This is a genomic window from Pseudomonas paraversuta (assembly GCF_904063065.1).
In the GTDB taxonomy this organism is placed as follows: domain Bacteria; phylum Pseudomonadota; class Gammaproteobacteria; order Pseudomonadales; family Pseudomonadaceae; genus Aquipseudomonas; species Aquipseudomonas paraversuta.
The window spans coordinates 1-103,851 of record NZ_CAJFCL010000012.1 but is presented as its reverse complement, the minus strand read 5'-3'; the positions used below and the strand labels follow the sequence as shown (position 1 = coordinate 103,851).

87 protein-coding genes, 4 pseudogenes and 1 riboswitch are annotated in these 103,851 nt (G+C 59.4%); of the genes and pseudogenes, 42 read left to right on the top strand and 49 right to left on the bottom strand.

Features of this window, described 5'->3' with window-relative positions:
• Positions 1 to 155: pseudogene (locus JQ845_RS21350) on the top strand (putrescine ABC transporter permease PotI); the annotation flags it as partial.
• A 115-nt stretch (positions 156 to 270) separates the two neighbouring features.
• Here the strand turns inward: JQ845_RS21350 and JQ845_RS21345 are convergent.
• A complete protein-coding gene (locus tag JQ845_RS21345; protein ID WP_127196890.1) occupies positions 271 to 834 on the bottom strand; it encodes a DsrE family protein in 564 nt (187 codons plus the stop codon).
• A gap of 82 nt (positions 835 to 916) precedes the next feature.
• Here JQ845_RS21345 and JQ845_RS21340 point away from each other — a divergent pair, with 82 nt between their 5' ends.
• The 3 genes from JQ845_RS21340 to JQ845_RS21330 all read left to right on the top strand — a co-directional run bounded on the left by JQ845_RS21340 (position 917) and on the right by JQ845_RS21330 (position 1,943).
• Positions 917 to 1,150 carry a hypothetical protein gene (locus JQ845_RS21340; RefSeq protein ID WP_003444649.1) on the top strand — a complete coding sequence of 78 codons (234 nt, stop codon included), beginning with the start codon at positions 917 to 919 and terminating at the stop codon, positions 1,148 to 1,150.
• A gap of 102 nt (positions 1,151 to 1,252) precedes the next feature.
• The gene (locus tag JQ845_RS21335) at positions 1,253 to 1,450 is read left to right on the top strand and encodes a hypothetical protein (RefSeq protein ID WP_003444652.1); all 198 of its coding nucleotides are present in this window, start codon (positions 1,253 to 1,255) and stop codon (positions 1,448 to 1,450) included.
• Positions 1,451 to 1,781: 331 nt separating this feature from the next.
• Positions 1,782 to 1,943, top strand: a complete 162-nt coding sequence (locus JQ845_RS21330; RefSeq protein ID WP_003444657.1) for a DUF2986 domain-containing protein — start codon at positions 1,782 to 1,784, stop codon at positions 1,941 to 1,943.
• A gap of 346 nt (positions 1,944 to 2,289) precedes the next feature.
• Here the strand turns inward: JQ845_RS21330 and JQ845_RS21325 are convergent, their stop codons facing one another.
• The 3 genes from JQ845_RS21325 to JQ845_RS21315 all read right to left on the bottom strand — a co-directional run bounded on the left by JQ845_RS21325 (position 2,290) and on the right by JQ845_RS21315 (position 5,381).
• Positions 2,290 to 3,534, bottom strand: a complete 1,245-nt coding sequence (locus tag JQ845_RS21325) for a saccharopine dehydrogenase family protein (RefSeq protein WP_003444659.1) — start codon at positions 3,532 to 3,534, stop codon at positions 2,290 to 2,292.
• A 28-nt stretch (positions 3,535 to 3,562) separates the two neighbouring features.
• Entirely contained in the window at positions 3,563 to 4,660 is a 1,098-nt protein-coding gene (locus JQ845_RS21320) for a carboxynorspermidine decarboxylase (protein WP_003444661.1), read from the bottom strand.
• A gap of 172 nt (positions 4,661 to 4,832) precedes the next feature.
• Entirely contained in the window at positions 4,833 to 5,381 is a 549-nt protein-coding gene (locus JQ845_RS21315; RefSeq protein WP_029613025.1) for an AAA family ATPase, read from the bottom strand.
• 166 nt (positions 5,382 to 5,547) lie between these two features.
• On the opposite strand from JQ845_RS21315, the gene JQ845_RS21310 reads away from it, so the two are divergent.
• Complete coding sequence (locus JQ845_RS21310) at positions 5,548 to 5,871, top strand: gamma-glutamylcyclotransferase family protein (protein ID WP_029613027.1); 324 nt, start codon at positions 5,548 to 5,550, stop codon at positions 5,869 to 5,871.
• Positions 5,872 to 5,934: 63 nt separating this feature from the next.
• On the opposite strand, the gene JQ845_RS21305 is transcribed toward JQ845_RS21310, so the two are convergent.
• The gene (locus JQ845_RS21305; protein ID WP_202210651.1) at positions 5,935 to 6,864 is read right to left on the bottom strand and encodes a LysR family transcriptional regulator; all 930 of its coding nucleotides are present in this window, start codon (positions 6,862 to 6,864) and stop codon (positions 5,935 to 5,937) included.
• A 166-nt stretch (positions 6,865 to 7,030) separates the two neighbouring features.
• On the opposite strand from JQ845_RS21305, the pseudogene JQ845_RS21300 reads away from it, so the two are divergent.
• Positions 7,031 to 8,040 (top strand): annotated as a pseudogene (locus tag JQ845_RS21300) (zinc-dependent alcohol dehydrogenase family protein).
• Positions 8,041 to 8,220: 180 nt separating this feature from the next.
• Here the strand turns inward: JQ845_RS21300 and JQ845_RS21295 are convergent.
• A complete protein-coding gene (locus tag JQ845_RS21295; protein WP_127196894.1) occupies positions 8,221 to 8,706 on the bottom strand; it encodes a GNAT family N-acetyltransferase in 486 nt (161 codons plus the stop codon).
• A gap of 109 nt (positions 8,707 to 8,815) precedes the next feature.
• Positions 8,816 to 10,033: a M24 family metallopeptidase gene (locus JQ845_RS21290; protein ID WP_203009433.1), complete on the bottom strand. Its 1,218-nt coding sequence runs from the start codon at positions 10,031 to 10,033 to the stop codon at positions 8,816 to 8,818.
• A 159-nt stretch (positions 10,034 to 10,192) separates the two neighbouring features.
• On the opposite strand from JQ845_RS21290, the gene JQ845_RS21285 reads away from it, so the two are divergent.
• Positions 10,193 to 10,759: a helix-turn-helix domain-containing protein gene (locus JQ845_RS21285; protein ID WP_003444682.1), complete on the top strand. Its 567-nt coding sequence runs from the start codon at positions 10,193 to 10,195 to the stop codon at positions 10,757 to 10,759.
• Between the two features lie 261 nt (positions 10,760 to 11,020).
• On the top strand, positions 11,021 to 12,622 hold the full coding sequence (locus JQ845_RS21280; protein ID WP_161720169.1) for an ABC transporter substrate-binding protein: 1,602 nt from the start codon (positions 11,021 to 11,023) through the stop codon (positions 12,620 to 12,622).
• A 79-nt stretch (positions 12,623 to 12,701) separates the two neighbouring features.
• Here the strand turns inward: JQ845_RS21280 and JQ845_RS21275 are convergent, their stop codons facing one another.
• From JQ845_RS21275 to JQ845_RS21255, 5 genes are all read right to left on the bottom strand, one after another.
• Positions 12,702 to 14,456 (bottom strand): acyl-CoA dehydrogenase, encoded by a 1,755-nt coding sequence (locus JQ845_RS21275; RefSeq protein WP_203009432.1) that lies wholly within the window; start codon positions 14,454 to 14,456, stop codon positions 12,702 to 12,704.
• A gap of 61 nt (positions 14,457 to 14,517) precedes the next feature.
• Positions 14,518 to 15,759 carry a thiolase family protein gene (locus JQ845_RS21270; protein WP_003444688.1) on the bottom strand — a complete coding sequence of 414 codons (1,242 nt, stop codon included), beginning with the start codon at positions 15,757 to 15,759 and terminating at the stop codon, positions 14,518 to 14,520.
• The gene (locus tag JQ845_RS21265; protein WP_203009431.1) at positions 15,756 to 17,639 is read right to left on the bottom strand and encodes a feruloyl-CoA synthase; all 1,884 of its coding nucleotides are present in this window, start codon (positions 17,637 to 17,639) and stop codon (positions 15,756 to 15,758) included. The genes JQ845_RS21270 and JQ845_RS21265 overlap by 4 nt, the downstream gene beginning before the upstream one ends.
• Before the next feature lie 159 nt (positions 17,640 to 17,798).
• Positions 17,799 to 19,247 (bottom strand): aldehyde dehydrogenase, encoded by a 1,449-nt coding sequence (locus JQ845_RS21260; RefSeq protein ID WP_003444691.1) that lies wholly within the window; start codon positions 19,245 to 19,247, stop codon positions 17,799 to 17,801.
• 109 nt (positions 19,248 to 19,356) lie between these two features.
• A complete protein-coding gene (locus tag JQ845_RS21255) occupies positions 19,357 to 20,187 on the bottom strand; it encodes a p-hydroxycinnamoyl CoA hydratase/lyase (RefSeq protein WP_003444693.1) in 831 nt (276 codons plus the stop codon).
• Positions 20,188 to 20,401: 214 nt separating this feature from the next.
• Between JQ845_RS21255 and JQ845_RS21250 the strand changes: the two genes are divergently transcribed.
• A complete protein-coding gene (locus tag JQ845_RS21250) occupies positions 20,402 to 20,887 on the top strand; it encodes a MarR family winged helix-turn-helix transcriptional regulator (RefSeq protein WP_003444695.1) in 486 nt (161 codons plus the stop codon).
• Positions 20,888 to 20,946: 59 nt separating this feature from the next.
• Here the strand turns inward: JQ845_RS21250 and JQ845_RS21245 are convergent, their stop codons facing one another.
• Positions 20,947 to 22,269 (bottom strand): OprD family porin, encoded by a 1,323-nt coding sequence (locus JQ845_RS21245; RefSeq protein ID WP_203009430.1) that lies wholly within the window; start codon positions 22,267 to 22,269, stop codon positions 20,947 to 20,949.
• Between the two features lie 330 nt (positions 22,270 to 22,599).
• Between JQ845_RS21245 and mhpT the strand changes: the two genes are divergently transcribed.
• Positions 22,600 to 23,826 (top strand): 3-(3-hydroxy-phenyl)propionate transporter MhpT, encoded by a 1,227-nt coding sequence (mhpT, locus tag JQ845_RS21240; RefSeq protein ID WP_161720175.1) that lies wholly within the window; start codon positions 22,600 to 22,602, stop codon positions 23,824 to 23,826.
• Positions 23,827 to 23,893: 67 nt separating this feature from the next.
• Here mhpT and JQ845_RS21235 read toward each other — a convergent pair whose 3' ends face one another.
• The 5 genes from JQ845_RS21235 to JQ845_RS21215 form a co-directional block, all read right to left on the bottom strand.
• A complete protein-coding gene (locus tag JQ845_RS21235; protein WP_161720177.1) occupies positions 23,894 to 25,246 on the bottom strand; it encodes an OprD family outer membrane porin in 1,353 nt (450 codons plus the stop codon).
• A 214-nt stretch (positions 25,247 to 25,460) separates the two neighbouring features.
• Positions 25,461 to 25,751 carry a DUF485 domain-containing protein gene (locus JQ845_RS21230; protein ID WP_161720179.1) on the bottom strand — a complete coding sequence of 97 codons (291 nt, stop codon included), beginning with the start codon at positions 25,749 to 25,751 and terminating at the stop codon, positions 25,461 to 25,463.
• Positions 25,752 to 25,776: 25 nt separating this feature from the next.
• Positions 25,777 to 27,432: a sodium:solute symporter family transporter gene (locus JQ845_RS21225; RefSeq protein ID WP_161720181.1), complete on the bottom strand. Its 1,656-nt coding sequence runs from the start codon at positions 27,430 to 27,432 to the stop codon at positions 25,777 to 25,779.
• A gap of 13 nt (positions 27,433 to 27,445) precedes the next feature.
• A complete protein-coding gene (locus JQ845_RS21220) occupies positions 27,446 to 28,627 on the bottom strand; it encodes a M20 aminoacylase family protein (RefSeq protein WP_203009429.1) in 1,182 nt (393 codons plus the stop codon).
• A 294-nt stretch (positions 28,628 to 28,921) separates the two neighbouring features.
• On the bottom strand, positions 28,922 to 29,854 hold the full coding sequence (locus tag JQ845_RS21215) for a LysR family transcriptional regulator (RefSeq protein ID WP_161720185.1): 933 nt from the start codon (positions 29,852 to 29,854) through the stop codon (positions 28,922 to 28,924).
• A 541-nt stretch (positions 29,855 to 30,395) separates the two neighbouring features.
• Here JQ845_RS21215 and JQ845_RS21210 point away from each other — a divergent pair.
• Positions 30,396 to 31,154, top strand: coding sequence for an endonuclease NucS domain-containing protein (locus tag JQ845_RS21210; protein WP_203009428.1), 759 nt, complete (start codon positions 30,396 to 30,398; stop codon positions 31,152 to 31,154).
• A gap of 340 nt (positions 31,155 to 31,494) precedes the next feature.
• Positions 31,495 to 31,725, top strand: coding sequence for a hypothetical protein (locus JQ845_RS21205; RefSeq protein ID WP_202210645.1), 231 nt, complete (start codon positions 31,495 to 31,497; stop codon positions 31,723 to 31,725).
• A gap of 100 nt (positions 31,726 to 31,825) precedes the next feature.
• On the opposite strand, the gene JQ845_RS21200 is transcribed toward JQ845_RS21205, so the two are convergent.
• Both JQ845_RS21200 and JQ845_RS21195 read right to left on the bottom strand, forming a co-directional pair.
• A complete protein-coding gene (locus JQ845_RS21200) occupies positions 31,826 to 32,242 on the bottom strand; it encodes an Ivy family c-type lysozyme inhibitor (RefSeq protein ID WP_203009427.1) in 417 nt (138 codons plus the stop codon).
• A 200-nt stretch (positions 32,243 to 32,442) separates the two neighbouring features.
• Positions 32,443 to 32,603, bottom strand: a pseudogene (locus JQ845_RS21195) (site-specific integrase); the annotation flags it as partial.
• Between the two features lie 215 nt (positions 32,604 to 32,818).
• Between JQ845_RS21195 and JQ845_RS21190 the strand changes: the two are divergent.
• A complete protein-coding gene (locus tag JQ845_RS21190) occupies positions 32,819 to 33,325 on the top strand; it encodes a GNAT family N-acetyltransferase (protein WP_236010227.1) in 507 nt (168 codons plus the stop codon).
• A gap of 552 nt (positions 33,326 to 33,877) precedes the next feature.
• Entirely contained in the window at positions 33,878 to 34,132 is a 255-nt protein-coding gene (locus JQ845_RS21185; protein ID WP_003444708.1) for a hypothetical protein, read from the top strand.
• Positions 34,133 to 34,149: 17 nt separating this feature from the next.
• Here the strand turns inward: JQ845_RS21185 and JQ845_RS21180 are convergent, their stop codons facing one another.
• Positions 34,150 to 34,683, bottom strand: a complete 534-nt coding sequence (locus tag JQ845_RS21180; RefSeq protein ID WP_203009426.1) for a phage baseplate assembly protein V — start codon at positions 34,681 to 34,683, stop codon at positions 34,150 to 34,152.
• A 60-nt stretch (positions 34,684 to 34,743) separates the two neighbouring features.
• Positions 34,744 to 34,959: pseudogene (locus JQ845_RS21175) on the bottom strand (integrase); the annotation flags it as partial.
• An 81-nt stretch (positions 34,960 to 35,040) separates the two neighbouring features.
• On the opposite strand from JQ845_RS21175, the gene dusA reads away from it, so the two are divergent.
• On the top strand, positions 35,041 to 36,051 hold the full coding sequence (gene dusA / locus JQ845_RS21170; protein WP_003444712.1) for a tRNA dihydrouridine(20/20a) synthase DusA: 1,011 nt from the start codon (positions 35,041 to 35,043) through the stop codon (positions 36,049 to 36,051).
• Positions 36,052 to 36,118: 67 nt separating this feature from the next.
• Here the strand turns inward: dusA and rssC are convergent, their stop codons facing one another.
• The 3 genes from rssC to JQ845_RS21155 form a co-directional block, all read right to left on the bottom strand.
• Complete coding sequence (rssC, locus tag JQ845_RS21165; RefSeq protein WP_010657349.1) at positions 36,119 to 36,601, bottom strand: anti-sigma factor antagonist RssC; 483 nt, start codon at positions 36,599 to 36,601, stop codon at positions 36,119 to 36,121.
• Positions 36,598 to 37,782 carry a two-component system response regulator RssB gene (gene rssB / locus JQ845_RS21160; RefSeq protein WP_003444715.1) on the bottom strand — a complete coding sequence of 395 codons (1,185 nt, stop codon included), beginning with the start codon at positions 37,780 to 37,782 and terminating at the stop codon, positions 36,598 to 36,600. The genes rssC and rssB overlap by 4 nt, the downstream gene beginning before the upstream one ends.
• A 343-nt stretch (positions 37,783 to 38,125) precedes the next feature.
• Positions 38,126 to 38,815, bottom strand: coding sequence for an MlaA family lipoprotein (locus tag JQ845_RS21155; RefSeq protein WP_003444717.1), 690 nt, complete (start codon positions 38,813 to 38,815; stop codon positions 38,126 to 38,128).
• 313 nt (positions 38,816 to 39,128) lie between these two features.
• On the opposite strand from JQ845_RS21155, the gene JQ845_RS21150 reads away from it, so the two are divergent.
• Entirely contained in the window at positions 39,129 to 39,392 is a 264-nt protein-coding gene (locus JQ845_RS21150) for a DUF4404 family protein (RefSeq protein WP_003444719.1), read from the top strand.
• Between the two features lie 72 nt (positions 39,393 to 39,464).
• On the opposite strand, the gene JQ845_RS21145 is transcribed toward JQ845_RS21150, so the two are convergent.
• On the bottom strand, positions 39,465 to 44,321 hold the full coding sequence (locus tag JQ845_RS21145; RefSeq protein ID WP_003444722.1) for an NAD-glutamate dehydrogenase: 4,857 nt from the start codon (positions 44,319 to 44,321) through the stop codon (positions 39,465 to 39,467).
• Between the two features lie 514 nt (positions 44,322 to 44,835).
• On the opposite strand from JQ845_RS21145, the gene JQ845_RS21140 reads away from it, so the two are divergent.
• From JQ845_RS21140 to JQ845_RS21085, 12 genes are all read left to right on the top strand, one after another.
• Positions 44,836 to 45,198, top strand: coding sequence for a hypothetical protein (locus JQ845_RS21140; RefSeq protein ID WP_003444723.1), 363 nt, complete (start codon positions 44,836 to 44,838; stop codon positions 45,196 to 45,198).
• Positions 45,199 to 45,248: 50 nt separating this feature from the next.
• Entirely contained in the window at positions 45,249 to 45,998 is a 750-nt protein-coding gene (locus JQ845_RS21135; RefSeq protein ID WP_203009424.1) for an amidohydrolase family protein, read from the top strand.
• 32 nt (positions 45,999 to 46,030) lie between these two features.
• Positions 46,031 to 47,206: an MFS transporter gene (locus JQ845_RS21130; protein WP_203009423.1), complete on the top strand. Its 1,176-nt coding sequence runs from the start codon at positions 46,031 to 46,033 to the stop codon at positions 47,204 to 47,206.
• A 187-nt stretch (positions 47,207 to 47,393) separates the two neighbouring features.
• Complete coding sequence (locus JQ845_RS21125) at positions 47,394 to 48,353, top strand: AAA family ATPase (protein ID WP_003444726.1); 960 nt, start codon at positions 47,394 to 47,396, stop codon at positions 48,351 to 48,353.
• A 3-nt stretch (positions 48,354 to 48,356) separates the two neighbouring features.
• Complete coding sequence (locus JQ845_RS21120) at positions 48,357 to 49,301, top strand: DUF58 domain-containing protein (RefSeq protein ID WP_003444727.1); 945 nt, start codon at positions 48,357 to 48,359, stop codon at positions 49,299 to 49,301.
• Positions 49,298 to 49,792 carry a DUF4381 domain-containing protein gene (locus JQ845_RS21115; RefSeq protein ID WP_003444728.1) on the top strand — a complete coding sequence of 165 codons (495 nt, stop codon included), beginning with the start codon at positions 49,298 to 49,300 and terminating at the stop codon, positions 49,790 to 49,792. The genes JQ845_RS21120 and JQ845_RS21115 overlap by 4 nt, the downstream gene beginning before the upstream one ends.
• Positions 49,785 to 50,861, top strand: coding sequence for a vWA domain-containing protein (locus tag JQ845_RS21110; RefSeq protein ID WP_203009422.1), 1,077 nt, complete (start codon positions 49,785 to 49,787; stop codon positions 50,859 to 50,861). Before JQ845_RS21115 ends, JQ845_RS21110 begins: the two co-directional genes overlap by 8 nt.
• On the top strand, positions 50,858 to 52,600 hold the full coding sequence (locus JQ845_RS21105; protein ID WP_160627390.1) for a VWA domain-containing protein: 1,743 nt from the start codon (positions 50,858 to 50,860) through the stop codon (positions 52,598 to 52,600). The genes JQ845_RS21110 and JQ845_RS21105 overlap by 4 nt, the downstream gene beginning before the upstream one ends.
• Positions 52,597 to 54,231, top strand: a complete 1,635-nt coding sequence (locus JQ845_RS21100) for a BatD family protein (RefSeq protein ID WP_003444734.1) — start codon at positions 52,597 to 52,599, stop codon at positions 54,229 to 54,231. Before JQ845_RS21105 ends, JQ845_RS21100 begins: the two co-directional genes overlap by 4 nt.
• A gap of 90 nt (positions 54,232 to 54,321) precedes the next feature.
• A complete protein-coding gene (locus JQ845_RS21095) occupies positions 54,322 to 55,566 on the top strand; it encodes an exonuclease SbcCD subunit D C-terminal domain-containing protein (RefSeq protein WP_003444736.1) in 1,245 nt (414 codons plus the stop codon).
• A complete protein-coding gene (locus JQ845_RS21090) occupies positions 55,563 to 59,204 on the top strand; it encodes an AAA family ATPase (RefSeq protein WP_203009421.1) in 3,642 nt (1,213 codons plus the stop codon). The genes JQ845_RS21095 and JQ845_RS21090 overlap by 4 nt, the downstream gene beginning before the upstream one ends.
• Positions 59,201 to 59,782, top strand: a complete 582-nt coding sequence (locus JQ845_RS21085) for a glutathione S-transferase (protein ID WP_161720209.1) — start codon at positions 59,201 to 59,203, stop codon at positions 59,780 to 59,782. Before JQ845_RS21090 ends, JQ845_RS21085 begins: the two co-directional genes overlap by 4 nt.
• Before the next feature lie 82 nt (positions 59,783 to 59,864).
• Here JQ845_RS21085 and JQ845_RS21080 read toward each other — a convergent pair whose 3' ends face one another.
• Positions 59,865 to 60,404: a cytochrome b gene (locus JQ845_RS21080; RefSeq protein ID WP_003444739.1), complete on the bottom strand. Its 540-nt coding sequence runs from the start codon at positions 60,402 to 60,404 to the stop codon at positions 59,865 to 59,867.
• Positions 60,401 to 61,483, bottom strand: coding sequence for a catalase family peroxidase (locus JQ845_RS21075; RefSeq protein WP_010657359.1), 1,083 nt, complete (start codon positions 61,481 to 61,483; stop codon positions 60,401 to 60,403). The genes JQ845_RS21080 and JQ845_RS21075 overlap by 4 nt, the downstream gene beginning before the upstream one ends.
• A gap of 184 nt (positions 61,484 to 61,667) precedes the next feature.
• On the opposite strand from JQ845_RS21075, the gene JQ845_RS21070 reads away from it, so the two are divergent.
• Both JQ845_RS21070 and JQ845_RS21065 read left to right on the top strand, forming a co-directional pair.
• The gene (locus JQ845_RS21070) at positions 61,668 to 62,174 is read left to right on the top strand and encodes a sigma-70 family RNA polymerase sigma factor (RefSeq protein WP_003444741.1); all 507 of its coding nucleotides are present in this window, start codon (positions 61,668 to 61,670) and stop codon (positions 62,172 to 62,174) included.
• Positions 62,171 to 62,923 carry an anti-sigma factor family protein gene (locus JQ845_RS21065; protein ID WP_203009420.1) on the top strand — a complete coding sequence of 251 codons (753 nt, stop codon included), beginning with the start codon at positions 62,171 to 62,173 and terminating at the stop codon, positions 62,921 to 62,923. Before JQ845_RS21070 ends, JQ845_RS21065 begins: the two co-directional genes overlap by 4 nt.
• A 322-nt stretch (positions 62,924 to 63,245) precedes the next feature.
• Here the strand turns inward: JQ845_RS21065 and JQ845_RS21060 are convergent, their stop codons facing one another.
• The 4 genes from JQ845_RS21060 to JQ845_RS21045 form a co-directional block, all read right to left on the bottom strand.
• The gene (locus JQ845_RS21060; protein ID WP_003444762.1) at positions 63,246 to 63,419 is read right to left on the bottom strand and encodes a hypothetical protein; all 174 of its coding nucleotides are present in this window, start codon (positions 63,417 to 63,419) and stop codon (positions 63,246 to 63,248) included.
• A 141-nt stretch (positions 63,420 to 63,560) separates the two neighbouring features.
• Positions 63,561 to 64,733: a lactonase family protein gene (locus JQ845_RS21055; protein ID WP_203009419.1), complete on the bottom strand. Its 1,173-nt coding sequence runs from the start codon at positions 64,731 to 64,733 to the stop codon at positions 63,561 to 63,563.
• Positions 64,723 to 65,022 (bottom strand): DUF5629 family protein, encoded by a 300-nt coding sequence (locus JQ845_RS21050; RefSeq protein ID WP_202210565.1) that lies wholly within the window; start codon positions 65,020 to 65,022, stop codon positions 64,723 to 64,725. The genes JQ845_RS21055 and JQ845_RS21050 overlap by 11 nt, the downstream gene beginning before the upstream one ends.
• An 80-nt stretch (positions 65,023 to 65,102) precedes the next feature.
• Positions 65,103 to 66,425, bottom strand: coding sequence for an MFS transporter (locus JQ845_RS21045; RefSeq protein WP_203009418.1), 1,323 nt, complete (start codon positions 66,423 to 66,425; stop codon positions 65,103 to 65,105).
• 190 nt (positions 66,426 to 66,615) lie between these two features.
• Between JQ845_RS21045 and JQ845_RS21040 the strand changes: the two genes are divergently transcribed.
• The gene (locus JQ845_RS21040) at positions 66,616 to 68,352 is read left to right on the top strand and encodes an IlvD/Edd family dehydratase (protein WP_003444770.1); all 1,737 of its coding nucleotides are present in this window, start codon (positions 66,616 to 66,618) and stop codon (positions 68,350 to 68,352) included.
• A 164-nt stretch (positions 68,353 to 68,516) separates the two neighbouring features.
• Positions 68,517 to 69,233 carry a FadR/GntR family transcriptional regulator gene (locus tag JQ845_RS21035; RefSeq protein ID WP_203009417.1) on the top strand — a complete coding sequence of 239 codons (717 nt, stop codon included), beginning with the start codon at positions 68,517 to 68,519 and terminating at the stop codon, positions 69,231 to 69,233.
• A 75-nt stretch (positions 69,234 to 69,308) separates the two neighbouring features.
• Here the strand turns inward: JQ845_RS21035 and pepN are convergent, their stop codons facing one another.
• The 6 genes from pepN to JQ845_RS21005 all read right to left on the bottom strand — a co-directional run bounded on the left by pepN (position 69,309) and on the right by JQ845_RS21005 (position 75,873).
• A complete protein-coding gene (gene pepN, locus JQ845_RS21030) occupies positions 69,309 to 71,966 on the bottom strand; it encodes an aminopeptidase N (protein WP_203009416.1) in 2,658 nt (885 codons plus the stop codon).
• Between the two features lie 12 nt (positions 71,967 to 71,978).
• Complete coding sequence (locus JQ845_RS21025) at positions 71,979 to 72,809, bottom strand: DUF2797 domain-containing protein (protein ID WP_202210563.1); 831 nt, start codon at positions 72,807 to 72,809, stop codon at positions 71,979 to 71,981.
• Positions 72,806 to 73,066 (bottom strand): YeaC family protein, encoded by a 261-nt coding sequence (locus tag JQ845_RS21020; RefSeq protein ID WP_003444780.1) that lies wholly within the window; start codon positions 73,064 to 73,066, stop codon positions 72,806 to 72,808. Before JQ845_RS21020 ends, JQ845_RS21025 begins: the two co-directional genes overlap by 4 nt.
• A 70-nt stretch (positions 73,067 to 73,136) precedes the next feature.
• Complete coding sequence (locus tag JQ845_RS21015) at positions 73,137 to 74,015, bottom strand: rhomboid family intramembrane serine protease (RefSeq protein ID WP_003444782.1); 879 nt, start codon at positions 74,013 to 74,015, stop codon at positions 73,137 to 73,139.
• Positions 74,012 to 74,983 (bottom strand): metallophosphoesterase, encoded by a 972-nt coding sequence (locus tag JQ845_RS21010; protein WP_010657257.1) that lies wholly within the window; start codon positions 74,981 to 74,983, stop codon positions 74,012 to 74,014. Before JQ845_RS21010 ends, JQ845_RS21015 begins: the two co-directional genes overlap by 4 nt.
• Positions 74,983 to 75,873, bottom strand: coding sequence for an NAD(+) kinase (locus tag JQ845_RS21005; protein ID WP_003444785.1), 891 nt, complete (start codon positions 75,871 to 75,873; stop codon positions 74,983 to 74,985). The genes JQ845_RS21010 and JQ845_RS21005 overlap by 1 nt, the downstream gene beginning before the upstream one ends.
• Before the next feature lie 104 nt (positions 75,874 to 75,977).
• Between JQ845_RS21005 and JQ845_RS21000 the strand changes: the two genes are divergently transcribed.
• Both JQ845_RS21000 and JQ845_RS20995 read left to right on the top strand, forming a co-directional pair.
• A complete protein-coding gene (locus JQ845_RS21000) occupies positions 75,978 to 76,934 on the top strand; it encodes a DUF1853 family protein (RefSeq protein WP_010657256.1) in 957 nt (318 codons plus the stop codon).
• A gap of 95 nt (positions 76,935 to 77,029) precedes the next feature.
• Positions 77,030 to 77,578, top strand: a complete 549-nt coding sequence (locus tag JQ845_RS20995) for a cytochrome b (protein WP_003444790.1) — start codon at positions 77,030 to 77,032, stop codon at positions 77,576 to 77,578.
• Between the two features lie 95 nt (positions 77,579 to 77,673).
• On the opposite strand, the gene JQ845_RS20990 is transcribed toward JQ845_RS20995, so the two are convergent.
• Positions 77,674 to 78,600: a 1-aminocyclopropane-1-carboxylate deaminase/D-cysteine desulfhydrase gene (locus JQ845_RS20990; protein WP_203009415.1), complete on the bottom strand. Its 927-nt coding sequence runs from the start codon at positions 78,598 to 78,600 to the stop codon at positions 77,674 to 77,676.
• 192 nt (positions 78,601 to 78,792) lie between these two features.
• On the opposite strand from JQ845_RS20990, the gene mrdA reads away from it, so the two are divergent.
• Complete coding sequence (gene mrdA / locus JQ845_RS20985; RefSeq protein WP_003444793.1) at positions 78,793 to 80,688, top strand: penicillin-binding protein 2; 1,896 nt, start codon at positions 78,793 to 78,795, stop codon at positions 80,686 to 80,688.
• A gap of 72 nt (positions 80,689 to 80,760) precedes the next feature.
• On the opposite strand, the gene JQ845_RS20980 is transcribed toward mrdA, so the two are convergent.
• Positions 80,761 to 82,815: a c-type cytochrome gene (locus JQ845_RS20980; RefSeq protein ID WP_203009414.1), complete on the bottom strand. Its 2,055-nt coding sequence runs from the start codon at positions 82,813 to 82,815 to the stop codon at positions 80,761 to 80,763.
• A gap of 269 nt (positions 82,816 to 83,084) precedes the next feature.
• Here JQ845_RS20980 and tauA point away from each other — a divergent pair, with 269 nt between their 5' ends.
• Both tauA and JQ845_RS20970 read left to right on the top strand, forming a co-directional pair.
• Positions 83,085 to 84,059: a taurine ABC transporter substrate-binding protein gene (gene tauA / locus JQ845_RS20975; RefSeq protein ID WP_003444795.1), complete on the top strand. Its 975-nt coding sequence runs from the start codon at positions 83,085 to 83,087 to the stop codon at positions 84,057 to 84,059.
• A 122-nt stretch (positions 84,060 to 84,181) separates the two neighbouring features.
• The gene (locus JQ845_RS20970; RefSeq protein ID WP_203009413.1) at positions 84,182 to 85,177 is read left to right on the top strand and encodes a GlxA family transcriptional regulator; all 996 of its coding nucleotides are present in this window, start codon (positions 84,182 to 84,184) and stop codon (positions 85,175 to 85,177) included.
• A gap of 56 nt (positions 85,178 to 85,233) precedes the next feature.
• On the opposite strand, the gene JQ845_RS20965 is transcribed toward JQ845_RS20970, so the two are convergent.
• The 3 genes from JQ845_RS20965 to JQ845_RS23150 form a co-directional block, all read right to left on the bottom strand.
• Entirely contained in the window at positions 85,234 to 86,574 is a 1,341-nt protein-coding gene (locus JQ845_RS20965; protein ID WP_203009412.1) for an MFS transporter, read from the bottom strand.
• Between the two features lie 211 nt (positions 86,575 to 86,785).
• Entirely contained in the window at positions 86,786 to 87,997 is a 1,212-nt protein-coding gene (locus JQ845_RS20960; RefSeq protein ID WP_010657253.1) for a M24 family metallopeptidase, read from the bottom strand.
• A 229-nt stretch (positions 87,998 to 88,226) separates the two neighbouring features.
• Entirely contained in the window at positions 88,227 to 88,355 is a 129-nt protein-coding gene (locus JQ845_RS23150) for a hypothetical protein (RefSeq protein WP_257721188.1), read from the bottom strand.
• A 228-nt stretch (positions 88,356 to 88,583) separates the two neighbouring features.
• Here JQ845_RS23150 and JQ845_RS20955 point away from each other — a divergent pair, with 228 nt between their 5' ends.
• Both JQ845_RS20955 and JQ845_RS20950 read left to right on the top strand, forming a co-directional pair.
• On the top strand, positions 88,584 to 89,021 hold the full coding sequence (locus tag JQ845_RS20955; protein WP_010657252.1) for a YqaA family protein: 438 nt from the start codon (positions 88,584 to 88,586) through the stop codon (positions 89,019 to 89,021).
• Positions 89,022 to 89,186: 165 nt separating this feature from the next.
• Positions 89,187 to 92,501 carry an RHS repeat-associated core domain-containing protein gene (locus JQ845_RS20950; protein WP_203009411.1) on the top strand — a complete coding sequence of 1,105 codons (3,315 nt, stop codon included), beginning with the start codon at positions 89,187 to 89,189 and terminating at the stop codon, positions 92,499 to 92,501.
• A gap of 9 nt (positions 92,502 to 92,510) precedes the next feature.
• Here JQ845_RS20950 and JQ845_RS20945 read toward each other — a convergent pair whose 3' ends face one another.
• Genes JQ845_RS20945 through JQ845_RS20925 form a run of 5 tightly spaced genes read right to left on the bottom strand, consistent with a single transcriptional unit; the run spans position 92,511 to position 97,895 of the window.
• Positions 92,511 to 93,422 (bottom strand): SMP-30/gluconolactonase/LRE family protein, encoded by a 912-nt coding sequence (locus tag JQ845_RS20945; protein ID WP_003444819.1) that lies wholly within the window; start codon positions 93,420 to 93,422, stop codon positions 92,511 to 92,513.
• Positions 93,423 to 93,433: 11 nt separating this feature from the next.
• On the bottom strand, positions 93,434 to 94,396 hold the full coding sequence (locus JQ845_RS20940) for an ABC transporter permease (protein WP_003444822.1): 963 nt from the start codon (positions 94,394 to 94,396) through the stop codon (positions 93,434 to 93,436).
• Positions 94,393 to 95,397 carry an ABC transporter permease gene (locus tag JQ845_RS20935; RefSeq protein ID WP_003444823.1) on the bottom strand — a complete coding sequence of 335 codons (1,005 nt, stop codon included), beginning with the start codon at positions 95,395 to 95,397 and terminating at the stop codon, positions 94,393 to 94,395. The genes JQ845_RS20940 and JQ845_RS20935 overlap by 4 nt, the downstream gene beginning before the upstream one ends.
• Positions 95,394 to 96,848, bottom strand: a complete 1,455-nt coding sequence (locus tag JQ845_RS20930; RefSeq protein ID WP_203009410.1) for a sugar ABC transporter ATP-binding protein — start codon at positions 96,846 to 96,848, stop codon at positions 95,394 to 95,396. The genes JQ845_RS20935 and JQ845_RS20930 overlap by 4 nt, the downstream gene beginning before the upstream one ends.
• 24 nt (positions 96,849 to 96,872) lie before the next feature.
• Complete coding sequence (locus JQ845_RS20925; protein ID WP_160627362.1) at positions 96,873 to 97,895, bottom strand: ABC transporter substrate-binding protein; 1,023 nt, start codon at positions 97,893 to 97,895, stop codon at positions 96,873 to 96,875.
• A gap of 233 nt (positions 97,896 to 98,128) precedes the next feature.
• Here JQ845_RS20925 and JQ845_RS20920 point away from each other — a divergent pair, with 233 nt between their 5' ends.
• The 3 genes from JQ845_RS20920 to mntP all read left to right on the top strand — a co-directional run bounded on the left by JQ845_RS20920 (position 98,129) and on the right by mntP (position 101,798).
• Complete coding sequence (locus JQ845_RS20920; protein WP_203009409.1) at positions 98,129 to 99,367, top strand: GAF domain-containing sensor histidine kinase; 1,239 nt, start codon at positions 98,129 to 98,131, stop codon at positions 99,365 to 99,367.
• A 14-nt stretch (positions 99,368 to 99,381) separates the two neighbouring features.
• Positions 99,382 to 100,125, top strand: coding sequence for a response regulator transcription factor (locus JQ845_RS20915; RefSeq protein ID WP_003444841.1), 744 nt, complete (start codon positions 99,382 to 99,384; stop codon positions 100,123 to 100,125).
• A 926-nt stretch (positions 100,126 to 101,051) separates the two neighbouring features.
• A riboswitch (yybP-ykoY riboswitch) is annotated at positions 101,052 to 101,221 on the top strand.
• 7 nt (positions 101,222 to 101,228) lie between these two features.
• Positions 101,229 to 101,798 carry a manganese efflux pump MntP gene (mntP, locus tag JQ845_RS20910; protein WP_003444846.1) on the top strand — a complete coding sequence of 190 codons (570 nt, stop codon included), beginning with the start codon at positions 101,229 to 101,231 and terminating at the stop codon, positions 101,796 to 101,798.
• Between the two features lie 48 nt (positions 101,799 to 101,846).
• On the opposite strand, the gene JQ845_RS20905 is transcribed toward mntP, so the two are convergent.
• A complete protein-coding gene (locus JQ845_RS20905) occupies positions 101,847 to 103,031 on the bottom strand; it encodes a sugar transporter (RefSeq protein WP_010657245.1) in 1,185 nt (394 codons plus the stop codon).
• Positions 103,032 to 103,851: the final 820 nt, after the last annotated feature.

The window sequence follows — 103,851 nt, the reverse complement described above, 5'->3', positions numbered from 1 at the left end:
TGGCGGTGTCGCTGGTGACCTTCCTGGTGTGGTTCTTCAGCCGCCGCGCCGAAGAACACCGCAAAAAGGCGATTCAGCAAGCCATCGACGAAGCCTCGGCCGAGTCCTGGAAACAACCTGATGTACGTCGTCCGAAATCGCTGACAGCGGTTTAAGCCAGCGCCATAAAAACCTCGCCTCCTGTGCACAGGAAGCGAGGTTTTTTTATGCCTGGCCAACGCTGCAATCAAACTGTCGGCGCAAGCTCCCCCCGGCGGGGCTGATCCGGTATCACATGGGCATCAGGCTGTATCCCTGGTGCTCCAGGGTCGTAATGGTGGTCAGCGCCGAGAGCGCAGTGGTGACCGATTTGTCGACTTCGCTGTAGGCAAAGTGGTGTTCGGCCACCGCCTGACCACACACAGCCACATCTACTCCGGCGTGCCGCAGAGCTGCGATCAGGGGCAAGTTGGGGTTGGCCGTATTGAATCGGGAGCGATAGGCCGCGTCGTCGAGCGCGAGCGCCGTTGCGTCACCGGAGGCAACGGCAACAAATTTCAATTGCGTCAGGGGCACACCCGCTGCCACATAGAGATTGACGGTGCGGGCTACGTGGTCCAGTGCCGGGTTGACGTCTGCGGGGGTTTTAGGCCCCTTGGTCAGGGCAAAAACCACCTTGTAGGTGGCGGTCTTGTCGGGCTGGTAGGCAGCATCTGCCAGCGGGTGGATCTTGCCGTAACCCACAATGGTCGGCGTGGTCCAGAACCCGGGCGCGGTATCGGCCTGCTCGGCCAGCAACTGGCTGCTGGCCAGAGTCAGAAGTGTGAAAGAGACGATTTTGACAACATGGCGCATGGCAATATTCCTCTGTCCGGTTCGGTCTTGTTGTTGATAGCATCGCGCGCTTTAGTCAACGCCGCCAAGAGAATCGAACAACATGAATAGAGAGCAGGTTCGTACCGCCATTGGGTTCGCACTGATCACATCAGTGATTGCACTGCTTTCGGCGTACGCCCAGACCAATCCCTATAGCGCGGCAGGGTGGTTGCTGGAGTCGAAGCTGCTGGCATCGCTCTGGCTTGAGGCATTGCCGCTCGCAGCCATTCTGGTGCTGATTCTTGCCACGCCCTGGTATCTGGTGAAGCTTTTCAGGCGTCTGCGCAGCAAATAACTGCGCCAACCCGGCCTGATCGATCATTGAGCCGAAGCAAACCGCCGCACAGCCGATATTGCGCGTTAAAGTCGTAGCGGTCAGCACCAACAGGAACCACCCATGTCAGACAAACCGCCCGCACAGACAGTCACCGCGGCAGATATAGAAAAATCGATCCAGGCCCTCAACAAAATGGCCGAGCGTCTGTGGGGGGATGGCAGAGAAGCCGAGGCCAAAGCCCTGCTCGATGCGCTGGATGCCCTGAACCGGGCTCTGGACAGGATCCGGATTGGTGAAAATCGGCGCACGCTGCACTGAGGGGGCACGCAACCCTGGACAGCAAACAGGCGGGGCAGGATCACCCCCCCGCCGCTGCCGCTAATGACCTTTTTGCGTGTTCACTACATCCTGCAGGGCTTTATTGGTGAGGTTGATGCACTTCTCTCTACTGAGCGTTTCACAGGACTCTCGATTATTCAAGGACTGGGCTTTCACTACAGACCCGGTTTGACCCGGGCATCGAGTTCCACCCAATGACGGGTTGAGCCCCTGCAAGGAGCCGAGCCGGTGGTACTAAACGTGGCACCGCCATCGGGCCCGGTGTTTTAAACTGATATCATTGAGGAATGTACAAGCTGAGTAGAAAAGCATGAACCGTCGTAAAAAGATCAAGCAGTTGCTCAAGGCCCACGCAAAAAAGGCCAGTGCCAAACTGGCCCCGCAAAACAAGAGCAAATACATTTGTAAAGCTGACCGTTTAAAGCTGGCTGCAGAGTCCGCCCAGGACGACGTCACCACCTCTGAAAGCTGATCCATACACCCCCCGGCAAATTCCCCCGCCCCATCCTGATCAGCACTGGATCATGCTCGAGCCCGGTCGGTATCCCGCCAAGCCGGGCATGTCTGTCCTGCTTCGGTATCAATTTCATCTCACTGCAGGCGGCGGCTGACAAAGGGCTCCAGCCTGTTCGAGCCGGGGCGCCAGAAGCCAGTTACAGAACAGAAGGTCAACTTCTCGGAGGGGGGGTGCCGCCGCTCATCACACCCATGGGTGCCAGCGGGATCCGGCAAACTGCACCAATCAAAACGCCGCTTGAAAAGCGGCGTTTTGCGTATCGTGGAACGCGGGCGTGAGGATCACCTGTTATTCAGGTGTCTCAGGCATTGCGATTCCAGGGACGATCACCATTCTCGTCCTTGATCCGGGTCGGCAGACCCATCACGTCCAGCGCGTTGAGGAACGGCTCGGCCGGCAGTTCTTCGACGTTGACCATGCGCTGCACGTCCCACTCGCCACGGGCGACCAGAAGCGCCGCGGCCACGGGCGGCACGCCAGCCGTATAGGAGATGCCCTGGCTGTCAGTTTCTGCGTAGGCGTCTTCATGATCGGCGACGTTGTAGATGAACACCTCGCGCGCCTGACCATCCTTGGTACCCTTGACCAGATCACCGATGCAGGTCTTGCCGGTGTATCCGGGAGCCAGCGAGCTCGGGTCAGGCAGTACGGCCTTGACCAGCTTCAACGGCACCACTTCCAGGCCCTCGGCGGTCTTGACCGGCTGCTCGGAGAGCAGGCCGAGGTTTTTCAGCACGGTGAACACGTTGATGTAGTGTTCGCCAAAGCTCATCCAGAACCTTACGTTGGGCACGTCAAGATTCTTCGACAGGGAATGAACTTCGTCATGGCCGGTCAGGTACAGGTTCTGCTCTCCGACAACCGGCAGGTCGTCGGTGCGCTTGACTTCGAACATGGTGTTGCTTGTCCACTGGCTGTTCTGCCAGCTCCACACCTGTCCGGTAAATTCACGGAAGTTGATTTCAGGGTCGAAATTGGTAGCGAAATACTTGCCATGTGAACCGGCATTGACATCAAGAATATCGATTGAATCAATGCGGTCGAAATACTGTTGCTTGGCCAGTGCTGCATAGGCGTTGACCACGCCCGGATCGAAACCTACACCGAGGATGGCGGTGATGTTTTTCTCTTTGCATTCCTCGAGATGGTTCCACTCGTAGTTGCCATACCAGGGCGGCGTCTCGCAGACTTTGCCCGGCTCTTCATGGATGGCGGTGTCCAGGTAAGCCACGCCGGTATCGATGCAGGCACGCAGCACCGACATGTTGAGAAACGCGGAACCGACGTTGATCACGATCTGCGATTCGGTTTCGAGAATAAGAGCCTTGGTCGCTTCCACGTCCAGGGCGTTTAGCGTGAAAGCCTTGATTTCGGCAGGCAGTTTGAGGCTGCCCTTGGCCTTGACGCTATCGATGATGGCCTGGCATTTGGAGATGTTGCGCGACGCGATAGCAATCCGACCGAGTTCGTCGTTGTGCTGCGCGCATTTGTGGGCCACCACCTTGGCGACACCTCCTGCACCAATGATAAGAACGTTCTTTTTCAATTGCTTTATCTCTCCTTTATCCGCCAGCTTACGAAAGGCTGGACAGGTAGTCTTCGTAACCAAATTCACGAACCACTTCGACTGTACCGTCGAGTTGTTTCACTACGATGGACGGCATTTTCAGGCCGTTGAACCAGTTTTTCTTGACCATGGTGTAGCCCGCGGTGTCGATGAACGACAGCCGATCGCCGATGGTCAACGGACGATCAAATTGGTATTCGCCAAAAATGTCCCCGGCCAGGCAGGATTTTCCACACACCATGTAGGTGTGTTCGCCGTCGCTTGGCGCCAGCTTGGCGTTGAGGCGATAGATCAGCAGGTCCAGCAGGTGGGCTTCGATGGAGCTGTCTACCACGGCCAGGTGCTTGCCGTTGTAAAGGGTGTCGAGCACTGTGACTTCCAGCGAGGCGCTGTTGGTGATAGCGGCTTCGCCCGGCTCCAGGTAAACCTGCACGCCATACTTGTGCGAGAACGCTTTGAGGCGGGCGCAGAACGCGTCCAGGGCATAGCCTTCACCGGTAAAGTGAATGCCGCCACCGAGGCTGACCCACGTGACCTTGTGCAGCAGCTCGCCGAAGCGTTCTTCGATGGTGCACAGCATCTGGTCGAACAGCTCAAAGTCACCGTTCTCGCAGTTGTTGTGGAACATGAAACCGGAAATCTGATCGATGACGCCTTCGATCTTCACCGGGTCCCATTCACCCAGGCGGCTGAACGGGCGCGCCGGATCGGCCAGCAGGTAGTCGGAGCTGCTGACTTGCGGGTTGACCCGCAGGCCGCGGATCTTGCCTTCGGAGCGCTCGGCAAAACGCTGCAGCTGACCAATGGAGTTGAAGATGATCTTGTCGCAGTTGGCGAGCATCTCTTCAATTTCATCATCGGCCCAGGCCACGCTATAGGCGTGGGCTTCGCCTTCGAACTTCTGGCGACCGAGCTTCAACTCGTACAGCGACGACGATGTGGTGCCGTCCATGTATTGCTGCATCAAGTCGAACACCGACCAGGTGGCAAAGCACTTGAGTGCCAGCAGGGCCTTGGCCCCGGACTGCTCGCGCACATAGGCGATCTTCTGCATGTTCTTGAGCAGTTTCTGTTTATCGATCAGGTAGTACGGCGTTTTGATCATTTCGAGGCGACTCCAGCAAGGCCAGCCAAAAAAGGATGCGCATTGTGCCTTCACTAACCGGATATCGAAAGAGCAAAAGCCCAGTTCCAAATGTCGCCCGCCCGAGCGGTACTGCAACCCTGTTGGCAAACCCCGGGCAATCCTGGTTGCTCAGAGGGTCGTAGCGCTGGATTCATATGATTGACGGTGCAGGGTTCAATCCGTTGATTGCATCCCGTATATGTCGTAGCCGATCTGTAACCGATATGTCCCCCTCAAGCTTCAACACAGTACAGGCAAGCCCGGACAGCCATTGCCGATGCCTGGCCAGGCTACGCCCCGGAACACTTCCTTGATCATACTGAGCTGCCCAGGCCAGAAACTCCGGCTTCGCCTCACCGAAGCGCTTTACCTCGCGACGTTTCAGCCTCTCTAATCTGAGTTCAACTGGAACATAAAGGAACACCACAAGATCAAATTCGCTCTCAAGGGGTTGACCCCAACCCATGACTGATCCCGCAACGACTGCACGGCCATGGCAGTGCATTTGTTGTAACAAGCGCTCTGCTCGTTGCGTCTTGTCTGCCAACTGCTGATAGGGCGGATTACCGGGCAGCCACAAAAAATCATCCGCTTCCAGGTGGGTCGTATTCAGTTCCTTTGCCAAAGCATCTGCCAGGGTCGTGGTGCCGCTACCAGCCGCGCCTGTAATCAAAATGTAACGTGGCGTATCTTTTGTCATTTCACTTTCAGCCTGTCTGAAACAAGTTTGCCAGCGCCCATACATCACCAGTGTCCAGACGATTTGACAGATTGGCGCAGATATTCTCGAGCCGCTGAGTTTCTGATTGATTTGTCCCCTGCCCATAAGTCAGGATTCCGCCCTTTTGATTGAGCGGGGAACACATATGGAGCGTCTATTCGTCTATGGGACCTTGGGGCCAGGAAGACCAAATGAGCACGTGATGTCAAACATTGGCGGCGTATGGGAGTCCGCCTCGCTCAAGGGACGCTTGGTACAGGCAGGCTGGGGAGCAGACCTGGGATTCCCTGGTCTGGTTATTGCCGAGGATGGCGATGATATTCATGGCCATCTCTTCTGCTCTGAAAATTTCGCCCGCCACTGGCCGGCACTGGACGATTTTGAAGGGGCCGAGTATCAACGTGTCCTGACCAGCGTGACTCTGGATAATGGTGCTCAAGTGAGTGCTTATGTCTATGCCCTGCGTTAACCATTGAAAGCCAGGGCGCTGCTGCATGACTGCTTTGCTGGCCAATAGCTGCGCTTTGGGCGCCTAAGCCCCGCTGGTCTTTTGCTCAAGCCATAAAGGATAAAGCAGCGCAAACCTCTGGCTCACCCAGTCGACAAATGCATGCACCTGCGGGGCAAGGTACGTTCTGCTGGGGTACAACACGGACACCGGGCGCGGTCTTGGCCGATAGTTCTCGAGTACTTCCACCAAAGAACCATCAGCCAGATACCGCTCCAGCGCGATCCCCGGCGCCTGAAGAATGCCAAAACCGGCCACACCACATTGCACATAGGTGCTGGACTCATTGACGACGATGCCACGGTGGCTGACGTAGCCCCTGTCGATGCCGCCATTGGAGAACTGCCAGGGGAGCGGTCGCTGGTTCTGACCGGACAGAAAACTGATGCAACGGTGAGAATCCAGCTCCTGCAGAGTATCCGGCGCGCCGAACTCCTGGATATATCCAGGCGCCGCGCACGTCACCATGGTTGCCATGCCGATACGCCGGGCCACCAGACTGGAGTCCGGCAACTCTCCGATCCTGAGCGCGCAATCCACCCCTTCGGCGACCAAATCCACGGTACGGTCGGTAACCCCCAATGCCATTTCGATTTGCGGATGACTGTTGCTGAACTCTCTCAGACTTGTGATGAATGCAGGCTGGGAAAGCGCCGATGGAATATCAACCCGCAGTTTTCCTCGAAGGGATGCCCCGGCAACATCGAACATCGACGTTGCCTGAGCGAGGCGACCGAGAATATCCATGACCCGTTCGTAAAACTGCTCCCCCTCTGTCGTCAGTCGCACTTGTCGGGTTGTGCGCTGAAAAAGTCTCACGCCAAGAGATGCTTCCAGCTCCTGTATGGCCCGGGTGACCTGAGGGCGTCCCAATTGTGTGGCATCAGCGGCTTTGGTGAAGCTTCCAAGCTCGGCAACACGCACAAAAACTTGCATTGATTGCAGCAGTTCCATACACCCTCGCTCAGATTTTGTTGCTGCTTAAGGTATCAACCCTAGGCCATTGTTGCCGTTAGAGACAACAGTCTTGTCCTGGCTGAAGCATTTATTGCCACTGACTCAGGGGTAACAATGGCCGCACTCCACCAGATCTGACTGGTGCCCTTTAAGGAGAAACAATATGAAAGCCTGGCTTCTGAATGATTTTGGTCTCGACAATTTAGTCCTTGGTGACACCCCCACGCCGGAACCCAAGGCCGGAGAGTTGCTGGTCAAGGTTGGCGCCGTTTCCCTCAACTTCCGCGACAAAGCCATCGTCGACGGCATTTACGAACCACATAAAGTGCCCAAACCGCTGATTCCCGTGAGCGATGCAGCAGGAACCGTAGTCGCTGTGGGTGAAGGTGTCAGCCGATTCAAACTTGGCGACCGGGTAAACTCGCATTTGTATTCACGCTGGATTGATGGCGCCCCTGCTTCGGACGAACCCGATTACTGCTTTGGCTCGCCCCTGCCTGGGGGTCTGGCGAGTACATGATCATTCACGAGGATAGCGCTGTGCGCGCACCCGATAACATGTCGGACGAAGAAGCCTCGACACTGCCTATCGCCGCGCTTACTGCCTGGTATTCACTGGTGGACTACGGCCAGATCAAACCCGGAGAAACCGTACTCGTGCAGGGTACTGGCGGCGTGTCGATCTTCGCCGTTCAACTGGCTGCTGCGCTGGGTGCCAAAGTGATTGTCACGTCGAGCAATGACGCCAATCTGCAGGCTGCCATGCAACTGGGTGCAGTCAGCGGGGTGAACTACAGGACCCACCCGCAATGGCATGAGCAAGTGCTCAAGCTCACCGACGGCAAGGGGGTCGATCTGCTTCTGGACGTTGCCGGCGGCAATGGCTTGAATCAGTCCATCGCAGCGACCAAGGCCGCAGGCAAGATCGCACAAATCGGCTTCCTGACAGGGCAGACCACCGAGCTTGGCCTGATGCCGTTGATTTTCCGGCAGACCACCATACGCGGCATCGCAGTCGCCCCGCGCTCGTCCTTCGACCGTATGAACGCCTTCCTCAACGAAAACCAAATCCGGCCAGTCATCGATAAGGTCTACCCCTTTGAAGAGGCACGCCAGGCGTATGAACACTTGGCGAGGGGCGCTTTCGGCAAGGTAGTGATCAAGATTGCTTGAGGGGGTGAATTGATATTGCCGGAGAGAAACCGGCGCACTTCCTTGCAGCCCTGAACCGGAAAAAAGCGACCGGGCTGCGCTCAGGTTTGTAGCCGGGCATGTCGCATGCCCGGCCTCCTCGCTACCTTCCGCTGGCCAGACATGCTTGCTTTCTGGGGAGGTCGCCAGATCTTTTAATTGCTACTGATTGCCCTGCAATTCAAGCTCCATGTGAATGATTTCTATGGGTTGCCCACCCACACCGTGACTGAAAACACCGTGCTTTTGTGTCACAAAGCCATGCTTTTTGTAGAAGCCTTGCGCATTCAAGGTCGACTCCACCTTTATAAAGCGGATGCCAGGCCCACGTGCATTATCAATACCTGTCTTGAGCAAATGCTCACCAAGCCCCTGGCTGGATGCCTCGCGAAGCAGGAATAGCCGCGTCACCTCTCCTGGCTCTGAATCGACAAAGCCAACGATCCTTCCCAGTTGCAGGGCCACGACCATCCGCCCTTGTTTTATCAGTTGCTCATAAAATTCCGGGGTTCTTTCGCCCATCCAGCCATTGAGTTGCTCCGGGGTATAGAGTCCGTTCGACAGCTCGGCTATCGACTGCCAGGTGACATGGAAAATAGCGTGGCCATCTCCAGGTTGTGCAGCCCGAAGGGTAAATTGCTTTTGCATGCCCGCTACTCCTTGTTGTCGGGATTCAGGGGGGCCTGGCTGGTTTGCCAGACACGCTTCATGACAGCGCCCATTTCCAACCAAAGCCCCCCCGGTGCCAGGCCTGCCCTCAGGCCTGAAGCCCGAACGGGTCGTCTACAGAATGGCTCGGCCGGGTAAACCAGCGCGGGCCAGTGGCTGTCATGTAGAAATGATCTTCCAGGCGAATGCCGAACTCGCCCGGGATGCAAATCATTGGCTCATTGGAGAAGCACATGCCCTCGGCCAGCGGCGTCAGGTCACCACGCACCAGGTAAGGCCCTTCGTGAATGTCCAGGCCGATGCCATGTCCGGTGCGGTGCGGCAAGCCGGGTAACTGGTAGTCCGGGCCGAGACCGGCGGCTTCCAGGGCGAGACGCGCGGCGGCATCCACCACCTGGCAGGGTTCACCCAGGCGCGCAGCGTCGAAGGCGGCCAGCTGGGCGGTTTTTTCCAGGTTCCACAGGGCGCGCTGGCGGTCGCTCGGGGTGCCGAACACGTAACTGCGAGTGATATCCGACTGATAGCCGTGGAGCAGGCAACCCGTGTCGATCAGCACCATGTCGCCGTCCTTGAGCACCTGCGCGTGCTTTACGCCGTGGGGAAAGGCACTGGCCTCGCCGAACAGCACGATGCAGAAGGTCGAACCCGGTGCGCCCACCTTGCGGTGCGCCTCACGGATGAACTCGGCAACCTCGGTGGTACTGATGCCTGCGCGCAGGATGCTGGCGGCAGCCTTTTGCACTTCCAGGGTCATGTCTTTGGCACGCTGCATCAGCGCCAGCTCGCTAGCGGACTTGTGATAGCGACACAGGTTCGTCACGCAAGAAGCGTCGACGAACTTTAAGTCCGATCCGAGGCGGCGGATGCCATCGAACATGAAAAATGCCAGGGACGGGCACAGGCCCACCACTGCATCGGCGGCGCCCCCCATTGCAGCGAGCATATCGAGCAGCAGGCGGTAGGGACTCTCGTGCTCCTGCCAGCCATGAATAAACCCGTCCACCTCGCGGAAGTCGCGAATGGTGCCCTCCTCGAATGCCGGAGCGATATAGGCCAGCGCTCCGTTGGCGGGCAGCACGGCACCGACCATGCGTTCGCTCGGGCTCCACTTCACCCCGGTGAAGTAGTACAGGTTACTGCCAGCGTTCAGGTAGAGGGCGGCGATACCCTGCTCTCGCATCAGGCCCTGGGCCTTGGCAATGCGCGACTGGTATTCGTCGAGGCCGACAGGCTTCATGCCCTCGGTCATCTGCGCCAGGCCTGCCAGCGCCTGTTCCGGAGTTTTGCCACCTACACCCACTGTCATCTCGTTCTCCCGAATTATGCTGCAGTGGGCGAAATTTAAGCCTGACTTAAAAAACCGTCAATCCATATTTTTAGTGGTGCTTAATTCCAGTAAGGCGAAAAACGTTTTTCCAGTGCCCCGCCCGTTATACTGGCGCCTTTCAAAATACGAGCCACGCCAATGACCGTAGAACAGATCGGTGAACGGCTGCGCCGCTACCGCCGCGCCGCCAACAAGACCCTGAAACAAGTGGCCACTGAGTCAGGCCTGACAGCCAGCTTCTTGTCCCAGGCGGAGCGTAACCTCACTGGCGTGTCCATCTCCTCGCTGGCGCGAATCGCAAAATCCCTGGGCGTTGCGCTCAACACCCTGTTCGACCAGCCCGCCCAGCCCCAGCCCGACTCCCACCAGGGCCAGCGCGTACGCTATAGCATCGGTAGCCAGCCGCTGGTCTACGAGCGCCTGTCCAGCAACTTCCCCGGCAACCTGATCAACGCGATGAAGATGACTATGGCAGTGGGCTACCAGTCCGAGCTCATTTGCCACGAAGGCGCAGAGTTTACCTATGTGCTCTGCGGGCAAATCGTCTACGCCATAGATGGCCACAAATACCCGCTTGGCCCGGGCGGGTCGATACATTTCGACTCCACCAGGCCGCATTCCATTGCCAATGCGGGCGACGATGTTGCCGAAGTGCTGGTCGTCACCACCATGGGCGGGTTACTCGACGATCACCCCGCAGCCTGATCGGGCACACTTACAAAAAGTAAGTAGCACTTAATTTAAGTTGAAATTAATTTTAGATTGACTTAAATTTTTTCTCGGCCACTGGCGGCGCGAGTATCCCTCCCCCCTTCAGCGCTACCGCCCAAGCCAGGACACCTGCCTTCGGCTGCCTGTTCAAAAATGACGGGCAGCCCACAGCCCGTAAAGCCGCAGGATCAGGTGCATCCCCCAGAAACGGGCTACCTGATCTGCCGCCCTCAAAATAACAACAATGAGGTTCGCATGCGCAAAAAGACCACGCTCAAGACCATGATCGCCGCCGGCCTGATCCTCGGCTGCGGCTTGACCCATGCCGCCAGCAACCTGGTGTTCTGCTCCGAAGGCAGCCCGGCCGGCTTCGACCCGGGCCAATACACCACGGGGACCGACTTCGACGCCTCAGCCGAAACCGTCTTCAACCGGCTGGCGCAGTTCGAGCGTGGCGGCACCAAGGTCGTCCCCGGCCTGGCAACCCGCTGGGAGGTTTCTCCCGATGGCCTGACCTACACCTTCCACCTGCGGGACGGGGTCAAGTTCCACACCACCGACTACTTCAAGCCGACCCGCGACTTCAACGCCGACGACGTGCTGTTCACCTTCAACCGCATGCTCGACAAGGACATGCCTTTCCGCAAGGCCTACCCCACCGAATTCCCCTACTTCACGGACATGGGGATGAACGAAAACATCACCGGGGTCGAAAAAGTCGACGACCATACCGTCAAGTTCACCCTCAGTACTGTGAACGCAGCCTTCATTCAGAACATGGCCATGAGTTTCGCCTCGATCCAGTCGGCCGAATACGCCGACCAGTTGCTCAAGCAAGGCAAGGCCAAGGACATCAACCAAAAGCCGATCGGCACTGGCCCGTTCGTGTTCAGCAAGTACCAGAAAGACGCGCAGATTCGCTACAAGGGCAACCAGAATTACTGGAAGCCTGAAGACGTGAAGATCGACAATCTGATCTTCGCCATCACCACCGACCCCTCGGTGCGCATGCAAAAACTGAAAAAGAACGAATGCCAGATCACTGCCTACCCGCGCCCGGCCGATATCAAGCCGCTGCAGCAAGACCAGAACCTGCAGATGCCCAGTCAACCAGGCTTCAACCTTGGCTATATCGCCTACAACTTCACCCGCAAGCCGTTCGACAAACTCGAAGTACGCCAGGCGCTGGACATGGCGGTAAACAAGCAAGCCATCATCGACGCTGTTTACCAGGGTGCCGGCCAACTGGCCGTCAACGGGCTGCCGCCGACCCAGTGGTCCTACGACGAGACCATCAAGGACGTCGCCCACAACCCGCAGAAGGCCAGGGAGCTGCTGCAGGCGGCAGGTGTGAAAGAAGGCACAGAAATCACCCTCTGGGCCATGCCGGTGCAACGCCCCTACAACCCCAACGCCAAGCTGATGGCCGAAATGCTGCAGGCCGACTGGGCCAGAATTGGCATCAAGGCCAACATCGTCAGCTACGAATGGGGCGAGTACATCAAGCGCGCCCACGCCGGCGAGCACGACGTCATGCTGATCGGCTTTACTGGCGACAACGGTGACCCGGACAACTGGCTGGGCACCCTGTACAGCTGCAACTCGGTCAACGGCAACAACTTCTCCAAGTGGTGCAATGAGGACTACGAAAAACTGGTGAAGGCCGCCGAGGCCACCTCCGATGTGGAAAAGCGCACCGCGCTGTACAAAGAAGCACAGCATCTCCTGAAATCACAGGTGCCTATCACCCCGATCGCCCACTCCACGGTCTACCAGCCGATGCGCACCAGTGTGAAGGACTTCCTGATCAGCCCCTTCGGACTCAGCAGCTTCTACGGCGTGTCCAACCAACAGTGAATGACCGGGGCCGACCAGGCGGCCCCTTCACCGTCCTCGCACCGGCGAGGACTTTGTCATCCGCGACTTTGACTGAACCTCAGATAAACGCCAACGCTGCCCGCGCCCCACGCACTGCGGCCACACGCTGCTCGGCCTGGGGCAACAGGTAGCTGAAAAAGAACCCGGCGGTTTCCAGCTTGGCGGCGCGGAGCGGGTCATCTTCGGCAAGTTGTCGCGAGACCCGTGCCGCCCGGCCCCAGGCCAGCGCAAGCAGGATCAGGCCGCAAAGCTGGAGGAAGTCCCCGGCAGCTCGATACGGGTACTCTGCATCCTCGAGTGACAGCTCACGCACCTCGCCAACCAGCACTTCAAGGGTGGTGCACAGTCTCGCCAGCTGTTCAGCAAAGCCTGCGCACTCCGGTATATCGGCGCCAAGTCTGGACTCTTCGCGCAACTGCGCCAACAACAGCTCAAAAGCCTGACCCTGATCCCCCAGCACCTTACGCAGGAGCAGGTCGTTGGCCTGTATCTCGTTACTACCTTCATAGATCATGGCGATGCGACTGTCGCGCAGGGTTTGTTCGATGGCAAATTCGGCGATGTAGCCGTACCCGCCAAACACCTGCAAGGCGTTGCTGGCCTGGCGAAACCCCTGCTCGGTGAAAAACGCCTTGATGATCGGCGTCAGCAACTGCGCCAGTTGTCCAGCTTGTTGCCGCGCCCTTGGCTCAGGCTCATGTTCCGCCTGGTCCAACAGATGCGCGACCCAATAACCGATAGCGCGCAGGCCTTCGCTGGTGGCGCGCAATTCAAGCAGGATGCGACGTATTGCCGGATGGTAATTGATCGGGTCGACAGCCTGCGCCACCACCCCGGCCGGCCTTGACGGTGCGCGCATCTGCTGGCGTTCGGCGCCATAGCTGCGGGCGTTCTGCCAAGCCGCTTCGCAGTGCCCCAGGCCTTGCAGGCCAACATGCAGACGTGCCGAATTCATCATCACGAACATCGCCTTCAGCCCGCGATTGACCTCACCAATCAACCAACCCTGGGCGGCATCGAACACCAGTGAACAAGTAGCGCTGCCCTTGATCCCCATCTTGTGCTCGATGCCATCGCAGATCACGCCGTTGGCCTGGCCACCATCCAGCAACTTCGGCACCAGGAACAACGAAATTCCGTGGCTGCCGGCTGGTGCTCCCGGTACGCGAGCCAGCACCAGATGCAGGATGTTGCTGGTGAGGTCGTGCTCGCCGCCCGAGATAAACAACTTGTTGCCATCAAGCCGGTAACTCCCGTCGCCCCGAGGCTCTGCGCGACAGCGTAGCAGGCCGACATCACTCCCCGCCTGGGGCTCGGTCAGGCACATGGTGGGCAAGCTTTCGCCGCTGATGATTGCGCGAAGATAGCGCTCCTGCAACCACGGGGCACCGTGGGTTTTCAAACACAGATAGGCGCCGTGGGCGATGCCGGTGTACATGGCCCAAGCGTGGTTACTGGCGTAAAGCATCTCTTGCAGCGCCGCGTCGAGCACTTGCGGCAAACCCTGCCCGCCCAGCGCTTCGGCGCAAGCCAAGGCCGGCCAACCACCGTCAACATAGGCCCGATACGCGTCGCAAAATCCGTCCGGGGTGGTGACCCGGCCTTCGCTCAAGTGGCAACCCTGGCGATCGCCACGGCTGTTCAACGGCGCCAATACGCCACTGCTGAAGCGCCCGGCTTCTTTGAGTACCTGTACGGCCAGCGGTAAATCCAGCGCCTCGAACACCGGGCTGCGACGCCAGGCCTCGGGCGCCTGCAGCCAGTGTTCAAGAACAAATTGCATATCGCGCAAGGGCGCCTGATAGCTCCACATGGCAAACCTCATCCGGTAGAAAACAAGTCACACCCGCCGCTGCGGGCGGGTCGCTAAAACCTCAGGCGCACCAGCCCGGGTTCTCGATCAACAAGGCCATGCCCTGCCCGCCGCCGACACAGGCCGCTGCAATCCCGTAGCGCAGGTTGTGCTCGCGCAGCTGACGGGCCAAGGTCAGCACCAGGCGCAAACCACTGGCAGCCAGCGGGTGACCCAGAGCCAGCGAACCGCCCTGAACGTTGAGACGCGAATGGTCCAGTTCCAATTCCTGTGCCACGGCCAGCACTTGCGCGGCCTGGGCTTCGTTGATTTCGTAACGGCCAATTTGATTCAGCTCCAGGCCGCTGCGTTGCAACAGCAGGCGGATCGCCGGTGCCGGACCTATACCCATGAACTCAGGCGCCACCCCGACCACGGCGCTGGCCCGCAGCAGGGCCAATGGCGTATCCCGGCAGGCCGAAGTGCGGGCGACCAGCGCCGCCGCCGCGCCATCGACCACCGCACAGCTGTTGCCGGCGGTCTGCACCCCGCCTTGGTGCACCGCACGCAGTCGGGCCAAGGCCGCCAGCTCAGCAGGCCGTGGATGGCTGTCTTCACTCACAGTATCGACCCCACGTGGCAGGGTGATGCCGCGCGGCTGGTAACCGTCCAGGTCGAAAGTCTGATGACCTACGGCCACGATCTCCGGCGCCAGCCAGCCCGTTTGCTGCGCCGCCAGCGCCCGCCGATGGCTGTCGCAGGCATAAGCATCCACAGTTTCACGGCTCAGGCCATAGCGCCGCGCCAGATTGTCGGCCGTGGCGATCATGTCCAGCCCGGGGGCCGGATCAAACAGTGCTTCCCAGAGAAAATCCTTGAACTGCACGCTGGCACCGAGGCGAAAACCGCCACGATGGGTGTACGCCGCAATCGGATTGCGCGACATGGATTCGGCCGCTACGCACAGCGCCAGTTGCACGCCGTCATCCAACTGCCTGGCAGCCTGGTGCAGAAGTTCGAAACCGGTGGCGCAGATGCGCTGCACCCCCAATGCCGGTACCGATTGAGGCACGCCGCTGTAGAGGCCGATATGCCGTGGCAGCAGGTAAGCATCGAAACTGGCCTGGGCCATGGAGCCCGCCAGTACGCTGTCCACCCCTTGCGGATCGACCCCTGCGCGGGCCAACACTTCGCGCCCGACCTTGATTCCCAGGTCGATTGGCGACACCTCGGCCAGCGCACCATTGAAGTCGACCCAGGGTGTGCGCAGCGCATCGATGATGGCAGCGTCAGTGAAAACCGAGTACTGGCCGCCAGCGCTCACAGCCTGGCCCCCGCGCGTAGAATCGCCGGATCGAGCCCGCGATACAGGGCCTCGACCTGATCGGCACGCCACTTCAACACCGCTCGCTGATTGATCGAACCTTTGTCCGTAATTTCACCGCGGTCGATGGACGCCGGTTCGTCGAGCAATGCGATCCATTCAAGGCGACTGGCATTGCCGCTGGCTTCGCGATTGAGTCGCTGCAACCAGTCGGCGAACCATTCGCGCACTGGCGCGCTGGCCAGCACCTCGGTGTCGCTGGCACTGGCCGAAAGCCCCGACAGCTGTCGGCATTCATACATTCTCGGGAATACCAGCGCCCCCAGGCATTCACGATCCGGCGCGGTCACTACCAAGTCCTGGACATAGGGCGAACCTTCGAGCACGGCGCGACTGCGCAGAGGCCCGACGCTGACAAAGACCCCGGAGGACAGTTTGAAATCTTCGGCGATGCGCCCGTCAAACATCAGCCCCAATTGCGGATCGCGGGGGTCGGCGAGTTTGAGTGCATCACCGGAACAGTAATAGCCCTGATCATCGAACACCTCGGCGGTCTGCTGCGGTGAGCGCCAGTAACCGGGCATGATGTGCGGGCCACGGAAGCGCCCTTCCAGTTTGCCGTCCGCAGGCACCAGACGCACCTCGCAACCCGGCGCCGGCAGGCCTATGTAACCGGCCATGGACAATGGCCCGGTGGTAAAGGTGCAGGATGGCGCGGCCTCGGTCATGCCCAACCCGGCCATCATCCGGATACGTTCGCCGCAGTGCTGTTCGGCAACCCGGTCCAGACGGTCCCAGACGCTTTGCGACAAACCAGCGGCGGCGAAGAAAAACAGACTGATGCGTTTGAAAAAACATTCCCGCAGTTGCGCATCCTGTTCCAGCGCCGTGACCAGTTCTTCCCAGCCCTTGGGCACCGTCAGGTAAGCGGTGGGCGACAATTCCTTGAGGTTACGCAGCGTTTGCGCAAAACCCTGCGCCGTGGGTTTGCCGTCGTCCAGGTAAAAACTGCCGCCGTTGTAGAGCACGATGCCAATGTTGTGGCTGCCACCAAAGGTGTGGTTCCACGGCAACCAGTCCACCAGCACGGGCGGCTCTTCGCCGAACACCGGGAAGGTCTGCAACAGCATCTGCTGATTGGCGCAGAGCATGCGTTGGGTCGTGATCACCGCTTTGGGTAAACGAGTGGAACCGGAGGTGAAAAGAAACTTGGCAACGCTGTCCGGGCCCGTGCTGGCAAACGCGGCTTCGGCCTCGGCACCACCCGGCTGCTCAAGCAGGCTGGCGAAGCTCGCCTGGCGGCGCCCCGCAACCTGGCCACGCACCGAAATCATTGGCGTATCGGTTGGTATCACGGCATCGATGGCGCGCTGGTAGGCGGCGGCATCACTGACGAACACCAGGCCCGGTTGCAGCAGGTCGCAAACGTGGCGCAGCTTGGCAAAGTCCTGGGACAGCAGCGAATAGGCCGGCGACACCGGGCAGTAAGGGATGCCCGCGTACATGGCGCCGAAGGCGACCTGCAAATGTTCGAGGTCATTGCCCGAGAGCAGCACCAGAGGCTTGTCTGCCGACAGGCCGTAGCTCAACAGGCTTTGAGCGATGGCCCGGACACTGTCGAGCATCTGGGCGTAACTGATCCGGCGCCAATCACCGCTGGCCTGACGGGCGGCGATAAAGGTCTGCTCGGGACGCTCTTGGGCCCAGTGCACCAGCCGATCGAGCAGCCGCTTGGGCAACTCGGCCAACGGTTCCAGGGAGCGCATGTGCAATACGCCCTGCTGTTCTGTGACCTCGACCGCCGAACAGCCAATGGACACATGGCGATAGCGCGGTGCACCGGCTTGGTCATTGGATTGCGATCTGAATTCGGAACTCACGTGCTTGCTCTCCATCAAGGCACGCTGAAACCAAGCCACACACAGATGACTCGCGGATAGCGTGGCAGCCGTTGGCCGCAACCTTGTTATTGTTATTTCTGCCTTGCACGCGGGCGCTGCGCTTCCAGGGAAGTCGACGCCCGACGTGGCGACGCCTGTTCAGATCGGGTAGTGCCGCGGTCCATTCTGCAAGGTAACCCAACGCAGTTGGGTAAAATGCTCGATCGACGCTTTGCCGCCAAAACTGCCGTAACCGCTCGACTTGACCCCGCCGAAGGGCATATGCGCCTCGTCGTGCACGGTCGGGCCATTGATATGACAGATGCCCGACTCGACCCGTTGCGCCAGCGCCAGGGCACGCCCGGTGTCGCGACTGAATATCGCCGCCGACAAACCGAACTCGGAGTCGTTGGCCAGGCGCAGCAGCGCTTCATCGCCGTCACCGCGCAGCAACACGGCCACTGGGCCGAAGGATTCCTCGCGGTACAGACGCATGCTCTCATTGACGCCGTCGAGCAGGGTCGGCTGCAAAATGCTGCCGTCCAGTTGCCCGCCGACCACCAGCCGCGCGCCCTTGGCCACGGCATCATCGATCAACGCCTTGATGCGCGTCCCGGCACCGGCATCCACCAGTGAGCCGAGTACTGAATCCGTGGCCGCTGGATCACCGGCCCGCAGGGTTGCAACCTTGGCCGCCAGCTTGGCGACGAACGCATCAGCGACTTTGGCGTCGACGATCAGACGCTCGGTGGACATGCAGATCTGCCCCTGATTGAAGTAGGCGCCAAAGGCAGCTGCCTCCACCGCCGCATCCAGGTCAGCGTCATCGAGCACCAAAAACGGCGCCTTGCCGCCCAGTTCCAGCAAAGCGGGTTTGAGGTGGCGCGCCGCGAGTTCACCGACAATGCGCCCGACATGGGTCGAGCCGGTGAAGTTGACCCGTCGCACAGCCGGGTTGGCGATCAACCGCTCGACAATCGCCGCCGCATCCGCCGGAGCGTTGCTGATGACATTGACCACCCCATCACCCAAGCCTGCGTCTTGCAATACCTGACCGATCAAGCGGTGTGCTGCCGGGCTCAGTTCTGAGGCCTTGAGCACCACGGTGTTGCCACAGGCCAATGGCATGGCGATAGCGCGGGTGCCAAGAATGACCGGGGCGTTCCAGGGAGCGATGCCCAGCACCACGCCGCAAGGCTGGCGCAGGGCCATGGCGAAACTGCCAGGCACATCCGAGGGGATGACTTCGCCGGTGATCTGGGTGGTCATCGACGCCGCCTCGCGCAGCATATTGGCCGCCAGCTTCACGTTGAAACCGTACCAGTTGGCCATGGCCCCGGTCTCGCCGGCAGCCGCGATGAACTCGGCGCTGCACGCCTGCAATTGCTCGGCCGCCTTGAGCAAACGGGAGCGACGCTCATTGGGCGCCAGTGCAGCCCACTCGGGGAACGCCTTCTGGGCCGCGGCCACTGCGGCGTCGGCATCTTCCAGGGTGGCGGCAGCAACCCGCGACACCAACTCGCCAGTAACCGGGTTACGGCGTTCGAAGGTTCGACCGTCGCGGGCGGGGCACGACTGGCCGCCAATCAACAGGGGCACGTCCAGCATGGTGATTCCTCTTTATTGTCTTTATCGGGAATGCATTTGAGCGATCTAGACCCAGCACCCGGGCGCAACCGCCAGCAGCGGGATGCGCCCGGTAACTCGCCGCCGTGTCTCAGCGTTTGTAGGTTTGCAGGCCAGGCTTGATGCTCTTGTCGTCGAGGAATTGTTTCATGCCCTGCTCACGGCCGCCTTCAGTGTCAAGCAGACGTGACTGATCGAGCTTGGCGTAGAGGTAATCTTCGTTCTGCTCCCACGTCAGTTCGCGACAGCGTTTGAAGCCATGCTTGGCCGCACGCAAAACCACCGGGTTTTTCTCCAGCAGGTTACGCGCCAGCTCTACCGTGACTTCACGCAGTTGCGCCAGGGGCACGCTTTCGTTGACCAGCCCCATCTCGGCGGCTTTCTGCCCACCAAAGGTCTTGCCGGTCATGATGTAGTACAGCGATTGACGATGGCCCACGGTGTCGGCCATGGCTTTGCTCACCAGGTTGCCCGGCGGGATGCCCCAGTTGATTTCCGAAAGGCCGAAGGTCGCTTCGTCGGCGCAGATCGCCAGGTCGCAGGCCACCAACGGACTGAAGCCACCACCAAAGCACCAGCCGTTGACCATGGCAATGGTCGGCTTGGCGTACATGCGCAGCAGTTTCCATTGCCATTGCGACGCTTCGCGACGGATTTTTTCCTGAAGTATCTCCGGGCCGGCGTCCACTTCGCGGAAGTACTCCTTGAGGTCCATGCCCGCAGTCCAGGCCTCGCCGGCGCCGGTCAGCACCAGCACGCCAGCGGCCGGGTCCTGTTCCAGGGTTTCCAGCACATCGATCATTTCCCGGTTCAGGGTCGGGCTCATCGCGTTGCGTTTTTCAGGGCGATTGAGGATGACCCAGGCAATGCCCTCCTCAATCTCGACTTTGACCGTTGTCCAGCGACCTTCGTAGTTGCTCATGATGATGCACTCTTGTTCTTGGCTTGAAGATAGCTAGAAATTAAAGCAGCAATTTAGTTATGTCAATTAACCATTAATAAAATTAACCATTTTTCTATCCCGCTGAAAGAACCTGCCGTAGCACCTTAAAACAACATTGACCATAGCTATCACTGGCCAACCCCGGCAAAATAGATAGCCTTGTTAACCTCCACTTTTTCAGGACTCACCCGCAATGGCCAAGCCTTCACCCCCCGCAGCCCCAAGCGAGTCCCTGCCGCCGCCCCAGATGCAAACCGCACTGGACTCGGCACTGGACGACCTGATCGGCTACGCCATGCGCCGCGCCCAGCTGAAATTATTCCAGAACCTGATTGGTCGCCTTTCGGCCCATGACCTGCGACCCGCGCAATTCTCGGCCCTGGCGATCATCGACCAGAACCCCGGATTGATGCAGGCCGACCTGGCTCGGGCACTGGCCATCGAGCCGCCCCAGGTGGTGCCCCTGCTCAACAAACTGGAAAGTCGCGCGCTGGCGGTACGGGTGCGCTGCAAACCGGACAAACGCTCTTACGGGATCTTCCTCAGCAAGACCGGCGAGACCCTGCTCAAGGAACTCAAGCAGATCGCCGTGCAAAGCGACCTTGACGCCACCGCGGCGCTCGATGGCGAGGAACGCGAAGAGCTGCTGCGCTTGTTGAAGAAGGTCTATCAGGACTGAACACAGACGCCGGCACGCCGCAAATGGGCGGCCGGCGGAAAATGCTGAGGGACTCGGGGTTACCAGATCTGCAAGGTATAGACCACCAGAAACCGGGTCTGGTTTTCATCGCGAAATGCCGCGCCGCCCGGGAAGTCATTGCGATAGATCGACTTGCGCGCCAACAGCCCGACGTCTTTCAGCGGGCCGCTCTGCACCACATAGCCCAGCTCCATCTGGAACTCGCGCTCTTTGCGGTCTTCAGCGTTGAAGGCTGCCAGCTCGATATTGTCGCCGCGCACATAACGCAACCGCCCGTTCAGACCGGGCACCCCGGACGCCACGAAGTCATAGTCATAGATGGCTTGCCAGGTGCGCTCCTTGGCACTGAGAAAGTCTGAACTCATGGTCAGTTCGCTCATGCCCATCAACTCTGTGCCGCTGATATAAGGGGTTGCCGTGTCTCCACTGGAATGCATGTAACCCAGACCCAGCCGGTGCCCGCCGAAACGGTAGCTGAATAGTGCCGAGAGGTTGCGGTTGTCAACTGCACCGGCCTTGGCACTACCAGCTTCGCGGCTGAAAAAACTGCGCAGGTCGCTGGTGAGCACACCGTCACCGAGCGGCAGGTTATGCAGCAGCGCCAGGGTGTCCTGTTGGTACAGGTCGGCCACCTCGGCATGGTAAGCACGCAGACTGAGATCCTGGTTGACCTGGTAATCGCCTCCCAGGTAGGCCATGTGTGAAGTGGTGGCGGCGCCGTTGAAACGCCCGTTCGGCGAGGCGATGGTCATGGCCTGATAGTCCGTGGAATCGCGCTTGTTGATGCGATCGATGTAGCCAGTGTTCAGGGTCAGGCCGTCGATGTCTCTGGAACTGATGGTGCTGCCGCGAAAGGTTTGGGGTAGCAGTCGCGAGGGGCTGGCAAAGGCGAACGGCAGGAAAATCGACACATCCCCGGATTTCAGTGTGGTTTTGGCAAATCGCAATTTGGCCGTCGGTGCCAGGCGCGAGTAATCATCCGCCGCACGCTTGTCGCCGGCCGACACCGGCAACAGTTCGGTGCCGCTGCGATCCGGCGCGGAATCGAGCTTGACGCCCAATAGCCCCCGGACGTCCAGTCCAAAACCCAGCGGGCCCTCGGTAAACCCCGACTCCATATTCATGATGAAACCCTGAGCCCACTCCTTGGCCGCGGTCTTGGCCCCGCCATCCTGGTATTCACGGTCCAGGTAGTAATTGCGCAGGGTCAAGATGCCATGGGCGTCGTCAATAAAGCCCTCGGCCCGAAGCTGGGTGGGCACAACGCTCAAGCCTAGCAGCATCAGCAATAACCTTGGGTAGATGCTGGACACACAAGCGGCTGACGCCGCCGCAACGGCGTTCGTAGGGATTTTTGGCATGTTCGATGTCCATTTTTTATTGTTGTTTTTGCTACCGGTGCGCGCAGTACAACCGGATTCGCGGACAGAGAATGGAAACAGTCGAAGGCAATCGTCAATCATCAGTGACCGATAATCGAACATTAATATTATTATCTATTTCTCTGGCACATATGAAACTAGACGCTTACTTATTGTTTTATAGGGCTTATTTTTGATTTTTTTGCGTTACCAAGGGCCAGCTTCATTTTTTAGTTATATTTGTTATCTTAATCGCAGCCGCCCTCTTCAGCGTGCCCACCACGACGGAACGGCTCGACTCCACAATAAAAACAACAATGAGGTTCACCCATGGACACTCCATCACGTCATTCGACGCTGACAATCGCTTTGTGCTTTATCGTTGCGCTGATCGAGGGTTTCGATCTGCAAGCTGCCGGCACTGCTGCCGCCGGGCTGCGTCAGAGTTTTGCTCTGGACCCGAAAATGCTGGGATGGGTGTTCAGCGCCGGGATCCTCGGCCTGTTGCCCGGGGCATTTTTTGGCGGCTGGATCGCCGATCGCATCGGGCGCAAGAAAATCCTCATCACTGCCGTGCTGCTGTTTGGCCTGTTTTCCCTGTGCACAGCCTATGTGGAGAGCTACTCCAGCCTGTTGCTGGTGCGCTTCATGACAGGCCTGGGCCTGGGCGCCGCCCTGCCTAACCTGATCGCCCTGTGCGCCGAGGCCGTGAGTGAACGCAATCGCGGCACCGCCATCAGCTTCATGTACTGCGGCGTGCCTTTGGGCGGGGCACTTGCGGCGGCGGTGGCAATGTTCTCCAGTGAGCACTGGCAAACCACCTTTATCATCGGCGGCCTGGCGCCCTTGTTGGTCGTGCCGCTGATGGCCCTGCTGCTGCCCGAATCCACTGCCTTCCGCAAACAACACTCAGCAACGGACAACCTGCGACCATCCACTACCCAGGCACTGTTCGGTGAAGGCCGCGCACGCAACACCCTGGCCTTGTGGCTGAGCTACTTCTTCACCCTGACTGTGATGTACATGCTGCTCAACTGGCTGCCGTCATTACTGCTGGAACAGGGCTTCAGCAAATCTCAGGCGGGCATGGTGCAGATGCTGTTCAACATTGGCGGCGCCCTCGGTTCGCTGCTCGGTGGCCTGCTGCTGGATCGTTGCAACAAATTCAAAGTGGTGCTGTTCGTGTATGCCGGGTTACTGGTGGCGCTGGCCGGGGTCGGCTTGTCGATCGGTATCGTGCCCATGTCGATTGCCGGGTTTGCCGCCGGGCTGTTTGTCATGGCTGCTCAACTGGTGCTCTACGCCCTGGCGCCACAGTCCTACCCGACCGCAGTGCGCGCCACCGGCGTCGGCGCGGCAGTGGCAATCGGTCGCCTGGGCTCAGTGGCGGGCCCCCTGGCCGCCGGGCAGATCCTTGCCGCCGGAGCCGGCACCAGCGGCGTGCTACTGGCAACCTCACCCGGGCTGGTAATCGCTGCCCTGTCGATCCTCACCGTTATCGCCCGCTCCCGATTGAGCGATAAAGCACAGGTGAAGGCAGCCTGTTCTAGACCTTGATGGTTAAGACCTTGTGATGCCCCGTGAGTCTGGTGCAGGTGCTTGATTAACTTCGACATGAAACGCGCTAATTGATCGGGAAATTACCCACCAGACGAAACTCGTCATAGCTGCCATCGATCTGTCCACCGCTGGCACGGTGGTTGTAAATGATTGTGCGCAGCGTCGAGTTCTTCAGGCGCCCGGACTGCACGGTGTAGGTCACCATCAAGGCATTTTCATGGTGCTTGGCGCCATCCAGGGTTCGCACGTTATAGCCTGTGTTACGTCCGTTCCGGTCCCCGTCATAATGGGTGCCATCGATGTCCCAGCCCTTTGCATGCCAGGTGGCCGCCGTGAGTCCGGGCAATCCCACGCTCACCAGGTCAACTTCGTAACGCAACTGCCAGGATTTTTCGTTGGGCCCGCTGTACTCCGAGTACAGCGAGTTCGCCAGGTAGTTACCGGTTGACTCCCAGACTGTGTCGAAGTACTCGTTGCCGATAACCTGCTGCCAGGCCAGTGTCACGCTGTGGGCTTGGTGGCTGCCGGTGAGCGCGACGCTGTAGGCGCTATTGTCGATGTAGCCCAAACGTTGCTCGCCCTGCTCCCGCGTGTGGTAGTAACCAAACGCTATCCTGGTGCCAAGGGTCGCGTTGTCGCCGGCACGGTGGATCGCACCGAAATAGTACTGATCCCACATGTTTTCAAAGCGCGAGGCATAAAGGGTCGCCTCCAGGCCATAGTCAGGCTTGAGCGTTCCCCCCACATAGCTGATGCGATCGCCACTGTATTGACGGTTGCCAAAACCACTGGTGAGTCGCTCAGCGCCTGTCCCCGTACGGGGGATGACGCGGTCAAAGCTACCCGCTTGCAGCGACAACCAATCGGTCTCATTGCTGGACAGCCCGGCCCCCTGGAAGCTGGAAGGTAAAGCGCGGTTGTCTTTGTAACGCAGTATCGGGTTTTCCGTCATCTGCCGGCCCACCTTAAGCTCGGTGTTCGACACACGAAACCGCGCAATACCAAGTCCCAGGCGGCTCCACGTGGGTATGGCGTCGCCGCTGCTGTCGACCAGAACACGGTCGGCACCGTTGGCCACTTGTCCGTGACCACGGGCGAGGTTCACGGCGCTGAAAATGCCAGCATCCAAACCGAACCCAAGTGTGCCCTGTGTGTAGCCTGAGCTGAGTTTAAGCATGCTGGCCTGTACCCAGGTTTCGCGTGTACGGGTGGGTACCCGACCTTGCGGTTTTTGAATGGTCAGGTAGGTGGAACCTCGAGCGTGCTGGTTGGCGTAGTAATGCCGAAGATTGAGATCGAGGCTACTGCCCTCTAAAAAGCCTCGAGCCTGCTCTTGTTGGGCAGGATTGCCAGCCCCCTGCGCCAAACCCGACAGGGCGCAGGCCAGGGTAGTACCAAAGAAAAATCGTACGAGCATTGTGAACCCCGAATCGAAACCGATAGATGACTTTTCCGGTCAGTCAGGCTGACCAGTTATTGTTTTTAGAAAGTATTCGACGGTAGAAACGATGCAGAGCAAGCCAGCTAAGTGGCTCGGCCTCTGCAAGGCCCGGGTTCCCGCCAGTCTGCTGGACTGGCGGGGGGCAAGATTGATCCTTTCAGGGGCGGCCTCCTTGTACGCCGCCGGGGCACTAAAGGTTGCGCAGCAGCGGATCGATGCGCCGGTTCGCGTACCACGTGTAGAAGCCTGTGACCGCTACACAAAACCAGTAGAGGCCTAGGCACGCCACGATCCCGGTGGTCAGCCGCGATTCGGTCGACAACGGTAGGGTCAGCCAATGGGGAGCAAACGCGATCAGCAGGATAAAGCTGAAATACGCACCCAGCGTCAGCACGGTCAGCCCCAGGACTAACCAGAATCTGATTTTTTTCAGACGCGCCAGAGAGCAATTGCCTTCAAGGGTGGTGAACGGGCTCGGCATGGTCGTTACCTCGTTTGGTCAAGGGTCAGTGAGCAATCGCGTTGTTGGCGTTGATGCCGGTCAGCGACCGATAGTGCTGGGCATCGAACCTGGCACGCTCGGCGTGGCCCGATGGGCTGCGGTCGGTGATCGAGGCGACCCAGGCGGCGATAAAGGCCAGGCTCATGGAGAACAGCGCAGGATTGGAGTAAGGGAAAATCGCCGTTTCGTGCCCCAGCACATTGACCCAAATTGCAGGCCCCAGCACCAACAGGCCCACCGAAGAGACGAGACCGCACACGCAGGCGGCGACGACTCCCCGGGTGGTCAGCCCGCGCCAGAAGATCGACAGGATCAGCATCGGAAAGTTAGTGCTTGCAGCAACCGCAAACACCAGGCCGGCAAGGAAGCTGATGTTCATGTTCTGCACCAGTTGCGACAGCAGTAGAGCAACGACGATCAGGGTGATACAGGCCCCACGGAAAATCATCAGCTCCCGCTTGGGGCTATTTTCTTTCCTGGGGAACAGGTGGGTGTAGATATCGTGGCTAACGGCCGACGCGCCTGAGATAGTAAGGCCGGCCACGACTGCCAGGATGGTGGCGAACGCCACGGCGGACATCACGCCCAGAAACAACTCACCGCCAAAAAAGGCCCCCAGGTGCAGGGCTGCCATGTTGCTGCCACCGACCAGCGTTTGACTGCCGGGCTCCAGAAACTGGGGATTACCGATGACGAAAATCGCCGCCCCTGCACCGATCACGGCGATCAGGGTATAGAAGTAAGCAATAATGCAGGTGGCATAGAACGCCGATTGACGAGCAGCGGCACCGTTTTTCACGGTGAAGAAGCGAATCAGGATATGGGGCATGCCGACCATGCCGAAAATGAGTGAAACACCCAAGGAAATAGCATCAATCGGGTTCGATATGAGCTTGCTGGGAGCCAATACCGCCAGCCCGCCGGGATAGGCCTGGACCACTCTGTCGATCAATTGGTCGCTGCTGAAGCCGACACTCTTGAGCACCATGAAACAGAGGAAACTGCCGATAGCCAGGATCAGCACTGCCTTTGTTATTTGCACCCAGGTGGTAGCCAGCATGCCGCCGAAAACCACATACAGCAGCACCAGGATGCCGACCATACCCACCGAGATCAGATAGGGCGTACCAAACAGCAATTGGATCAATTTACCCGCGCCGACCATCTGTACCACCAGATAAAGCAGCACGATGACCAGCGAGTTTGCCGCTGTCAGCAAGTGCACCGGGCGTTTTTTCAAGCGGAACGAAACCACATCCGACAACGTGTAATGGCCAAGATTGCGCAGCGGTTCGGCCACTAGAAACAACAGGATTGGCCAGCCGATCAAGGTGCCGACCCCATAGATCAAACTGTCATAGCCATACAGGGCCTGCATGGCCACGGCGCCGAGAAAGGTCGACGCTGACATGTAGTCGCCAGCCAGGGCAAAGCCGTTTTGCATCGGCGTGATGCCGCCCCCCGCGTTGTAAAAATCAGCGGTGCTGTGGCTACGGTTACTGGCCCAACGGGTGATCGCCAGGGTCAGGGTGATCAGCAGGAAAAACGGCACCAGGGTGTGCCAGTTGGCAGCATAACTGCTGCCAGTGGCCGCACTGGCAGAGCTTGAGGCCAGCACTAATATCAGCGAAAGACAGGCTGTCAGGATTTTGGGCTTCATGCGAGCTCCGGGCTTAGTTATTGTTATTGTCGTCGCGTCCGGAACCGAGTCGTAAATCCACAAGCTGCCTGAACATCGCCACCCCGATGCTTGCCACATCATCGTTGAAGTCGTAATGCGGGTGGTGACACATAGGACCATCCTGGCCCAGCAGGAAATAACAGCCAGGACGCTCCTGGAGAAACACTGCGCAGTCATCACCGGCCATGATCGGAGCGACGTTTTCCTGCAGTTTATCGGCCCCGACCACGAGCTTCGCGGCACGGATCACGTGTTGGGTCTGCTCAGGGCTGTTGACGGTTGGCGGGGTGTTGTTGGCCAGTGTCATCTCGATTTGACACTGATGAGCCAATGCCAGCCCTTGGCAGACTTCGCGCATGCGTTCGACGACCTGCTTTCGAACAGCAACGGACAGAGTGCGCACGGTGCCATCGAGCACCGCGAACTCGGGGATGACGTTATTGGTTTCTCCGGACTGGAAGCTGCAGACACTGATCACTGCATTTTCTATCGGATTGACGTTGCGGCTTACAATACTTTGCAGGGCCGCAACCAGGCTTGAGCCGATCATGATCGGGTCGACGCTCAAGTGCGGCATACCGCCGTGGCTGCCGACGCCGATGATGCGGATCGAGAAAAAGTCCACCGAGGCCAGCGCTGCGCCGCGACGAACGCCAACGGTGCCAGCCGCCAGGGCGGGATGGTTATGCAGCGCATAGATTTCTTCGAACGGGAAACGCTGCAGCAAGCCATCATCCAGCATGGCCCGACTTCCCTGGATGATCTCTTCAGCGGGTTGGAAGATCAGCACCACGGTGCCGCTGAAATCTAGCCGCTCTGCCAACAGACGCGCCGTGCCCAGGAGAATGGCTGTATGACCATCGTGACCGCAACCATGGAATACCCCGTGGTGCACAGAGCGATAGGACGGCTGCCCTTCTTCGACGATGGGCAAGGCATCCATGTCGGCACGAAAGGCAATCGTCGGCCCTGAGCCAAGGCTGCCGTGGATCACCCCGACGACACCCGTCTGGCCAATACCGGTGTGGACTTCGATATCCCATGAGCGCAGCAGCTCAACAACGAAGTTGGCCGTCTTGTGTTCCTGGAAGGCTGTTTCTGGCTGGCTGTGAATCTGTTGGCGCCAGAGGCGCATATCGCTGGCGAGGGCTTGGATTTCAGGGCTGATAGGCATGTGCATGGGTTCCTTATTATTGGGAGCGCTTTTTTAGCGCTTGCGAGCATCATGCTGGAGTGCAAATGCTGCAGGCCAATGCATACTTGGGACGTGTCTATGCGCTCTTTGCATAGCCAATGCGAACGTGGATCGTGCGCGCTTCAGCGCCAGGGTCGTGGAGTGGCAGTGACGGTGGTCTGCTGCTGGATCGCTGCAATGGCAAGATCCTCGCCACCGGTGCAGGCACTACGGGTCAGTTGCTGACGACCTCTCCAGGACTGGTGATCGCCGCGCTGTCGATCTTCACCGAGATCAACCCTCGATCAAGGGCGCCACGGGGAACTGTTCGGCGCACCGCGCAAATATCTCCTGGGCCAGCGCCTTGGCTCCCTTTATCGAGGGCGCCAGGGTACGTCCCGCAAGGCTGACCGAACCGAAACGCGCGCGCAGTTGCAACGGTGGATTCAGCGCGATCTCCTGCAGCCGGCCACTGTCCACGGCGCTCGAAAATGCCGGGTAACTGCCGAAGACCACGGTGTTCCTGGTGAACGCCAAGGCCTCGAGGTCAGCGAGCACATCCGTCTGAAAATGAATGGCCGTCTCGATGGATCCCCCCAAATACGTATCCAGCTCCGCCATGGCCCAGGCTGACAACTTGATACTGCCCAAGGGGCAACCCAGCAATTCCGAGGGGTGAACCTGTTTTTTCTGCGCCAAAGGATGATGGGCGGCACAAAAGAAACCACTTCGCCAATTGGGCAACAAATCGACCTGCAAATCCTGGCGATAGGACAACAGCGCCACATCGCCGAAAAAAATATCAATCTTCTCTTCCAGCAGCAGCCACAACAATTCTTCATAGGTGCCGCCCTTGACGGTCAATCGCACCTGCGGACAGTTCAGGGCAAAATGTTCCAGCAACTGAGTTTTGAGCAGGGCCGCCGCCGTCGGCGCGAAGCCCAGCGCAATCTCGCCATACTCACCACGGCGCACCAATTCGATATCCCGGCGCAACTCATTGAGCTCGGCCAGCACCTTGCGTGCGCGCTCGGTAAACACCTCGCCGTAAGGTGTCAGCTCAACCCCGTTAGGTCCGCGATCGAACAACTGCACCCCCAGTTCAGCCTCGATCGACTGAATGCTGCGCGACAAGGCCGGCTGACTCAGGTTGACCTCGATACTGGCTTTGGTAAAGGTCAGGTGCTCGACCAGCCCCAGAACATGACGCAGTTTCCTGGTATCCATTTTTCTCTTTCTTAATTAGCGGTCGAATTGACGAAACATGGCCGAAGACGATCCTCCAAAATCACACCAGTGCCCATATCGGGCCGACATCATGTCCCTGGAAAAGCCTGAATCCTAGCCATGCCCTAACAGGTTTTCAGTGTCGCGCATTTGTACAAGATGCGGATATCCATTTGCATGTATCGACTTTATTGACCCCGTCCCTCCCCAACTACGACTCACGCACAGCTTTGAGCGGCCCGAGCCTGTTTATGCCCAACGGCCTGACCTTCATCCTCTCAATCAAATACAGTCCGAGTTTTTGTCTTTTCGTACAGTGTTCTGCTGCCTGATGATTGCTCATGGCACTCCAAAACTGACAGTGTTGTATGAGGGGCTGCTTTCGGCCAGAAGCAGACGCTAAGCCGACTAACTTCCGCCCGTACAACACTGCTGCGCGTTGCCACCGGTGGCGATAGACGAGCAATATCACCACATTGGTATTCTTATCCCCCACCAGTTAACCTGCCAATTTCAGGCCATCAGTCATGGACACCCCTAGATGCAGCCCCCCAAGAAATACTCTGTTGTATTGGTCGATTTAGATGGTAGGCACACGCTCTATCCGATGAAAGAATGGTGCCGTCAGAATCCCAATGAAGCACCACCTATCGATCGCAACACGAATTCTCAGCAGCTTCGTCGTGCATTCACTCGAATGGGATGGATCACTGAAGAAACTGAAACACAGGTTCTGGTCCTGCATCCCGGCACACCTAAAACAGCTATCCAAGCCATCGAAGATGAAGACCTGGCTCTTGGTGACGAAGACACGCCAGATTCAGATCGAGAGACAGTTTTTGAACTGGAATGGCAGCTACGCGACTTCATATCTCACAACATCGAATCACTGAAACTGGAAGGTAAATCACTTCGCCTCTATGTCGACCCTCAAGGTCGTGATGGAGTTGAATACCCTACCAACGTTGGACCAATCGACATACTCGCACTTGATTCAGATGACGCGTTCGTGATTTTTGAACTCAAGCGTGGTCGTGTGGCAGATCGTGCGATCGGTCAGATCAGCCGCTACATGGGCTGGATCAAGAAGAACCTTGCGCACGGGAAGATGGTGAAGGGCGTCATCGTTGCGAAATCCATCAGCTCAAACCTGCGTCACGCTATCGTGGCAGTGCCTAATGTCTCGCTTTTTGAGTATGAAGTAGCGTTCAGCCTGAACCAAATCCTTGAAGCAGATGGACCAATTTCAGATGAAATATGGGGAGTGAACAGCCCCAACTTTCGTAGCCCCATAAATTGATCGTTTCTACCAGTGAGCGAAGGGCTGACTTCGACCGTCGCTATGCATGTTCAAACCTCAGTCTGTTCCGCCATCTCCAGACCAATAGCGGCTCCGCGATGCGTCGAATAAACCGGGGGGCGATTCAACTCCCCTACCCTTGGCACGATCTGATGTTCGTGACCAAAAGCATCTTAAGCAGGTTGAACGCCTGCGGGGCCCGGCCGTTAATCACCCAAAGATTGAGGTCGCGGCAATACTCGGTATCGACCAGCGTATGGTCTACAAGATCGGCAAGGAGTTCGGGGTAACCTTCAAAGCTCCAACCTACGGCGGCACCCGGAACGTGGTACCAAAGTAGGTGGATGAATCCAAGGATGCGCGGCTGGCCGAACGAATCAAGGGATTAATGGCGTTGGGTATTACCCGCCGGCAGTGCTGCGGCAAGCTCGCAATCGGCGCCAGGGCCTTCGAACGGATCATCGCCGTCCACAGCATCCACTACCCAAAGCGAGCTAAGGCAGCACTACATGCGCCGCATAGCCCGCGTCCAGCAATGCAAACGACAAACATTGCCGGCCAGCAGAAGTAAAGAAAGGATCGGTCATGGCCAAGTCAGTAAAGAAGTCGCCAATTAAGCCGCCTAGAAGCTCATGCCAGTATTACAACACCGCCAAATCTTGCTCCACGGGTTAGTCTTCTGGATTGTTATCAGAGAAGGATTTGTTCAGAAGTCCCTCGATCACGCTGTCAGGGTTGCCCAGCAGCTGTTTGTTGAAGGCCTTCCCATCCTCTGAACGCGTAGCGAGAAGCCCCCAGGACTTTGTTCCATCGGCACTAAAAACAACACTGAGCTGATTGTCTGCACAGTCGTGTGGCTTGCACATATGCCCCACGGTGAAGCTTTTTCCTTCAGCCGAAACCTTCTCAACCGGCGACGCGACGCCCTGAGCTTTGCTGACCCAGCTCGGAAAGCTAAGCATCTCGGCATAGGCTTTTTTGTACGGAGTCTTGCTGGCTAACTCGGGCAGATACTGCTCCGCTGAAGCTCCAGCCGCGATCAACATCATGCAAGATCCAGTCAGGATTGAGAGGCGTGTTTTTTTCATTTCAATAACTCCCTGTAAGCAACTTGGTGAGCGCATCACGCGATGCGGAACTCAATACGTCGGACTCAGCCTCGCCTGAGAAGTTTCGATAATCCGCCGCAGCAAACATTCTAGACCAGAGAGATTGATCACGGCCGAGGAAGAATCCGTGCTGCGTGTTCATAACCCGACAGCAAAATGTTTACCTGGTCCAGCCAAACTGACATTTCAGTTTCGACACCTTTGATCCAGGCCTGCGCGGTCGCCTTGCGATCGAACGTCTGGCTTCCTGATAAACTGTCACACCCTTTTGCATAATGCGGATCTGCGCGGTGTAACCCGTCGATCCATCCCTGCGCTTGCGAACGGTGACAGTGCCCATGATTTTGCTGCGCGAAGGTTTTTAACACTCAGAGCACCTGTAAACATTATCTGGCTCCAATCTAATCCCTGTATAAATTTTGTACCACCATCCCATCCTTGAACGACCATTCGCAAAAGAAAGACCGTTTACATAAGCGGCAGCGAACGACCAAAAATAGGCACCCAGTTGTACTTATGGAACTCGAGGTCGTTCATTCCTGATTTTTATCCGGTATGACAGACTCTTCTTTTTTGCGGACGCTTTGTGAGAAAACCATGGAGATTCGACGGTTCAGAATCGGGGATGAGATTGCGTTGTTCGACGTCTTTTACTCTGCCATTCATGAAGTCGCGTCACGCGATTACACTCGCGATCAAGTCGAGGCCTGGGCTCCTGCTGATCTTGATCAGACGCTATGGGCGGAGCATCTTCGAAATCTCCGCCCATTCGTGGCTGAGGTAGGCGGGGAAATTGTGGGCTATGCCGATATTCAACCGAACGGTTACATCGACCATTTTTTTGTGTCGGGTACTCATCCTCGGCAAGGAATAGGCACTTTACTCATGAACCGTATCCATGAAGAAGCCAGGTTACTTGGCATTGACGAACTGACTTCAGATGTCAGCAAGACGGCTGAAAGGTTCTTTGAATTGTACGGTTTTCATGTCGTGCGCCGAGGATTTCCGATCCGTCGGGGCGTAACACTTCAGAATGCACTGATGCAGAAAAACCTAAAATGAGGCTCATTAATGCCTCGGGTGGACCAGCTGCCACTTCGGGTAGGCTGCTGCCAATCACGCGAAATCCTCAGCCTTGTCAGTGATGGATGGTACGAGGCGATTCACTGCACGGGGATGCAGCCTTACAAATGCAGTATCACAACCCCACATCACCTAAAGCATAAGCACCAGGCATGCCTAGCTACGACTTCATTCACCGGGAAACTTGTATCGAAAAAGGATAATTAATATACGATTTTCTGCAGGCTAATTGAGCAAGACTACAACCAAAAACAACTTCCAACCTCTCACAATCAACATCGACTTCTTTAATAACTACGATAGCAGTGAAAAATACAGCACTCGAAAAATGACGCCAGCTCAGATTTTACATTTTTAGTCGGGCGGTGTTGATTTGCTAGCCATTGTTTTCTCCAGGCAAAAAAATACCCGCGCCTGGCGGGTTAGTTGAGTTGAAAGCTATCGCTGTAGTAATGCTGCCCATCTATTGAGCTGCCCTTTCCTGTCGGGCACACTCCGGAGTCCTCATTACCCGATAACAGGAGTTTACGGATGCCATTTCCACAAACGGAACATAATGCTTTGCTGGCCCTAAAAGGCGTAGGACCGACCGTTATCGCTCGCCTAGAGCAGATGGGCATTGACTCGCTTAATTTACTCAGCAAGGCGAGTGTCGACGACATCCTGGCTCAGGCATCAGCAGCAGTTGGATCGACTTGCTGGAAGAACAGTCCCCAAGCCCGGGCAGCTATTACCACTGCTGTTAGATTTGCCAAGGACTATCATGCGAACACAGTTGATTCATAAAGCTGACTCGAACTCCCTCAATGCTTGTGGTTAGTCGTGTTGCCACTGGTGTCGATAATTGCTCCGCCACCGTTGATATCCCCCGTGACGCGCAGCCCGCGGTTGCTCAGCACTTCGCCGTAAATGGTCACATCACCATCGAGCGCGATCGCCCCGGACGTCACCACCACAGCGCTATCCGTAACGGTCGCCGCCGACCTTGATATCCACCAAGCCAGTCGGCAGCACAATGCTGTAACCGTGAGCCAGCGCTCGACGTGATCGCGGTTATCCGGGGCGGGCCCGGCATCGCCAAACAAGCCCGGCACAAAGGTGCCTTGTGACACATCACCACTCGGACTGAGCAAAGTGCCCTGCTCACCCATGCTGGGCACCCGCCAGTGCCGTGCCTTGCCCGCTGCCAGACTGTGCCAGCGCACCCAGGCACTGACCCACTCGCCGTCAGACACCCGGCACATCGGCGGCCGGGCAGTCAGGTCCAGGGCGACTACATAGCACTCCTTGACCATGCCCACGATCATGCGGTCGTGCTCGGAAAGGACGTGGCTCATGGGCCAACCTCACCGCCCACGCTGAACACCAGCAAGCCGGGTTTTTCGTCGGGCCAGTGCCATTTCCTTAACCATGGCGCCTACACGGCTTGCCCGCTCGATCGCGCCGGGTTGATCCGGCGCGGCTTCACGCTTGCAAACCCATGCCTGGGCGGCCTGTTTTCGGGCGAAGGTCTGGCTCTCTTGGTAGACTTGCGCCCCTTCACGAATCAGGCGTATTGGAGCCGTGTTACTAATGCTGCCGTCGGTGCGTTTGCCTGCTCTGATCGCGGCCATGGTCAACTGGTACAATTCGTAATCGGGTTGGTACTTTGTACCACTCACCCCCTAAAACACGCCTAAAACACGTAGAGCAAAATGGTACAGAATTCAGCTACACCCCACGTAAACACAGGCTCTGCGGTGTCCAGACGCTTTAGCGTGGCCCCTATGATGGACTGGACCGATCGTCATTGCCGTTTCTTCCTGCGCCTGTTATCGAAAAACACCCTGCTCTACACCGAGATGGTGACCACTGGCGCGCTGCTTAACGGTGATGCCGAGCGCTTTTTACGTCACGACGAGGCTGAGCATCCGCTGGCATTGCAGTTGGGTGGCAGTGTTCCCGCCGATCTGGCAGGCTGCGCGCGCATGGCCCAGGCCGCCGGGTATGACGAGGTGAATCTGAATGTCGGCTGCCCGAGTGATCGGGTGCAGAACAATATGATTGGCGCATGCCTGATGGCTCATCCGGCGCTGGTTGCCGATTGTGTGAAGGCCATGCGTGACAGCGTTTCCATTCCGGTCACGGTCAAGCACCGCATTGGTATTAACGGACGCGATAGTTACGAGCAGCTGTGTGACTTTGTTGGCACCGTTAAGGATGCGGGTTGTACCAGTTTTACCGTGCATGCGCGTATTGCGATTCTTGAAGGGCTGTCGCCGAAAGAAAATCGCGATATTCCACCTTTGCGTTATGACGTTGCCGCGCAGCTGAAAGCTGATTTCCCTGAGCTGGAGATTATTCTCAACGGCGGGATCAAGACGCTTGAACAATGCCAGGAGCATTTGCAGGTGTTTGACGGGGTGATGCTCGGGCGTGAGGCTTATCACAACCCGTACATTCTGGCTGAAGTCGATCAGCAGCTTTTTGGCAGTACCGAACCGGTGATTTCACGGGCCCAGGCCCTAGCGCTGTTGCGCCCTTATATCGCGGCGCACATTGCTGCGGGTGGGGCAATGCACCATATCACCCGGCATATCCTGGGGCTGGGCCAGGGCTTTCCCGGGGCACGGCGCTTCCGTCAGTTGCTGTCTGTGGACATCCACAAGGCCAAGGACCCACTGGCCTTGCTGGATCAAGCCGCAGAGCTGCTGGAAGGCCGCTGAATCGCAGGCAATTAAAAAGGGCCGTCCTGTACAGGACGGCCCTTTTTTATCGGTTGCCGCTCAAGGGTCAGTGACGCTCGAGTGCATTCACCAGATCATGGAACGCTTCACGGTTGGAGTCGTTGAGCCCCATCAGAATTTTGTGGGCTTCAAGCACTTTGACCCGGACCACTTCTTCAGACTGGTCCTGGGATGGCAGGTCTGTCAGGCACTCAGGGCACGGAATTGGCTTGCCGATGATGTTGAACACCTGATCGAAGCCCATCGACTGCAGAAGTCGCGTGATGTCTTCGTGGGTGGTGACAACTGTCGGCAACAGACCGATTTTCTGGCGTGACAAAATCGACAGTTTCGCCAGCAAACCCAGGGTGGTGCTGTCGATGCTGCGGGTTTCGGTGAGGTCAATGACGATGGCGTTGAAATTCAGCGCCGTGAAAATCCTCTCGATTGTCGCATCCAGTGCCGAACACAGTGTCAGGCGCACTTCACCCACAAATTTCAGGACAAATGTACCGTCCTGTTCGGCGAACTGAATTCTACCGGTACTCATTTAAGATTCCTGCTTAACACCAACAAGGCGATATCATCCGGCATCTCCCCGAGCGTAGCTAATCCAAACTCTTGGCGCAGGCCATCCAGGCTGCCGCCAGCTGCTTTTACCAGTTGTGGCAAAGCTGCCTCTTTCTCTTTGAGCGTCTGCTCGGTCAAAAGGTCCAAAATTCCGTCCGACATCAGTGTAAGACTGAAAGCTTCCGGCAACTTCAGAACATGATCTTCATAGGTCGCTTCATTAAACAGGCCAACCGGCAGCCCTCGCCCTTCCAGGTAGCCCACGCTGTCAGGCGTGTAAAGCACCGGCAATGGCAGGTGGCCGCCAATGCTGTAAGTCAGCACACCGGTTTCTTCATCAATGACTCCGCCGACCATGGTCACGTGTTTGCCCAGCTTGCAGTTGATCAGGCCGCGGTTGATGTGCCCAAGCACCTCTGAAGGCTTGAACTCGGGCAGGGTCCCGTTGCGTTTGGACTCGAACAGCAAGCGCGTGGTCATGAACTTGAGCAGCACGGTTACAAACGCGGATGACGCACCGTGACCGGAAACGTCAGCCAGATAGAAGGCTACCCGTCGCTCATCGACCCTGAAGTAATCCACGAAATCGCCGGACAAATACAGGGAAGGAATAATTTGATGAGCAAAGTTGAAATCATCAATGGACCAGGGGCTGATGGGCAGCATGTTCATCTGCACCTGGCGCCCGGCATTCTGGTCTTCCTGCAAAAGATGCAGACTGGCTTCGAGCTCGCGGTTGGCAGACTCCAGCTTGTCGCGGTAGCGCTGGTTTTCCACCAGCAGCCGCGCGCGATCCAGCGCCCGATGTACTGAGTGCTCCAGAACGGCCAGATCTTCAAGCGGCTTGATCAGGTAGTCGGCAGCACCCAAGCGCAGCGCCTCGACCACATCGCTCATCACGCCCGCACCGGAAATCACGATCACCGGGGTTTGCGACGAGCGCTGCGCTACCTGCCGTATCAGCTCCAGGCCACTCATTTGGGGCATGCGCAAGTCACAGATCACTAAGTCTGGCTGCTCTTGCTCGAACACCTGAAGACCCTGCATGCCATTGCTGGCCTGGAGGACGCTGAAGCCGCTGTCTTCCAAGTAGGCTGCCAAACTGGCGCGTACTACTTCGTCGTCATCAATGATCAGCAGCGTGGCACTGGTTTTTTGCATGTGGGCAAATGGCGCCAGAATTAGGTTGGCGTAGGAGCTCGAACGGGTCGGGCTCAACGACTGAATTGGCTTATGAACATCCCTGATTCAAATCGATGGTATTGCTCGATCCTACAAAGGTGCCCGTGTAAGGCGCAGACGGTACTCCCATCCGCGGGGGGTTTCAAGCTCAGGCCGATGGTGGCCGCAGGTCTTCGTCAAGTTAAATTCCTGCGGGTTATAAGAACCTCGTGAACGGCAACTAAAACCAAGGTTCGAGCTCCGCCAAAAGCAACCTTCACCCCACCCCGACAATGCAAAAAACGGCCCTCAGGGCCGTTTTTTTTCAGCAACAGCGCAAGAATCAAAAGTCGTCTTCAACCTGCCCGTCTTTGATCTTGAACTCGCGGTTCTGCAAATACGCATTGCGGATAAAGACGTACCTGTCACCCGTAATGAGCTTTTCAGCAGACAGCAAGCTGGCGCGGGTATCAATAACATCCATGCCGATTGCCATGTTACGGGCCGGGATATCATTCATGTAACGGTACGGTTCGGCGAAGGTGTCCGGATAAATGGCGACTGCGTCACGCACGGTGCTCGGACCCAGTACCGGCAACATCACGTAAGGACCACTAGGTACACCCCAGTACCCCAGGGTTTGCCCGAAGTCTTCAGCGTTGCGCTGCAGGCCCATTTTGGTGCCGACATCGAAGAAACCGGCCACACCGAGGGTGGTATTCATCAACAGACGGGCCGTGTCTACACCCGCAGCCTGGGGCTTGGCTTGCAATACATCGTTGGCCAGGTTGCGCACGTCGCCAATATTTCGATACATGTTATGGATGCCATCCTCCAGAAATTGCGGAGTGATGAACTGGTAGCCCTGGGCAAGGGGCTTCAAGGCATAGGTATCGAGCTTTTCGTTGAATTTGAAAATGACCCGGTTAACTCCTTCCCACGGGTCATCTTCGGTGGCGGCGTTGGCGGTGAATGGGACCATCGCAACACCGGCACAGACACATATTTGAGCAAGACGATCGGTCCAGCGCATAGCAAAGCTCCTAAAAAATACATAATACTTGGGCGCTACGCCCTGGGTCAGGCGCAGAGTATAACGGTAATTGGATTTTCGGCGCCCAAAGAAACACCTGCAACAGACTGACCCATGCAGCAGTCGTTCCGAAAATAATTACATTTGTTATAAGTTTCCGCATCTCGCCCCTCTCTGCCGGCAAAAGCCGCTATAGGGATTTTGATAGAGATCATGCATGCTTGGCCCGAGTGGATTAATCTAGAGGCCCGCTTACAGACCTTTTGTTCACGGCGAAGGTCTATACAGAGCCTATCAATAAAGGATGAATGCTATGCCTGCCGGCGATCTGCAAAAACAACTCGACTCCCTGCGCGAGCAACTTGATAAAAACCCGCCACTTTCCCTTGATGAGCGGGACGACCTCAACAAACTCGCTGAACAGATCGATGCCCAGATCAAAGTCGAAAACGCAACTCAGGACACCAGCCTGGTCGACAACGTTAATCTGGCGGTAGAACGCTTTGAGGTCGAGCACCCTACCCTGGCTGGCACCTTGCGCAATATCGTACAAACCCTGGGTAATATCGGGATCTGATTTCCCGTTACACCCCGGACACAAAAAAGCCCCGACTCAATCGAGTCGGGGCTTTTTTTATTGCTCAGGCTGTCAGAGCCCTGATTGACCACTCAACGCCAGGTCGAGCAGCTCACGGTTGGCTACCGCATACATTGCGTAGTCATTGCCGGTGGCGGCACGCAGATCCACCAGCATCGAGCGCCAGCGCTCAACCATCGAGTTGTTCTGCTCAAGCCACAATGCCAGACGCGCTTCGATTTCAGTCGGGGCATCAGCCATTTGCAGTACCGAGACGGTAATTGCACGCTGCTGCCAGTCGATATCATCACGGAACGCTTCACGGGCCAGCGCCTGCCAGTTGTTCTCTACCGGCAGGTTGCTGATTTGCTGCAGGTACCAGGTCAGATCCAGCGCACTGCCGACGGCGAAGTACGCCTTGGCCACATCCGCAGCATTCTGGCCGGTCACATCCGAAGCCTCGATGATCGGCAGCAAGGTGTACAGGTGCGTAGTACCAGCCACCATCCGCGCCAGCAACTCCGGTACACCGGCTGCGACGTAAGCCTGGTAGCGGGTCTGCCAGCCCTCGCGGGTTGCACCTTCCAGCAGTTCGTCGAGCTTGAGCCCCAACGCCGCCAGATGCGGGCCGAAATGCGCCACGTCACGTGCCGCATCCAGTTCGTTGCGACGACTGCGCAGGAACCAGCGGGTGGCACGACGACCCAGACGCATCAACTCGTCCATCAGCGCCAGCTGGATTTCGGCCGGAACCTGGTAATCCAGAGCTTCGATCTGACGGAACCAGTGCGGGAGATGGAAGATGTCGCGCACGATCACATAAGCACCCGCCACATTGGCAGCACTCATGCCGGTCGACTCTTTCAGCCGCTCGACAAAGGTAATGCCCATGTGATTGACCAGATCGTTGGCGATCTGGGTGCTGACGATTTCACGCTTGAGGCGGTGACGACGCATGGCAGCGGCAAACTTGCTGACCAGCATCGGCGGGAACGCGGTTTCCATGTCACGGGTCAGGTAGTCGTCATCCGGGACCTGGGAGTTGAGCAAGGCTTCCTTGAGGTCGATCTTGCTGTACGAGATCAACACCGACAGCTCGGCACGGGTCAGGCCATGGCCCGCCGCTACGCGCTCGTTGAGTTGCTCTTCGGACGGCAGGAACTCAATGGCACGGTCCAGCTTGCCACGGGCTTCCAGATCGCTCATCAGACGCTTGTATTCAGCAATGCGCTCGTATGCACGGCGCGCCGCCAAAGAAATGGCCTGGGTCTGCTTGTAGTTGTTGCCCAACACCAGGCCGCCGACTTCATCGGTCATGCTGCCCAGCAGCTGATTACGCTGCTTCTCGGTCATATCGCCAGCCTGCACCACTTCGTTGAGCAGGATCTTGATATTCACTTCGTGGTCAGAGCAGTCCACACCACCGGCGTTGTCGATGAAGTCGGTATTGGAACCGCCGCCATTGAGGTTGAATTCGACACGGCCCAACTGGGTCATGCCCAGGTTGCCGCCCTCGCCCACAACCTTGCAGCGCAACTCGTTGCCGTTTACCCGCAACGCGTCGTTGGCCTTGTCGCCTACATCGGCATGGCTTTCGCTGCTGGCTTTGACATAGGTACCGATACCGCCGTTCCACAACAGATCTACCGGCGCCTTGAGCAAGGCATTCAGCAGTTCGGTCGGGGTCAGCTTGTCGGCGGTAATTGCGAAACGCTCTTTCATCTCAGGGGAGATGGCGATGCTTTTCGCACTGCGCGAGAAGATCCCGCCGCCTGCCGACATGATGCTGGTGTCGTAATCCGACCAGGCCGAACGCGGCAGGTCGAACAGGCGCTGACGCTCGACGAAGCTATTGGCCGGCTCCGGGTTCGGATCGATGAAAATGTGCAGGTGGTTGAATGCCGCGACCAGTTGCAGCTTGTCGGACATCAACAGGCCGTTGCCGAACACGTCGCCGGCCATGTCACCGACGCCAACCACGCTGATGCTGTCTTGCTGAACGTTGATGCCACGCTCTTTAAAGTGGCGCTGCACGCCCACCCAGGCGCCTTTGGCGGTAATGCCCATTTTTTTATGGTCATAACCGGCCGAACCGCCCGAAGCAAACGCATCACCCAGCCAGAACCCGTAATCAATGGCAATGCCGTTGGCAATGTCGGAGAAGGTCGCGGTCCCTTTGTCGGCTGCTACCACCAGGTACGGGTCATCGTCATCGTGACGGACCACGTTCAATGGCGGTACCAACGCGCCGTCCTTGAGGTTGTCAGTGATGTCCAGCAGACCGGAAATGAAGATCCGGTAGCAGGCAATCGCCTCGGCCTGGATTTCGTCGCGACCGCCGCCCAGTGGCAGGCGACGTGGCACGAAACCGCCCTTGGCGCCCACCGGCACAATGACCGAGTTCTTCACCTGTTGAGCCTTTACCAGGCCCAGTACTTCGGTACGGAAGTCTTCTTCACGGTCGGACCAGCGCAAGCCACCGCGAGCAACGTTGCCGAAACGCAGGTGAACCCCTTCAACCCGTGGCGAGTAGACGAAGATTTCAAACTTCGGCACCGGCTTTGGCAGCTCGGGAATCAGGTGCGGATTGAACTTGAAGCTGAAGTACGAACGGTTCTGGCCATTGGCATCCGGCTGGTAGAAGTTGGTCCGCAGGGTTGCTTTGATCAGGTCCAGATAGCGACGCAGGATGCGGTCTTCGTTGAGTACCTGAACGTCATCCAGCGCAGTCAGGATCGCTTGTTCCAGACGCAGCTGCTTGTCATCCAGATCTTCTGCGGTCAGCTTGCGCGCCAGATAGAAGCGGGTTTTGAACAACCGGGTCAACTCGCGGGCGATGTCGGTATGGTTGTTCAGGGTGCTGGCGATATAGCCAAGGTCGAAGCCCAGGCGAATCTGCTTCAGGTAGCGGGCGTAAGCACGCAGCAATGCCACATCACGCCACGGCAAACCGGCGGTCAGTACCAGGCGGTTGAAGGCATCGTTCTCGGCGTCACCCTTGACGATATGCACGAATGCATCCTGCAGGGTGTCGTTGAGTTGCTGGATATCCAGATTCAGGCCTTCGCCCGCGGTGAAGGCAAAATCATGGATCCAGAACTCACGGCCATTGGCATGCCGCAGGCGGTACGGGAACTCGCCCAATACGCGCAAGCCCAGGTTCTCCAGGATCGGCAACACATCAGACAACGCCAGTGGCGTATCTGCGTGATACAGCTTGCAATGCAGTTCCTGGCCGGCGCTTTGACCCAACGGCTGGTAGAAGCTCATCACCAGCGGGTTTTTCTCGCTCAGGCTCATCAGGTGCTGCATGTCGACCACGGCCGAGTGCGCGGCAAAGCGCTCGCGGTAGCCGGCCGGGAAGCCTTTCGGGAAGTCCGACAGCACCTTGGTGCCATTGGCTTCGCCGAAGCTTTCAACCACCAGGCTTGCGTAATCGTCCTGCCAGCTGCGGCAAGCCTGGACCACTTCTTTTTCCAGCATCAGCGGGTCGATATCGATCCGGTTTTTGGGATCGACCCGCAGGATCAGTTGCACGCGGGCCAGTACCGACTCGGAGAAGAAGGTCCAGAACTCGCAGTCCGAAGCTTGCAGACGCTCCATCAGCACTTGCTGGATTTTCTGCCGCACTTCGGTGGAGTACACGTCCCGTGGCACATAGGCCAGGCAGTAGCAGAAACGGCCATACGGGTCTTTGCGCAGGAACACGCGAATCTTGTTGCGCTCCTGGATTTGTACAATCGACATCACCGTGGTGAACAACTCGTCGACCGGGGTCTGGAACAGATCGTCACGGGGCAGGACTTCGACCACCTGAGCCAGTTCCTTGCCCAGGTGAGCCTTGGGCTGGAAGCCGGAACGGCGTTCGATCTCGGCAACCTTGCGCCGGATATAAGGAATCACCCGCACGCTCTCGCCGTATACCGACGAGGTATACAGGCCCATGAAGCGGCATTCCTTGATCACCTTGCCGTCGGCATCGATTTGACGAATCGAGACATAGTCAGGGTAAGCCGGGCGATGTACGCGACTTGGGTGCGCAGCCTTGGCAAACGACAGCAGGGTCGGCTCGCGCAGGTAGCTGACGGCGTAATCTTCGATGCGCAGGTCTTCGGCAGTCAGGCCGGCCCGCAGCAGCTTGGTCAGACCGAGGAACGACTGCGGGTCATATTCGATATGACCGCCATCCGCCTCGTCACGTACCACAAACTCTTCATAGCCCAGGAAAGTGAAGTGGTTGCCCACCAGCCACTCCAGGAAGCTCTTGATTTCGGCTTTCTCATCGGCATCGACGACGTACTGGCAGCTGTCGATACCTGCCAGCAACTCCTGGACCTTGTCTTTCATTGGCTCGAAATCAGCCACGGCGACGCGCACTTCACCCAGAACCTGTTCCAGTTCCTTGCTCAGCACATTCAATTCAGCGGCATTGGAGCAGCGATCGATTTCCAGGTACATCAGCGACTCTTGCGAGACGCCTTCGCCACTGGTGCCCTTGGGCAGAATTTCCAGCAACTCGCCTTTGCTGCCGCGGCGAACACTCAACACCGTGGTCTGCAGGGTGTGGATGCTGTAACCGCGGCGGTTCAGCTCGGTACGTACCGAATCCACCAGAAACGGCAAATCGTGATGCAGTACTTCTACGGCGGTGTGGGTCGACTGCCAGCCATGGCGCTCGTAATCAGGGTTATAGACCCGCACTTGCGGCTGCGCCGGATCGAAGCGTTCCAGCAGACGCCAGGCTGACAGCGTACAGCCGGCCAGGTCGGACATTCGACGTTGCGTGAGTTCGTCCAGGGAAATGATGCCGAAGAATTGCTCGGCAAACAGGGCTACTTGTGGCAATGCCTGTTCACTGATGTGCTGGGCCAGAGCTGCTTGCAGTTGATGCTGGAAGTCGGCTTTGCTGGCTGCGGTGAAGAACGCCATCTGTGGTACTCCGCTTGGGCTTGTTATTGAGAGAAGCGTCGCGTGCTGTTCCCGCGTGGGGAGCTGCCAATACTGTGCAAGGGCATATCTTGGCAGTTTACCTTGAAAGCACAGCATGACAGGGTGGTGAAGCTGGCCGCGACCCAGGGGTCACATTCACGTTCCAGGATGGGTATCTGCAAAAACGACTGCCGGTTGAACAGGCTGTGTTTTTAAAGATAGCTATCACCCGCGAAGCTTAACGATTGAGCCGCCCGGCCTGCTTGCGATGCGGCGACATATTCGGTCATTGGGACGCAACCTTGCGGCCTGATAATGAACAACCCTAGCATTCCAATGGGAAAAACATTCCGAAAAGCACCTGTAAATCCTTTGCCAGTCACAAAAATGACTCGTACGACGCAATCCGGACTCTTCGACACATTTTCAATCAGGCCAGCATAAATCTGTGCAGGCTGGCAAAATCAACTTTTATTCAGCCGATACATGCGCCCGCAGCGCCAGGATTCCCCCCATGCAAATCACCACCCCGCTCCTCATGGCCAACCCGTGCGACGACGAAGAAGACAACATGGCCATGCTGTGTTGCCACAGCGAACAGGGCGAAATGTTCCTGATGACCCGCTATCCGGACGAAGACGAACTGGAAATCACCTTCGGCGACGTTGACGGACCTTCGGTTCTGGAAGGGGTAAAAGCCACCCTGAGCCCTACCCGCCTGCTGATTGAAATCAGTCCGTCTGACGCTGACGCCCTCAATGGCGACGATCATATCGAGATCCTTCACAGCGCAGACCCAAGCGAGCTGGCCGAAATCGAACAAACTCTGCACAACATCCTCAAAGGCACCGGCACCTACGTCAGCGAACTGGGCTGAACCACCTGACCACAACAACTGCTTACCCCTGAAACGCAGGTAATGCCGCCATGCGCCCGATCTTCGATGCTCACTGCCATATCATCGACAGCGCCTATCCGCTGATCCCGAACAACGGCTATATGCCCGAGTTTTTCAGTGTCGATGATTACCAGGAACGTACCCGCCCCCTGGGCATCGTCGGCGGGGCCGTGGTCTCGGGATCTTTTCAGGGTTTCGATCAGACTTACCTGATCGCTGCACTGAACCGCCTGGGCCCGGGCTTCGTGGGGGTAACGCAACTGCCCGCCAGCGTCACCGATACCCAGTTGCAAACCCTGGACCGGCATGGTGTTCGCGCCTTGCGCTTCAATCTCAAGCGCGGCGGTTCCGAGCAACTGGACCAGCTCGAATCCCTGGCCAAAAGGGTGCATGACTGCGTGGGCTGGCATTCGGAGTTGTATATCGACTCGCGGGAACTGCCAGCCATTGAAACCCGGCTGCTGCGCTTGCCAGCCCTGAGCATCGATCACCTGGGGCTGAGCCATGAAGGCTTGCCCAGCCTGCTGCGCCTGGCCGGATACGGGGTTCGGGTCAAAGCCTGTGGTTTTGGCCGGGTAGATTTCGCGCTGCCCGGCGTACTGCGACAGATTCACAGCGCCAACCCCCATGCACTGATGTTTGGCAGCGACTTGCCGTCGACCCGCGCGCCCCGCCCCTTTGCAGACAGCGACATCGTCTTGTTGAGCGATGCCCTGGGTGAGGACGGCGCCGCGCGGGCCCTGTGGCACAACGCCCGGGAGTTTTATCGCTTGAGCTAAACAGGGTGTTTAGCCACTGACACGAGAACGGCATGCGTAAGGATTACCTGGCTTTTTTCATTTCGCTGTTTGTGTCGCGGCTTGCCGACCAGATCCTGTTATTTATCGTGCCGCTGATTGTGTTCCAGACCACCAATAGCGTGTCGTGGGCCGGACTGGCATTTTTTGTCGAGTCTTTGCCGCGCTATCTGGCGTTCCCGGTCTGCGGGGCACTCTGTGACAAATACCCCCCGGTACGCATCCTGCACATCAGCCAGGTCTATCGCGCGGTTGCCTGCGTCATCGCCGTAGGGCTTTACGCACTGTTCGACGGGATTCACTGGGTGGTCATCCTGTCAGCACTGTGCGGGGTACTGACCACCCAGGGCGTCATGGCCCGGGAGGTGCTGATGCCGCACATCTTCAAGCACTACACCTACGGCAAAACCCTGTCCTACTCGCAGATCGCCGATCAGAGCGGATTGGTTCTGGGGCCGCTGGTAGCTGCATTGCTGCTCGAAATCTGGGCCTGGCACTGGGTGGTCATGGCCGTAGCCGGACTCTTTGTTCTGGCCGATCTGGCGATGCTGTTCTGGCAACGCAATACCAGGGTCAACCTGCCAACCTTCGAGCAACACCAAGACCTCTGGCTACAGCCATTGCGCATCGCCTTCAGGCATATCCGCCAATTGGCAGAGTTGCAAAAAATCATCGTCCTGGCAGTCGGCGTCAATTTGCTGATCGGTGTCACCCTGGCCACCTCCGCGGCCATGGTCATCGGCCAATATGCGGCCGGCAAGCAGACCTATGCCGGCTTGCAGGCCGCAGGCGCGCTGACGACCATTGCCATTCTGTTTTACCTGGCGCGCTCGACCCTGTCTTTGAAAGTGCTGGGCAGCCTGTCCTACTCCATGATCGCATGTGGCGCGCTGATCACCGCCCTGAGCCCGAATATCTGGGCCTACACCCTGGGCTTCTTGCTGATTACCGGCTTCGACAAGATGTTCAACATCTACTTTCGCAGTGTTCGCCAGAAAGTCATCCCGCCACAGGATTTTGGCAAAACCGTGGGTGTGGTCAGTTTGCTCAACAACCTGTCCCAACCCTTGGCCGGACTACTGATTGCCCTGCTGGCAGGTCCCTTGGGCACCCAGACGGTCATCCTGTGGCTGACCGGTTTGACCGCCTTGATCGGCGTCACCCTGGTGACACTGGCCAGACGCCGGTAATGGCGAGGCACAGATGAGCACTGTTCTCAACAACTCCCTGGATTTCGGATTTTTCCTTAAATATCGGATTTTTCCTTAAAAAGCTCCCCCTGCGATTAGTCCGCGACCCCTCCAATGGATTAAAGTAACGGCCCCAGCCCCGGCGTAACTCTTGCGCCGTCGGTGTCCTTTTCAGGAACAGTCAACGATGGAACATCGTGAAGCGCTGCTTGCGCTGCGAACCTTTCTCTCAACGCAGATTCTCGGTCAGGAAAAACTCATCGACCGCCTGCTGATCGCGCTGCTGGCTGACGGCCACATGCTGGTCGAGGGTGCGCCCGGCCTTGCAAAAACCAAGGCCATCAAAGAATTGGCGGAAGGGATTGAAGCGCAGTTCCATCGAATTCAGTTCACCCCCGACCTGCTCCCCGCCGACATCACCGGGACTGAAATCTATCGTCCGGAGACCGGCAGTTTCGTCTTCCAGCAAGGGCCGATTTTCCACAATCTGGTGCTGGCGGATGAAATCAATCGCGCGCCGGCCAAGGTTCAGTCGGCATTGCTCGAAGCCATGGCCGAGCGCCAGGTCAGTGTCGGGCGCAGCACCTACGAACTGTCGCCGCTGTTCCTGGTGATGGCCACGCAAAACCCGATCGAGCAGGAAGGCACCTATCCGTTGCCCGAAGCCCAGCTCGACCGCTTCCTGATGCACGTCAAAATCGGCTTCCCCGATGCGGCTGTCGAACGGCGCATCCTGCAGCAGGCCCGCGGCGAAGCGCTCAACGGTGAAACCAAACCCGAGCGCCGGGTCAGCCAGCAAGCCATTTTTGCTGCACGCAAGGAAATCCTCGGCCTGTACATGGCCGATGCAGTAGAGGAATACCTGGTGCAACTGGTCATGGCCACCCGTACTCCGGGCAAGTTCGACCCGGAAATGGCCGACTGGATCGCCTATGGCGCAAGCCCCCGCGGCTCGATTGCCCTGGACCGCTGTGCCCGGGCGCATGCCTGGCTGGCCGGACGCGACTTCGTCAGCCCCGAAGACATTCAGGCCGTGCTGTTTGACGTTCTGCGTCACCGGATCATTTTGTCGTTCGAAGCTGAAGCCGCCGGTATCGACCAGGACCGTGTGGTGCAGCGCATCCTTGACGTCGTTGCCGTCGCCTGACCCATGAACAACCCCCTGCCCGCCGAGCCCGGCATTCGCGTCACCCTTGCCGAACTGATCGAGATGCGGCACCGGGTGCGCGAAGTACAACTGTTCGCCTCCCCTGGCCAGCGCAGCCCGATGGCGGGCCTGCACCATTCAAAATTGCGCGGCCGCGGCGTGGATTTCGATCAGGTACGGGTCTATCAGGCCGGTGACGATGTGCGCACCATCGACTGGCGCGTCACGGCTCGCACCCAGGAGCCGCACACCAAAATGTTCCATGAAGAGCGCGAACGGCCGATCTTCATTCTCGCCGAACAAAGCCGGCGGCTGTTCTTTGGCTCGGGCCTGATGTTCAAGTCGGTGCTTGCAGCCCAGGCTGCCAGTCTGATCGGCTGGGCGGCACTGGGGCACAACGACCGGGTGGGCGGACTGGTATTCGGCGACCACGAACATTACGAAATCAAACCCCGGCGCAGCAAGCAGAGCCTGCTGCAACTGCTTAACCGTCTGGTACGGGTCAACCAGTCGCTGCACACCGAAGTGCAGTCCGACCGCGATGCCCTGGGCATGGCGCTGATCCGGGCGCGGGAAGTGCTGCGCCCCGGCAGCCTGGTGATTGTGATTTGCGATGAGCGCGCACTCACCGACGCCGCCGAGCAGCAACTGAGCCTGTTGGCCCGCCATTGCGACTTGATGCTGCTGCCGCTGTCCGACCCGCTGGACCACGCCCTGCCCGCTGCCGGCCTGCTGCGCTTTGCCGAACGCGGAGCACAGCTGGAGCTGGACACCCTCAACTACGACTTGCGTCAGGCCTATCGCGCCCAGGGCGAAGCACGTATTGCGCGCTGGGCGTTGCTGGCACAAAAATTGAGCGTGATGCTGATGCCGTTGAGCACACAAAGTGAAATGATCGAGCAATTGCGTGAATACCTGAACGCCAAACGCCCCGGCAAACCATTATGAAAGACCTGGAACAGCTGCAGCCCCTGATCCAGCCGCCCGTGATCGGCTTCTGGCCGCCTGCGCCCGGCTGGTGGCTGCTGCTGATCCTCCTTGCGGCCCTGGCCTGGGGCCTGTGGTGGCTACGCCGATATCTGCCGGTCAAGCGCCAGCCGCGCAGGGCCGAGCAACCTCTGGACCCGGTGCGGCTGGCGGCGCTTGAAGAGCTTGCAGGTTTCCCCAAACCCTACGACGGCGCACCGGCCGGAGCCTGGCTGCAACAACTCAACGGCCTGCTCAAACGCCTGTGCCGCAACCACTACCCCTACAGCCAGAGCCACACGCTCAATGGCCGCAAATGGCTGGCATTCCTCGACAACCGCTGTCCGGCGGCCGGTCTGACGCGCTGGATGGTGCTGGTTGAAGGGGCCTACAAGCCCGAATGCAAGCTTGATGACAAGGCGATTGCCGGCCTCAATCAAGCGGTTGAAACCTGGATTCGCAAACATGTTTGAGTTCGCCTGGCCCTGGCTGTTCGCCCTGTTGCCGCTGCCCTGGCTGATGCGCCTGGTGCTGCCGGCCGCCGACAGCGGCGAGGCCGCACTCAAAGTCAGTTTTCTGTCTGACCTGGAAGAGCTGGCCCGGCGCAAAGCCCGCGCAACAATGCCTTCATTGCGCCAGCAAATTCCGTTTTTGCTCTTATGGCTGCTGCTGCTGACCGCTGCCGCGCGCCCACAGTGGCTGGGTGAGCCACTGCCCATTGCCGCCAGCGGCCGGGATTTGCTGGTGGCGGTGGATGTTTCCGGCTCCATGGACTTCCCGGACATGCAATGGCACAACGAAGACATCAGTCGTCTCGATCTGGTCAAAAGCCTGCTCGGGGACTTCCTGGAAAACCGCGAAGGCGACCGCGTAGGCCTGATCCTGTTCGGCAGTCAGGCCTATCTGCAAGCGCCTTTGACCTTCGACCGCCACACCGTCCACACCTGGCTGGATGAAGCGCGAATCGGCATTGCCGGTAAAAACACCGCCATCGGCGACGCCATTGGCCTGGCCCTCAAGCGCTTGCGCCAGCGCCCGGCACAGAGTCGAGTGTTGATTCTGGTGACCGACGGGGCCAACAACGGCGGGCAGATCGACCCGCTGACTGCCGCCCGCCTTGCCGCCGAGGAAGGGGTCAGAATTTATCCGATCGGCATCGGCGCCGACCCTGCCCAAAGCAGTGCCAAGGGCATGTTCAGCATCAATCCCGGGGTGGACCTGGACGAACCGGCTCTGCAGGAAATTGCCAAAGTCACCGGCGGTCAGTACTTCCGGGCCCGCGATGGTCAGGAGCTGGCCGCCATCAAAGACACCCTCGACCGACTGGAGCCCGTCGCCCAGCAGCCGACCCAGGCCCGTCCGGTACAGGCACTTTACAGCTGGCCATTGGCCAGTGCCCTGCTGCTGAGCGTGTTGCTGGTGATACGGGAACTGTGGCCAAACAATCCACTGCAACGCTGGCTGAGCAAGGAACATTTTCTGCAACAACATCCCCACTGGCGTTCGCAGCTCAAACGTCTGCGTCTGCGGAGGCGCCGATGAGCACGCTCTGGCCCCACTGGTTCCGTCCCGAATGGCTGTTGCTCTTGCCGCTGCTGTGCTGGTTGCTGTGGAAACTCTGGCACCGACAAAAACGTGCGGGGCGCTGGCAGATGATTCTGCCGGTGGCCTTCCATCGCGTACTGCTCAGTGGCGGCAGCGGGCGTAACAGCAAACTGCCCTGGATCGCCCTGGGACTGGCCTGGCTGCTAGCCCTGCTGGCACTGCTGGGCCCAAGCTGGGAGCGGGTTGAGCAATCCACCCAAAAGCCTGCCGACCCGTTGGTGGTGATGTTGCAGCTCACTCCGGAGATGCTGGCCACGGACAAAAATCCAAACCGGCTGGAGCAGGCGCGACGCAAACTCTACGACCTGTTGCAAAGCCGCAGCGATGCGCAAACGGCCGTCATTGTCTACGCCGGCAGCGCCCATACCCTGGTGCCGCTGTCCGATGACCTGTCCACCAGCCGCAACCTGCTCGAAGCGCTCAAGCCCTCCATCATGCCGCAGCCGGGCCATCGCGCCGATCTGGCGGTGGCCAAAGCCCTCAAGCTGCTGGATCAGGGGGCCCTGGGCCAGGGCCGCTTGCTGCTTATCACCTCATCGCTCAGCGAACAGGAGCGCGAGGGCATCAGCCAGGTCTTGAAGGGCCATACCCCGCAGTTACTGATGCTCGGCATCGGCAGTCGTGAGGGTGCGCCGGTGGTTGATGAAAACGGCCAGTTTCTCAAGGACGACCAGGGCGCCATCCTCATGCCCCGCCTCGACAGCGCGGCCCTGCGGGCCTTCGCCCTCGAAGTTGACGGCCGCTACCGCCAGGCGCGCCTGGACGACAACGACTTGCGCGGCCTGGGCCTGCTCGACGGGCCCCGGCAGTTACGCAATAACGGCCAGACCCTGCAACTGGACACCTGGGCCGACCAGGGCTACTGGTTGCTGCTGCCACTGTTGCTGTTGGCAGCCTGCGCAGGCCGCCGCGGCTGGCTGCTGTGCCTGCCGTTGTTATTGATGCTGCCCCAGCCCGGTTACGCCATGAGCTTCACCGACCTGTGGCTGCGCCCCGACCAGCAAGGTCAGCGTTTACTGGAGCAGAAGAAACCGTTGCAAGCCGTCGAGCACTTCGAGGACGCGCAATGGCAAGGCGTTGCCCTGTATCAAGCGGGCGATTACGCCGCTGCGGCTCAGCGCTTTGCCGAGTCCAACACCGCCAGCGCCCACTATAATCGCGGCAATGCGCTGGCCAAGGGCGGTCAACTGGAAGCGGCCATCGACGCCTATGAACAAGCTCTGGAGTTGCAACCGGACTTGCAGGTAGCGGCACAGAACAAAGCCCTGATCGAAAAAGTGCTCGAACAAAAAAACGCCGAGGCCACCCCGCCGGCCGACAACAAACCCGAGACTGACTCAGAACCGGAACCGGCGCCTGCCATCAGCACCCGTAACAGCAGCGCCTCGGGTGACAGCGCGCAGCAGCAGGAAAACAGTTCGGCCACCGAGCCGGATGCTGCGGCAAACAACAACGATTCCCCGGAACCGCCTCCGCCAGCCAGCAATCCAGAGCCCGGCAGCGAATCCACCGACGATACGACCACCCGCCCCCCGGCGCCGACGTCAGACCACCTGGACGAGGAGCATCGCCAGGCACTGGAACAATGGCTCAGACAGATTCCCGACAACCCCAGCGAATTGTTGCGACGGAAATTTTGGTACGAACAGCAGCAACATCAGGACTCGCCCCAATGAACCGCATTTGCGCCTTGCTTCTCCTGCTCTGCTGCTGGACCGTGCCGGCCCATGCGCTCGGGCTGGTTGCCAGTGTTGATCGCAATCAACTCAACTCCGGCGAAACCGTCGAGCTGACCCTTCAATCAAACGACGCCACCCTGTTCGGCAAACCGGATCTGACACCGCTCCAGGCCCTGTTCGATGTCCGGGGTACGCGCCAGGTCAACCAACTGACCGACCTCAGCGAAGACAACAAGGCCAACACCCGCTGGATCATCACCTTGCAGCCCAAAAGCACCGGCACCGTGATTATTCCGCCGCTGCAGGTCGGTGCCTACCACAGCCTGCCCATCAGCCTGACGGTCACTCAAAGCATCCGCAGCGACAACGAGCTGGCGCCGGTATTTATCGAAGCCGTCCTCGACCAGCCAAGCGTCTACGTTCAGGCCCAGGCAATACTGACCCTGCGCATCTACCACTCGGTTGCCCTGTACGACGACAGCAGCCTGACCCCCTTGCACCTGACAGACGCCATTGTCGAACAACTGGGCGAGTCGCGGACCTACGAGAAATTGATCAATGGGGTACGCCACGGCGTGATTGAACTGCGCTACGGCATTTACCCGCAGAAAAGCGGCGAGCTGATCATCCCGGCCCAGACGTTCAGCGCTACCCAGGTTGACAGCCAGCAAGCCGCCGCCCCTGCCCCGCTGGGCCCCAAGCCTGGAAAAATGGTGCATGTGAGCACAGCCGACATCCCGCTGACGGTCAAACCCAAACCTGCGGACTATCCGGCCAACTCGCCCTGGCTGCCAGCACGCAGCCTTAGCGTCAGTGAGTCGTGGAACCCCGAGCCGGATCACTGCCAGGTGGGCGAATCATTGACCCGTACCCTCACCCTCAAGGCTGAAGGTCTGTCCAGCGCCCAGCTGCCGCCCCTGCCCGCCACCGATGTAAACGGATTGCGCCGCTACCCGGACCTGCCGCAACTGAGCAATCAGATCACCGAAAACGGCCTGGTGGGCAGCCGTGAAGAACGCGAGGCTCTGGTCCCCTCCCGGGTCGGCCAGGTTGAATTGCCTGCCGTCGAGGTGGTCTGGTGGAACACCCATGAAGACAGCCTGGAACGTAGTTACCTGCCTGCACGGACCTTACAGGTCGCGGCCAACCCGAATCTGGCGCTGGATACACCGGTCAGCACCCTGCCTGCGGCAATGAATGACGACTCCACATTGTGGCTCTGGCAACTGAGCACCTTTATCCTCGCCTGCACCACCCTCGCAGGTTTCGGCCTGTGGTGGCGCGCGCGCTGGCAGCCGGCCATTTTACGGGCCGCGCAAACCGGTCCCAGCCCCCGCACCCTGCTCGATGATCTCAAGCGCGCCTGCCTTGCCAACGACCCGCAGGCCACCCGCCAGGCACTCGATGCCTGGGCCCGGCAACAGCCGGAAACCCTGGCCGAAATGGCCGCGCGGTTTGTACTGCTGTCCGATGCCCTGGATGGTCTCAATGGCGCGCTCTACAGCGAAACCGGTCAGCACTGGCAGGGTGAAGAACTGTGGAAGGCCATTCGCAGCATTCCTGCCGCCGAACGTGAGCACGATGCGGGCAGCGAGCCGAGCAGCCTGCCACCGCTCTACCCCAAATAATTTCCAGCCGGCCCCGCGCCCGTGTGTGTACCGGGGCCGGTTTTGCGTCCAGCCTGCGCTGGACGAAGCCCATTTTTTACGGACTCTGTCATGCGCCTGTTTCACACTTCCGACTGGCACCTGGGGCAAAACCTCCATGGCCAGGAACGCGACTTCGAACACGCTTGCTTTCTGAGCTGGCTATTGAGCCAACTGGCCGACCAGCAACCGGACGTGCTGCTGATTGCCGGTGACATCTTCGACACCGTCAACCCGCCGGTCAAAGCCCAGGAACGGCTCTACGACTTTATCGTCAGCGCCCATGAGCAACAGCCCGGCCTGACCATCGTGATGATTGCCGGCAACCACGACTCCGGATCCCGGATTGAGCTGCCGGCGCCCTTGATGCGCCGCCTGCGGGCCCATGCCCTGGGCCGGGTGCTGTGGCTCGACGACGGGCGGCTGGACGCAGAACGCCTGCTGATCCCGCTCCCCGATGCCTCTGGCGAAATTGCCGGCTGGTGCCTGGCGCTGCCGTTTCTGCGGCCCGCCGAAGTCACCGGCGCCCATCTGGGGGATGACTACCTGCGCGGCATCGGCCAGGTCCATGAATGGCTGATCGCCGCCGCCAACGCCCGGCGCAAGCCAGGCCAGGCCCTGATCGCCATCAGCCATGCGCACATGGCCGGCGGTTCGGTCTCGCAAGACTCCGAGCGCAGCCTGATCATCGGCAACGCCGAAGCCCTGCCCGCCAGCCTGTTCGGCCCCAGCATCAGCTATGTCGCCCTGGGGCATTTGCATAAACCCCAGCGAGTGAATGGTGAAGAACGCATTCGCTACTGCGGATCTCCAATTCCGTTGTCATTCTCGGAAATCGGCTACCAACATCAAATCCTCGATGTGCAACTGGATGGCGAAACCCTGGTCAGTGTCGAACCGCGCCTGATCCCGCGGGCCGTCAACCTGCAGCGCATTGGCCCGGCCCCCTTGGCGCAAGTCCTTGAGCAACTGGCCGAACTGCCGGACATCGACTTGCTGGCCGATCCCCAGCGTCAGCCCTGGCTCGAAGTACGGGTCAAACTTGACGAGCCGCAACCCGATCTGCGCCAGCAAATTGAAACCGCGCTGCAGGGAAAATCGGTTCGCCTGGTGCGCATCGCTGCCGAGTACGCCGGCAGTGGTCGGCGCGCCGACGAGGATGACGCCAATGGCCTGATCGAACTCGATCAACTGACTCCCCGGGAACTGTTCAGCCGCGCCTGGCAGGAAAATTACGGCAGTGAAGCCGACGAGCAAACCCTCAACGACTTCGCGCTGTTGCTGCAAGAAGTACAGCTGGAAGGTGAACAACCATGAAAATCCTGGCCATTCGCCTGAAGAACCTCGCCTCGCTGGCCGGCCCCTTTGAGCTGGACTTCACCGCCGAGCCCCTGGCCAGTGCCGGACTGTTTGCCATAACCGGCCCCACCGGGGCCGGCAAAAGTACCTTGCTCGACGCATTGTGCCTGGCACTGTTTGGTGCCGTTCCGCGCCTGAGCAACACCGGGCGCGATGCCAAGGTGCCGGATGCCGATGGCGAAGTGGCCACCGGCGACCCTCGTACCCTGCTGCGTCGCGGCACCGGTGAAGGCTATGCCGAAGTCGACTTTGTCGGCATCGACGGCCGCCGTTACCGGGCCCGCTGGGAAGCCAACCGCGCCCGGGAGAAAGCCGCCGGCAAACTGCAGGCCAGCCGCCAAAGCCTGCGCGACCTCGACAGCGACCAACTGCTGGCCAGCCAGAAAGGCGATTACAAAGTGCAGCTCGAAGCGCGTCTGGGGCTCAACTTCGAGCAGTTCACCCGCGCCGTGATGCTGGCCCAGAGCGAGTTCAGCGCCTTTCTCAAAGCCGATGACAACGAGCGCAGCGAACTGCTGGAAAAACTCACCGACACCGCGCTCTACACCCGCCTGGGTAAACGGGCCTTCGACAAGGCCAAAGAAGCCCGGGACAACCACAAGCAGTTGCTGGACCAGGCCGTTGGTGTGACCCCCTTGACCCCTGAAGCCCGCGTCGAACTGGACCAGCAGTACGACGAAGCCCGGCAACAGCTGAAAAACCGGCAGAGCCAGCTCAAGCAGCTGGAGCAACAGCACAGCTGGCTTAAAACCCTGCGCGAGCTGCAAGAGCAACAACAGAGTGCCGCCGAGCAACTGCAACAGGCGCAAACCCTGTGGCAGAGCCAGGCCGACCAGCGCCAGACCCTCAACCTGCTGGAGCAATTGGCACCGCAACGCCATCAATTTGCCCGACTGGCCGAGCTTGAGGCACAGCTCAGCCCGCTGGCCGCACACATTGCTGCTCACCTGCAGCAACAAACCGCACTCAGCCAGCGCCAGGGGCAACTGCAACAAGCGCTACAAACAGCGCAACTGGAGGCCACCCAGGCTCAGGCCCGACAACGCGAGTGCGCACCCCGGGTGCAGCAGGCACATTTGGCCCAGGCCAACCTCAGTCGCCTGACGCAAGCCCTCGACGCCCAGCAAGTCCTCATGCAGCAAGCGCAACAAGCCTGTGACGAGGGCCAGCAAGGGCTGGCCCGGATGATCGAGCACCAGCAACAAGGTGCCGGGCGCATTGAGCACATCACCCGGCAACTGGAGCAAAGCGCTGAACTGACGCCATTGGCCAATGCCTGGGACGCCTATCGCCCGCGCCTGCAGCAACTGGTTCGCCTGAGCAACAACCTCGGCACCGGCAATAAAGAACTGCCCGCCCTTGAACAACGGGCGCAGCTGGCGGCGCAACAACTCAACGAATTGCGCAACACTCTGGAAATACTGTTCCAGGAGGCCGAAGCCGAGCCGCAGGCCGTCAATGAGCAAATCCAGACCCTGGGCAGCCTGCTCTCCGACAACCATCAGCAACAACGCGCGTTCGAAGACTTGCAGCGCCTGTGCAGCAGCCAGCTTGCACTGGAGGCCCGCTTGCAGGGGTTACAACTCAAGCTGCAGACCCTGCAGACCGAACGCGAACAGCTGATCGAACAAGGCACCGCGACCAAGAAACAATTCGAGTCGGCCGAGCAGGCCCTGCTGGTCACCCAACAGCTACTGGAACGCCAGCGACTGGCTCGCAGCGCCAGCGTCGAAGAACTGCGCGCCCGGCTGCAGGATGACCAGCCGTGTCCGGTCTGCGGCAGTCATGAGCACCCCTATCACCAGCCAGAAGTACTGTTGCAGAGCCTTTCACGCTTTGACGAGGAAGAAGAGGCCAGCGCCCGCAAGGTGGTCGACGGCCTTAAAGAAACCTTGATTCAGTTGCGCGAGAAAGTCGGCGGGGTGAACGCCCAGCACCGCGAGTTCCTCCAGCAACATCAGCACATCCTCGACGAACAACAGGCCCTGGCTCCCGGCCTTGAGGCGCATCCGCTGTATCCGCAATGGCTGGCACAAGATCCGGCCAGGCGTGAGCAGTGGCTGACCCAGCGCCTGGGCCAGTTGCAACACAGCATCAACCAGGATCAACAGCGCCAGAACACCCTGCTGGCCCTGCAAAAAGAAGCCGCACAATTACAGCAGCAAGTGCAGCGCAGTACCGAGGCCAGCCAGTTGGCCGCGCAACAGCTGGCCGAGCAACGCCTGCACCTGCAAGCCGACAAGCAGCGCCTTGGCGATGAGCTGGCGGAATTCGCCGGCCTGTTGCCCGAGGCGACTCTCGCAGCGCTGCGCGATAATCCGTCAGCCTGTTTTATGGCGCTTGACCAGCAAGTGGCCGATCGACTGGCGCAACTCGATCAACTGCGCGATGAACAATCGGAGCAGGCGCAACGGGCGAGCCAAATCGAGCGGGCGCAGTATCAGCAAGCCAATATCACTAAAGAGCTCGAAACCCTGCAACGCAGCGTGCTCGAACTGACCGCGCAACAGCAGTCGGGCCAGCAGGCCCTCCATGAGCTACTGGGCGATTACAGCAGTGCGCAACTATGGCAACACAGCCTGGAACAGGCAGTGGAACAGGCCCGTGTGGCCCAGACCGAAGCAGAGCAGGCCGTGCAGACCTGCGCCAACCAGTTGCTGCAACTGACCGCCGAGCTCAAGGCGCAACAGCAACACCAGCACGCACTGCAACAGGAACACAGCACCCTCAGTGCTCAGGTTGCGCAATGGCGTGCGCAGCACAGCGAACTGGATGACAGCCGTTTGCAACAGTTGCTGAGCATTGACGAAGCGCAATTGCGTCAGTTGCGCCTGCAACTGCAAAACAGCGAGAAGGCCGTAGAGCAAGCCCGCGTTCTGTTGCAGGAGCGCGACCAACGTCTGAATCAGCATCAGGCCCAGGCCAACGGCAACCTTGACGCCCAGGCACTGGACAGCGCCCTGAATGAGCTGCACGGCCTGATCAACACCAGCGAACAGCAATCTGCGGAGTTACGTGCCCGGCAAGCCGAAGACCAGCGCCGCCAGGAGGCCAACCAGGCACTGGCGCAACGCATCAGCCAGGCCTATGACGAATGGCAGCGCTGGGCACGGCTCAATGCCCTGATCGGTTCCGCCACCGGCGACACCTTCCGCAAAATCGCTCAGGCCTACAACCTCGATTTGCTGGTGCACCACGCCAATGCACAGCTGCGCCAACTGGTGCGCCGCTATCGCCTCAAACGCGGCGGCAGCATGCTCGGCCTGCTGGTAATGGATACCGAAATGGGCGACGAACTGCGTTCAGTCCACTCGTTGTCCGGCGGTGAGACCTTCCTGGTGTCACTGGCTCTGGCCCTGGGTCTGGCGTCAATGGCGTCCAGCACGCTGAAAATCGAATCACTGTTTATCGACGAAGGCTTCGGCAGTCTCGATCCCGAGTCGCTGCAACTGGCAATGGATGCCCTCGATGGGCTGCAGGCCCAGGGCCGCAAAGTCGGAGTGATTTCCCATGTCCAGGAAATGCACGAGCGCATCCCCGTGCAAATTCAAGTGCGCCGTCAAGGCAACGGCCTGAGCACCGTGGAGGTCAAATGACCCTGCTCTATTCCTTCCGTCGCTGCCCCTATGCCATGCGGGCGCGCATGGCCTTGCACTACAGCGGCGTACCGGTGTCGATTGTGGAAGTCAGCCTCAAGGCCAAACCTGCCGAAATGCTGGCAGCCTCGCCAAAAGGCACAGTACCGGTACTGGTGTGTGCCGATGGCAGGGTCATCGAACAAAGCCTGGACATCATGCACTGGGCACTTGAGCAGCATGATCCGGAGCATTGGCTACAAGGGGCCTGGGGGGAGCTGATTGAAGAAAACGACAGCCGCTTCAAGGCCAGTCTGGATCGTTACAAATACGCCAACCGATACCCCGAGTACCCGATGGAGCATTACCGGGGCCAGGGGGAAGCCTTTTTACAGCGCCTGGAAGATTTGCTTGAACAGACGCCGTATCTCGCCGGGCCGCGATTGAGCCTGGCTGATGTGGCCCTTGCGCCATTTGTGCGGCAGTTTGCCCACGTCGATCGGGACTGGTTCGAGCAAGCCCCCTACCCGCGCCTGAGAGCGTGGCTGGAGCGGTTTCTGGCAAGCGAGTTATTCACCTCAATCATGGCCAGGTCCTGAACCCAAACCTGCAGGAGCGAGCTTTTCCTGGATCAAAAGCTCGCGAGGCAAGCTCGCTCCTACAGGGGCTTCAAGGGCAACGTCAGTCCTTACCGCGCACCATGCTTTGCAGCACCCCGTCCCGGCGAATCCAGCCATGGAACAACGCCGCCGCCAAATGCAGCAATACGGTAAAAAACAGCAAATACGCCAAGTAGGTATGGGCCTTGCGCAAAAAGGCAAAGGTGCCGGGACTGGCCGGCACTATCCCGGGCAGCTGCAAGGAACTGCTGAGCATTACCGGATCACCCGCTGCCGAAATCATCGCCCAGCCCACAATCGGCAAGCAGAACATCAACCCGTACAGCAACAGGTGAGACATCCTGGCCGCCAATACCTGGACCGCCGGCAGATCCGCCGGCAACCCTGGCTGGCGGGTTGAAAAGCGCACAAACAGGCGTACGACTACCAGCAGCAGTATCGCAATGCCCAGAGGCTTGTGCAGATTCAACAGCCATTCATGGCGCTCGGACACCGATGCCGCCATGCCCGCACCAATAAACAACATGGCGATAACCATCACCGCCATCAACCAGTGCAGAAAACGCGCCACCGGGGCGAAATGTGAGACTGGAGCGCTCATGGCCGTTTCTCCTGGGAAAGCTGATCGACTTCACTGGTGCGCCGCAGATACGAACTGGCATAGGCCGCCGAACGTGCCGCCAGCAACGGGTCATCCGAAGGTTCAATGCCCCTTGGCAGAATCAGCGGGTCATAGTTGATATCGCGACATTCTCCCGAGTTCTGTTGCTCGGCCTGTTGCAACACCAGGGTGCCGGCGTTGATCACCTTGCGCCCGGCAGGCCAGGCCTTGCTGGCGTCATTGACCGGGTCACCGGCCTCGGCCAGGGTCAGGTTGAGCTGCCATTTCAGCGGCCCTGCGGCCAGGCGCCGGGTCAGGTCCTGTTCCAGATAGTCAGCATCATCGGGCGCCGTGGCGCCCGGGGCATCCTGGCCTTCAGGTACTACGCCCCAGCGCACGGCCTGACGTTGCCCGGCAGCATTGACCAGATAAAACGCATTGATCCCGTTATAGCTTTCGGTGGCGAAGCTGGCTGATGGCTTCGCGGTTTTGACCCACTGCAGGAACGGGGCTGATTCAGGGTGCGCCGCAAAAAACCCGGGCATGGCCCCGGGCCGGGGTTTACCGGTTGCCGGATCCGGCGCGCCGGCTTGCAGCATCTGGTAGAACGCCTCGGGGGTGCCCACTGCAAACACCGGCATGCTGTTCATGCCAGTGCGCCATTGCTGGCCGTTGGCCTCGGTGAAGCGCAGCGCCAGGCTGCGTATCGGCACACTGCTGTCGGGCGCGTACGGATTGCCGCTGGGCAAGGCAAAGCGCCCCACCACCGGGGTGCGCCCGTCCTCGAAAACCTGGGCCCGGGACAAACCCTGGGCATTGCCGTTGCTCTGGAAATACCCCACCACACAGATACCCTTGGCATGGTTGCGTCGGTACCCCGGATACACACCGTTGTTGTGCTCCAGCGCATTGACCAGGGTTTTAGGGCGCAGGCGCTGGGAATCCAGCGTACCGTTGACGTAATAAAACGCCCCGGCCATGACCACCACAACAACACCGATCCCGGCCAGACGCAGCATCACACTGGTCGGGCTCAACGGTGGCTTGGCAGGCCGCACAGGCGGCAATTGATCTACCATAAAAAACTCCAGGGCCACGGGGCCGTCAGGTGGATTGCCTATGAGACGAAGGCCGGACCGGCTTATTCCCGCGGTAGAGGAAAGTTTTTCAGGCATTTATTTTTGCCCCTCGGGAATAACCATCAATCCTGGTCGTCTGCATGCTGATGACCCCGACTAACAGACCAACGCCTTGCAGGTCCCCATGTCACCCTTTGACGAGCAACTGCGCGAACTGATCCCGCGCCTCAGGCGATTTGCCCTGTCGCTGACACGCCACTCCAGCAATGCCGACGATCTGGTGCAAACCTGCCTGGAACGGGCACTGGCCAGCGTGGCGAGCAAACGTCCCGAAGGCGATTTGCGGGCCTGGCTATTCACTATTTTGTATCGCCAGTTTGTCGACAACCATCGGCGCTCGCGGCGCTATGCCCGCATGCTCGAATTTTTTACCGGGCGCGATGACACTCAGCCCTCAACCGAACGCACAGTCATCGCGCAGTCGACGTTGCAGGCATTCGAACGCCTGGGCACCGAGCAACGGGCCTTACTGCTGTGGGTATCGGTGGAGGGCATGAGTTACCAGCAAGTGGCCGACATTCTGGAGGTGCCAATTGGCACCGTGATGTCGCGTCTGTCACGCGCACGCCAGGCCTTGCGCCAACTCAGCGAAGGCGAAATCACCCGCCCTGCCCTGCGGAGACTGAAATGATCACCACCCCACCCAGTGAGCGTGACCTGCACGCTTATGTCGATTACGCGCTCAGCGAGGCTGAACGCCACCAGGTTGAGCAGTATCTGCAGGCCAACCCTGAAGTCGCTGCCCGGGTGCAAGCCTGGCAGCGGGACGCTCAGGTGTTGCGTACTACGTTGCAGCAAAGCCTGCAGCAGCCGGAAAATCCGGCACTCGACCCCGTAGCCATACGCCAGCGATTGCACCGCCAGTCACGTCGCCAGTGGGCAACAGCGGCAGTGCTGTTAATCGCCGTGAGCATCGGCGGCGTCGGCGGCTGGCAAGCCCGACAAATCACTCAGGGCTCCGCTGGCTTGCCCATGACCGATGCACTGGCAGCCCATCGCATGTTTGCGCTGCAGGGCTTTCTGCCGGCCGACTACAAGGTGCAGCAAAGCAATGACATGCAGGGCTGGATAGATGGTTATTTCAATCAGGCCGAACGCTTGCCGGACCTGAGCGGTGCGGGCTTTCGGCCGGTCAGCGGGCGATTGCTGACCACCGATCAGGGCGGTGCGGCGATGGTGTTGTACGAGAATGGCCAGGGCCAGCACATCAGCTTCTACATCCGCCCGCCCGGCCCGCAAAACAACCTGTTACCACGGGGCAGCCGGCGCGATGGCGATTTGCAGGCGGACTACTGGTCCGGGCCCGGCTACAACTACGCCATGGTCGGCCCGGCAGACGGCCCAACCACAGAATTGCTCGAGACAGGACACAACCTGTAGCCGCGAATAAAAGCTCAATATTTATTGAGCCCCTGCAGGAGCGAGCTTGCCTCGCGAGCTCTTCCCGACAAAGCTGAAGAGCTCGCGAGGCAAGCTCGCTCCTACAAGGGGGGCAGATCATTTCAGGCTACAACTACGCCATGGTCGGCCCGGCAGACGGCCCAACCGCAGAGTTGCTCGAGACAGGCCACAACCTGTAGCCGCGAATAAAAGCTCACTATTTATTGAGCCCCTGTAGGTGCGAGCTTGCCTCGCGAGCTCTTCCCGGCAAAGCTGAAAAGCTCGCGAGGCAAGCTCGCTCCAACAGGGGGGGCAGGTCTTTTCAGGATTGGGTTTTATGGTCCAGGGCGGCGTAGAAGTTAGCGCTTTGCTGCAGGTATTTCTGGGTATAGCTGGGGGATTTTTTGTCGCTGATGAGCACGCTGGCACTGGCAGGCAGGGCCACGGTGGCAGAGATGGCGGAAGCAGCAATCACGGAGAAAAGATTGAAATTCATGGCGGTAACCCTCGACGATTCAGTTGGCTTGCTTGCCTTTTCAGGCCGTGGAACCAACTTAACGCCAAGGGTCATCCCGCAGAAATTCATTGCAGCACTAGCCTCTATCAGCAGGATTAATAGAGGCCTGCAAGCCCCTGATTACGGGCGTTTGATGAATTTCAGATCTGAAGGCGCATCCATGGCCAGGGTTTGCAGGGTTTTACCCAGCTTGCCGGTCTGCGGGTCGCGCTCCAGCACCACGATGGCATTGCTCATCTGATTGGCGATCAACAGGAACTTGCCGTTGGGGCTCAGGGCAAACTCCCGGGGATGGTCTCCCTCAACCGAACGGCGTTGAATCTCGCTCAGCTCACCGTTCGCCGGATTGATTGCAAATACCAGAATTTCATTGGCCTTGCCGCGGTTGCTCACGTAAAGAAACTTGCCATCCGGCGACGCATGCACCGCACCTGCGGCACGATTTTGCGCTGGCTGGCCGTGGGCCAGTTCAAGTGCCTGGCGCTGCTTGAGCTGACCGTCGACATAGTCGAACACAAACACCTGGGCACTCATTTCAGTGGTCAGGTACGCGTGCTTGCCGTCCTTGGAGAACAACAAGTGACGCGGACCGCTACCCGCCGGCAACTCGACATAGGCCGGATCGGCAGCCACCAAAGGATGCTCGGGGTTGGCCGCCGGATCGTACTTGTAGACAAAAACCTTGTCGGCCCCCAGGTCACTGGCGAATACAAACTTGCCGTCCGGTGAAGACACCACCGAATGCACGTGTGCCGACATCTGGCGCTCGGGGTTTACCCGGCTGGCCGGATGGCTGCTCATCTGGGTCACAGGCTGCAACTCGCCCCGGGCGTTTATCGGCACCACCGCCAGGCTGCCGCCCGGATCGGCGTGCACACCGTAGTTGGCAACAAACAGGTAGCGCTCGTCGCCGCTAAGGCTGGAATGGGTCGGCTCTTCGCCCAGGGTCTTGACCTGGTTGATCAGGTTCAGCTCATTGGTTTTCGGATCGATCGACAAACTGCTGACACGCCCCACCACATCGGCCTGGCCCTGCCCGTTTTCATTGACCACAAACAGGCGGCTTTGATCGCGAGATAAAGTCAGCCACGAAGGGTTGGCGGCCTTGAACACTTGCAGCGGCTCGGGGGTGAGCCGCCCGCTCTGACTGTCGAACTGTAAACGGTAAATCCCCTGGCTCTTGCCCTGGGTATAGGACCCTACCAGCAGCTCGACCTCAGACCCGAAGGCCGCCTGCGCCGACATGGCGCCAATGCTTGAAGCCATCAACAAGGGTAACCATTTAAACTTCATCAACCACCTCAGTGTCATCGTCGTCATTGCTCGCGCTAAATGCGCTGAGGCAAACCAGGCGGTGCTCACCCGAGTCGCCGGTCAGGGTCCAGCTTTTCAATGCTTGGTCAAACACGGCTGCATCCAGCTGTGCGAGGGTGAAGCTCCAACGCTTTTCGGCACGACCATCCATGCACTTGATGAGCAACTGCACATCGTCCAGAGAAAAATCCCAGGCATGCAGCCCGTCAATTTCCAGCATGTCACTGGTTTCAAGGGCTGCACGCAAGGTCTGGTTTGAATCGCTCATTAATCTATCACCTGTTGGAAAGGCGTAATGATAGGTCAAACCTGCGTACTAACCCATGGATGAATAGCTCTGGCGGCTGATTAATGATCGCTAGCCGGACGGGCACTGGCGGCAAACTCATCGGGCTTGAGTGCATGTTTGCGCTCCAGGGTGCGATACACCACCACCGTCAGCAACAGCCCGAACACCATCACCCCCGAAAGGAAGTACAGGCCCGACGCCAGGTTGCCGGTGTGTTCCTTGAGCGCACCTATCACGAACGGTCCTATATAGCCGCCCAGTTTGCCCACCGAGTTGATCAGGGCTATCCCGGCGGCAGCACTGGCACCGGCAAAAAAGCGCCCGGGCAAGGTCCAGAAAATCGCCGTGCAGGAGAACAACGAGAAAGCCACCAGGCACAGAGCCCCCAGTTGCAGTGCCGGAACCGTCAGCCATGCACTCAGGAACAGACCGATCGCCCCCAGCACATACAGGCCGCCCAGGTGGCCGTAACGGTCATTCAGGCGATCCGAGCTGCGGGGAATGATCAGCAAGCCGATGATGCCGAAGATGTAGGGCACCGAGGACACGAAGCCGGTTGTCAGATCGCTGCCACCAAACTGCTTGATCAGCGTCGGCAGCCACAGGCCCAGGCCGTAGATGCTCAGGGTGACGGGTAGATAGAACAGCGCCAGCAGCAACACCCGCTTGTCTTTCAAAGCATGCAGCGGATTACCGTGGCGGGTCTGGCCGTATTGCTGCAGGTCTTTTTCCAGCTCCCCCAGCAGCCAGCTCTTCTCGTCCCGGGTCATCCAGTTGACCTGTTGCGGGCCGTCCGGCAGGTAGCGCAGTACCGGCCAGGTCAACAGGATGGCCGGCATGCCGATGACAATGAACAACCATTGCCAGCCATGCAGCCCCAGCACCCCGTCCATGCCCAGCAGGCCGCCGGACACCGGGCCGGTGATCATCATGGCGATGGGTTGCGAGAGGATGAACAGGCCCAGGATCTTGCCGCGATGGCGCACCGGGAACCACTGGGTGATGTAGTACAGCACGCCAGGAAAGAAGCCTGCCTCGGCGACACCGAGCAAAAAGCGCATCACGTAGAAACTCTGCGGCCCCTGGACAAAGGCCATGCCGATGGTGATCGCGCCCCAGGTCAGCATGATCCGGGCGAACCAGCGCCGGGCGCCAAAGCGCTCCAGCATCAGGTTGCTGGGGATCTCCATCAAGAAGTAACCGATAAAGAACAGCCCGGCACCCAGGCCGTAGGCCGCATCGCCAATGCCGATGTCTGCGCCCATATGCAGCTTGGCGAAGCCCACGGCAGAGCGGTCCACATAGGCAATCAGGTACAGCAGGATCAGAAACGGAATGAGTTTTAGCGTGATGCGGCGGATAAGCCCGGATTCCTGGCTCATGTGACGGTCTCCCATTGTTTTTGTTATGGCACCTCTGGAGTGGCCTCAGGCGGGAAAATGCCAGGATCAGCTCTCAGTTGAATCGGACTATATAGTAATACTATTTACCCAACAACACTTCCAAACAGAGCCATTTAGCGCTAACTTCTGCCACAGAAAATAAATTAGTCATACAATAAGAGAGGCCGCAATGTCTGACAAAACCCCTCCACTGCGTTCCGCCCAATGGTTTGGCAGCGCAGATAAAAACGGTTTCATGTACCGCAGCTGGATGAAGAACCAGGGCATTGCCGACCATCAGTTCCAGGGCAAGCCGATCATCGGCATCTGTAACACCTGGTCAGAGCTGACCCCGTGCAACGCCCACTTCCGCACCATTGCCGAACACGTAAAACGCGGTGTGATCGAGGCCGGGGGGTTTCCGGTGGAGTTTCCGGTGTTTTCCAACGGTGAGTCGAACCTGCGCCCTACCGCCATGCTCACCCGCAACCTGGCCAGCATGGACGTGGAAGAAGCGATTCGCGGCAATCCGATTGATGGCGTAGTGCTGCTGACCGGCTGCGACAAAACCACCCCGGCCCTGTTGATGGGCGCAGCCAGTTGCGATGTGCCGGCCATCGTGGTCACCGGCGGGCCGATGCTCAATGGCAAGCACAAGGGCAAAGATATCGGCGCCGGCACCATCGTCTGGCAAATGCACGAGTCCTATAAGGCCGGCAATATCAGCCTTGACGAGTTCCTTTCCGCTGAAGCCGGCATGTCACGCTCGGCAGGCACCTGCAACACCATGGGCACCGCCTCCACCATGGCCTGCATGGCCGAAGCCCTGGGCACTTCGTTACCGCACAACGCGGCGATCCCTGCGGTGGATTCACGGCGCTATGTCCTGGCGCACATGTCCGGCATGCGCGCCGTGGCAATGGTTCGCGAGGACTTGCGCCTGTCCAAGGTGCTGACCAGAGAAGCCTTTGAGAATGCGATTCGGGTCAACGCCGCCATTGGCGGCTCGACTAACGCGGTGATCCACCTTAAAGCCATCGCCGGACGCATCGGCGTCGATCTGGAGCTGGACGACTGGACCCGCATCGGCCGCGGCACCCCGACCCTGGTTGATCTGCAGCCTTCCGGGCGCTTCTTGATGGAAGAGTTCTACTATGCCGGCGGCCTGCCTGCCGTACTGCGCCGACTGGGGGAAAACAACCTGATCCCGCACCCGGACGCCCTGACCGTCAATGGCAAGAGTCTGTGGGAAAACGTCAAGAACTCGCCGATTTATGGTGACGACGAAGTCATCCGTGCCATCGAAAACCCGCTGGTGGCCGATGGCGGTATCTGCGTGCTGCGCGGCAATCTGGCACCACTGGGGGCCGTGCTCAAACCATCGGCGGCGACCCCGGCGCTGATGAAGCATCGTGGTCAGGCCGTGGTGTTCGAGAACTTCGACATGTACAAGCAGCGCATCAACGATCCGGATCTGCAAGTCACTGCCGACTCGATCCTGGTGATGAAAAACTGCGGGCCCAAGGGTTATCCGGGCATGGCCGAAGTCGGCAACATGGGCTTGCCTGCCAAGCTGCTGGCCCAGGGAGTGACCGATATGGTGCGCATCTCCGATGCCCGCATGAGCGGCACCGCCTACGGCACCGTGGTCTTGCATGTGGCGCCGGAAGCGGCAGCCGGAGGGCCTCTGGCGGCGGTTCAGGAAGGTGACTGGATCGAACTGGACTGCGCCGGCGGGCGCCTGCATCTGGATATCCCGGATGCAGAACTGGCGGCCCGTCTGGCCGATATTCCACCGCCACAGAAACTGCTGATCGGTGGTTACCGCCAGCTCTATATCGACCACGTGATGCAAGCCGATCAAGGTTGTGATTTTGACTTCCTGGTGGGTTGCCGCGGCTCCGAAGTGCCGCGCCACTCCCACTAACCCCGGCCCTGTAGGGGCGAGCTTGCTCGCGAGCTTTTCTCCAGCCAGCTGAAGAGCTCGCTCCTGCAGCTTGTTCGACCTTTGCCCATCAGGTTTTGTGCCACCTGTAAAACCGGCGCCTGCTATGATCGGCGCTTTTCAGCCACAGGACCGACCCGCGCCCAATGGATTATCGTCAGCCCTCCGAGCGCAAAAGCATGCACGCGCGCATCGTTCAGGAACTCGGCATGCAGATTGTTTCCGGCCAATTGAAACCCGATGACAAGCTGCCCGCCGAAGCCTTGCTGTGCGAAGAATATGCCGTCAGCCGCCCGGTATTGCGTGAAGCCACGCGGGTGCTGGTGGCCAAGGGCCTGGTGTATTCCAGGCCGCGGGTGGGCACCGTGGTCAAGCCGCGCCGTGAATGGCATATGCTCGACCCCGATGTGCTGCACTGGCTGATGCAAAGCTCACCGCAAAACGAGTTTTTTGCCTTGCTGACCAGTGTGCGCAGCATTATCGAGCCCGCTGTTGCCGCCCTCGCCGCCCAGCATGCCACCGAAGATGAGATAGCCTCGATCCGCGAGGCTTATGAGCGCATGGAGCATGCTCAAACCCCCGAAGCCTTGCTGCAACCTGATCTGGATTTTCACAGCCGGATCGCCGATGCGACCCATAACGACCTGTTGTCCAACCTGTGCAACATGCTGTCGCTGGCCTTGCGTGAAGCGTTGAAGCACTCCAATCGCCGGCCTAACCTGCACGAACTGGCGTTGCCCCGGCACAAGGCGATTCTGACCGCGATAGAAAACCACGACGCCCTCGGCGCCCGGCATGCCACCCTGGTGCAGCTGGACGATGCGCGCACCGCGCTGGATGTGGTGTTGGGACAGACGCACTGACGCATCTTTGAACCTGTAGGAGCGAGCTTGCTCGCGAGCTGTTTAAAAAGCTCGCTCCTACAACCGAAGGTCGGATCAGGCCAGGCTTTTGCTGACCACTTCAAACACGTCGCTGGAAAGCTCGCCCGAGCTGCGGATGCGCTCCAGTTCGGCTTTCATCAACGCCTGACGGGCGCTGTCGTATTTGCGCCAGCGGGTCAGTGGCGCCAGTTGCCGCGAAGCAATCTGCGGATTGAAGCCATTGAGCTCAATCACCAGGTCCGCCAGGAAGCGATATCCCGAACCATCCGCCGCATGGAAGTTGATCAGGTTCTGCCCGGCAAAGGCACCGACCAGAGCCCGTACCTTGTTCGGGTTCTTGATGTTGAAGGCCGGGTGCTCCATCAACTGTTTAACCCGCTGCAGACCACCTGGCAAACCGCTGCCCGCCTGCACACTGAACCATTGGTCCATGACCAGCGGATTGTCCTTGAACTGATCGGCAAAGCTGGCCAGCGCCGCGGCCTTTTCAGCCTCGAACGGCGAATTGACCAGTACTGCCAGAGCCGTCAGGCGCTCAGTCATGTTGTCGCTGTGTTCGAACTGCTCCTGCGCCGCGGCCAGCACCTGCGGTTTACCGCTGAGCATCAGGTACGACAGCGCGATGTTTTGCAACGCGCGACGGGCAAAATGTTCGGCTTCGGCCACATACGGCGTGACTTTCGACACTTCACGGTTGCTCTGATAGCGCGCCCACAGGCCGTCAAACAGGCTATCGGCCAGTTGCTTGCGGGCAAACTCACGGGCCACGTGGATGGCTTCTACATCGGCCACTTCGCTGATTTCGGTGAGATAGGCTTCGCCCGGCAGCGACAGCATTTCGCCAATCATCGCCTGATCCAGTTGCTGGTTGCCCAGCACAGTGCGCAAGGCTTCAACCAGACGCTGATCCATGACCAGTGCTGCGCCACGCTGATGCTGGCCAATCAATTCCTGGAGTACCAGCACGGCCAGTTGCTGACCGGCATCCCAGCGGTTAAAACCATCGCTGTCATGCTGCATCAGGAACATCAACTGGTCACGGCTGTATGGAAATTGCAGTTTGACCGGCGCCGAAAACTCGCGCAGCAGCGAAGGCAATGGCTGCTCATTGATGCCAACGAAGGTGAAGGTTTGCTCAGCCTCGGTAACGCATAGCACGCGGCTGGTGCCGCAAGCCGCCGGTTCACCCTTGAGTTGCAGCGCGATTTCTGCGCCCCGGGCATCCAGCAGGCCCAACTGCACCGGAATCACAAACGGCAGTTTCTCAACCTTGTCCGGAGTCGCCGGGCAGCTTTGGGCGAACGTCAGGCTGTAGGTTTTCTGTGCTGCGTCATAGTGCTCGCTGACCGCCAGACGCGGGGTGCCTGCCTGGCTGTACCAGCGCTTGAACTGGCTCAGGTCGGCGCCGTTGGCGTCTTCCATGGCCTTGATAAAGTCATCGCAGGTCACGGCCTGGCCATCATGGCGTTCGAAGTACAGGTCGCTGCCTTTGCGAAAGCCTGCTTCGCCGAGCAGGGTATGGATCATGCGCACCACTTCCGAACCCTTCTCATACACGGTCAGGGTGTAGAAGTTGGAGATTTCGATAAAGCTCTCGGGGCGCACGGCGTGGGCCATGGGGCCGGCGTCTTCGGCAAACTGGTGGGTGCGCAGATACGCCACGTCCTGAATGCGTTTGACCACCCGCGAGTTCATGTCGGCCGAGAACTCGGAGTCACGGAATACCGTGAAGCCTTCCTTGAGCGACAGCTGGAACCAGTCACGGCAGGTCACGCGGTTGCCCGACCAGTTGTGGAAGTATTCGTGGGCAACAATCGCCTCGACCCGCTGATGCGCGGCGTCAGTGGCGGTTTCGGCACGGGCCAGCACGGCGCTGGAGTTAAAGATGTTGAGGCCCTTGTTCTCCATCGCGCCCATGTTGAAATCATTGACGGCCACGATCATGAAAATATCCAGATCGTATTCGCGGCCGTAGGTTTTTTCGTCCCACAGCATGGACTTCTTGAGGCTGGTCATGGCGTGCTGGCATTTGTCGATGTTTTCCGGCTCGACATAGATACGCAGCGCCACAGTGCGGTCGGTCATGGTGATGAAGTTGTCTTCAACGCACCACAGATCTCCGGCCACCAGAGCAAACAGGTAGGCCGGTTTCATGAACGGGTCTTCCCAGGTTGCCCAGTGCCGGCCGTCTTCGTCGGGACCGCTGGCAATCGGGTTGCCGTTGGACAGCAGAACCGGGTAGCTGTGCTGCTCGGCCACCACGGTGGTGGTGAACTTGCTCATCACATCCGGGCGGTCGAGGTAGTAGGTGATTTTGCGAAAGCCTTCGGCCTCGCACTGGGTGCAGAACATCGTGCCGGACTTGTACAGGCCTTCCAGCGCGGTATTGGATTCGGGGTGGATCTTGACGCTGGTATCGACTACGAAATGTTCGGTGCTCGGGTGCAAAATCAGGTGGCTGTCGGTGAGCTGGTAATCAGCCGCCGTCAGCTCGGCGTCGTCGAGCTTGACCGACAACAGCTGCAGTTGCTGACCGTCCAGCTCCAGTGCCGGGAAACCCGCACCACGTGCAGGGTTGCGGCGCATCACCAGTTGCGCATGGACCAGGCTGTGGTCCTCGAACAACTCGAAGGTCAGGTGCGTCTCGTCGATCAGATACTCGGGCGCCTGATAGTCCTTCAGGTAAATCATCTGCGGTTGTTCGGTGCGCATGCTGGAGTCCTTTTACTGATGCACGGCCAGTTGATAGGCCGTGTATTTGCGAATATTGATAACGCCGGTGTCGAAGATCAGGTACTGACCCTTGATCCCCATCAGCGTGCCTTCAACGATCGGATCTTTGTCCAGGTTGAAACTGACGATCTTGCTCGGATACTGCTCCACCGGGTAACGGATCTCAACGGGTTCTGCAGTCGCCAGGGGTTGGACCGCCTGTAACCCGAAACGCTCCTGCAAGGCCTGCATGCCTTCGGCGCAACTCTCGAATAACTGTTCGCGCACCGCCACCAGGTCCACCGGCTCGGCATCGCCCTTGAGCAGTGCGCGCCAGTTGGTACGGTCGCCCACTTGCGAGCGAAACAGGTCCTCGACAAAACCCGATTGCTGACGGGTGGCCACTCGCACAATCGGCAGCGCCTGGCTGGCGCCCTGATCGAGCCAGCGGGTCGGCAACTGGGTGGCACGGGTGATGCCGACCTTGATCCCCGAAGAATTGGCCAGATACACCACGTGGTCGGTCATGCAGAACTGCTCGCCCCACGACGGGTCACGGCAGGTGCCTGCATCATAATGGCAACGCTCCGGGCTCATGATGCACATGTCGCACTGCGCCAGCTTGGTCATGCACGGGTAGCAATAGCCCTGGCTGAAGCTCTTCTTGGTTTTGCGCCCGCAGTGAGTGCAGTTGATCTCACCCAGGTATTCCAGACGCAACCGGGTGCCGATCAAAGGATTGACCGGCAGCTCGGTATCGCCCAGACGAAACGCATATTGAACGGTCGGCGTCTCTAAACGTGCCGACATCTTGCTGATTGCACCGCGACCAATTTCAATCAATGGATAGCATCCGACTTGAACAGGATGTTGGGTACGGGTGCCGATTTCGAGCTGCACTCTTGCGGGCCCATGTAGCCGGTGCGCTGCTCTTCGGGCAGGTTGTTGACTTCCCAGGCGATCATCGCCTGCAGCGACAGCTCGCGCTGCTCGGCAGTGAGCTTGTTACCGTCGGCCCATTTACCGATTTCAACGGCCAGTTTCAGGCTCTGATAGATCTCGGGAGTGATGTTTTGAATCATTTCGTTGAAAGAGGACATGGTTCTGTTTCCGCTCTTTGAAAATTAACTTTTAGCCGCAGGGCCAGCTTGCTCGCGAGCAAGCTGGCTCCTACAGGGTTTGAACAGCTTTGCGCCGGGCCCAAAGGCCGCCCAGCAGGCCGGTCAGGCAACCGATCAACAGACCGCCGACATGGGCCGCGTTGGCGATCTGGCCAAAACCTATCATCGACACCAGCCCCGACATGCACAGCGCCAGCCACACCAGCATCATTACCAGCACTCCGCGAGGCAGGTGATACATCGGGTTGGGCGCCATCAACTGGTAAATCCAGACATGCCCCAGCAGGCCGTACAACACCCCCGACAACCCGCCAAACAGGCTCGGGCCGCCAAACAGGTATTGGGCGAAGTTGGAGACCAGGCTGAACAGCAGGCTCAGGCCGATCAGGTTGATGCTGCCCTGGCGCATTTCAATCCGTCGCCCCAGCTCCCAATACCACATGCCGTTCATGGCAATGTGCAGAAAACCGAAGTGGATCAGCATCGGCGTGAACAATCTCCACCACTGCCCCGCTGCCAGGCTATCGGACAAAGGTGTGAACTGGATGTACTGCCCGTGAATGCTGAAATCGACAAACGTCAGCGCGCTCAGGGTCGACAGGTTGTCCCCCAGTTGCGTCACGGCAGCCACTATCACGCATAGCAAGAGAACGATGGCCGTTGCCGGGCTGTCGCGCACCTGCTGGACGAACCCCGGGCGGGCCATGGCCGGCGGACGCTCGACTATGGGCAGTTCATGCTCGGGGTCACCTGCCGGAAAACGCTGATACAGGCTGCGCACATCATCGGCAATGGTTTCGGGGGCCCACAACACCAGTTCCCCCGCCTCCTCACTGACCCTATGCGGCACTTGCATGCGCTTGAGCAAATGCACAAAACCGCTGAGGTCGGTAGACAGCGGCAAACGTAAAACAGCAACAGCACTCATTGAATCGCCTCCGGGCGTTCCACATCTACCCACACGAACTTGTTCGGATCGAGCCGGGTTTCCTGATCAAGGCGATAAGCCACCAGCTTGCCGTATAGCACCGCGCTGTAATCCAGGCAGGCCAGGTTGGGGCGGATCGGCGCCGGATTACCACTGCGCCAGTAATGACCGACAAACAACAGCGGTTCATCGCTGCCGTAACGCAACAACGTATCCTTCTCAATGCTGGACAGCGGCTTTTGCGCCACGCGCTCGGGCAGTGCATCAGGCTGGAACACAATGTCTCCGTAGGTTTTAGGGTCGTCTTCCCAGAACTTGGTGCGAAAGAACGCCCGCGTCAGACCATCGCCGCCAGTCAGCGTCATGCCGTCCGGCAAGCGCATGTCGGTACCGCGCAAAAGCCGGTTGAAACTCAGGTTGGCGAAACTTTCAGGCATGGCTGCGGCCTGCAGAAACGGCTGGTCAATGCAGCCATCGGGAAATTCCCCGCGCAGGGTTGCAATCACCCGGGCATCCCAACAGGCATGCACTACCCGAAAACGACCGGCGTCGACAAACAGCGGCATGTCGTAAAACCACTGCACGAACTCGCGCCACTCGTCTGGATACGGGGCGAATTGTTCGAGGGTTTCGTGAATTAACCGGGCATGGCGCGGGGTATGTTCACGCACATGCAGCTTGCCACTGCCCGCAGGTGCCGGGGTACACCAGCCCAGCGCGTTGAATTCATGGTTGCCCATCAGGCACAGCGCCTGACCGGTCCTGACCATGTCATGCACAATATGCAGCGACTCGCGAATGCGCGGGCCGCGGTCAATGATGTCACCGAGAAACACCGCCATCCGTTGCGGGTGTCGCCAGATACCGGCGAGTTTGCGATAGCCCAGACGCTCCAGCAGGTGCTCAAGGGTATGAGCACAGCCATGCACGTCACCGATCAAATCGTAACTGCGCGCTGGATCTAGCATCAGTCAGCCCTGCCGCCCAAACGGCTGCCCCAGCCGAGTTTGGTCCTGCACACTTCGTAGTAGTTGTGGTCCAGCGGATGAATCAGGCGCAGTTTCTGCGCTTTTTTACTGACGGTGATGGTGTCACCCGGCGCGCAGGTGAAATGGTTCTGGCCGTCGCAGGACACTTGCGGGTAGATCTGCATGTCCTTGGCCACCACGATTTTCAACTCGCTGTTGCCGTCCACCACAATCGGACGGCTGCTGAGGGTGTGCGGGTACATCGGAACTATGACGATGGCATCCAGCTTGGGATGCATGATCGGGCCACCGGCCGACATGGCGTAGGCGGTAGAACCGGTGGGAGTGGCCACAATCAGGCCGTCGGCCTTCTGGCTGCAGACGAACTGGCCGTCGATATGCAGTTCGAATTCGATCATGCGCGTTGATTTGCCGGGGTGCAGTACCACGTCGTTCAGGGCATCGCCCTGGCCAATGGCTTCGCCGTGGCGGCGGACTTCAGCTTGCAGCAGAAAACGGTTTTCAACCAGATAGTGGCCATCGAGCACTTCGGCGACCTTGATTTCCAGCTCGTCGGGACGGATGTCGGTCAGGAAGCCCAGGCTGCCACGGTTGATCCCCAGTACCGGGACATTGTGCCGGGCCAGCGCCCGGGCCGCGCCCAGCAAACTGCCATCACCACCGACCACTATCACCATGTCGCACACTTCACCGAGCATTTTGCGCGATGAGGTTTGCAGGCCATGGCCGGGTAAAACCTCACCAATGGTGTCTTCGAGGATCACGTGCATGTGCCGCTCAAGCAGGAATTTTTTCAGTCGGCGAACCGTATCGAGCACCTGTGAACTGCCCAAACGACCAATGATGCCGATATTACGAAATTGCTCCATGAGGCTCCTGCAAGGTTCTAGGCGTGCGAAAACAGCGATTATGGGCGAAACGGGACGATAGACAAAACCCTTTCAGTCAGTGTGCAAACAGCTATGCTCGCACAATGATCCTCTTCCCCGACTTGCTCAACCTGCCCCGCCAATTGCGTCACCCCGAGGTGCGTGATCTGGCGTGGGTGATTCTCGCTCCGCCCATGCTTGAACAGACCCCCTGGCCACAGCGCCACCCCCTGGCCGGCAGCGCATGGGTCCAGGCCCCCGAGCAGCTGGAACGCTGGCTGCGGGCTCTGGACAGCAACAGCGAGCCCTTGCAGCAATGGCTGGCACTGGCCACCACCCGCCGACTGGGCCGTTATTATGAGCGGCTGTGGCAGTTTGCCGTACAGCACGCGCCGGGAGTCGAACTGATCGCCGCCAACCTGCCGATCCGCCTGGGTGGGCATACCCTGGGCGAGCTGGACATGGTGCTGCGTGATCGCGACGGCGTACATCACCTGGAACTGGCGATCAAGCTCTACCTCGGTCCGCAGCAAGGTGATGGCAGTGATCCTGCCCAGTGGCTGGGCCCCGGCAGCAATGACCGGCTGGACCGCAAGCTCAGGCATTTCAGCCAGCATCAATTACCCATGTCACAGCGCCCTGAAAGCCGCGAAATTCTCGCCGGGCTGGATGTACAGACCTTCAGCGCCCACATGTGGCTGGGGGGCTACCTGCTGTACCCGTGGCCGGGCCAGTCTCGGCCGCCACTGGGCGCCAACCCGCAGCACTTGCGTGGCAGGTGGCTGCATCAAAGTGACTGGCCTGCGTTTATCGGGCAAAGCGCTGCCGGTTGCTGGCAGCCCTTGCCCCGGCATGCCTGGCTCGCCCCGGCGCACTATGGCCCGGAGGGCATCTGGAGCGGGCAACAGCTGCAGGTCTGGCTCGACGAACTGCACCCCCAAGCCCCGGCCCAGCTGTTGGTACGCCTCACCGAAAGCCCCCAAGGTGACTGGGAAGAAGCTGAGCGGCTGTTTCTGGTGGCCGATCTATGGCCAAATTTGCCCGGAACCCCTGAAAACTGACACATCTCAGGTGCAACCTGACACAACCCGTTTAAAGTGAAGCTACTCCGTCGAACAAGAGCGGAGGTTTTAGACCTGAATCGAGAGGAAACAGCATGTCCTGGAAAAGCACCGCCGATCAATACAGTCGAATGTCCATCGCCCTGCACTGGCTCATGGTGCTGTTGTTTGTACTGATTTATGCGGCCATCGAGTTTCGCGGGATATTCCCGAAGGACAGCGATGGGCGCAATCTGATGAAAGACGCGCACTTCATGCTCGGCCTGACGGTGTTTGTGCTGGTCTGGCTGCGGTTGCTGGCGCGAACCCTGGGCGCGGCACCAAAAATCACCCCGACCCCGCCGGCCTGGCAAACAGCCCTCGCCACCTTGATGCACTGGGCGCTGTACCTGTTCATGATCGCCATGCCGGTGCTGGGCTACCTGATCCTCAGCAACAATGACAAATCGGTGTTTTTCTATGGTTTCGACCTGCCGCCGCTGACCGCCAAGGACGTGGACTTCGCCAAGCAGATCAAAGGCTGGCACGAACTGGGGGGCACCATCGGTTACTGGCTGATAGGTTTGCACGCCGTGGCGGGCCTGGCGCATCACTACCTGATCAAGGACAACACCCTGTTGCGCATGCTGCCCCGCCGCCGATAAACCAGCGGTGAAATGTGAAATGTAGGAGCGAGCTTGCCTCGCGATCTATTCTCGCGATCCATTAATGACGAAGAGCTCGCGAGACAAGCTCGCTCCTACAGCAGGGCCTCAAACCCCCGGCGGCCCTGCAAACCGCCGGTGTGCACAAACACCAGGCGCTGACCGGCGGTAAACCGCCCCGCCTCGACCGCCTGTTTGAGCGCCATTAACGCCTTGCCGGTGTACAAGGGTTCCAGCGGCAAGTCGCTGGCCGCTTCACTGTCGCGAATAAAGTCCAGCAACGCCCCGTCGACTTTGGCAAAACCACCGCGACTGGCATCAATCAGTTCATGATTGCCCGGCCCCCACCCTGCCTCCAGCAAAATCCGCTCCACCTGGGCCGCCACGCCATGGTCATCCGGCACCGCCAGCGCGCCATAAACCCTTCGCTGCGGGTCTTCGCCCAGTATCAGCCCGGCCAGCGTAGTCCCGGTGCCGGCTGCCAGCCACCAGCCGTGGTAATCGTCCCAGCCCAGGGAACTCAACTGCTCACGTACCTGGCCCACCAGCGGCATGCAGCCTGCAGCGCCCACCAGCCCGCCGCCGCCTTCAGGTACGTTATGCAACAGTGGATAGCGCTCCTGCCAGGGCTCCCAGAAACCCGGAGCATGGCGCGCCCGATACCCGGCAAAACCCAGCCAGTGCAACTGCATGCCGAACCGCTCCAGATCGAGGGTGGTCGGGGTTTGCTGTGGGTGCCCGCGCAGCAGGCCCACTGTCGCAAAGCCAAAGCGCTTGCCGGCCGCCGCCAGGGCATGCAAATGGTTGGAGTGGGCGCCGCCCAGACTGATCAGTCCATGGGCCCCGGCAGCGTGCGCCGCCTGCAAATACCCTGTGAGCTTGAACCACTTGTTGCCGCTGATCAGCGGGTCAATCCGGTCCAGGCGCAGCACCGCCACTTCAACCCCGGCCTGCTGCAGCCAGGCAAAGTGCAGCGGCTGCAACGTGGCTCGGGGATGCCAGTCAATCAAGGGCAACATCATGGCGGCTTCCATTTAAAAGGAAGCCAGTTTAGCGCACCCGACAACAGGCGCAGCCTGTCGGTTTTCACACGCCAGTCGACCAATAAACCGACTCGATCACCGGCTTCTTGGTAAGGTGTGCGCCGACTTTCGTAGCCAGCTAACGACCTGCTGGCCGCTGCTTTGTGTTTACTGACGTGAGACGCCCCAGAAATGCCCGAGCCGATCCCTCTTAAAGATCACGAAACCGAGAAGCGTCTGGTCAATAAACGCCTGATTGCCTGCGCCCTGCTGGTGCTGACGGTCAGTTGCACCCTGATCGGCCGAATGTACTTTTTGCAAGTCACCGAATTTGACTACAACTCGACGGTGTCGGAGAACAACCGGGTGCATGTGTTGCCGATCCCGCCGGAACGCGGCTTCATTTACGACCGCAACGGCGTGCTGCTGGCCGACAACCAGCCCAGCTTCAACATGACCATCACCCGCGAACGTGCCGGCGATACCGCCAAAGTGCTGGACTCGGTCATGAGCATCCTGCACTTGCCGGAAGAAGACCGCGCCGTCTTCGCCAAATCAATGAAGCAGGCCCGCCACCCGTTTGACCCCTCGACCCTGCTGTATGAGCTGAGCGAAGAGCAGATCGCGCTGCTGGCGGTCAATCAGTTCCGCCTGCCGGGAATCGATGTAGAAGCCCAGTTTGTACGCCACTATCCCCAGGGCGATCATTTCGCCCACTCGGTGGGATACGTTGGCCGCATCAACGAGAAAGAAGCCAAACAGCTGGACCCCACTCAGTACCGGGGCACGCAATCGATCGGTAAAACCGGTATCGAACGCTTCTACGAGCCCGAACTGCACGGCAAGGTCGGCTTTGAAGAGGTCGAGACCAACGCCCAGGGCCGGGTGATGCGGGTGCTGCGCCACACCGACGCGGTGGCAGGCAAAAACATCGTGTTGAGCCTCGATATCAAACTCCAGGAAGCCGCTGAAGAAGCCCTGGGTGACCGTCGTGGCTCAATCATTGCCCTGGACCCGAAAACCGGCGAAGTGCTGGCGATGGTCAGCAAACCCAGCTTCGATCCGAACCTGTTCGTGACCGGTATCAGCTCCAGAGACTACTCGGCCCTGCGCGATTCCATCGACAAGCCGCTGTTCAACCGGGCCTTGCGTGGCCTGTATGCGCCGGGCTCGACCATCAAGCCTGAAGTGGCGATTGCCGGGCTCGACAGCGGCGTCATCTCGGCCTCGACCCGGGTGTTCGACCCCGGCTATTTCCAGTTGCCCAACGTCGACCACAAGTACCGCAACTGGAACCACAGCGGTGATGGCTGGGTGGATTTGAACGCGGCAATCATGCGCTCCAACGACACCTATTTTTATGACCTGGCATCCAAGCTGGGCATCGACCGCATGCACGACTACATGGCGATGTTCGGGCTGGGACAGAAGGTCTCGCTGGACATGTTTGAAGAGTCCTCGGGCCTGATGCCCTCCCGCGAATGGAAGCGCAGCACCCGTCGCCAGGCATGGTTCCCCGGCGAAACGGTGATTTTGGGGATTGGCCAGGGCTACATGCAGGTCACGCCGTTGCAACTGGCGCAAGCCACTGCACTGATTGCCAACAAGGGCGTGTGGAACCGTCCGCACCTGGCCAAAACCATCGACGGCACGCCGCCGGCTGACGACAACCCGATCGCCAATATCGTGCTGCGCGACCCCAGGGACTGGGAGCAGGTCAACCATGCGATGCAGCTGGTCATGCACGACCCGCGCGGCATTGCCCGGGCAGCTGCCCAGGGTGCGCAGTACCGGATTGCCGGCAAAAGCGGTACTGCACAGGTGGTGGCGATCAAGCAGGGCGAGCGCTACAACCGCTTGAAGACAGCCGAGCGCAACCGCGACAACGCCTTGTTTGTCGGATTCGCCCCGGCCGAAGACCCGCAGATCGTCATCTCGGTAATGATCGAAAACGGCGAAGCCGGTGGCCGCGTGGCAGGGCCGGTGGTGCGCAAGGTGATGGACGCCTGGTTGCTTGATAATCAGGGCGTGCTGAAACCCCAGTATGCCAGCCCGCAGGTCAAGGCCCATCCAAACCCGCATGTGTAATTGATTCATCTGCAGGAGCGAGCTTGCCTCGCGAGCTTTTAAACAGCTCGCTCCTGCAGACAATCATTGGCTTCAGTAGCGGGCGTCCGCCGGTTTGCCGCCCTTTGGCCAGTCCCCGGCCTTGTCGGCAAAGTCCGGACGAGGCTGGTGCGAGAAGTACTCGGCCACGTCCACTGCATCCTGATCCGACAACCCGCCCTGCCCCAACGGGAATTTCTGGTGAAAGCCAATCGGCATATTGCGTTTGACGAATGCCGCCGCGGTATAGGTGCGCGCCATGCCCGCCCCGATATTGAACGACTCATCACCCCACAACGGCGGGAACACAAAGCTGCCATCGGCATGCTTCAAGCCTTGCCCGTTATCACCGTGGCACACCGCACATTGCTGCACATACACCACCTTGCCGTTCTGTGAATCGGGCTTGATGCCCGGGTCCACCTTGCCCACACCACGACCCGCCACTTTATCGCCCGGGGCCGTGTTCATTTTCATCCAGTCGAAATACGCCACCATCGCCTGCATGTCAGCTGATGCCACAGGCAACGGCTGGCCATTCATCGAGCGCCGGAAACAGCCGTTGATCCGTTCCTCCAGCGTCACTTCCTTGCCCGCCCGGGGTGCATAGCCAGGGAAAAACGCCGACACCCCCACAAACGGCGAACCGTCGGCCACGGTGCCCGCGTTCAGGTGGCAACTGGTGCAATTAAGCGCATTCCCGACGTTGTCCGGCAGCAAAGCCTTGGTTTGCAGGTGCAACCGCATGCCGCGCAGCACCTGGTCTGCATTGGATGCGGACAACAGACCGGCCAGGCGCGGCGTCTCAAACGCCGTAGCGTCGATGGTTTGCGGGTTGAGCTGTTTACGCATTGCCGCCACTTGCGCAGTGCTGATCGCTGACGCCTGGTTGCCCCAGCTGCTACGGACAAAACTGAGGATCTCGGCAATTTCCCCGTCACTCAACCGGGCAAAGCCGGGCATTCTGTAGACCCGCGGATGAGCCTCGGTCTGCGGGGATGCCCAGCCCGTAAGGGTGATATGCAGCAAAGAGGCCGGGTTGGCAGCAATGATGCCCGGGTTGCCATTCAATGGCGGGAACATACCTTTGACTCCGCCACCGTCCGGGCGATGGCAATCGGCACAGAACTGGGTGTAGCCCAGACCGCCACGACTGCTGAACAGGGAGTCCGGGGCAATGGCTGGCTCACTGGCAACCATCGGCATTGGCAAGTCGTCCTTGCCCGCCGGCAACGACTTCAGATAGCTGGCGATCGCCGTCAGGTCCCCATCGGTGAAATGCTGGGTACTGTGATGAATCACCTCGGCCATGTTGCCCGAGACCGTGGCAAAGCGGTTTTGCCCGGTTTTAAGCAACTGCACCGTGTCTTCGACGGTCCACAGGTTGCGCAGGCCAATTGCCCGCCAGTCTTCCACGGTTTCCCCGGCCAGATAGTATTTACCGCTACTGCCCGCATCGCTCATGGCCTTTTCCTGAAAGGCTATCCCGCGGGGTGTGTGACACGACCCGCAATGCCCCAGGCCCTGTACCAGATAAGCACCGCGGTTCAGCTGCTCGCTGCGGCCCGGCTCGGGAACGAACCGCTGGTCATCGACAAACAGCAGATTCCACAGCGCCAGCCCCCAGCGCTGGTTAAACGGAAATCCCATGTCGGCTTCCAGGTTTGCCTGCCTGACCGGAGTCACACCCTGCATCAGATAAACGTACAGGGCGCGCATGTCCTCTTCACTCATCTTCGCGTAGGACGGATACGGCATGGCCGGGTATAGATTCTGGCCGGTACGCGTAATGCCTTTACGCATCACCAGGTCAAACTCATCCAGGCTGTACTGACCAATCCCGGTATCGCGCTCAGGGGTGATGTTGCTGGAGTAAATCGTACCCATGGGTGTTTTCAGTTCCAGCCCGCCCGCCATCACCGCCCCGCCTTTGGCGGTATGACAGGCAATGCAGTCGCCGAGCCGGGCCACATACAGGCCGCGTTCGATCAAGGCATTCTGATGCAACGGATCGGCGTCAGCGGCCGTTATCGACTCGCTGGCCTGGGCCTGAACCGTGCAAAACAGCGTCAGGCCTGCGAGCACCAGACGTGGAAGGGTAAAAAGCATGGGCTATTCCTTTAAAGCAACGGCCTGGGGTGATCCCCTCGGCCATGCTGTTTTTGTTATTGACTCCTCACAATCTGTTGTAGCCGGTTTTAAACAGACAGTGCTTGACCCGGGTCAGGCATGGGCCACGTTGCCCCTTGCAGCAACGCTCTAAGCTAGTTCCAAAACGGTATTTTCCCCTTTTATTTAAAGCACTTAGATTCAGCCCACCGGACCACCGGCCCTTTGCTTGAACCTCTCTTTCAGTCCATTACAACAAGGTCCGGTCCATGTCCCTGCGCACCCTTCTCGTTGCCCTTTCACTGGCAGGCCTGAGCCTTGGCGCCCAGGCCGCCGACCTGACCATCGGCTACATCACCGGTATCGATCCGACCAAACTGGCCCAAGCGGAAGGCAGCTACGACAAAGCCATTGGCCAGAAAATCGACTGGCGACGCTTCGACTCGGGCCCTTCGGTGGTCGCCGCGCTGGCCTCGGGCGACCTGCAGATCGGTAATCTGGGCTCAAGCCCGCTGGCAGCCGCCGCCTCGCGCAACGTACCGCTGGTGACCTTTATCGTCACCGCCCGGATCAAAGGCTCAGAAGCCCTGGTGGTACGTGATGGCAGCGGGATCAAGGAGCCCAGGGACCTGATCGGCAAAACCATTGCCACCCCCTTTGTCTCCACCTCCCACTACAGCCTGCTGGGGGCGCTGAAACACTGGGGGCTCACGCCGCAACAGGTGAAAGTGGTCAACCTCAGTCCGGCGCAAATTACCGCAGCCTGGAAACGTGGCGATATCGACGGCGCCTTCACCTGGTCACCTGCACTGGGGGAAATCCGCAAAACCGGAACCATACTGACCGACGCGGGCCAGGTCAGCGAATGGGGCGCGCCAACCTTTGAAGTATGGGTAGCACGCAAGGACTTTGCCGAAAAACACCCGGAAATCGTCGCTGAATTCGCCAAAGTCAGCCTGGATGCCATTGCCGATTACAACGCCCATCAGGCCGCCTGGACGGCAGATTCGCAGCAGGTGCAGAAAATTGCCAAACTCACCGGGGCCAATGCAGCCGATATTCCGCAACTGCTGCAGGGCGCGCACTTCCCTTCGACTGCCGAGCAGAAATCCCCGCAACTGCTGGGCGGCGGCACCGCCAAAGACATCGCCCGGACGGCCCTGTTCCTCAAGGAGCAAGGCAAGATTGAAAGCGTTCTGCCGGACTATTCAGGCTATGTCAGCGATAAATATCTGCCTCAATAGCAAGCAGTGACTCACTGGCATAACAAATGCTTCCTTAGCCTCCAAGAGTACGGGTCATTGCAGGGGCTCAATGCGCTTGCCCTGAGCTAGACACGTCCCGGATCATAAGGAGGAATCTGAAGATGGCAACACCAGTAACAGCGTCACCGAGCAATCAGCCCACAGTGAAAACCGTGGGCTTTTTGGTGATACCAAACTTCACCACCATCGGTTTTGCCTCGGCCATCGAGACCCTGCGCATGGCCAATATGGCAGCCCGGCGCGAGCTGTTTCGCAGCGTGATCATTGCCCCCAACATGGACCCGGTCATTGCCAGCAACGGTATGCGCATCCTCCCCGACCATGCCGTTGGCGATGCACCAAAGCTGGATATTCTGCTGGTGGTGGGCTCCAACCCCATCGTCTCCCACCTCAGCAGCCGGCCCGTACTCAACTGGCTGCGCAAACTGGCCCATGAACAGGTGGCACTGGGGGGCATTTGCACCGGCAGTTACTGGCTGGCCCGCGCGGGTCTGCTCAAGGGGTATCGCTGCACCATCCACTGGGAAGACATCGAAACCCTCAAGGACCACTTTCCGGGGATCATCATTTCCAACCAGCTGTTCGAACTGGATCGTGATCGCTACACCTGTTCCGGCGGCGTGGCGTCCATGGACATGACCCTGCAGCTGATTGCCCGCGAACCGGGTGGCCGGGAGATTGCGGCCCATGCCGCCGAACTGCTGCTGTGTGATCGCGCCCGCGGACCCCAGGAGCAGCAGCGTGTACCGCTGCGGCAAAAGCTCGGCACCTCGCAGCCCAAGCTCAGCCAGGTGGTTGCCATCATGGAAGCCAATCTCGAAGAGCCGGTGAGCCTTGAAGACCTGGCGCGCTTGAACGAAGTCTCGGTGCGCCAGCTGGAGCGCCTGTTTCACAAGCATCTGCAGCGCACCCCGAGCCAGTACTACCTCGAACTGCGTCTGGCCCGCGCCCGCAGCCTGTTGCTGCGCAGTGAATCCCAGGTCAGGGATATTGCCCTGGCTTGCGGCTTTGTCTCGGCGGCGCATTTTTCCAAGTGCTACAGCCGCCTGTTCGGGGTATCACCCATTGGCGAACGCAAGCAGGTGGCGGTGCATTGAACCGAAAACGAGCTTGCGGGCCATGGCCGCAAGCTCGCTGTTACAGCGCGCAGATGTCAGTCCGGCAGCGCCTTGTGCGCAGTCTCCCGGCTGGCCAGCATCGCCACCAGCGCCACCCCGGCCGCCGCCAGCAAGTACCAGGCCGGTGCCATCTTGTTGCCGGTCAGCTGAATCAGCCAGGTGGCAATGAACGGGGCAGTACCGCCGAACAAGGCATTGGCCAGGTTAAAACTGAAAGCAAAACCGCTGAACCGTACCCGGGTCGGGAAGATTTCGGCCAGGAAGCACGGCAAGGTACCGTCGTTCATTGCCAGGATGGCGCCAAAGGCAATCTGGATCATCAGAATTACTACCAGCGACGGGTTACCGAGCATGCCGAACAGCGGAAAGGTCAGCAGCAAAAACAGCACCGATGCGCTCACCAGCATGGTCTTGCGGCCAAAGCGGTCAGACAGCTTGCCCATCAAAAAAATCAGACCGATATAGGTCGCCAGTGACACAGTGGACGCGATAAATGAATCGCTCTCATCCATGCCCATTTCCGTCGACAAGTAGGTGGGCATGTAACTGAGCAACAGATAAAAGGCCACGGCATTGAGACAGGTCACGCCGATCCCGATCATCACTGCCCGGCGGTGCACCGTCAGCAATTCACGAATCGGTGCATGGGTCGCGCACTCCTTGGCCTCCAGGCGTTGTTCCATCTCCAGAAATTTGGGCGAATCCTGCAAGCTCATGCGGATATAGCGCCCCACCAGACCAAAGGGTGCCGCCAGTAAAAACGGCAGGCGCCAGCCCCATTCATGCAGGTTCTCGACGCTCATCAGGCTGTGCATGGCGGCAACGAACACTGCGCCAAACAGCAACCCGGCAGCCGTGCTCGCCGGTACGATGCTGGTATAAAACCCGCGCTTGCCGTCGGGGGCATATTCCGCCAGAAACGCCGAAGCCCCGGCATATTCACCGGAGGCCGAAAAACCCTGGACCAGACGAATCAACAGCAACAACGCCGGGGCCCACAGACCGATATGGTTGTAGCCCGGCAGCAGGCCGATGCAAAAGGTCGAGACGGTCATGATCAGGATCGACCACGACAAAGCGCTGCGACGCCCGTATTTGTCGCCGAAATGCCCCCAGACCAGGCCACCGACCGGCCGCACCAGAAACGACAGGGCGAACACCGCGAAAGTTGCCAGCAGGCCGGTTGCCGAATCGGTCTGGGGGAAGAACGTCAGCGCGATCACGGTCGCCAGATAGCCATAGGCGGCGTAGTCAAACCACTCCACAAAGTTGCCCATGAAGCTGGCTACGGCGGCGCGGCGCAGGGCCTTGCGCTCGCTCAGACGCTCAGTGTGTTGTGCTGCCGTCAGGGTAAGAGTTGCGCTCGGAGTACTCACAGGACACCTCCGAAGGCACAGGTGCAGGGATGAAAAACAGACAGCAAAGCCGGGACATGGGACATGACAAATACCCTCATTGTGTAGTTCTTGGCAGGGGTAATGGGTCAGAAAACGCTGCGTGTCTGGGTACGCATGCGTGGGTTCGTAGCAAAGGAGTCAGCGACTACACGTGGGGCAATCTGTAGTCGCTGGCGAAGGCTGCGAGCGGCTATTTCTTGATGATGTTGTGCTCCGGGCCATAGGGGAAACGGGTGATGTTTTCCCCGCCGTGTTCATTGACGATCAAGATATCGTGCTCACGATATCCACCCGCCCCCGGCCGGCCCTGGGGGATCATGATCATCGGTTCGATGGAAATCACCATGCCCGGTTCCAGCACGGTGTCGATGTCTTCACGCAACTCCAGCCCGGCTTCGCGGCCATAGTAGTGACTCAAGGTGCCAAATGAATGGCCATAACCAAAGGTCCGGTACTGCAGCAAGTCGTGCTCCAGGAAAATCTCGTTGAGTTGCAGGGCAATCTCGGAGCAGCGCATGCCCGGCTTGATCAGCTTTAACCCGGCCTCGTGCACCTTGACGTTGACCTCCCACAAGCGCAGGTGCTCGTCGGAGCAGTGATCCAGAAACAGCGTACGTTCAAGCGCCGTGTAATAACCGGCAATCATCGGGAAGCAATTGAGGCTCAGAATGTCGCCCTTGTTCACTTTGCGCGTGGTCACCGGGTTGTGTGCGCCGTCGGTATTGATCCCCGACTGGAACCAGGTCCAGGTGTCCATCAGCTCGGAGTCCGGGAAGGTGCGGGCAATTTCGCGCACCATCGCCCGGGTTGCATGCAGGGCCACTTCGTATTCCGGCACCTGGTCGCCCAAGGCTTCAATGACAGCAGCGCCGCCGATGTCTGCAATTCGCGCACCATGACGAATAATCGCGTGTTCCTCTGCTGACTTGATCATGCGCATACGCATGCACGGCGCGGCAATATCCACCAGTTCGGCCTGGGGGTAACGGCTGGCGAGCTTGTCGCGGTTGAGCAGGTTCAGATGGTCGAACTCGATGCCGATGCGCCCTGCTTTTGGTAGCGCCTGCTGGATCGCAACAAAGTAGTTATCGCGCTGCCAGTCGGTATACACAATATTGTCGGTACCCATGGTCCGGCGCCATGGCTGGCCACCGTCGATATTGGCACTGATGGTGACTGCACTGTCCTGGGTCACGACCAGCGCGTAATGCCTGCCGAACGAGCAGTACAAGAAATCACTGTAATAGTTGATGTTGTGATAAGAGGTAAACACCGCCGCATCAATATTGTTCTGTGCCATGTAGGCGCGCAGCCTGGACTGGCGATTGGCATATTCCCGGGCCGAGAAGGTTGGAGTGACTTTCTCACCGTTCTTGATCTCGATGGTTTTCGGCATTTGCATGTCAGTTACCCTGTTCTGTGATCGATCTTCGGAAGCCGCCGGCAGGCGGGTCGTTGAGGATCATTCGAACAGATAAAAAGCTGACTTTTTTGTGTGAATCCGACCTGTAGTTGGTCATACCCGCTGCCGGATCAGCGCTCCCTGCCTGTTGCCTATGGAAGGGATGTAGTCGCTGACCAGGGACGAGGCTGCGATGGGCTGCGCAGCAGGCTCTGATGGCTCTTATGGGTTAGCCCGGCAGTTGCCATTCGATGTTTTCCTGGTTGACGGTAATTCTGTCGGCAAGCAAAAAGCGCGGCTCGCGGTGCTGCACCTTCAGGGTGGGCATGCTCTGGCTCTGCTCGAAACGGTGGATCACGCCTTTGCTCAAACTCGTGCCAGCATGGCGACTCAGGCGGACAGCAGCAGGTAAGCCCCCTCCTGAAACAGCGGCATAAACCGCCTCTATGTGCTGCAAAATATTGCCAGCCCGCAACAAACTCCGGCATCCCTCCCAAGGATGATGTTAAAAAGCCAACCGGCGCAGCAGCCTCGCAAGGATTGCTGCAATAAGTGCGTGCAGCTCCCCTCACCCGTGGACCCCACAGTGTTTGAAATCACCAGCTATCTCGGGCTGTTTCTGGCCGCCTTCGGTGCCGCGTCATTGCTGCCGATGCAATCTGAAGCCGTACTGGTGGCCATGCTGCTTTCCGGAAAATACCTGGCAAGCACCCTGCTGCTCGTTGCTACTTTGGGCAATGTACTGGGCTCGGTCCTGAACTGGCTGCTGGGGCGTTCGGTCGAGCGCTTGCGGCATAAACCCTGGTTCCCGGTCAGTGAGCAAAAGCTCGACAAGGCCCGGCAGTTCTATCTGCGCTACGGCCGCTGGTCATTGCTGCTGAGCTGGGTGCCGATCATCGGCGATCCACTGACCATGATCGCCGGCGTGATGGGCGAACCACTGTGGCGCTTTGTGCTGATTGTCACATTGGCCAAAGGCGCACGTTATCTGGCACTGGCTGCGCTGACTCTGGGGTGGACCTAAACATCCCATAGGTAAAAATCCAATTGCCTACACAAGCTTCACGCAATTCCTAAAATCTCAGAGACACGCCCTACAGCCAACTTGAACACCGCCTTGCACACTTGCGTGACCAAAAATCCCTGACGTTCAATTGCGTCAGAACGACCGCAGCGCAAGGAAACGCGGATGTCACGTTCACTGCCCCGACATCGCTTCAACCTGTTATCCGCAGGCATCGGCGATGATCTTCAAGCCCCTCCTTTCAACAGTGCGCCCTGCGCGTTCGACCGGGAGCCGGCCGGTTGGCCCTCGGTATCGATGGCTACCGGCGAAGTCCTGCTGCGGCTCAGCGATGGTGTGCTCGACGGCCCGCTGGCCTTTGAGTGGACACGCCGGTATTGCAGTGGCGCCGTGGAAACCGCCAGTGAACTGGGATTTGGCTGGACCCACGCCCTGTGCCATCGCCTGCACTGCGACGGGCAAAGCCTGCTATGGACCGATCCTGAGAACCGTGAGACGCGTTTCCCCCGGCCTGTCGGGCAACGCCCGTACATCAACGCCTGCGCAACCGGCCCGGCCATTTACCGCGGCGACAGCGACGGCGAACTGATCCTCGCCCCGGCCGCCAGGCCCCGGCATTTCTATCACTTTCAAGACCTCGAACTGTCAGGCATCAGCGATGCCTACGGCAATCGTCTGAGCATTACCTGGCACACCGCAAACCTTCGGCGCATCGACAACGGCGCAGGACGCGCCTTGTTGCTGCGCCATGCACATGGCCGGCTCTGCGCGGTGGACTATCAGCAATATGATGACAGTGGTGAACCCGGCGACACCCTGACCGGACACAATGCCGGCTGCCGCCCCGAGCGCTGGAGCACCCTGTTCACCCTCGTGACTTATCAGTACAACGACAGCGGTCAACTGATCAGCGCCAGTAATGCCCTGCAAGAAACCGAGCACTATCGCTACGACGCCCGGCACGTGATCCAGGAGCGGCAACTGGCCGGCGGCGCAGCGTTGTTCTGGGAGTGGCAACACTGTGGCAAACACTCGCGCTGCATCCGCCACAGCACCAATTTCGGGCAGATGCAGATCCACTACGAACGGGATGGCCAGGGCGCTGTGACGGCCAAAAGCCAGGACGGCAGCCAACAAACCTGGGTGTACGACAACAACGGACGCCTCGTCAGTCAAACCGGCCCGGACGGTGCCCAACATCAGAAATCCTACGATGAGCAAGGCCGTTTGATTGCCGAAATTGACCCTCTGGGCGCCGTCATCCAATACCGTTACAACCCGGCCGGGCAGCTCTCGGCACTGATCCCGCCCCACGACGAACCTACGTTTTACAGTTACTGCAACGGCTACCTGCACTCAGTCCGGCAGGGACCGGCCAGCTGGAGATACGAGCGCAACGCCCAGGGTGATATCACCCGCCAAACCGACCCCGACGGCTGCGTCACCACCTGCAGCTACACCCCCAAGGGGCAAATCAGCAGCATTGTGCAAGCGGACGGCAGCGCTCACCGGCTCATCTGGAACGCCCTCGGCCAGTTGCTGGAGCACTCCCTGCCCGATGGCTCGCAACAGCGTTACAGCTATGATCTGCGGGGTCGAAAAACAGCCCGCCAGAATGCTCGCGGCGTCATCACCCGCTACCACTGGGACGCCGTGGGGCGCATGAGTCAGATCATCCAGCCCGACGGCAAAACCCGCGCCTGGAGCTATAACGCCTACGGCAAAGTGACCGCCGTGCGCGACGAGCGAGGGCACATTACCCGCTACGAATACCTCGACAACCTGCCCCTGCCCCGCCGCCGTATCAACCCCGACGCCAGCCAGGTCAATTACCGCTATGACAATGGCCGCCTGTTGCTCACCGGCATCGAAAACCAGCGCAACGAACACTACCAGCTCGACTATTACCCCAACGGCCTGCTCCGTCTGGAAATCGGCTTTGACGGCGGTACGACTGGCTATAAATACGATCTCAACGGCCAGTTGCTGGAAATAACCCAGTACCCGACACCCGATTACCCTGACCAGCCACGGCTGATCACTGCTTATCAGCGTGACAGCGCCGGGCGCCTGCTTCTGAAAACCCTGCCCGACGGCAGCCAGATCCGCTACAGCTACGACAGCCTGGGCCGCCTCACCCGGGTCCATGACGGCGACCGGCCCCTGATTTTCCAGTACGACCTGCAGGACCGCCTGATCACCGAACATCAGGGCCAGGTCACCCTGCGCTATCAATATGACGCTCAGGGCCGGCTCAGGGCCTGCCAGCTACCGGACGGCAACCGGCTGACCTACTACTATCGGCAAGGGGCCGGCCTGACAGCCATCGACCTCAACGGTGAATGCCTTACCAGCCACTGCTTCGACGACGGCCGCGAAACTGACCGTCAGCAGGGCGACTTGCTCAGCCACTACCAATACGACCGACAAGGACGAATGCAAGAGCATGTCGTCACCCCGATCAGCCACCACCATGGCTTCGCCGCCCAGGCGCTTTACCGGCGCACTTACCAGTACGACCCCGGCGGCATTCTGCGGCTGCTCAGCGACAGCCGCAAAGGCCAGCACAGTTTTGCCTACGACCCGCTGAACCGACTGATCGCAATACGGGGTCATGCTGAAGAGTATTTCGATCACGACCCGGCGGGTAACCTGCTACGCCAGAGCGCCAGTGGCAGAGGGCGCAGCAGCCTGGCCAACGTCAAGGCAAACCGCCTCCTGATACAGGGCGACTGCCATTTCGTGTACGACGCCTACGGCAACCTGATCCAGGAACGACGCGGCGCGGGCCAGCGCCTGGTGCGCCAATACCGCTACGACTGCCAGCACCGCCTGAGCGCCCTCACCCTGCCTGACGGCAATGAAATCAAATACCGTTATGATCCCTTCGGCCGCCGCATCGCCAAGCAGCTCAAGCACCAGAGCACAGAATTTATATGGCAAGGGCAGCGCCTGATCGCCGAATGCACCCGGGTCTCAGACACCGCAGAAAGCTCCCGCTACCGCAGCTACCTCTACGAGCCAGGCACCGGCAAACCGCTGGCCATGCTCCAGGGCAAAGGCCCCCGCGGCGAAATTTTTTACTACCAGCTCGACCCGCTGGGTATGCCCCTGGAGCTCACCGGCCGCAAGGCTGATATCGTCTGGTCGGCGCACTACCGTGCCTACGGCAAGGTGCAGCAACTCGACATCGCCGACATCAGCAATCCCCTGCGTGTTCAGGGCCAGTATCACGACGAGGAAAGCGGCCTGCATTACCACCGCCATCGCTACTACAACCCCCATACGGGGCGCTACCTGACCCCCGACCCGGACAAACTGGCCGGGGGGCTCAACAGTTACCGCTATAAGCCCGACCCGAGACAAGACTGCAGCAGGGCAGATTCCCCGTGGGAACCGGGCCGCGCCAAGGCATCAACCGCGAGCATCAGCGACCCTGCGCTGCCTGTGGCGGGCACCGGGCCCGGGCAAAACCCCTAGCCGATGCCATCAAGGCCGCTGCGCCCCCGCCACCGCGACATGAATCATGTACAGCGAGGTATTGGCGGTGATGAACAACTGGTTACGCCGTGGCCCGCCGAAGGTCAGGTTGGCCACGGTTTCCGGCAGCAGGATTTTGCCCAGCATCACCCCGTTGGCATCAAAGCATTGCACGCCATCCCCGGCGCTGGTCCAGATGTTGCCCTGCACATCAACCCGCAAGCCGTCCGGGATGCCCGGTTCAATATGGGTCAGCACCCTTGATTCACCCAGGCGGCAGTTGTCGATAACGGTCATGGCGCGGATGTGGTGGGCCGCATCCGGGTCGTGGGAGCGGGCGGAGTCGGCGATGTAAAGGGTCTTGCCGTCCGGGGCAAAGGCCAGGCCGTTGGGTTGTTCAAAATCATCGGCAACACAGGTGATATGCAGCGTATCGGGGTCGATGCGAAACACGTTGCGCCCGCTCTGCTCGGGCTCGGCCTGGTAGCCCTCATAATCGCTGAGGATGCCGTAGGTGGGATCGGTGAACCAGATACTGCCATCGCGGTGCACCACTACGTCGTTAGGGGAGTTCAGGCGTTTGCCTTCAAACTGATCGGCCAGGGTGGTGATGCTGCCATCTGCTTCGGTGCGGGTGACGCTGCGCGTGCCGTGTTGGCAAGTGACAAGTCGCCCCTGCAGGTCGCGGGTGTTGCCATTGGCGAAATTGGACGCCGGACGAAATACCGAAACCCCCTGCTCCGGAGTCCAGCGCAGGATGCGCTGGTTGGGAATATCACTCCACAACAGGTAGCCGCCGTCGTTGAACCACACCGGGCCTTCTGCCCAGCGGCACTTGTCGTACAGACGCTCCAGCTGGGTATTGGGCAGGGTCAGGCGACGAAAACGCTGGTCGTGAAACTGGTAAATATCATCGTTCATGGTTCTGTCCTTTAAAGGCTGCGCAGCGTCTTGCGCCCGCTGACGGCGGCAATCACCGCGATTATGATGACGCCGGTGAGAATCAGCCGCACACCGGCGCTGGCGCCAAAGGTGTTGAGCATGCTCACCAGCAAGTAAAGAAACAGTGCCGCCCCCCACAGCCCCGGCACATTGGAAAACCCGCCCGCCACCGAAGTGCCGCCAATCACCACCACCGCAATCGAAGCCAGCAGGTATTCCTCGCCCATGCTCAGGGACGCGCCGCCGGAAAACCCGGCCAGCAGTACCCCGCAGACACTGGCAAACACCGCACTCAACACATAGGTGGCCCAGCGCACCCGCTCCACCCGCACTCCGGCAAGCTCGGCAGCACGCATATTCTGGCCGATGGCCAGGGTCCAGCGCCCATAGCGGGTGCGCGTCAACAGGTAGCCGGCCAGAACCGTAAACAAGGCAACCGCCAGCGCCAGGTAAGGAATGCCCAGCCACCTGCCGGTAGAGAACTGATAGAACAGCTCCGGCGGCGCGATTCGCACGCTGCGGCCGTAGGCAATGGCCATGGACTGCAACAGAAAGCTCGCCGACAAGGTGGCGATAATCGGCGGGATGCGCAGCAGACGGATCAGCCCATAGTTGGCACACCCCACCAGCACGCCAATCCCCAGCACCCCGGCCAGCCCCAAAGCGATCAGGCTGTTCTGGCTGTCCATCAACTTCATGCCGACCGCTGCGCTGAGGGCGATATTGGCCGGAATCGACAGATCGATATTGCCGGGGCCGGTGGTGATGACGAACATCTGCCCCACGCCGACGATGACAAAAAATGCCGAGAACGACAGCGCACTGGACGTCAGCGCAGCGGCACCCTCACCGCCGGTAAACCCCAGGGTCGCCAGCCACACCAGCAACGCCGCCAGAAACGACCACAACCAGGGTTTGCTGCGAATACGGTTCAGAGCAATGGGCAGATTCATACCGGACGTACCTCCAGACGATTGACGGCAGTGCGCAGGGCCAGCACCAGGATCAAGATCGCGCCCTGGGCACCGATCTGCCAGTCGGGGGAAATGCGGATAAACGACAGTAGCGAGCCGGCCAGCACCAGGGTCAAAGCCCCCAGCACCGCACCGATGGGGGACACCCGGCCGCCGGTAAACTCACCACCGCCCAGAATCACCCCAGCGATCGACAGCAAGGTGTAACGCAGCGCCATATTGGCGTCGGCCGAGGTGGTCAGGCCCACCAGAAACAATCCGGACAGCACTCCGAAGCCACCCGCCAGGGCATACAGCGTGACCTTGATCCGCAACAGCGACCAGCCGGCCTTGGCCATCGCCAGCGGGTTCCCGCCAGCGCCACGCAAGACCACACCAAACCTGGAGCGCATCAAAAACAGATGCACCGCCACGGCCAGTACCACGCACACCACAATGGCAAACGGCAGCACCGGGGTCTTGATTTTGACCAGCGCCTGCAACCATTGCGGCGCACTGCCACCGGGTGCGGGCAGCAACAGCACAGCGCCGCCGACCCAGATGAACGACATGCCCAGGGTCACCACAATCGCCGGTAACCGGCGACTGTGAATCAGCGCCCCGAGCAACGCGTAAACACCGATGCAGCCCAACAGCACCAGGCATCCCAGCAGCGGATGATCGTTGAGCAAGGTAGCTGCCACACAGGCCACAAAGCTGATAAAGCTGCCCAGCGATAGATCAAGGTCGTTGACCGTGATGATCAGCATCTGCGCAATGGTGGCCAGGGCGATGGGCACCGCCAGGTTGAGCATCAGATTCATGCCCATGTAGCTCATGGCCCGCGGCTGCATGATAAAAATCGTCGCCAGCAGCACCACCAGGGAAATCCCAGGCAAGGCGTTACGCAACCAGCGGGCGCGGTTCACCCCCCCGGCTGCGCGGTCCACGGTGTTGGCCGCGGGCGGTTTTTTTAATGTCATGGGTTGAGGCGCGTTCATGCCACCTCCTCCTGAAAGGAACTGCGCAGGATTTGCGCTTCACTCAGTTCATTGCGCGGCAGATCCGCCACCGCCTGGCCGTTGCGGAACACGTAGATGTGATCGCAGTGATTGAGCTCTTCAAGCTCGGTGGAGTACCAGATAAAAGTCCGGCCGCGGGCCGCCTCTTCCTTGATGATGGCGTAGACCTCGCGCTTGGTGCCGACATCGACCCCGCGCATGGGGTCATCCATCAGAATCAGCTCGCTGTCACTGGCCAGGGCCCGGGCAAACAGGGCCTTTTGCTGGTTACCGCCGGAGAGCGACAGAATCGGATTATTCATGTCCGGGGTGCGGATGTTCATCCGCTGCTGCCACTTGGCCGCCATGGCCTGCTCTGCCTGCGGATCAATCAACAGGCCGTGCCTGAGTGCCGCCAGGGAGCTGATGCTGATGTTCTCGGCAATCGACCACAGGCTGAACACCCCGTCGGTCTGCCGGTCGCCGGCGACCATGGCCACTCGCTTCCCGCTGGCAATCCGTTCGCGCAGCAACTGCACCAGCAACTGGCTCTGGCCCTGCCCGGCCAGCCCGGCCAGACCGACGATTTCACCCGGCCAGGCGGCCACTGCCTGCCCGTTCTGCTGGCGTGCCGGCAACTGTTCGACCACCGGTGGCTGCCCGTCGCGTCTGGACACAAACACCCGGTCCTGATCCTGGGGCTTGCTCACCGTGCCCATGCACTCCACCAGCGAAGCATGGGTAAAAGCACTGGCACCCCGTACCTCCACCACACAGCCATCGCTCATCACCGCAATCCGGTCACAGGTGGCGAGCATCTCCCCCAGAATGTGGCTGATCAGCACCACGCAGCCGCCGCTTTCGACATAGCGCCGCACATGGTGCAGCAATTGCCCGGCGACCCGGGCGTCCAGCGACGAGGTGGGTTCATCGAGAATCACCAGCGCCAGATGCTCATCCACACAGGTAAAAGCACGGGCGATTTCCACCATCTGCCGCTGGGCGATCGGCAAGTCCGCCACCACCTCCCCGGGGCTGATCCTGTGGTCCGGGAAGATGCTGTCCAGGGTTGCCACAATCAATGCGCCGGCCTTGCGCCGCCAGCCAAAATCGCGCAGGCCGGGGCATGTCAGCCGGGTATTCTCGGCAACGGTCAGGTTGGGGCACAGCGACAGTTCCTGAAACACGCAGCGAATCCCGTGTTGCCGGGCCACCTGTACCGAGTAGCCGTTGCGCACATCGGCACCGCCCATCAGCACCGTGCCGCTGTCGGCACTCAGGGTCCCCGCCAGAATATGCATCAGGGTCGACTTGCCCGCGCCGTTGTGACCGATCAGCCCCAGACACTCACCGGGACGAAACGTCAGATCTACGTCATTAAGTGCGCGCACGGCGCCAAAACGCTTGCCGACCCCCTTGAGGTCAACCAGCGCTGCTTGAGTAACTGTCATTGCGCTCTCCTTCCCCGGCCAGGCTTATTGAGGTGCAGGGCTCTTCAGTTGGGCAACGTCGTCGACGCTGTACACCTGACTCACGATCCCGCCCTTCTCCAGGCCTTTGAGCGAGCTTTCGAGAGTGTCCTGGGTGACGCTGATCGCGGGCGACAGCAGGTCATGGGGCAACTGTTTGCCATCGAGCAACTGCTGGGCAACCCAGAACGACAGGCTGGAGATGCTCGGCGCGCTGGAGATCGAGAACGACTGGTAGCCGTTGGCGTCTTTCTGTTTTTTCCACCACGCCAGTTCTTCTTCGCGGTTACCGAAAATGATCACCGGCAATGGCCGGCCCGCTGCGGTAAAGGCCTGGGCCACCCCGAAGCCGTCATCGCCCTGGGTCACCACCGCATCGATTTTCGGCAAGCTGGGCAAGATCCCCGCCACGGCTTTTTGCGCCGCGGTCTGCGACCAGTTGCCGTTGACCGAGCCTACGACCTTTAACTGCGGATGCTTGCTCGCGCCGGCGACGACCCCGGAGTGGATCATCCCGTCCACCGAGACCCCGGCCAGGCCGCGCACTTCCAGCACATTAGCCCCGTCCGGGAAGCGCTTGGCCAGATAGTCCATGCCATCCAGACCGCTTTGCTTGAAGTCCATGGAAATTCTGTAGGCACAGGGTTCAGTGACGATGCCGTCGAAAGACACCACGACAATTCCCGCATCGCAGGCCTGCTTGACTGCGCCGTTCAGTGCGGTGGGCGAAGCCGCATTGATCACGATGGCGTTGTAGCCCTGCAGGATCAGGTTCTGGATCTGCGCCGCCTGTTCAGTGGCCTGGTTCTCCGCTGTGGTGAACGAGTCCGCCCCGGCAATGACCCCGTCCTTGACCGCCTGCTCAGTGGTTTGTTGCCAACTGTTGAGCATGCTCTGGCGCCAGGAGTTGCCGGCATAGTTATTGGACAGCGCGATGGTTTTGTCGGCCGTGTCGGCCTGGGCGTGCATGAAGGGGGTAATCAGCAATGCAGTGGACAGCAAGGCGCAACGCAGCGTGTGACGTTCCATGACATGACCCTTATTATTTTTGTGGGCTAATTGACACCCTCAGTCTGATCGGGCCACGGGGCTCTGTCTGGGGCGTTGATGCACACTTGATACCCTTTGCGCGCAAATAACCTGCGGGATCCCGCAAAAGAAACGCGCAAATATGCAGGGTTTTTGCCCCAGGCCGCTGAGCGCTTTGGGTCATACTCGGATATCGGGCCGCCAGCGGGTGCGCCTCTGACGGATTGCAGGCCATGACCCAAAGAGTCCCCATCGCGGCAGAAAACGTGTTGCATCATTTTCTCGGGATTTCCCGCGCACTGGCCGGGCGCCTGGACTTTCAGTCGATGATCGAGGCGGTATCCGAAGAGATCCGTTTTATCCTGCCCCACGATCATCTTGACGTCAGCCTGCTGCTGGATGACGACAGTCACCTGTCGGCCTATGAAACGGGTCTGCACACTTCCTGGAGCGATTTTGCCTTTCATCCGCTGGCCATTACCCGAAGTCCGATTCGCGCGCTGTTGCTGGGGATGGAGCCCTATATCCTCAGCGACGATGCGATGAACGACCAGCGCTTCCAGTTCCCCGGCGCCCTCAACCACCCGATTTTCGATGCCAATTTACGCAGCCGCCTGCACGTCCCGCTGCGCGCCCGGGGTGAAGTGATCGGCGCCCTGAGTTGCTCCACCCACGCCGCCAACTTCTATACCCTGGATGATGTACGCCACACCCAGCATGTGGCTGATCTGCTGGCGTCCTATCTGTATGCCCTGCGCCAGACCGAACAGGCCAAACATATGGCAATCGCCGAGGCGCAGATCCGTGCCCGCGAAGAAGGCCTGCGCCTGGGGGCACTGCGCCTGACCGAAGAGCTGGAAAACGAGCGCCAGCGCATCGGCATGGACCTGCACGACCAGACCCTGGCCGATATGACCCGTCTGCACCGGCGTATCGCCCGCCTGCAACTGCTGGACCAGATCCCGGCAGCAGAACTGGCCCCGGTCGGCCAGGCCCTGCAAGAAAGCATGCAGGAATTGAGACTGATCATTGATGCGGTCAAACCCACAGTGTTGCAGCTGTTCGGGTTTGTCGAGGGGCTGGAGGACCTGCTGCTGCGCAGCGTGCGCAACAGTGGCCTGGAGATTGTCACCCGCCTGCGGGACAACACCGGCGGGCGGGCCAACGACCTGGCCGAACCCCAGCAGATCGCGCTGTTCCGCATCATTCAGGAAGCGGTCAATAATGCGATAAAGCACGCGGCACCCAATGTGATAATTGTCGAGATCACCGTCTCTGGCAGCCACTTGCAACTGACCATTGTCGACGACGGCCCCGGGCTGGACAGCCTCAATCGACTGGAAACCGGCGGTATCAAAAACATGCGCATACGCGCACAGCTGCTTGGCGCGCAGGTGCAGATCGAGAAAGGTCCCGACAACAAAGGCACCTGCGTCCAGGTCAGCCTGCCATTGTCGGACCGGGCCCAATAGGTAGAGAGAACACCATGCAAATCCTGTTGATCGAAGACGACCCGGTGCACCGTGCCTTTTTCAGGGAGGTGATCGAGGGGGCGCTGCCAGAATGCGAGCGCCTGCATGAAGCCGAGGATGGCCTGGTGGGCGAGCGGCTGGCCCATGAATTTGCCATTACCTCGGTGGTCATGGATCTGCAGATGCCAAAACGCACCGGGGTCGAAGCTGCACGGGCGATCTGGCGCGAGCGTCCCCACACCTCAATCATGTTCTGGTCCAACTACGCCGACGAAGCCTATGTGCGGGGTATCTCACGCATCGTTCCCGAGGGTGCGGCGTATGGTTATATCCTCAAGACAGCCTCCGAGGATCGCCTGCGGCTGGCACTGCGCAGCCTGTTTATCGAGCAGCAGTGCGTGATCGATCGTGAAGTGCGCGGAGTGCAGCAAAAGAGCCAGAATCACCTGCTTGGTCTGACCGATACCGAATACGAAGTATTGCAGGATATCGCCCTGGGCCTGACAGACCGGATCATCGCCCAACGTCGCAACCTGTCGTTGCGCAGCGTGCAAAACCGCCTGCAACAACTGTATGAAAAGCTCGGCGTGCGCCAGCCCGGCACCGACAGTGACAGCAGCCCGGCCTTTAACCTGCGTTCGAGGGCGGTCAACGTGGCACTGTTGCGCAAACTGCTCAACCGCACAGCCCTGGAACAGGCCGAACTTGAATTGCAGGAATGGCTCAAAGACCCGCGCTTCAACCCCCTGCGGCATTGAAACAGGCCTGGATCAAGCCACAGAAATGCCTCCAGCGAACCGCAACCTGTAGGGGCGAGCTTTTGATCTTGAAAAGCTCGCGAGACAAGCTCGCTCCTACAGAGGTAATCAGCTTGGCGCGGCCACACAAATCCTGCACCGCACGGCCCTGAAACAGGTCTGCATCAAATTACAGAAATTCCTCCTGCGACCCCCAACCTGTAGGAGCGAGCTTGTCTCGCGAGCTTTTGATCTTGAAAAAGCTCGCGAGCAAGCTCGCTCCTACAGAGGGAGGTGCTCAGCCTTACGCGACCACACAAAATCCTGCACCGCACGGTCCTGAAACAGGTCTGCATCAAATTACAGAAATGCCTCCTGCGAACCCCAACCTGTAGGAGCGAGCTTGTCTCGCGAGCTTTTGATCTTGAAAAAGCTCGCGAGGCAAGCTCGCTCCTACAGAGGGAGGTTCTCAGCCTGGCGAGGCCGCGCAAAATCCTGCACCGCACGGCCCTGAAACAGGTCTGCATCAAATTACAGAAATGCCTCCTGCGAACCGCAACCTGTAGGAGCGAGCTTGTCTCGCGAGCTTTTGATCTTGAAAAAGCTCGCGAGGCAAGCTCGCTCCTACAGAGGTAATCAGCCTGGCGAGGCCGCGCAAAATCCTGCACCGCACGGCCCTGAAACAGGTCTGCATCAAATTACAGAAATGCCTCCTGCGAACCGCAACCTGTAGGAGCGAGCTTTTGATCTTGAAAAAGCTCGCGAGGCAAGCTCGCTCCTACAGAGGTAATCAGCCTGGCGCGGCCACACAAAATCCTGCACCGCACGGCATTGAAACAGGTCGGGATCAAATTACAGAAATGCCTCCTGCGACCCCCAACCTCGCTCCTGCAGAAGGCAAGGGCAATCAAGGATTTCACCTTTTTTTCACATGCAGCTGCTATCCTACGCGCCTCTTTGGGGAGTAGCTGGCCGTCACGCTTGTGGCGGCGCTCTGGTCAACATTCTCGGCAACCTGCCGTGGCCATGGCATCCGTCTGGATTTGCGAGACCAACGACATACCTGTGCTGAAGTCGGGCGCACAGTGTTATGCCGTTGTCTTGAGCCCGACTGGATAATAAACATGAACCCGATTGCCCTGATTCTCCTCGCTTTCGCCATGTCGACAGATGCCTTCGCGGCAGCCATCGGCAAAGGCTCCAGTCTGCACAAACCGCGTTTCACAGAAGCCCTGCGCACCGGCCTTATCTTCGGCGTGATTGAAGCCATCACCCCCGTAATCGGCTGGGCCATCGGCAACGCCGCCAGCAGCTATGTCACCCAATGGGATCACTGGATCGCCTTCACCCTGTTGCTGGGTCTGGGTCTGTACATGATCTACAACGGGGTCAAGCCCGATGAGGAAGAAGCCGAAGAGAAACCGTCGCAGCACTCATTCTGGATTCTGGTGATCACCGCCATCGCCACCAGCATTGACGCGCTGGCGGTCGGGGTTGGCCTGGCATTTGTCGACGTGAATATCTGGATGGCCGCCGCGGCCATTGGTCTGGCCACCATGACCATGGTGATCATCGGCACCATGTTGGGGCGAGCACTCGGCAGTCTGGTGGGCAAGCGTGCGGAAATCGTCGGCGGCGTGGTGCTGATTATCGTGGGTGCAACGATCCTCTATGAACACCTGAGCGCCGTTTAAATCCTCACCGGTATCTGACGCAGGGGCTGCGTCAGATACCGGCATTGCTCAGCCCGGCGTGACCGAGCGGCTGATCCGATACAGTGACCAGCTGTACAACGCCAGCGCCAGGCCTGCCAGCGCACCGCCCACCAGGCCGATCCAGGCAAAGCCCAGATGGCCACCGACATAACTACCCAGCAGCGCACCGCCACCGATACCGATGTTGTAAATTCCCGAAAACATCGCCATCGCCACGTCTGTCGCATCTGGCGCCAGGGTCAGCACCTTGGACTGCAACGCCAGGCCGAAGCCCATGATCGCCATGCCCCAGAAAATGCTCAGCACTCCCAGGGACTCAATCCAGCCGCTGGCAGGCAGCAGCAGCAACAGGCAAAGCGTCAGTAAAGCCACAGCACCGAGCAAGAATCGCTGCGGGTTGTGCTTGTGGAACCAGCTGAAACACAGGGAGCCAATGATCCCTGCGCCACCGAACAGCAACAGGACCAACGTCACCATGCTGCCACTCATGCCCGCTACGCCCTGAACAAAGGGTTCGATGTAGCTATAGGCCGTGAACTGCGCAGTCACCACCACTGCCGTCAGCACATAGATCGCCACCAGCGCCGGACGCTTGAACAGAATCGGCAGGCTTCTGAGCGAGCCCGAGTTCTGGCTTGGCAGCAGGGGCAATGTGCGGGTCAACCAGAACACCAGCAACCCGGCCAGCCCGGCAATCACGATAAACGTGGTGCGCCAGCCCATGGCCTCACCCAGCAAACGACCGAGGGGCACACCCAGCACCATTGCCAGCGAGGTACCGGTGGCCAGCAAACCCAGGGCCTGAACCTGCTTGCCCTCGGGTGCCAGACGCACGGCCAGGGAGGCGGTAATTGACCAGAACAGGGCGTGAGACAACGCTACCCCTATTCGGCTGAGTAATAAAATGCCGAAGTTGGTGGCCAGGCTCGACAGCACATGACTGAGGATAAACAGCCCGAACAGCACCAGCAGCAACTTGCGGCGTTCCACGTTGCGGGTCAGCAGCATGATCGGCAGTGAAGCCAGGGACACCACCCAGGCATAAATGGTGAGCATCAGCCCGACGCTGGCGGTGGTCATGTCGAAGCTGGCGCCAATTGCGCTCAGCAGCCCGACCGGGACAAATTCGGTGGTATTGAACACGAACGCGGCCAGAGCCAGTGCGATGACCGGTTGCCAGTTTGCGCGGGATGCAGAAGTGGGGTTGCTCATTTAAGGGGTGAACTACTCGCTAGCGATGGTATGACAGGTTCAGGATCCGGTCTTGCTGATGCTCCATGTTGTATGCACAACAGGTGCCATCTGAAAGCGTCGGGGCTGAACCAACGGGGCGGCATTCTATAGACTTCTGTGATGCCGGTTGGAGCACATTGAAATACCCCCCCGGGACATTTGGCCGCACCCCTAGGGGTGCGGCCACGTTCAAGATCAAGGTTAGGTGCTGGGGCCAGTTTTTGCTTTTTGCTTTTTGCTTTTAAAGCAGATGCCTCTGCCGCCACTCGATAGTCGGTGCAACGCAGACGCCCATCACAGGAGGCCGAACGCAGGTGCTGTTGTGGGGTGGCGAGGCAGGACGCCGAGCCAGCCGTGCCGGGCCATGGATGGCCCGTCACGGCGTGCCCCCACAACAGCGCCGGAGTGAGGGCACCGGGCGAGCCTGGGCGAGCTCGGCCGTATGGTAGGGCGCAGACCTTTTGGGTACTTTTGGGATGGTCCGACACTCGGCGTTTGCCAAAAGTGCCTCGCCGTAAGGGCGAAACCCGTAAAAAGCCGTGATACATAGAACGGATATGTACGCTCAGTTTTAACTGCGGTACCGCGTACATATCCGTTACAGACGTTTAACTGAAATATCGGTTTCGCTCTTACAGCGAGTCCCTTTTGTCAAACAGCCACAAAAGGAACCAAAAAGGCCTTGCCCCAGCGTACGGCCTTCGCTGCGCTCAGGTTCCCTCGCTCCGGTCCCGCTCCGTGGCCACGCCGTGACGGGCCATCCATGGCCCAACACGGCTCTCCCGGCATCCATGCCGGG

Coding starts and splice junctions, on each gene's coding strand:
- JQ845_RS21345 (WP_127196890.1), bottom strand. CDS start 834: ATGCGCCATGTTGTCAAAATCGTCTCTTTCACACTTCTGACTCTGGCC.
- JQ845_RS21340 (WP_003444649.1), top strand. CDS start 917: ATGAATAGAGAGCAGGTTCGTACCGCCATTGGGTTCGCACTGATCACA.
- JQ845_RS21335 (WP_003444652.1), top strand. CDS start 1,253: ATGTCAGACAAACCGCCCGCACAGACAGTCACCGCGGCAGATATAGAA.
- JQ845_RS21330 (WP_003444657.1), top strand. CDS start 1,782: ATGAACCGTCGTAAAAAGATCAAGCAGTTGCTCAAGGCCCACGCAAAA.
- JQ845_RS21320 (WP_003444661.1), bottom strand. CDS start 4,660: ATGATCAAAACGCCGTACTACCTGATCGATAAACAGAAACTGCTCAAG.
- JQ845_RS21315 (WP_029613025.1), bottom strand. CDS start 5,381: ATGACAAAAGATACGCCACGTTACATTTTGATTACAGGCGCGGCTGGT.
- JQ845_RS21310 (WP_029613027.1), top strand. CDS start 5,548: ATGGAGCGTCTATTCGTCTATGGGACCTTGGGGCCAGGAAGACCAAAT.
- JQ845_RS21305 (WP_202210651.1), bottom strand. CDS start 6,864: ATGGAACTGCTGCAATCAATGCAAGTTTTTGTGCGTGTTGCCGAGCTT.
- JQ845_RS21295 (WP_127196894.1), bottom strand. CDS start 8,706: ATGCAAAAGCAATTTACCCTTCGGGCTGCACAACCTGGAGATGGCCAC.
- JQ845_RS21290 (WP_203009433.1), bottom strand. CDS start 10,033: ATGACAGTGGGTGTAGGTGGCAAAACTCCGGAACAGGCGCTGGCAGGC.
- JQ845_RS21285 (WP_003444682.1), top strand. CDS start 10,193: ATGACCGTAGAACAGATCGGTGAACGGCTGCGCCGCTACCGCCGCGCC.
- JQ845_RS21280 (WP_161720169.1), top strand. CDS start 11,021: ATGCGCAAAAAGACCACGCTCAAGACCATGATCGCCGCCGGCCTGATC.
- JQ845_RS21275 (WP_203009432.1), bottom strand. CDS start 14,456: ATGTGGAGCTATCAGGCGCCCTTGCGCGATATGCAATTTGTTCTTGAA.
- JQ845_RS21260 (WP_003444691.1), bottom strand. CDS start 19,247: ATGCTGGACGTGCCCCTGTTGATTGGCGGCCAGTCGTGCCCCGCCCGC.
- JQ845_RS21255 (WP_003444693.1), bottom strand. CDS start 20,187: ATGAGCAACTACGAAGGTCGCTGGACAACGGTCAAAGTCGAGATTGAG.
- JQ845_RS21250 (WP_003444695.1), top strand. CDS start 20,402: ATGGCCAAGCCTTCACCCCCCGCAGCCCCAAGCGAGTCCCTGCCGCCG.
- JQ845_RS21245 (WP_203009430.1), bottom strand. CDS start 22,269: ATGCCAAAAATCCCTACGAACGCCGTTGCGGCGGCGTCAGCCGCTTGT.
- mhpT (WP_161720175.1), top strand. CDS start 22,600: ATGGACACTCCATCACGTCATTCGACGCTGACAATCGCTTTGTGCTTT.
- JQ845_RS21235 (WP_161720177.1), bottom strand. CDS start 25,246: ATGCTCGTACGATTTTTCTTTGGTACTACCCTGGCCTGCGCCCTGTCG.
- JQ845_RS21230 (WP_161720179.1), bottom strand. CDS start 25,751: ATGCCGAGCCCGTTCACCACCCTTGAAGGCAATTGCTCTCTGGCGCGT.
- JQ845_RS21225 (WP_161720181.1), bottom strand. CDS start 27,432: ATGAAGCCCAAAATCCTGACAGCCTGTCTTTCGCTGATATTAGTGCTG.
- JQ845_RS21220 (WP_203009429.1), bottom strand. CDS start 28,627: ATGCCTATCAGCCCTGAAATCCAAGCCCTCGCCAGCGATATGCGCCTC.
- JQ845_RS21215 (WP_161720185.1), bottom strand. CDS start 29,854: ATGGATACCAGGAAACTGCGTCATGTTCTGGGGCTGGTCGAGCACCTG.
- JQ845_RS21210 (WP_203009428.1), top strand. CDS start 30,396: ATGCAGCCCCCCAAGAAATACTCTGTTGTATTGGTCGATTTAGATGGT.
- JQ845_RS21200 (WP_203009427.1), bottom strand. CDS start 32,242: ATGAAAAAAACACGCCTCTCAATCCTGACTGGATCTTGCATGATGTTG.
- JQ845_RS21190 (WP_236010227.1), top strand. CDS start 32,819: ATGACAGACTCTTCTTTTTTGCGGACGCTTTGTGAGAAAACCATGGAG.
- JQ845_RS21185 (WP_003444708.1), top strand. CDS start 33,878: ATGCCATTTCCACAAACGGAACATAATGCTTTGCTGGCCCTAAAAGGC.
- JQ845_RS21180 (WP_203009426.1), bottom strand. CDS start 34,683: ATGAGCCACGTCCTTTCCGAGCACGACCGCATGATCGTGGGCATGGTC.
- dusA (WP_003444712.1), top strand. CDS start 35,041: ATGGTACAGAATTCAGCTACACCCCACGTAAACACAGGCTCTGCGGTG.
- rssC (WP_010657349.1), bottom strand. CDS start 36,601: ATGAGTACCGGTAGAATTCAGTTCGCCGAACAGGACGGTACATTTGTC.
- rssB (WP_003444715.1), bottom strand. CDS start 37,782: ATGCAAAAAACCAGTGCCACGCTGCTGATCATTGATGACGACGAAGTA.
- JQ845_RS21155 (WP_003444717.1), bottom strand. CDS start 38,815: ATGCGCTGGACCGATCGTCTTGCTCAAATATGTGTCTGTGCCGGTGTT.
- JQ845_RS21150 (WP_003444719.1), top strand. CDS start 39,129: ATGCCTGCCGGCGATCTGCAAAAACAACTCGACTCCCTGCGCGAGCAA.
- JQ845_RS21145 (WP_003444722.1), bottom strand. CDS start 44,321: ATGGCGTTCTTCACCGCAGCCAGCAAAGCCGACTTCCAGCATCAACTG.
- JQ845_RS21140 (WP_003444723.1), top strand. CDS start 44,836: ATGCAAATCACCACCCCGCTCCTCATGGCCAACCCGTGCGACGACGAA.
- JQ845_RS21135 (WP_203009424.1), top strand. CDS start 45,249: ATGCGCCCGATCTTCGATGCTCACTGCCATATCATCGACAGCGCCTAT.
- JQ845_RS21130 (WP_203009423.1), top strand. CDS start 46,031: ATGCGTAAGGATTACCTGGCTTTTTTCATTTCGCTGTTTGTGTCGCGG.
- JQ845_RS21125 (WP_003444726.1), top strand. CDS start 47,394: ATGGAACATCGTGAAGCGCTGCTTGCGCTGCGAACCTTTCTCTCAACG.
- JQ845_RS21120 (WP_003444727.1), top strand. CDS start 48,357: ATGAACAACCCCCTGCCCGCCGAGCCCGGCATTCGCGTCACCCTTGCC.
- JQ845_RS21115 (WP_003444728.1), top strand. CDS start 49,298: ATGAAAGACCTGGAACAGCTGCAGCCCCTGATCCAGCCGCCCGTGATC.
- JQ845_RS21110 (WP_203009422.1), top strand. CDS start 49,785: ATGTTTGAGTTCGCCTGGCCCTGGCTGTTCGCCCTGTTGCCGCTGCCC.
- JQ845_RS21105 (WP_160627390.1), top strand. CDS start 50,858: ATGAGCACGCTCTGGCCCCACTGGTTCCGTCCCGAATGGCTGTTGCTC.
- JQ845_RS21100 (WP_003444734.1), top strand. CDS start 52,597: ATGAACCGCATTTGCGCCTTGCTTCTCCTGCTCTGCTGCTGGACCGTG.
- JQ845_RS21095 (WP_003444736.1), top strand. CDS start 54,322: ATGCGCCTGTTTCACACTTCCGACTGGCACCTGGGGCAAAACCTCCAT.
- JQ845_RS21090 (WP_203009421.1), top strand. CDS start 55,563: ATGAAAATCCTGGCCATTCGCCTGAAGAACCTCGCCTCGCTGGCCGGC.
- JQ845_RS21085 (WP_161720209.1), top strand. CDS start 59,201: ATGACCCTGCTCTATTCCTTCCGTCGCTGCCCCTATGCCATGCGGGCG.
- JQ845_RS21080 (WP_003444739.1), bottom strand. CDS start 60,404: ATGAGCGCTCCAGTCTCACATTTCGCCCCGGTGGCGCGTTTTCTGCAC.
- JQ845_RS21075 (WP_010657359.1), bottom strand. CDS start 61,483: ATGGTAGATCAATTGCCGCCTGTGCGGCCTGCCAAGCCACCGTTGAGC.
- JQ845_RS21070 (WP_003444741.1), top strand. CDS start 61,668: ATGTCACCCTTTGACGAGCAACTGCGCGAACTGATCCCGCGCCTCAGG.
- JQ845_RS21065 (WP_203009420.1), top strand. CDS start 62,171: ATGATCACCACCCCACCCAGTGAGCGTGACCTGCACGCTTATGTCGAT.
- JQ845_RS21060 (WP_003444762.1), bottom strand. CDS start 63,419: ATGAATTTCAATCTTTTCTCCGTGATTGCTGCTTCCGCCATCTCTGCC.
- JQ845_RS21055 (WP_203009419.1), bottom strand. CDS start 64,733: ATGAAGTTTAAATGGTTACCCTTGTTGATGGCTTCAAGCATTGGCGCC.
- JQ845_RS21050 (WP_202210565.1), bottom strand. CDS start 65,022: ATGAGCGATTCAAACCAGACCTTGCGTGCAGCCCTTGAAACCAGTGAC.
- JQ845_RS21045 (WP_203009418.1), bottom strand. CDS start 66,425: ATGAGCCAGGAATCCGGGCTTATCCGCCGCATCACGCTAAAACTCATT.
- JQ845_RS21040 (WP_003444770.1), top strand. CDS start 66,616: ATGTCTGACAAAACCCCTCCACTGCGTTCCGCCCAATGGTTTGGCAGC.
- JQ845_RS21035 (WP_203009417.1), top strand. CDS start 68,517: ATGGATTATCGTCAGCCCTCCGAGCGCAAAAGCATGCACGCGCGCATC.
- pepN (WP_203009416.1), bottom strand. CDS start 71,966: ATGCGCACCGAACAACCGCAGATGATTTACCTGAAGGACTATCAGGCG.
- JQ845_RS21020 (WP_003444780.1), bottom strand. CDS start 73,066: ATGTCCTCTTTCAACGAAATGATTCAAAACATCACTCCCGAGATCTAT.
- JQ845_RS21015 (WP_003444782.1), bottom strand. CDS start 74,015: ATGAGTGCTGTTGCTGTTTTACGTTTGCCGCTGTCTACCGACCTCAGC.
- JQ845_RS21010 (WP_010657257.1), bottom strand. CDS start 74,983: ATGCTAGATCCAGCGCGCAGTTACGATTTGATCGGTGACGTGCATGGC.
- JQ845_RS21005 (WP_003444785.1), bottom strand. CDS start 75,873: ATGGAGCAATTTCGTAATATCGGCATCATTGGTCGTTTGGGCAGTTCA.
- JQ845_RS21000 (WP_010657256.1), top strand. CDS start 75,978: ATGATCCTCTTCCCCGACTTGCTCAACCTGCCCCGCCAATTGCGTCAC.
- JQ845_RS20995 (WP_003444790.1), top strand. CDS start 77,030: ATGTCCTGGAAAAGCACCGCCGATCAATACAGTCGAATGTCCATCGCC.
- JQ845_RS20990 (WP_203009415.1), bottom strand. CDS start 78,600: ATGATGTTGCCCTTGATTGACTGGCATCCCCGAGCCACGTTGCAGCCG.
- mrdA (WP_003444793.1), top strand. CDS start 78,793: ATGCCCGAGCCGATCCCTCTTAAAGATCACGAAACCGAGAAGCGTCTG.
- JQ845_RS20980 (WP_203009414.1), bottom strand. CDS start 82,815: ATGCTTTTTACCCTTCCACGTCTGGTGCTCGCAGGCCTGACGCTGTTT.
- tauA (WP_003444795.1), top strand. CDS start 83,085: ATGTCCCTGCGCACCCTTCTCGTTGCCCTTTCACTGGCAGGCCTGAGC.
- JQ845_RS20970 (WP_203009413.1), top strand. CDS start 84,182: ATGGCAACACCAGTAACAGCGTCACCGAGCAATCAGCCCACAGTGAAA.
- JQ845_RS20960 (WP_010657253.1), bottom strand. CDS start 87,997: ATGCAAATGCCGAAAACCATCGAGATCAAGAACGGTGAGAAAGTCACT.
- JQ845_RS20950 (WP_203009411.1), top strand. CDS start 89,187: ATGTCACGTTCACTGCCCCGACATCGCTTCAACCTGTTATCCGCAGGC.
- JQ845_RS20945 (WP_003444819.1), bottom strand. CDS start 93,422: ATGAACGATGATATTTACCAGTTTCACGACCAGCGTTTTCGTCGCCTG.
- JQ845_RS20940 (WP_003444822.1), bottom strand. CDS start 94,396: ATGAATCTGCCCATTGCTCTGAACCGTATTCGCAGCAAACCCTGGTTG.
- JQ845_RS20935 (WP_003444823.1), bottom strand. CDS start 95,397: ATGAACGCGCCTCAACCCATGACATTAAAAAAACCGCCCGCGGCCAAC.
- JQ845_RS20930 (WP_203009410.1), bottom strand. CDS start 96,848: ATGACAGTTACTCAAGCAGCGCTGGTTGACCTCAAGGGGGTCGGCAAG.
- JQ845_RS20925 (WP_160627362.1), bottom strand. CDS start 97,895: ATGGAACGTCACACGCTGCGTTGCGCCTTGCTGTCCACTGCATTGCTG.
- JQ845_RS20920 (WP_203009409.1), top strand. CDS start 98,129: ATGACCCAAAGAGTCCCCATCGCGGCAGAAAACGTGTTGCATCATTTT.
- JQ845_RS20915 (WP_003444841.1), top strand. CDS start 99,382: ATGCAAATCCTGTTGATCGAAGACGACCCGGTGCACCGTGCCTTTTTC.
- mntP (WP_003444846.1), top strand. CDS start 101,229: ATGAACCCGATTGCCCTGATTCTCCTCGCTTTCGCCATGTCGACAGAT.
- JQ845_RS20905 (WP_010657245.1), bottom strand. CDS start 103,031: ATGAGCAACCCCACTTCTGCATCCCGCGCAAACTGGCAACCGGTCATC.